This window comes from bacterium (assembly GCA_014360495.1).
GTDB lineage: Bacteria > Armatimonadota > JACIXR01 > JACIXR01 > JACIXR01 > JACIXR01.
Genome location: JACIXR010000010.1, coordinates 1 through 99,491, shown reverse-complemented (window position 1 = coordinate 99,491; position 99,491 = coordinate 1). Strand labels below are relative to the sequence as shown.

Annotated in this window: 77 protein-coding genes, 1 tRNA gene and 1 pseudogene; 40 read left to right on the top strand and 39 right to left on the bottom strand. The window is 46.2% G+C overall.

Annotation, left to right across the window (positions count from 1 at the left end; translation table 11 throughout):
* From H5T88_09245 to ftsE, 7 genes are all read right to left on the bottom strand, one after another.
* Positions 1 to 860: beta-galactosidase (locus H5T88_09245; GenBank protein ID MBC7330527.1), on the bottom strand; the 860-nt coding region annotated here is incomplete at its 3' end.
* Entirely contained in the window at positions 857 to 1,771 is a 915-nt protein-coding gene (locus H5T88_09240) for a hypothetical protein (GenBank protein MBC7330526.1), read from the bottom strand. The genes H5T88_09240 and H5T88_09245, both read right to left, overlap by 4 nt.
* A 112-nt stretch (positions 1,772 to 1,883) precedes the next feature.
* Positions 1,884 to 2,828, bottom strand: a complete 945-nt coding sequence (locus H5T88_09235) for a divergent polysaccharide deacetylase family protein (GenBank protein ID MBC7330525.1) — start codon at positions 2,826 to 2,828, stop codon at positions 1,884 to 1,886.
* Positions 2,825 to 4,312 carry a PDZ domain-containing protein gene (locus H5T88_09230; GenBank protein MBC7330524.1) on the bottom strand — a complete coding sequence of 496 codons (1,488 nt, stop codon included), beginning with the start codon at positions 4,310 to 4,312 and terminating at the stop codon, positions 2,825 to 2,827. Before H5T88_09230 ends, H5T88_09235 begins: the two co-directional genes overlap by 4 nt.
* A gap of 18 nt (positions 4,313 to 4,330) precedes the next feature.
* Complete coding sequence (locus tag H5T88_09225) at positions 4,331 to 5,458, bottom strand: peptidoglycan DD-metalloendopeptidase family protein (GenBank protein ID MBC7330523.1); 1,128 nt, start codon at positions 5,456 to 5,458, stop codon at positions 4,331 to 4,333.
* Positions 5,451 to 6,386: an ABC transporter permease gene (locus tag H5T88_09220; protein MBC7330522.1), complete on the bottom strand. Its 936-nt coding sequence runs from the start codon at positions 6,384 to 6,386 to the stop codon at positions 5,451 to 5,453. Before H5T88_09220 ends, H5T88_09225 begins: the two co-directional genes overlap by 8 nt.
* The gene (ftsE, locus tag H5T88_09215) at positions 6,328 to 7,020 is read right to left on the bottom strand and encodes a cell division ATP-binding protein FtsE (protein ID MBC7330521.1); all 693 of its coding nucleotides are present in this window, start codon (positions 7,018 to 7,020) and stop codon (positions 6,328 to 6,330) included. The genes H5T88_09220 and ftsE overlap by 59 nt, the downstream gene beginning before the upstream one ends.
* A gap of 236 nt (positions 7,021 to 7,256) precedes the next feature.
* On the opposite strand from ftsE, the gene H5T88_09210 reads away from it, so the two are divergent.
* Positions 7,257 to 8,555 carry a hypothetical protein gene (locus H5T88_09210; protein MBC7330520.1) on the top strand — a complete coding sequence of 433 codons (1,299 nt, stop codon included), beginning with the start codon at positions 7,257 to 7,259 and terminating at the stop codon, positions 8,553 to 8,555.
* A 72-nt stretch (positions 8,556 to 8,627) separates the two neighbouring features.
* Here H5T88_09210 and H5T88_09205 read toward each other — a convergent pair whose 3' ends face one another.
* The 8 genes from H5T88_09205 to H5T88_09170 form a co-directional block, all read right to left on the bottom strand.
* Entirely contained in the window at positions 8,628 to 9,308 is a 681-nt protein-coding gene (locus H5T88_09205; protein MBC7330519.1) for a diacylglycerol kinase family protein, read from the bottom strand.
* Positions 9,292 to 9,714, bottom strand: coding sequence for an rRNA maturation RNase YbeY (gene ybeY, locus H5T88_09200; protein ID MBC7330518.1), 423 nt, complete (start codon positions 9,712 to 9,714; stop codon positions 9,292 to 9,294). Before ybeY ends, H5T88_09205 begins: the two co-directional genes overlap by 17 nt.
* Entirely contained in the window at positions 9,635 to 11,773 is a 2,139-nt protein-coding gene (locus tag H5T88_09195) for an HDIG domain-containing protein (protein MBC7330517.1), read from the bottom strand. The genes ybeY and H5T88_09195 overlap by 80 nt, the downstream gene beginning before the upstream one ends.
* Before the next feature lie 9 nt (positions 11,774 to 11,782).
* On the bottom strand, positions 11,783 to 11,944 hold the full coding sequence (gene rpsU, locus H5T88_09190; protein ID MBC7330516.1) for a 30S ribosomal protein S21: 162 nt from the start codon (positions 11,942 to 11,944) through the stop codon (positions 11,783 to 11,785).
* 61 nt (positions 11,945 to 12,005) lie between these two features.
* Entirely contained in the window at positions 12,006 to 12,449 is a 444-nt protein-coding gene (locus tag H5T88_09185; GenBank protein MBC7330515.1) for a hypothetical protein, read from the bottom strand.
* A 107-nt stretch (positions 12,450 to 12,556) separates the two neighbouring features.
* Positions 12,557 to 12,745 (bottom strand): hypothetical protein, encoded by a 189-nt coding sequence (locus H5T88_09180; protein MBC7330514.1) that lies wholly within the window; start codon positions 12,743 to 12,745, stop codon positions 12,557 to 12,559.
* A gap of 181 nt (positions 12,746 to 12,926) precedes the next feature.
* Complete coding sequence (locus H5T88_09175; protein MBC7330513.1) at positions 12,927 to 14,336, bottom strand: hypothetical protein; 1,410 nt, start codon at positions 14,334 to 14,336, stop codon at positions 12,927 to 12,929.
* Positions 14,337 to 14,351: 15 nt separating this feature from the next.
* Complete coding sequence (locus H5T88_09170) at positions 14,352 to 15,602, bottom strand: ADP-ribosylglycohydrolase family protein (protein ID MBC7330512.1); 1,251 nt, start codon at positions 15,600 to 15,602, stop codon at positions 14,352 to 14,354.
* Positions 15,603 to 15,767: 165 nt separating this feature from the next.
* Here H5T88_09170 and H5T88_09165 point away from each other — a divergent pair, with 165 nt between their 5' ends.
* Genes H5T88_09165 through H5T88_09155 form a run of 3 tightly spaced genes read left to right on the top strand, consistent with a single transcriptional unit; the run spans position 15,768 to position 17,303 of the window.
* A complete protein-coding gene (locus H5T88_09165; GenBank protein MBC7330511.1) occupies positions 15,768 to 16,406 on the top strand; it encodes a peroxiredoxin in 639 nt (212 codons plus the stop codon).
* 27 nt (positions 16,407 to 16,433) lie between these two features.
* Positions 16,434 to 16,925, top strand: coding sequence for a ferritin (locus H5T88_09160; protein MBC7330510.1), 492 nt, complete (start codon positions 16,434 to 16,436; stop codon positions 16,923 to 16,925).
* A gap of 3 nt (positions 16,926 to 16,928) precedes the next feature.
* The gene (locus tag H5T88_09155; protein MBC7330509.1) at positions 16,929 to 17,303 is read left to right on the top strand and encodes a desulfoferrodoxin; all 375 of its coding nucleotides are present in this window, start codon (positions 16,929 to 16,931) and stop codon (positions 17,301 to 17,303) included.
* Positions 17,304 to 17,364: 61 nt separating this feature from the next.
* On the opposite strand, the gene H5T88_09150 is transcribed toward H5T88_09155, so the two are convergent.
* From H5T88_09150 to H5T88_09100, 11 genes are all read right to left on the bottom strand, one after another.
* Complete coding sequence (locus H5T88_09150; protein MBC7330508.1) at positions 17,365 to 18,555, bottom strand: hypothetical protein; 1,191 nt, start codon at positions 18,553 to 18,555, stop codon at positions 17,365 to 17,367.
* A gap of 221 nt (positions 18,556 to 18,776) precedes the next feature.
* Positions 18,777 to 20,015: a hypothetical protein gene (locus H5T88_09145; protein MBC7330507.1), complete on the bottom strand. Its 1,239-nt coding sequence runs from the start codon at positions 20,013 to 20,015 to the stop codon at positions 18,777 to 18,779.
* A gap of 85 nt (positions 20,016 to 20,100) precedes the next feature.
* Entirely contained in the window at positions 20,101 to 21,210 is a 1,110-nt protein-coding gene (locus H5T88_09140; GenBank protein ID MBC7330506.1) for an anaerobic sulfatase maturase, read from the bottom strand.
* On the bottom strand, positions 21,207 to 22,634 hold the full coding sequence (locus H5T88_09135) for a sulfatase-like hydrolase/transferase (GenBank protein MBC7330505.1): 1,428 nt from the start codon (positions 22,632 to 22,634) through the stop codon (positions 21,207 to 21,209). The genes H5T88_09140 and H5T88_09135 overlap by 4 nt, the downstream gene beginning before the upstream one ends.
* Positions 22,635 to 22,645: 11 nt before the next feature.
* Positions 22,646 to 24,685 (bottom strand): alkaline phosphatase family protein, encoded by a 2,040-nt coding sequence (locus H5T88_09130; GenBank protein ID MBC7330504.1) that lies wholly within the window; start codon positions 24,683 to 24,685, stop codon positions 22,646 to 22,648.
* Complete coding sequence (locus H5T88_09125) at positions 24,682 to 26,166, bottom strand: sulfatase (protein ID MBC7330503.1); 1,485 nt, start codon at positions 26,164 to 26,166, stop codon at positions 24,682 to 24,684. The genes H5T88_09130 and H5T88_09125 overlap by 4 nt, the downstream gene beginning before the upstream one ends.
* Positions 26,167 to 26,274: 108 nt before the next feature.
* The gene (locus tag H5T88_09120) at positions 26,275 to 27,969 is read right to left on the bottom strand and encodes a carboxypeptidase regulatory-like domain-containing protein (protein MBC7330502.1); all 1,695 of its coding nucleotides are present in this window, start codon (positions 27,967 to 27,969) and stop codon (positions 26,275 to 26,277) included.
* 41 nt (positions 27,970 to 28,010) lie between these two features.
* Positions 28,011 to 29,066 carry a 3-methyl-2-oxobutanoate dehydrogenase subunit VorB gene (locus H5T88_09115; protein MBC7330501.1) on the bottom strand — a complete coding sequence of 352 codons (1,056 nt, stop codon included), beginning with the start codon at positions 29,064 to 29,066 and terminating at the stop codon, positions 28,011 to 28,013.
* A 1-nt stretch (position 29,067) separates the two neighbouring features.
* Complete coding sequence (locus H5T88_09110; protein MBC7330500.1) at positions 29,068 to 29,271, bottom strand: 4Fe-4S binding protein; 204 nt, start codon at positions 29,269 to 29,271, stop codon at positions 29,068 to 29,070.
* 202 nt (positions 29,272 to 29,473) lie between these two features.
* Positions 29,474 to 31,117: a hypothetical protein gene (locus tag H5T88_09105; GenBank protein MBC7330499.1), complete on the bottom strand. Its 1,644-nt coding sequence runs from the start codon at positions 31,115 to 31,117 to the stop codon at positions 29,474 to 29,476.
* Positions 31,118 to 31,128: 11 nt separating this feature from the next.
* Complete coding sequence (locus tag H5T88_09100; protein ID MBC7330498.1) at positions 31,129 to 32,541, bottom strand: alpha-L-fucosidase; 1,413 nt, start codon at positions 32,539 to 32,541, stop codon at positions 31,129 to 31,131.
* 166 nt (positions 32,542 to 32,707) lie between these two features.
* Between H5T88_09100 and H5T88_09095 the strand changes: the two genes are divergently transcribed.
* From H5T88_09095 to H5T88_09065, 7 genes are all read left to right on the top strand, one after another.
* Positions 32,708 to 33,529, top strand: coding sequence for a hypothetical protein (locus tag H5T88_09095; GenBank protein ID MBC7330497.1), 822 nt, complete (start codon positions 32,708 to 32,710; stop codon positions 33,527 to 33,529).
* Positions 33,526 to 34,440 (top strand): lactate dehydrogenase, encoded by a 915-nt coding sequence (locus H5T88_09090; GenBank protein MBC7330496.1) that lies wholly within the window; start codon positions 33,526 to 33,528, stop codon positions 34,438 to 34,440. The genes H5T88_09095 and H5T88_09090 overlap by 4 nt, the downstream gene beginning before the upstream one ends.
* A 250-nt stretch (positions 34,441 to 34,690) precedes the next feature.
* Complete coding sequence (locus tag H5T88_09085; protein MBC7330495.1) at positions 34,691 to 35,659, top strand: hypothetical protein; 969 nt, start codon at positions 34,691 to 34,693, stop codon at positions 35,657 to 35,659.
* Positions 35,656 to 36,741, top strand: a complete 1,086-nt coding sequence (locus tag H5T88_09080; protein ID MBC7330494.1) for a CoA protein activase — start codon at positions 35,656 to 35,658, stop codon at positions 36,739 to 36,741. The genes H5T88_09085 and H5T88_09080 overlap by 4 nt, the downstream gene beginning before the upstream one ends.
* The gene (locus H5T88_09075) at positions 36,738 to 37,700 is read left to right on the top strand and encodes a 2-hydroxyglutaryl-CoA dehydratase (protein ID MBC7330493.1); all 963 of its coding nucleotides are present in this window, start codon (positions 36,738 to 36,740) and stop codon (positions 37,698 to 37,700) included. The genes H5T88_09080 and H5T88_09075 overlap by 4 nt, the downstream gene beginning before the upstream one ends.
* 109 nt (positions 37,701 to 37,809) lie before the next feature.
* Positions 37,810 to 39,447 carry a DUF1957 domain-containing protein gene (locus H5T88_09070; GenBank protein MBC7330492.1) on the top strand — a complete coding sequence of 546 codons (1,638 nt, stop codon included), beginning with the start codon at positions 37,810 to 37,812 and terminating at the stop codon, positions 39,445 to 39,447.
* 13 nt (positions 39,448 to 39,460) lie between these two features.
* Positions 39,461 to 41,965, top strand: coding sequence for an NTP transferase domain-containing protein (locus H5T88_09065; GenBank protein MBC7330491.1), 2,505 nt, complete (start codon positions 39,461 to 39,463; stop codon positions 41,963 to 41,965).
* A 10-nt stretch (positions 41,966 to 41,975) separates the two neighbouring features.
* On the opposite strand, the gene H5T88_09060 is transcribed toward H5T88_09065, so the two are convergent.
* Together H5T88_09060 and H5T88_09055 are read right to left on the bottom strand one after the other, a co-directional pair.
* The gene (locus tag H5T88_09060) at positions 41,976 to 43,925 is read right to left on the bottom strand and encodes a carbohydrate binding family 9 domain-containing protein (GenBank protein MBC7330490.1); all 1,950 of its coding nucleotides are present in this window, start codon (positions 43,923 to 43,925) and stop codon (positions 41,976 to 41,978) included.
* A gap of 96 nt (positions 43,926 to 44,021) precedes the next feature.
* A tRNA-Thr gene (locus H5T88_09055) sits at positions 44,022 to 44,096 on the bottom strand.
* 141 nt (positions 44,097 to 44,237) lie between these two features.
* Between H5T88_09055 and H5T88_09050 the strand changes: the two genes are divergently transcribed.
* The 8 genes from H5T88_09050 to H5T88_09015 all read left to right on the top strand — a co-directional run bounded on the left by H5T88_09050 (position 44,238) and on the right by H5T88_09015 (position 54,151).
* Complete coding sequence (locus H5T88_09050) at positions 44,238 to 45,203, top strand: ROK family protein (GenBank protein MBC7330489.1); 966 nt, start codon at positions 44,238 to 44,240, stop codon at positions 45,201 to 45,203.
* Positions 45,200 to 45,691 (top strand): 2-amino-4-hydroxy-6-hydroxymethyldihydropteridine diphosphokinase, encoded by a 492-nt coding sequence (gene folK, locus H5T88_09045; GenBank protein MBC7330488.1) that lies wholly within the window; start codon positions 45,200 to 45,202, stop codon positions 45,689 to 45,691. The genes H5T88_09050 and folK overlap by 4 nt, the downstream gene beginning before the upstream one ends.
* A 71-nt stretch (positions 45,692 to 45,762) precedes the next feature.
* The gene (locus tag H5T88_09040) at positions 45,763 to 46,026 is read left to right on the top strand and encodes a hypothetical protein (protein MBC7330487.1); all 264 of its coding nucleotides are present in this window, start codon (positions 45,763 to 45,765) and stop codon (positions 46,024 to 46,026) included.
* A gap of 89 nt (positions 46,027 to 46,115) precedes the next feature.
* Positions 46,116 to 47,855: a hypothetical protein gene (locus H5T88_09035; protein ID MBC7330486.1), complete on the top strand. Its 1,740-nt coding sequence runs from the start codon at positions 46,116 to 46,118 to the stop codon at positions 47,853 to 47,855.
* 66 nt (positions 47,856 to 47,921) lie between these two features.
* Positions 47,922 to 48,368 (top strand): 50S ribosomal protein L9, encoded by a 447-nt coding sequence (locus H5T88_09030; GenBank protein ID MBC7330485.1) that lies wholly within the window; start codon positions 47,922 to 47,924, stop codon positions 48,366 to 48,368.
* A 3-nt stretch (positions 48,369 to 48,371) separates the two neighbouring features.
* A complete protein-coding gene (gene dnaB / locus H5T88_09025; protein MBC7330484.1) occupies positions 48,372 to 49,787 on the top strand; it encodes a replicative DNA helicase in 1,416 nt (471 codons plus the stop codon).
* A 3-nt stretch (positions 49,788 to 49,790) separates the two neighbouring features.
* Positions 49,791 to 51,050: a phosphoribosylamine--glycine ligase gene (gene purD, locus H5T88_09020; GenBank protein ID MBC7330483.1), complete on the top strand. Its 1,260-nt coding sequence runs from the start codon at positions 49,791 to 49,793 to the stop codon at positions 51,048 to 51,050.
* Between the two features lie 278 nt (positions 51,051 to 51,328).
* Positions 51,329 to 54,151: a DUF5107 domain-containing protein gene (locus H5T88_09015; protein ID MBC7330482.1), complete on the top strand. Its 2,823-nt coding sequence runs from the start codon at positions 51,329 to 51,331 to the stop codon at positions 54,149 to 54,151.
* Positions 54,152 to 54,273: 122 nt separating this feature from the next.
* Here H5T88_09015 and H5T88_09010 read toward each other — a convergent pair whose 3' ends face one another.
* Entirely contained in the window at positions 54,274 to 54,777 is a 504-nt protein-coding gene (locus tag H5T88_09010; GenBank protein ID MBC7330481.1) for a hypothetical protein, read from the bottom strand.
* Between the two features lie 136 nt (positions 54,778 to 54,913).
* Complete coding sequence (locus tag H5T88_09005) at positions 54,914 to 57,556, bottom strand: family 20 glycosylhydrolase (GenBank protein MBC7330480.1); 2,643 nt, start codon at positions 57,554 to 57,556, stop codon at positions 54,914 to 54,916.
* Positions 57,557 to 58,261: 705 nt separating this feature from the next.
* On the opposite strand from H5T88_09005, the gene H5T88_09000 reads away from it, so the two are divergent.
* Genes H5T88_09000 through H5T88_08990 form a run of 3 tightly spaced genes read left to right on the top strand, consistent with a single transcriptional unit; the run spans position 58,262 to position 61,186 of the window.
* Positions 58,262 to 58,747, top strand: coding sequence for a metallophosphoesterase (locus tag H5T88_09000; GenBank protein MBC7330479.1), 486 nt, complete (start codon positions 58,262 to 58,264; stop codon positions 58,745 to 58,747).
* 59 nt (positions 58,748 to 58,806) lie between these two features.
* The gene (locus H5T88_08995; protein MBC7330478.1) at positions 58,807 to 59,433 is read left to right on the top strand and encodes a DedA family protein; all 627 of its coding nucleotides are present in this window, start codon (positions 58,807 to 58,809) and stop codon (positions 59,431 to 59,433) included.
* A complete protein-coding gene (locus tag H5T88_08990; protein MBC7330477.1) occupies positions 59,420 to 61,186 on the top strand; it encodes a glycosyltransferase family 2 protein in 1,767 nt (588 codons plus the stop codon). The genes H5T88_08995 and H5T88_08990 overlap by 14 nt, the downstream gene beginning before the upstream one ends.
* A 98-nt stretch (positions 61,187 to 61,284) precedes the next feature.
* Here the strand turns inward: H5T88_08990 and H5T88_08985 are convergent, their stop codons facing one another.
* The 5 genes from H5T88_08985 to H5T88_08965 form a co-directional block, all read right to left on the bottom strand.
* Complete coding sequence (locus H5T88_08985; protein ID MBC7330476.1) at positions 61,285 to 63,888, bottom strand: hypothetical protein; 2,604 nt, start codon at positions 63,886 to 63,888, stop codon at positions 61,285 to 61,287.
* A 26-nt stretch (positions 63,889 to 63,914) separates the two neighbouring features.
* Complete coding sequence (locus tag H5T88_08980; GenBank protein ID MBC7330475.1) at positions 63,915 to 65,693, bottom strand: hypothetical protein; 1,779 nt, start codon at positions 65,691 to 65,693, stop codon at positions 63,915 to 63,917.
* Positions 65,694 to 65,853: 160 nt separating this feature from the next.
* Positions 65,854 to 69,441, bottom strand: coding sequence for a hypothetical protein (locus H5T88_08975; GenBank protein ID MBC7330474.1), 3,588 nt, complete (start codon positions 69,439 to 69,441; stop codon positions 65,854 to 65,856).
* Between the two features lie 183 nt (positions 69,442 to 69,624).
* Positions 69,625 to 70,446, bottom strand: coding sequence for a sugar phosphate isomerase/epimerase (locus tag H5T88_08970; GenBank protein MBC7330473.1), 822 nt, complete (start codon positions 70,444 to 70,446; stop codon positions 69,625 to 69,627).
* A gap of 88 nt (positions 70,447 to 70,534) precedes the next feature.
* On the bottom strand, positions 70,535 to 71,776 hold the full coding sequence (locus H5T88_08965; protein MBC7330472.1) for an N-6 DNA methylase: 1,242 nt from the start codon (positions 71,774 to 71,776) through the stop codon (positions 70,535 to 70,537).
* Between the two features lie 295 nt (positions 71,777 to 72,071).
* Between H5T88_08965 and H5T88_08960 the strand changes: the two genes are divergently transcribed.
* Positions 72,072 to 72,263 (top strand): 50S ribosomal protein L28, encoded by a 192-nt coding sequence (locus H5T88_08960; protein MBC7330471.1) that lies wholly within the window; start codon positions 72,072 to 72,074, stop codon positions 72,261 to 72,263.
* Here H5T88_08960 and H5T88_08955 read toward each other — a convergent pair.
* The 4 genes from H5T88_08955 to H5T88_08940 all read right to left on the bottom strand — a co-directional run bounded on the left by H5T88_08955 (position 72,260) and on the right by H5T88_08940 (position 75,259).
* Positions 72,260 to 73,096, bottom strand: coding sequence for a TIGR00269 family protein (locus H5T88_08955; protein ID MBC7330470.1), 837 nt, complete (start codon positions 73,094 to 73,096; stop codon positions 72,260 to 72,262). The two genes, H5T88_08960 and H5T88_08955, sit on opposite strands and share 4 nt — an antisense overlap.
* Positions 73,093 to 73,878, bottom strand: a complete 786-nt coding sequence (locus H5T88_08950; protein ID MBC7330469.1) for a thiazole biosynthesis protein — start codon at positions 73,876 to 73,878, stop codon at positions 73,093 to 73,095. Before H5T88_08950 ends, H5T88_08955 begins: the two co-directional genes overlap by 4 nt.
* A 126-nt stretch (positions 73,879 to 74,004) precedes the next feature.
* On the bottom strand, positions 74,005 to 74,802 hold the full coding sequence (larE, locus tag H5T88_08945; protein ID MBC7330468.1) for an ATP-dependent sacrificial sulfur transferase LarE: 798 nt from the start codon (positions 74,800 to 74,802) through the stop codon (positions 74,005 to 74,007).
* Positions 74,792 to 75,259, bottom strand: a complete 468-nt coding sequence (locus H5T88_08940; GenBank protein ID MBC7330467.1) for an Rrf2 family transcriptional regulator — start codon at positions 75,257 to 75,259, stop codon at positions 74,792 to 74,794. The genes larE and H5T88_08940 overlap by 11 nt, the downstream gene beginning before the upstream one ends.
* A gap of 155 nt (positions 75,260 to 75,414) precedes the next feature.
* On the opposite strand from H5T88_08940, the gene cysK reads away from it, so the two are divergent.
* From cysK to H5T88_08855, 17 genes and pseudogenes are all read left to right on the top strand, one after another.
* A complete protein-coding gene (gene cysK / locus H5T88_08935; GenBank protein ID MBC7330466.1) occupies positions 75,415 to 76,326 on the top strand; it encodes a cysteine synthase A in 912 nt (303 codons plus the stop codon).
* Between the two features lie 29 nt (positions 76,327 to 76,355).
* The gene (locus tag H5T88_08930) at positions 76,356 to 77,570 is read left to right on the top strand and encodes a homocysteine biosynthesis protein (GenBank protein ID MBC7330465.1); all 1,215 of its coding nucleotides are present in this window, start codon (positions 76,356 to 76,358) and stop codon (positions 77,568 to 77,570) included.
* A 16-nt stretch (positions 77,571 to 77,586) separates the two neighbouring features.
* The gene (locus H5T88_08925; GenBank protein MBC7330464.1) at positions 77,587 to 77,991 is read left to right on the top strand and encodes a 4Fe-4S binding protein; all 405 of its coding nucleotides are present in this window, start codon (positions 77,587 to 77,589) and stop codon (positions 77,989 to 77,991) included.
* Position 77,992: 1 nt separating this feature from the next.
* Positions 77,993 to 78,679: pseudogene (locus H5T88_08920) on the top strand (rubredoxin).
* 28 nt (positions 78,680 to 78,707) lie between these two features.
* Positions 78,708 to 79,997, top strand: a complete 1,290-nt coding sequence (gene hcp / locus H5T88_08915; GenBank protein ID MBC7330463.1) for a hydroxylamine reductase — start codon at positions 78,708 to 78,710, stop codon at positions 79,995 to 79,997.
* Between the two features lie 13 nt (positions 79,998 to 80,010).
* On the top strand, positions 80,011 to 81,195 hold the full coding sequence (locus H5T88_08910) for an FprA family A-type flavoprotein (GenBank protein ID MBC7330462.1): 1,185 nt from the start codon (positions 80,011 to 80,013) through the stop codon (positions 81,193 to 81,195).
* 1 nt (position 81,196) lies between these two features.
* The gene (locus tag H5T88_08905; GenBank protein ID MBC7330461.1) at positions 81,197 to 81,694 is read left to right on the top strand and encodes a type 1 glutamine amidotransferase; all 498 of its coding nucleotides are present in this window, start codon (positions 81,197 to 81,199) and stop codon (positions 81,692 to 81,694) included.
* A gap of 11 nt (positions 81,695 to 81,705) precedes the next feature.
* Complete coding sequence (locus H5T88_08900) at positions 81,706 to 85,416, top strand: hypothetical protein (GenBank protein MBC7330460.1); 3,711 nt, start codon at positions 81,706 to 81,708, stop codon at positions 85,414 to 85,416.
* A 4-nt stretch (positions 85,417 to 85,420) separates the two neighbouring features.
* Entirely contained in the window at positions 85,421 to 85,567 is a 147-nt protein-coding gene (locus H5T88_08895) for a thioredoxin (protein ID MBC7330459.1), read from the top strand.
* Positions 85,524 to 86,378 carry a 4Fe-4S binding protein gene (locus tag H5T88_08890; GenBank protein MBC7330458.1) on the top strand — a complete coding sequence of 285 codons (855 nt, stop codon included), beginning with the start codon at positions 85,524 to 85,526 and terminating at the stop codon, positions 86,376 to 86,378. The genes H5T88_08895 and H5T88_08890 overlap by 44 nt, the downstream gene beginning before the upstream one ends.
* A 4-nt stretch (positions 86,379 to 86,382) precedes the next feature.
* Positions 86,383 to 87,585, top strand: coding sequence for a PD40 domain-containing protein (locus tag H5T88_08885; GenBank protein MBC7330457.1), 1,203 nt, complete (start codon positions 86,383 to 86,385; stop codon positions 87,583 to 87,585).
* 66 nt (positions 87,586 to 87,651) lie between these two features.
* Positions 87,652 to 88,590: an ABC transporter permease gene (locus tag H5T88_08880; GenBank protein ID MBC7330456.1), complete on the top strand. Its 939-nt coding sequence runs from the start codon at positions 87,652 to 87,654 to the stop codon at positions 88,588 to 88,590.
* 7 nt (positions 88,591 to 88,597) lie between these two features.
* Positions 88,598 to 89,596, top strand: a complete 999-nt coding sequence (locus H5T88_08875) for a substrate-binding domain-containing protein (protein MBC7330455.1) — start codon at positions 88,598 to 88,600, stop codon at positions 89,594 to 89,596.
* Positions 89,559 to 91,673, top strand: a complete 2,115-nt coding sequence (locus tag H5T88_08870; GenBank protein MBC7330454.1) for a hypothetical protein — start codon at positions 89,559 to 89,561, stop codon at positions 91,671 to 91,673. Before H5T88_08875 ends, H5T88_08870 begins: the two co-directional genes overlap by 38 nt.
* 67 nt (positions 91,674 to 91,740) lie before the next feature.
* On the top strand, positions 91,741 to 94,671 hold the full coding sequence (locus H5T88_08865) for a DUF5060 domain-containing protein (protein ID MBC7330453.1): 2,931 nt from the start codon (positions 91,741 to 91,743) through the stop codon (positions 94,669 to 94,671).
* Between the two features lie 6 nt (positions 94,672 to 94,677).
* On the top strand, positions 94,678 to 96,039 hold the full coding sequence (locus H5T88_08860; GenBank protein MBC7330452.1) for a hypothetical protein: 1,362 nt from the start codon (positions 94,678 to 94,680) through the stop codon (positions 96,037 to 96,039).
* Between the two features lie 85 nt (positions 96,040 to 96,124).
* Positions 96,125 to 99,454, top strand: a complete 3,330-nt coding sequence (locus H5T88_08855; GenBank protein ID MBC7330451.1) for a hypothetical protein — start codon at positions 96,125 to 96,127, stop codon at positions 99,452 to 99,454.
* Positions 99,455 to 99,491 lie beyond the last annotated feature (37 nt).

Sequence of the window (99,491 nt, the reverse complement as noted above, 5' to 3'; positions counted from 1 at the left end):
AAATCCTCCAAAGCGGAAGCCATAGCTATGTTTTGAAATTCGTGGAAGTCTATCAACTTCCTTTCCTTCCCCGGGTCTCGGAAGAAGCCATAGGTGGCGTTCATCCTCTCCTCGGGAGATGGTAGAGATACGCTATCAAATGTTAGGGAGGGCTCATTCCAAGCCTTTCTAAGGTTCTCCTCGCTCTTGTATTTCTCCTTAAGCCATTGGCGAAAGGCTTCCTCAAAAGCGGGCTCATAGCAGTTCAATTTCCCTTCCCAGGAATCGTAATAGAACCATTCACCGGTGTTCTGACCACAAGGCATATATCCTATGATGTGGTCGCCGTACTTCTCCTCAAGATGCTTGACTAACTTCTTCAAAGCCTCTGCTGTATCCCTTTTCCATTCAGGTGAGGCGACGCTTATCCCTTCCTGCCCTCCAATAACCGCAATATCCTTGACATCCACCCATCTCCCGTTCTCCAATTTTTTGAATACCATTATCGCATCGGGATGCTCTTTCTTCCACCAATCGGGAACACCTACGCCGATGCGCGGGATAATTAGGGCATTAGGGTTGCGTGCGAGGATTTTATCTATCTTCTCATCCACCCAGTGATAGTCACGCTCCTCGCCAGGGCGAGTTATCCATGTACTGATGCAACAATAAGCGACGAGGTCAAAGCCCTGCTTTTTCGCTAACTCAATCGTGTGAAATGTCCTCTCGTTTTCCCCGCAAGCGTTGTAGATGAGGGGAGAGAAGGGAATATGATTGAGAAAGAGAATCGGCGTTCCCTTAAGGGAACGGACGGAGGCTGTAAAGGAGAAGGCTAATGGCAAAAAGCTTACCAGCATAATAGCGAAAACAAATCTGTTCATTTTCTCACCTTTCCTTTCTTTAAGCATTCCTCAAACTTTCCATTCAAGTAGAGGGATTTAAGCTTTTCCCTCTCTGAAGCGGATAGGGAGGGAGAACGCCATATCTCCCTTGCCTTTATTATGCTCTTAACCATCTCCTCATCATAGTTGGGCACGACATGCTTGAAATATGATGACAAATCCTCGGGAGCACACATTTGGAGATAGGCAACGACATAGTTCGTTCGCAATTTAGAAGGATTTTCCCCTATTTTATCCCAATTTATCCCATCCTCAATTGCCATTTTAAAGGCTCTCCTGAAAAGAGACCAACCATATTGGTCCTTCAGTTTAAGAAACATCAGGCAAAGAGGGTCTTGTATAATCTGCTTGGAATGATGTATGGCGACTTCTGGAATGAGCGCATATTCTATCTGGACTGCTGTCACAAGGGGAAAAGGACTGCGATGGTTAGCCCACCAATCAACAGGCCAGCCACCGCTTACTATTTGACCAGTGAAGAGATTGACCATCTCGTGGGTTATCAAAACATATCCCCAATAGCCCTTTATTCCGTTCGCGACATTGAAGAAGGCGTCATAGGAAACGCCTATGCCTGGAGAAATTTCGCCGGTTGCGGAATGAACCTCTCCTATATCCCCGGTGGCGAAGCCACCGCCAGTCTGAGGCCAGACGAAGAGAACATACTTATCCTTAGAGGGTTTCAATCCCCATGCTTGGCTCAAATACTCAAAAGCCTTATCGGCGTAATCGTAAAAGGACTCTATATCTTGCTTGTATTTCTCAAACTGGTCTTGGCGAGCAAACCAAACCCAATGCTTGCCAACATAAATCTGGACGATTTCCTCTCCCCTTGCATAAAGGGGAAAAAGAAGCAATTCAAAGAGGACTGCAATGAAAACACTCCTCATAAGCCTTCCTCCTTTTTACTTTGTTAATATTTTAAGCAATGAATCTGTGTCTTTTAAGTGGATTTATGCTTTTTAATAAATCAACGAGATTCGGTTGATTGAAGATTCGCTTTTACAACAAGTCGCTCAAAGGAACTACTTCTATTTTCTCTTCCTCCAAATAGGGAATTGCCAGCTTCAACCCTTCAAGTGTGGTCTTCTTCAGATGCCCTATGCCTATTGCCTTCTTCTTCCTCTTCCCCACCGCCACCAGCTTCTTCACCTGTTCAAAAACATAATTAGCGTCATCAATATTATCCAAGAATACATCCCGCTTCAAACAGGGAATCCCTCGCGCTCTCGCTGATTCACAAGCCACTGATTTGGGCGAAGTCAAACTGTCAAGGAAAAAGAGATTGTATTTGGCAATTGTTGACATAACAGCATCCATAACCCTCCTATCCTGGGTCGCTAAAGAACCCATGTGATTTGACATCCCAACCGCTGCGGGAACGCTTCTCAATGCCTTCCCAATCCTTTTCTCAATCTCCTCAGATGAAAGGTCAAGGGTGATAAATGAAGAATCCATAGGGAAATTCCTCTCCGGCTGCATAGGCATATGAAGGATTACTTCCCTTCCCGCTTGGAAGGCAAGTTGGGCGGATTTTTTTGAGTACGGGAGGTTGGGTAGAATGGAAATAGTAAGGGGAATCTCCAATTGTAGAAATTCTTGAAGAAGGGGAATATCATAGCCAACATCGTCTATAACGATTGCTATTCTATAGGTTGAAGAGGGCAAGGGATGGGATGGAATAAAGGTCGGGGCTTTCCCCTCGGGTTGTGAAGAAAGTGATTGAGGCAACTGCGGTGGAAAGTTCAGAGGACGACGTGGTGAGCGATTCAGGGAAGGGGAACGCTGTGTGATATGCTGAGAGGGTTTCCTTGCTTGAGAGGGCGATGATAAAAAAGCCCTTTGCAAAACATAAACAGCGAAAACGAAGACAACGAAAATTATAAAGAAAAAGAATCCCTTTAAAATCTTATTAGATGGCGGTTTTCTCTTTTTTCTTCTTTTCATTTACCACCTCCCCTAAGGACCTCAACCGCCTTCTCAAGCTCCAAATCTATCTCCTCTTTAGGAACGGATTTGCTGAACAGCTTCCCATTTTTCAAACATTTAAGAACGACGGTTTTGCGAGTTTCATCAAAGAGAAGATTCGTTATATTAACGAGGGGATTCGCGCTGACGATTTTGTTCTCTATTTGGGTGATTAAATCGCCCACCTGGAAGCCGGCTTTCAAGAGCGGAGACTTGGGAGAGAGATAGAGGATGCGGAGGTGCTTTTTCTCCCAGCGAAGTATGGCGCCATTCCAGGAAAATTCATATTTGCTCTCGTCGGGACCGAAGACTATATCGGGATGAATGCCCTCTTTATTTATGTCCTTGCCGGAGGGAGTGAGATACTTGGCTGTTGTGAGGGAAATTGCAGAGCCATCACCAAGGGGAATGACCGTTTGGACGAGACCCTTCCCAAATGTCCTCCTCCCAAGGATTTTCCCTCTCTCGTGGTCCTTAATCGCGCCCGCCAATATCTCAGATGCGCTAGCACTTCCCTCGTTAACCAAAACCAAGAGGGGATAATTCCCCTCTACATAAAGCGATTTCTCCGGGCTTACAGGCGTCCTCTTCCCGCCCCTTTCCTGTATTATCACAACGGGGCTATCCTTTATAAAGACGCTAGAAGTCTTCACAGCTTCCTCAAACAATCCACCCGGGTTGTTCCGCAAATCCAATATAATCCCTTTAGCTCCCTGCTTCAATGACTTCAACACTGCATCCCTAAGCCTCTCACCGGCGTGCTCACTGAAGGATTGCAGTTTTATGTAGCCGTAGCCCTCGGGAAGGAACTTGCTTTCCACGGGCTCCACCTTTATCAATTCCCGCTGGATGGTGAAGTTTAGGCGCTCCTTAACACCCCTTCTTTCAATCGTCAGCTTCACGGATGTCCCCTTCTTCCCCCTTATCCGAGAAGCTACCTCATCAAGTGATAATCCTTTAACATCCTTATCATCAACTGCAACTATATAATCTCCCGCCTTCAAACCCGCCTTCTCAGCGGGACTTCCCGGCAAGGGAGCGATGATAGTGACTCTATCCTCCCATTTTCCATTAACCTCTATCCTGCGAAGACCGAGCTGGGCACCTATACCATAGAACTCCCCACTGCTTTCCTCTTCCAACATTTTCGTTTGAGAGGGGTCAAGAAATCGGCTATAGGGGTCATTGAGGGAACCGAGCATCCCCCTTATTGCCCCGTAAATCAATTTCTGGTCATCGGTTATCTTCTCCACATAGTTATCTTTGATGAGTTTTAGGACCTTCCATAGCGTCTCAATGGGCTGAAGGCTAACGCCGAAACCAGCTGAAGGCTCCTGTGCTATGAATATCGGACCCGCTCTCAGGGAACCCCTAAGGACGAAACCAGCAAGGAAGGAAGAGAAAAGCAAGAGAATTAAAATTGAAGCAAATAGACCGTAAATAATCCTTTTGTTGTTATTCATAAATCTTCACCTCTTTCTCTAAAGATATCCAAGTGGGTCAACCGGTTTCCCGTTCTTTCTAACCTCAAAATGGAGATGGGGTCCAGTTGATAGCCCCGTGCTTCCCACAGCTGCTATTACTTCACCTTGGGAAACACTCTGTCCTTTTTTAACATATATAGCTGAACAATGAGCATACAAAGTTGAAATTCCTCCTCCATGGTCTATTATAACCACATTTCCATAGCCTCCCCACCAACCGGCGAAAACAACCTCCCCTCCTGCAGCTGCCTTTATGGGCGTTCCAGAGTGAGCGGATATATCTATTCCAGTGTGCATCTTTTTAATATGATAAATGGGGTGCGTTCTCATCCCAAAACCAGAGGTTATAGACCCTCTAACGGGATATATGAAACCTCCCTTCCAGGGACGAGCAAGGCGCCTTTGCCCCTCAGGCGTCTTCTCCAATGCCAAAAGCATTTGCTCTATCTCCCTTGAGTTCCTCTCAAGTTCCTCTAACGCCTTCTCATATTCTATCCTCTTGCTCTCTATATCCTTTAATATTGAGCTTCTCTTTGCTTTTTCAATCTCAATCTGCCTCTTGTTCTCCTCCTGCTGTTGTTTTAAGAGAATGGCTTTCTGTTTTTCTCTCTCAAGTTCTGCTTTCTTCTGTTCCAGAATAGCCTTTTCTCTTTTTATCTCATCAAAGAGAGCCTTGTCCTCCTCCAATACCTGTTTCATATAATAGGAACGAGAGAGCACGGTGAAAGCATCGGTAACCCCCAAGAACACGGCGAGGAAACCACCCCTTCCTCCCTGTTTATAATATTCAACGAGCCTCTGCTCCAGCTTCTGCTGATGTTTATATAGTTGTATCTGTTTCTTTCGGATATCCTGGCTTAGATAGCTTATGTTCTTTTCTAGCTGCTGGATTTTCGCCTCGCTTTTTCTCAACTCGTTTTGCGCCCTATTGAGCCTTCTACTCGTCTCTATCAACTTCTGATAAGCATATTTCTCTTCTTTCTTAGCCTTGCTCAATTTGCTCTTTACATTAAATATCTTTTTGTTTATCTCTGCGAGTTTAGCCTTTAGGGCAGAAAGAACATTTGGAGAAGCAAACGGGACTGAGAGCAAGATAAGCAAGGAAAAGACGAGCTTTCTATTCAAATTCCTCCCTCCTACTGCTCAGGAAATAGCGAGCGGAGAAGAGACTGCTTCCCATCCCTATCACGACCCCCAAAAAGAGGATTCCCAAAAGGAGGGGAATTAGAAGGCTTTGATAGGGGAGGAGAAGAAGAAAAGAAAGGGGAAAATGGTTATAGAGATAGGCATAAGCCAAAGAAAGAAGGAGGAATGCAAGCAATCCCCCCAATATGCCATAAGTGGTCCCCTCTACGACGAAGGGACCCATGATGAATAGGTCTGTTGCACCGACCATCTGCATAATCCTTATCTCCTGGCGTCGGGCGTAAATCGCCAAACGAACAGCATTTCCAATTATAAGGAAAGAAGCAATGAAAAGGAAGATTCCTATAATCAATCCCGTCCATTTAATTGTATTGTTGAGGGTGTGAAGCCTCTCCGCTATCTCCCTCCCCTCCCTTACCTCATCAACAATAGGCTCTCTCCTCAGCGCGTCCGCTATGCTGATGATGTATTGAGGTCCTTCAGCTTTAATCCTCAAGGAATGAGGAAGGGGGTTGGGAAGGTCCGTGAGGTTTATCTCCCTTTCCAAATCCTTCTGCAGCTTCTTCCATGCCTCCTCTTTGGTGACAAGCTTGACTTCCTTCACCCCTTCCCAATTCCTCACTTCCTCAGCGAGCTTTTCCGCACCCTGAAGGCTCACATCCCTTTTGAGGAAGACGGCTACTTCCAGTTTTCCGGGAAGATTTTGAGAAGCATATTCCAGATTTACCATTGCCAAGCTAATAACTCCCACCACGAGAAGAGTGATGGCAACGGTGCTTATAGATGCCAAGCTTATTACCGCATTGCGGGTTATATTCTTTAACCCCTCTTCTATTAAGAATTCCAAGCTACTCAGATGCATGGTGCTCGTAAACCCCTCTTTCTCTATCGCTGACGATTCTTCCATTTTCAAGAGTTATGACCCTTTTTCTCATCCTATCAACTATGAATTTATCGTGAGTGGCGACGAGAACAGTTGTTCCCATCAGGTTGATGCGAGCGAGGAGGTTGACGATATCAAGGGAGGTGTCGGGGTCAAGGTTTCCCGTTGGCTCATCGGCTACTAAGATGAGAGGATTGTTAACGATGGCTCTCGCAATGGCGACTCTCTGCTGCTCGCCTGCGGAGAGCTGGGCGGGATAGGCTTCCGCTTTATCCGTTAGCCCCACGATATCAAGAACTTCGGGCAGTTTCCTCCAGACATCCCTCCTGCTCATTCCAATGGCGCGGAGGGCGAAAGCGATGTTCTCCCAAACTGTTCTTGAAGGAATGAGACGGAAATCTTGGAAAACGATTCCCAATCTGCGTCTGAGGAGGGGGATTTCCTTTTTAGCGAGGCGAGAGATATCCCTTCCGGCGACAATTACTTTCCCTTCGGTGGGGTATTCAGCGCAATAGATGAGTTTAAGGAGGGTGGATTTGCCGGTTCCTGTGGGACCGACGAGAAAAACAAACTCTCCTTTTTCAATTCTCAAATTAATGTTGTGAAGAGCTTTCACTCCGTTGGGGTATACGAAGGAGACATTAAGCATCTGTATCATACTTTTTTCATTATATCAAAAATTAAGGATAAAGCCAAAGGTGATTTATTGGGAAAAGGAAGTCCAAATAAACAGGGCGAAGAGGCACCGGATTAGCTATTTTGATATAATTTAGTAGGTGAGGTTAGATGAAGCTATATAATGTTAGGGCTTTTTGTCAGATTGTGAAAAAGTCCCCATCCACTCTATTAAAACGGATTCGAGAGGGTAGGGTACCGGCTTTCAAGTGGGGAGGAATGTGGTATATTGCCTTTTCCGATGATGAGGCAAAGGATATAGCAGAACGCTATGGCATCAGCTGGGAGGATATGGAAAGAACTTCATCTAACTTGAGGGGTTTTGGAAAGAAGGGGCTGAAAGAGTTGAAGCAATTGTTAGAAACAAAAGATTTGGCGGTTAGCCAAGCAGCGAGGGAAGAGATGTTGTTGGAATTACCACAAGTTGAATTGGAATTAGCACAAATTGAAGAGTTGAGGAAGAGGGAAGAGATTGCCAAAAAGCTCTCAACCCCTTTCTCCTTTCCACTTCTAGGGAGTGAAAGGTTTCTTGCTTATGAGAAGGACAAGAGGGGAGTGCCTCGAGATAGGTTGCTCTTTGCCGGAATCGCTGATATAGCCAATTTCAATTGGTGTGCCTGGAAGTCTATTTTGAAAAACAAAGAGATGGAAAAGGAATTCTTTAGAATTTATGTAGAGGATACCTTAGAGTACGCGTTGAAACTGGATTATATCTCAGTGGAAGATTTAGAGCAGTTGGGAAAAGAACTGAACAAAGCATATCGCAGAGAGCAATTGTTTTTTGAACTGGGCAAGAAGATATTGGATGTTGTGGATAGTGTCAGTCTTTCCTTGGAGGATATGGAGAAATTATTAAGCGAAAAGACAGAACAACGGATGAAGTATGCGGGCACAGTCGTGATGACCGACGTGGTAACCATAAGAGATCCTGAGACAGGGGAATTGGTGGATATTCCGGGTCAGGAGGTAGTTAATCCATTAACTGGAGAAAGGGAAATATTGATTAACCCTTTTGTTATACCTCAATCTGAGATTGAAAAAATTAAGGAATTTGTTGAGAAGGCGGGTAAGAGGGTTGGTAGGTTGGAAGATTATCCGCTTGTGGAAGGGGAATGGGCGGATTGGGCAAGAGAAGAGATTACCGGGGAGATTTATCCTACTATAAGGTGGAATTTCAAGTGGCATGATTATGTAATAATCGGATTACCGGATGGCATCACTAAAGACTTTATATATGAATACAAGCGAACCAGCCTCTCTAAATATTCACTTGTAGTTGCTTTCACTCAAGCTGACCTTTATGGATATTTCTTTAAGCGGAAGAGGAAAAGAATACAAGTTTATGTTAAACAGCGTAATTATTTGAAGACCTATGAAGAACCAGTAGACGAAGAGAGAGCTTTGGAGGTTCTCACGAAATTTGAGAAGGTTGAGAAGGGTGAAATGCCTCCTCGCAAGCCAGTGGAATGGAAATGTGGAAAATGTGAATATAGGGCATCTTGTCCTTACTCCGTTTAACTTCGGGGAAGCTTTTTAAGAAAGGCTTTAGCGGTTAAAATGTGCTGTCAAGATATCCTTTGTTTTTCTCCTCTATAATACCACAAAGATGAATAATGCAAGTAAGACGCCTAAAAGGGCGCCGAGGAAAGATTCTTTTAGATTGTGGGAGTTTCGCGATTGGTAAAGGAAAACCAAGAAAGCGAGGAAAAGCATCCCAAGCAGGAAGGGTAAACTCTTCATGAAGAAGAAAGTGGATAAAGCCAAATAGAACGCTAAAGCGCTCCTTTCCTCAACTATTCCTTTCACTGCCCTCCCCCTATTCCCCCATACCTTCAAAGCCCCCAAAATTATGAAAAGTATTATCAATCCTCCCACAAGCCTCACCAACTTATTCTCCGAAGGCGCCAAGGGCGCCGCTGGACGGAAAACTCTATGAAGAAATATCAAGCCCACAACCCCGCTCATTGTTATCAAGCTCGCAAGCACCGCTCCCGCCGCTATATCCTTCGCCAACCTCACCGAGGGATTATAATGGGGAGAAAGATGGTCAACTATCACCTCAAAAGCGGTATTTATCAGCTCGGCGATAATGGGCAAGCCAAGGGCAAGAAAAAGGATTATCCATTCTATATAGGAAATTCGCAGGAATAGAAAGAGAAGAATGACTAAGATGATGATTATCATTAAATAAAACATATGGCTTTGCTTGAAAATAGCCTGCAAAAGCCCCCTATATGCGTTCTTAAATGAATCTCTAAGCCTCTTTTTCATCTTCAAGCCTCCTCAGCACCTCCTCCTGCAACCTCACCATCTCCCTCCAGCCTTCTTCCGTTTCATCATCATAGCCGAGAAGATGCAGAACTCCATGAATTATGAGAATTGAAAGCTCCCTTTCAAAGCTATGTCCCCTTTCCTCCGCCTGCCTCCTACAAGTATCAAGGGAAATCACTACCTCCCCCCATAAGTCCTTATCCTCATAGGGAAAGGAAAGAACATCGGTGGGTGCATCTATCCCCCTATAGCGCCGATTTAGCTCCCTCACAAGAGCATCATCAGCCAAAACGATGTTTATGCTCTTATCCCCTGCCCCTACGAACTCAATTGTTTTCTTCGCTACTCTTTTCAGCGACCGCTTCTTTAATGCTATTTTGTTTAGCGCGATTATTCTGACCGCCAACTTTCGTTTCCTCCTCCATCGGGTATTCCAGACGCTTATGGATTAGCGCTCTCAATATGGAAAGGAAGGCGCTCTTTATCCTCCTCAAATCCTTGAAGCTGATATCCGCTTCATCCAACTGACCGTCAGCCAATTTCTGCTTTATTATCCTATCCACCAGAGCCTCAACATTCTCTGGCGTCTTATCGGGAAGGGAACGCACAGCCGCCTCAACCGAGTCCGCAAGCATAACTATCGCCGCCTCCTTGCTCTGCGGCTTCGGTCCATCATAACGATACTTGACCTCCTCCACATCCTCCGGTCTCTCCCCCAAAGCACGATGATAGAAATAGCTAACAAGAGATGTCCCATGATGCTGAGCGATTATCTCTATCACTTTGGGAGGAAGCTTCGCCTCTTTAGCCATCTCCACTCCATCCCTCACATGGGAGATTATCACCAAACTGCTTAAGGAGGGAGTGAGGCTCTCGTGTATGTTCTCTCCTAACTGGTTCTCTATGAAGTAAAGGGGACGCTTTGCCTTTCCTATATCGTGATATAGCGCGCTCACTCTGCAAAGGAGGGCATCAGCTCCAATCGCTTTAGCAGCAGCCTCCGCCAGATTGGCGGTTATGATGCTGTGCTGATAGGAACCTGGAGCATTTAGGAGGAGCTCCCTAAGGATGGGCGCTTCAGGGTTGGCTAATTCCAACAACCGAAAATGAGTGGTTATCCCAAACAGCCTCTCCAGAATGGATACGCCTAACCAAGCAATTACTATTCCCAGAATCGCGCTAATCGTCCCCCAAAATAGAGCGAAGGGAAGCCCTTCCCTTCCACCCCAATTTACGAGAAGGAAGAAAGAAAGAATGACAGTTACAGCTAAGGCAAGGGAGGATTTCAAAATGTCAATTCTTTCCCTCAAACGAAGCGTTGAGACAATCCCCACTCCACCCGCGAGAACTCCCATCGCACCAATCTGCATCTCCCCGCCAGCTGAAAGGCTCATTAGAAGGCAGAGAAAGGGAAGGACTATTGTCGCGGCTTCCCCTCCTAAAAGGGAGGCAATAGAGATGGACACTGCAGCGGAAACAATCGCTGGAGTGAATTGGAAGGATATCCCCAACTTGAAGCCCCAAAAGCCTAAAAATAAGAGAAGCCAAAGAAGGGATTGAAGTCTCAAATCATCGTATATTTCTTTCTTATAATGATAAAGGTAAAGAAGAATTATTGAATATGAAAGAAGGACTGCGAAAAAAAGGGTTACGACATCCTTAAGTGGTGGAAGGCGACCAACGAGCCCCAAAGCCAAGAGCTTGTTGTATATTTCAGGTGTTATCTTCTCGCCTTTACGCACAAGCAATTCGCCGAACATTATCCTCTCATAGACTGGCTTCACGGAACTCCTCGCCTTTTCCCTCAGCTTCTCCGTCGCTTGCCTATCAACTACAAGATTCGCCCGCACCGCTTTGGAGACAAGCTCGGCAATCGCTGATGCTTCCTTTGCGTTAGGAAAAGCGCGCTTTACCAAAGCGATTGCTTTTTCCCTCGCCATCTTCAAGTCCGCTTCGTTATCCCTTATGTTTCCCTGCATGACGAGACGAAGTATCTGGATAGCCTTATCCTCAAGTTGGAAGAGATCCTCCTTTGATTGTAGGAGGGTGGTGAGGGATTGAATAGACAATGAGATGGGGAGGGAAGAACGAAGGGATTGGAGATGTTCGGCTGTTAGAGAAGTCCCTGTCCTTGCTTCCCTGATGAGACGAAAACAATCACGAAGGGCATCCTCCGCCTCCGTGTTGGCAAAGCTGACCGCCACATATTGGAGGGGAACCCTATTCTCCGCTTCCCTTCTCAAAGCCTCCGTTTTTTCCTCATCAATATATTGAACGGTGCGAAAAGCCCTTATATCAAAGGGGGCAGGTTTCCCTATGTGGAGGGAGAAGGAACGAAAAGAAAGAGGAAGGGAAAGAAGGGCAGAAGTAACGATGGTGGCAATCACGAAGGGAAGGAAATGCTTTCTAATCCTTCCCTTCGTACCTTTTTCCCTCGCTTTTTTCTGACGCTTAAAGAACCGCATTAGGGGAGATTATCTTTGTCTTTTACTTTGCCTCCTCTTCCTCTCGCTTGGCTTGAGGTAGTGTTCGTGGCGTTTTGCTTCTCTCAAAACACCAGAACGCTGCAGCTTTTTCCTGAATCGGCGGAGGGCGTTATCTATTGACTCTCCCGCTCTGACTTCTATCTTCGCCATACAATCCTCCTTTCACAGAGATTATAAGGATGAAGGGAGATTAAGTCAAATACGGGGCGGGCTAACGATAGGGATAGATTTGGGGGAGAATCTTCACGAGATAATAGGCGCCCACGAGGCGCGGAATGGTGAATAGAATTTTCAAAGACAAACTGGATGAATCCACCCAGGAGAAATGGAGGGATATAGCGAGCATAAGGGAACCAAAGGAAAGGATATAGAAGAGGAGGACGAGCCAAAAACCTCGCCAATATCTTTCTTTCCTGTAATGGTCAAGCATCTCATAGAAGACGAGGGCTGAGCCGAGAAGAAAAACAAGGGCAAGCCATTCAAGGTCCAATATCTGATAGACATCAGCAAAGGGGAATAGGGCAAGAGCAAGGAGGCGCAACCCAAGCCTTACCTGCTGGAGGATAGACGGCTTCTCAATCTTTTGCTCGGCAATCTTTTGCGGGGAAATCCTCGGTGGCTTCGCTGGTGTGCCCCTTTTCTTCTTTCTCTTCATAATTGACTATTTAAATATTTTAGAAGCAAAAAGTCAAACGATTGTTTAACTCCACAACATTTGAGACTCCTTGGGAGACTTCCCATAAAGAAACCTTTGCATTCGGTCTAATATTTTCTTCTTTGTCCTTTAGCTGTTTTGTATATTTTATTCACTCTTCTTATCCCAGTTTCTTTTTCTTTGGTTTTTAGGTCTTCTTGAGAAAGGTCGGCGCTCAGGGTTATAACTGAGTCTTTGTACATCTTTCTCCATCCGTAGCTTGTGCTTCTTGAAACGCCCAAAGCTTCCTTTGCCAATTCTAACCCTATATTCCAATATCTTTTTTAAATTATTCAAACGATTGTTGGGTTCAAAAAATAGATGCTATCTTCTCCGTCATTGATAGTGAGGAAGCTTATCACTTAAAACCAATACCCCTCTCTGCGAGCCTTATAGTTAAAATTCTCGGAAGCACTCTATTTTTTCTGCACATTATATCTATAAAGGCTTCATACCTTTGGGCGTAATTAGAACATATGAACTTGATGACTCGTTTACTTTTATCATGGGCTCTTCATCCCAAGCCTGCACGATATTTCCTCTGAATTCTCCTTCCTTACAATCTATACTTTGCCCTCCATACAGCAAGATTCTGTTATTGTTAACCACCACTTTCCCCCTACCCAAAACCAAGCAGGAAGGCTTGGATGTGGGCTCGGGAATCAGATTTATCTCACAACCTTGTAGGCTCGGTCTCTCCTTGCTCCCGTCAAGGTATATAAGGGGCTCGCCGTTTTGATAGAGGGTCGCTTTGAAATGACATCCAACTAAATTTGATACATCCGTATAGAGAAATCGCTTGAAACCCTCAATATGTCCAGTATAGGTCAGATTTATCGCCCAGAAGTTCATAACTTTTATAGCATAGGGAAAACCGCCATCGCCAGAACGGGTTAGATAGGCATTTAGGACTTCAATTGTATCCCCATTGTCAATCGTAATCGCTGGTCCCAAGAATGCGTGAAGCGTTGACGCGCCATCCACAGTGCATTCGGACATTGATACATAACCTTCTTCCCTCTTTGTATAGGGAGAGTCTATCTTGAAAATGTTATAGCCAGTGAAAACGAGTGGGTTGTCAGCCATCAAGTAGATGTTCCGCGCTCGCCAAAGCTCGCTTGCATTATTATAAATTGCCACCGTTCCATTCCCGTTATTCGCCTTTCCATTGGAAGTGAGTTTTATACAGACATTCTCAATATTGTTGAATTCAACGAACCCCACTTCCTTAGTTCGGGAAAAGAGAATGCCCACTGTTGATGGATTTTTCTCACCTGCCACTATGGCGAGATTTGAGATATTTATGTAGCGAGAGCCGGAGACATCAATCGCTATACCTCCCGTATCGCCGACCAAAATTGAACCATCCTCGCTTTGCCCCTGCCCTATAAGATTCAAACCGTGTGCCCTATTGGTTATGTTTAACGGCTTTGTGAAGCGATAACGCCCCTTTAAAAGAAAGACCGTCTGCGAAAGGGAGTCTATTGCGGATTGAATAGGGATATAATCGTCATCTATTCCGTTTCCCTTTGCTCCCCACCATTGAGGATAAACCTCCTTAACACTCTGGGGAGAGAATGTAATCTCTCCGGGCGAAAAATTCTTGAAGATTTGCTTTACCGGCGCGGTAAAAGGAGCCTCAATCCTCAGTCTATACTTGCCACCTTGGACTATATATCCATCTTTCTCAATAAAAACCGACTTTTGAACGCTCAAATCTTTGTCCAAAAGAACGGGCTTTGAAATAATCAGCGTTTCTACGGGAGATATAAGAAGAGTTGAGAGCCTCAAGAAATCAGCAAGGGAAAGACCGGAAATGAAAAAGAAGAAAGAGGTTAACCATTTCATATAACTTCGCTTTTCTCACTCCTTTGAAATTATTTCCTTCATTTCCTCTTTTGTAAATCTTTCGCCCCTTATCGGTCTGGGATTCCAGGATTGTTCCAACCTGCTTGGTGTGGGAGATTTTATGGGGATGAGGAAATATTCCTCCCCTGTTTTATCTTTGATTATTTTCCCTCCTGTTCGCAAAACGACTTCCCTTGCGAGTTTCTCGCATACCGCTATCAGTTTATCAAAATCGTAATCTGAGCCAGCAAACTTCTGTTTCCTATCCAGAGCTCGCTTATATTTTTCGGGTATTTTTGAAAACCCAATCGTTGTAAATAATACTCCTCCCGCTGTGGAAGGATTGCAGTCCGAATCCTGCCCACACTGCATGGCTATCTTTATCGTCCTCTCAATATCTCCTCCACCATAGAGGAGACCGATAACCACATAAGCACCGTTTATCTTCGCATCTATATTGAATTTGGAGGACGGACCGCTACAGGAGAAACGCCTGTAAGCAGGGTTATCTTGATATTTCTCCTTCACCTTCAACCAGGTTTTCCTCCAATCGTTGGGATTCTCCTTGAACCATTTGAGCACATCGCTTATGCACTCATAATATTGGCTTCCCTTGGGAATGCAGCGAAGTCCCGTCTCCACTATCTTCACCATATCCTTCTCAAAGAAAGCAGCGGAATACATCCCTCCAACGAATTGACCCGCGTATACGCCATCCCCGTAGTTCATCAATCTCCCGAATATCTCCCCCATTCTCACGGGCACATTGGGAAGCCCAGGTGCTATAAGTCCGGAATAATCGGCTTCTATTTGATAATCAATATCGTCGGCGTGAGGATTGAAAGCAGGATGACCGGAATCGGGAGGAGCGATTCCCATGCGAAGATTGCTCCTACCTTGTTGATTTGCGTGGGCTAATCCGAAAGTCGTGTTTGCAAAAGCTATTCCCGCTTGTCTTGGTTTGATATCCAAGCCATATTTCTCAAGGGCAGAAAGGAACACCATCTCGACATAAAGGTCGTCTTGATAGAATTGATTGACCATAGAGGGTTCCCATTTAGGAACCGCTTCATCGGGAATAATCTCATCGCAGTAACGAAACTCCGTGGGCGCTCCCCAGCCCACACCCACCATCTGCCCGAGCCATCCACCCGCCATCTTATCAACATATTCCCTTAGAGATAGCTTTAAGAACCCTTTAAGGGACTGGCTGGGTGAAATCAAAGAGAAGAAAAGGGAAGCAATTAAAATCGTTCTCCTAATCATAATCAAATTATCTCGTTACAGGTTAAATTGTGCAAGGGAATTTTTGGGGGGAGTAAATTGAAAATTTCAAGGAAATAAATTCTCTTTGCAATTATTGAATTAGTTAGACATAATTTTTAATGGAGGTGATTTTATATGTCTAACCAGGCTTGTTGTTGTGAAGAGGTGAAGGGGATGCCCTTGATTGGAGAAAGGTTTCCCCAAATGGAGGTAAAGACGACGCACGGAACGCTACAGCTACCTGATGCCTACGAGGGTAAATGGTTCATACTCTTCAGCCATCCCGCGGACTTCACACCCGTGTGCACGACTGAGTTCGTCGCTTTCCAGAAGCGCTATGATGAGTTCAGGAAACTGAACTGCGAGTTGATAGGTCTAAGCATAGACCAGGTTTTCTCCCACATAAAGTGGGTGGAATGGATTAAGGAGAAACTCGGACTGGAGATAGAGTTCCCAGTCATCGCCGACGACACTGGAAAGGTTGCCAATAAGCTCGGGCTCATCCATCCAGCCAAGGGAACGAATACGGTACGAGCTGTCTTCATCGTCGACCCCAAGGGTGTCATAAGAGCTATGTTGTATTATCCCCAGGAATTGGGAAGAAACATGGATGAGATTTTGCGAATGGTGAAAGGGCTGCAAACAGCTGATGCTAATGGAGTAGCTATGCCGGCAAACTGGCCGAACAACGAGCTTATAGGCGATGAAGTGATTATTCCTCCCGCCAACACGGTTAAGGATGCGGAGGAAAGACCCAAGAAGTACACTTGCTTTGACTGGTGGTTCTGCCACCGAAAGCTATAAAATTTTTGAGAAAGGAGGGATTAAAGCATGGGCACGAAAGGGAAAAAGATTGTTGGCGAGGGCGTTGAGCAGATTATAGAGAAGCTCAATAAAGCCCTTGCGGATGAATGGTTAGCCTACTACCAGTATTGGGTAGGGGCGAAGGTCGTTAAGGGAATTTTGAGGGGACCTGTGAGCGCCGAGCTAAGCGAACACGCTGGAGAGGAGCTCGCTCACGCCGAGAAGCTCGCCGAGCGGATAATCCAGCTCGGGGGCGTTCCCCTTCTCTCCCCCGAGGAATGGCTCAAGATGACGAACTGTGGATACGCCGCCCCCGAAGACCCAAGCGTCTCCGCTGTCCTTGAGCAGAACATAAAGGGGGAGCAGTGTGCAATTGAGATTTACAATAACCTCCTCAAAGAGCTAAAGGACAAGGACCCTGTCACCTATCATCTCGTGCTTGAGATATTGGAGGACGAGATAGAGCACGAGGAGGATTTGGAGAACCTCAAAGAGGATTTGGAAAAGAAAGGAGGATAGGAAATGACGAAAAAGGGAGAGATTTACAAGTGTAATATATGTGGCAACATCGTTGAGGTGTTGCATCCCGGGGCAGGGCAGTTGGTGTGCTGTGGGCAACCGATGGAGTTGCTCGTTGAGAAAACCGAAGATGTAGGTATGGAGAAGCATGTGCCCGTTATTGAGAAGACGGAGGGCGGGATATTGGTGAAGGTGGGTTCTGTTCCCCATCCGATGGAGGAGAAGCATTACATTGAGTGGATAGAGGTGTGGGTGGATGGTGAGGTTTACAGGAAATATTTGAATCCTGGAGATAAGCCCGAGGCTGAATTTTGCGTGAAAGGGGAGAAGATAGAGGCTAGGGAACACTGTAATATCCACGGTTTGTGGAAGGCGTAATAAAAAGGGGGCGTCTCGCTTAAGCGAGACGCCCCCTCAAAAATTCCCTTTAAAAAGTTCCTTATTTTATTACTACCTCAACATTCCCCGATACTAAATTCGTCCCCTTCAATAGATATGTGCAATTCCATATGGGCTTCTCTTTTCCCTGCATCACGCTATAACCAGAAGGAACAACTGTTATAACCTCCTTCACAACCCCTATCTTATCCGCATACCAAACATCCGCGCTTATAGTCGCCCTCGCGGGAACTTCCTCATTAGCGGATTTCTTCACCACAACCGCAACAGGCGTTGATTTATAGCTAACCTTCACGCAATTGAACGAACCTATGGGGGTGTCAATCGTTTCTTCTCCCACATAATTTGCGTTCCATATCAGCCCGAAAGCCTTGCCCATAATCCAGCTTTGAGGAAGTGAGAGGTCGAGGAGGAGAAGAGGTGGAACGAATCTCTTTATCTCGCAGTCGTATTGGCAATCGGGGCAATCGTTCTTTAACCCCCAAAGAAGGAGATTTTCACTTGTTCCACCGCTGAGATAGGCTGTTATAGAGGGAGATTTGGGAAGTCCCGTTGACGGAGGCACACTCCCGAGGGAGCCAGGAGCTGGGTTTATGGTGTCAAGTTTGAAGCTCATCTGAAGAGCGTATACCGGAGTGGGGAAGAGGTTTTCCTCATAGGAAACAACCTTCCAAACTGCTGTTCCTTTAGCCTCAAAGGGATAAGGAACATAATCAGGCAGTCCTTCCCTTGCCTCCTTGGAAAGCTTCCCCAGTGTATTGGTTATAGAGACATCGTAATTCCATTCGTTCCCAACATTTAACGGGAAGAAGGCTCCCTTTATCTCACCCAGCTCAACTGTTGCAGTTGTAGTTGTATTGGCGGAAACGGTAACAGAAGTTGCGCCCACGGCGAGGGGTTCATCGTTTGCATCGTATGCGGTTACGATGATTGTCTTGTCGCCAGCTGGTACTGTAATAGTGATGCTCACTTGAACCTCACCAGCTGGACGCTCAACCTCCTGCTCTATTGGTTTTTCTAACCCCACACCGCTTATCTTAACGACTACATAGGCGGTATTTTCCGGGATTGTGCGGGTAGGCCATTGAATTGTTAATCTCAAATCGCCGCTTCCCGTTGGGGTTGAGCTTGTTGAGGTGGAGTTAACCAATGAACCTCCACAGCCAGCAAGAATGAGGAGGCTGGCAACGAGCAAACCTGTTACAATGCTCTCAAGAGTTTTCAATCTCATATTATCACTCTCCTTTCTAAATAATTAGACGAGATAAAATTTAAAAAGTTCCAGTTTAATCAAGAAGCATTATACAAAATTCGCAGATTTAAGCAATCACTCCTAATTTGTAAGAGATATGCATTTCCCCGAGAGGTGCGATTTGTCATATTGTGGAAGCCCGACCTTTCTTTTTAGTTCACAGTCAGCTCGCTTTCTGTTTCGCAGTTAATCCCTTTCTCTCACTCGGGGAAGAACTTCAACAACTCCTCCACAAACAGAAGATGCCCTCTATCATCGGGATGGTTTATTCCGTTGTATAAAAGCGTAACATAGGGAATGCCTTCTTTAGCGAGATGCTCCCATCTCTTGCTCGCATCTGCTAATCCCACTCCTTTCTCCTTCGCTATCTTCCGCAAAATCTCCACCGCCTTCCTCGTTTCCTTCGCGTTTTTAACCGAGCTCAACCCCATCATTGAGGGCATAGTGAAATGTGGAGTGAGAATTATCACCTCTCCTCCCTTCTCCCTTATCAAATCTATCGCTTTATAATAGTTATCACGCAAATTCTCCTCACTGAAGCCCATATCATTTACGAATTCAATAACAACAAGGTCAGGCTTAAATGCCAGAACTTCACTCTCTATGCGCGGTAATCTCTGATTCGTATTTGAGCCGCCTATTCCCGCATTCACCATCCTTATCTTCGCTTTAGGGAACCTTTCCTGCAGCATTTTCACGAACCGAGCGGGGAAGGCCTTATCTGGTGAACTTGCATCGCCGCCAGCAGTTACGCTATCTCCCCAAAAGACGATTGTCACTTCCTCTCCCCTCCTCAGCTTCCCAAGAGTTTTGGAGACGAAGCTAGCGTTGGCGAGCAGTTCCTCCCTCGTCGGTTGGGGATAGGAGGGACCGACGGGATAAACGAGCTCATCGCTTAATTCTTTTGTGTGATAGGGAAGATAAATGTGAAGTAGAGGATAGTAGCCCACATCTGGCTTGGGTGGGAGGGGGCAGGTCTTTTCTTCCCTCCCCTTCTTTAAGACAAGATTTCCATTTTCGTTGACCTCTACCAAATCAATTCTTTGTAGGCTATATTTATAGCTCACGAGGACGGATGCTCCCGGAGGTATCCTTCCCGTTGGAACCCTTCCAATTGCTCCCCAAGTGTGGTCAACGAGATAATCCCTCCCCTCTTCGTAAACAATAGAGTCATCAAGGGATTTGACGATAACTGAGTGGGGAACAAGACAACCTGGGAGTCCATGGTATAGAAGGTGTGTTTTAGTTCCCGTTAGCCTCGTTCCCGACCACCATCCCTCTGGCTTCTCATCGCCTATGCTTACAATCTCCTCTTTAATCTCAATTTGAGAGGGTGAGTCAATTGAGAATTCCCTTGGCTTAATCGCTATTCTCTTGCCCTCTACAACCACTTCTCCTCCTTCTATCTTTAGCTTCATATCCTGGCAGGAATACCGCAATTTTCTCACCTCCGATTCATAAGGAAAAGCAAATGAAAAAGAGAAAAGTATAAATAAAGAAAAAGAAATAACTCTGCCAATCATTCTAATAACCACTCTTCGTTCTTGAAGCGAGTTCCTTGAATCTCTTCTCGGAATAGGAGAAGAATTCCTTATAAGCTGAACAAAGATAATTATGCCCCACGATTTCCCCTTTGTAATTCACACGAAACCTCGGACAACCCTTATTGCAAATTAATCTCCACTTACATTTTGAACATTCCTCATAATCGCTTGTCTTCAATTTTTTGAACCTCTCAAAGACCTCGTTGTTGGAGATGATTTCCTCAAGCGGTTTCTCCATAATATTACCCAACCTCCATTCTTTAAAGACGAAGAAATCGCAAGGATAAACATCTCCGTTATATTCCACTACCACATAATCTCCGCACTCCTTCTTGTATTGGCAAAGCTCTGGCTCAAGCCCCATATAAATCATAAGGATGTTTTCAAAATCCCTTAGGGAAAAGAAAGGATTGCCTTTATTGAACCATTTATCAAATGTCTTTTTAAGGAACTTGGCGAATCCATCTGGATTCACGGAAAAAGGCGTTACCTCGTTAGTCTGATAATCCCTCTCCACGCAGGGGATGAATTGAAGATAAAAGAGCTCTTGGGAGAGGAAGAAATCAAGGAGTTCCCTTCCCTTGTCCTGATTCACATCGCTTATCACTGTTAGGATATTGAATTCCACATCATAAGCTTTCAAGATGTTTATAGCTTCCATAACCCTTTCAAAAGAACCTCTCCCCCTATAGAACTCGTGGACCTCCTTTGGTCCATCCAGGCTCACTCCCATGAGGAAATTGTATTCCTTAAAGAAACTCGCCCAGTCCTCATCTATGAGGAGTGCATTTGTTTGAAGGGCGTTGCCGATAATCTGTCCCGGTTTGCTGTATTTTATCTCTAATTTTATCACTTTTTCGTAGAAATCAAGCCCCGCAAGGGTTGGCTCGCCACCCTGCCAGGAGAAAATCGCCATCTGACCGCTCATTTTCAGATATTGGGATATCAAGCTCTCCAATACATCGTCGCTCATTATATGTGATTTATCGCCTTTATAAGGGTCTAAAGGGCGACGATAAAAACAATAGGTGCAGCGAGCATTGCAATCTGAGGAAACGGGTTTTATAAGGATTGAGGAGATTCTCTTCAGGGCTTTGTCCCCTCCTCAAGTTGAGCTCTCGTCCAGCTGTTCAGCATAATATCATTCACTTCCTCCATCCATTGAACAAGTCTTTTTCTCAATCTCGCAAGTTCTTCTTTATAAACCGGTTCCTGAGCTAAATTCCTCAGCTCACCGGGGTCTTCTTTGAGATTGTAAAGCTCATCCTCGCCTGAAGCATTCCAAACATACTTCCATTCCCTATCCCTCACCATCCTCTGAGTCCAAGAACCCAGCTGGGCTCCATGATAAATTGATAGAACATCATCTCTTCCCTTCTCCTCCCCTCTGGCAATCTTCATGAGGTCCTTCCCTATAAATGTGTCGGGGATGAGAAGCCCGGCAAGGCTCAGGAATGTCGTTGCGAGGTCAATCTCGTTTATGACGAATTCCTCACAGACCTTCCCTTTGGGCAAAAGGGGAGGATAGCGCATAATCAAGGGAACATGCACGACATCTTCGTACATAACAAAGTGCTTGTCCATCATCCCATGCCCTCCACACATATCCCCGTGGTCGGTCGTGTAGACGATGAGGGTATCGTCCTCTATCCCAAGCTCCCTTAGCTTCTCCATTATTCTGCCGATTTGATGGTCAAGCAAAGTGATAACCCCTAAATATCTGCTCACAATGGGCGCCCACTTATCCCATCCCCATCCTTCAACTTTCCAGGTTCTCCTCTGCTGGGACTGTATGAAGGGCTTTTTCTCAAGTGGGTCGGGGAAACTATTCCAAGGCTTGATTTTCTCGGGCGGATAGAGAGAATAATAGGGCTCTGGAACGACATTGGGAAGATGGGGCTCGACCGGGTCCCATCTTATGAAGAAAGGCTTTCCTGAAGAGTGATACCTCTCTATGAGCTCTATCATGCGGTCTGCTCCCCAGGCAAGCATTGTCTCCTCGGGTTTATTGATTACATCCTCTTCCCCGAACCACATATAAGGGAATTCCTTCTTCTTTATCAGATAACCGGCGAATAGGACAAACCCCTCCTTCTCCAATGGAAGCCCTTTTTCCTTTCTCCATTTCAGGTAATCGGAAAGAGGGATATAGTCCTGAAATCCGTAATCCTTGGGCGTTCCTGGGAGCTCGTCGTGATATTTACCCACATAGCCTAGGATATAGCCGTTTTCGCCCAGGATTTTGGAGAATGTGGGAAGATTGGGATTAGCTGGTCGGTAGATTTCCGTTCCCGGGATGCTGAGGCAAAGATGCTGAGTTGACCAGAGTCCCGTGAAGAGGCTTGCCCTCGCGGGAGTGCATATAGGGGCAGGAGTGAAAGCATTCGTGAAATTCACTCCTTCCCGTGCGAGCCTATCCAAATTTGGCGTTTGTAGTAAAGGATGTCCATTGATGCCAAGACAATCAAACCTATGTTGGTCAGAATGGATGAGTATGATGTTTGGTCTTCTCATCGCTCCGGATTCTATTCAAATATGTCCAAGGGGACTCGTCCCTCGCACTGAGCGGGATGAGGGATTCCCAGCCATTGGCAGATGATGGGGACGATGTCTGGAGAGTGAAGGGGAGCGGTGCGTCTGTAATTCTTCTTTATTTGGGGACCGGAGGCGATAAAGATTCCCGAAACGGAGAATCCCAAGAACTTCTCGCTGGGGAGGAAAGGATGATGAATGCCCTGCATTCCTCCACCCCTTTTAACATCAAAGAATCCGTTGGATTTATAAATTCTCTCGGAAATAGCGGTGAAACTGTGAGCGCCAACGACTTCCGTATAAGGTGGCTTGAAGTAGAAAATCACATCACCTACACTATCTCCCCATTGACCGAGCAAATCTGCTGATGCTTTGGGAAGCGCTAAGGCGATGGGATGCTCGCCTGTTTCAGGGTCAACTATTGAGTAGAGAATCTCTATTGACTTCTTCACAACTTCCTCATATTCCTCTCCGGGCTCAACTATTCCATTCACCTCTCTTCCCTTCAAGTTAACCCATATATTTTGAGCAAAGGGATTCCCTCCTACGAAAACCTTGCTTCTCTCTACATCTATTTTGTAGCTGGGAGCTTGGGGGTCCCATTTTTCCTCGGGAAGCATTCCGCCTTCCTCAGCGGGTTTGTAAACGACCAAACCTGCTTCCTCAAAGAACTTCCCGAGCCAGACCCTTTTGAATGTGGGGATGGCAGCGTGGTCTGAAACTATGATTAAGAGGGTCTCCTCATCGGCACAATTGTTGAGAAGCTCTCCAAGAAGCCTATCAAAAATCCCATATTGATGGCGAAATTCCTCCCAAGCCTTCCTGGATTCCTCAGGGTCATAATCCTTCCACTGAGGGCAGAGTTCGCTTAACTTTTGATGATTCAAGCCATCGGGAGCGTGGAGCTGAATAAAGAGGAGGTCCCAATCGTATTTATTCGCAAGATATTTGGCTGTTATGGCGAGGCTGGTTGCTTGGTCATCAATTGATTCATAGACCTGGCAGAGAGGCATAGGTTTAGGGATATCTTCTTTCGTTCCATCGGAGAGCAAATCCTTCCCCCGCCTTAAGAGGTCATCAATCAATTCATCAGCTATGCGTTTCGGGTAAGCCCATCCATCGGTATTGAAAATAGTTGTGCGATAGATTTTGAGATTCTTTCCATCGGGAGAGAACTCAAGCAGGCGCAGCTTGAATTTTCCTCTGAAAACGCCGAAGGGAGTGGAAAATTCCTCCCAAAGCCATTTCGTTTCCCCTCCCACATCCAAAGCTGCAAGCTTTTCCTTTCCGTTTTTCCCTTTGCAGATAATCAGCTTATCGTATCCATCTCCTTTGGAGTTTATTAAAAGTAAATTGTAAACGATGGAATTGCGGGGAGCGCTCTCGCTCTTCCAAACCCATTCCTCATTTTGGAGGACGAGCTCTCCTTCCCCTGAGATTAGAAGGGCGCTTTCAAGGGGTTGGGACTTGGATTTAGGCGGGTTAGTCCAGCCGAAGGCAGGAACGATTTGCAATTTTATGCTTTGCTCGGATGCATCGCCCGCAGAGCTAAAGAGATTTGGATAGCTCAACCTTGAAAGGATTGAGGAATATGGTCCCGTTCCATCAATAGTTATTCCCTTTTTGATGTTTGGTGGCCAGCCACCGGGATAGTTGATTAAAATGCATTTCTTGCCCGCTCGTTCCGCCGATTGCCAGATATATTCCGCCCTTGAGAACCTATTTAATGCATCCTCTTTTTTCCAGTGGTCAGCATACCTTGGGAAGATATTGGCTCCAAATTTATGAACATTTTCAAATGGCTCGCCAGGGAGATGAACGCCGAATGTATTGATGCCGTGTGTTCCCGTATATGCCCCTGTTGCCAATGATGTCCAATTGGTAGGGGTATCGGTGGGAGGCGAGGGAAGATGGCGAGAGAACACGCCCCTCTTCAGAACCTTGGCGAAATTTGGCATTATCCCCTCTTGAACGAACTTATCTATCATCTCGTACATCAAGCCGTCGTAGCCTAGAAAGATGACCTTTCTCATCTCCAATACCTCCCTTCTTTTAACCAGTTGAGGATTTTCTCCGCATTCTTTTCCCTTCCAGTCTCCTTCAACCTATTGGCATATGCTTCCGCATCTTCTCTTGTGTGATATGGTCCGCCTTCCTTTAAAACGGTCTGCATAGGGTCTACTCTGTTATCGGATTTGTTCATCATTTCCTCGTGCCACTCGTCAAGCAATATCATGCACTTGCCCACAATATCTTGTCTTTCCTCCGCGAGATTCCTCACTTCGTGAGGGTCATCTTTTATGTTGAAAAGCATTATCTTGGGAAAATCCTTCAACCCCTCATGATAAGTCCTTATCATCAGCCAATCGTTCCAAACAACGCTCCTTTGACAACTCCAGGCGCAATTGCTTATGACGAGATAATCTCTTCCCTTATATGTTTTTCTCTTTAGTTCCTCTGAGAAATCAATTCCATCCCATCTTTTAGGAATTTCAATTTTCAATAGACCTAAAATCGTTGCGGCAAGGTCCACTTGATAATAGAGAGAGTTATTGATGCCAGGCTCCAAGCCCGGCCATTTCAGAATAAAGGGAACCCTGTTTGTGATGTAATCAGCGGTCTGATGGTCACCATAAACATTCAATTCTCCCAGGTTTTCGGCGTGGTCCGAAGTTACGATAATCGCTGTATCCTCAAGAACGCCCTTTTCCTCCAAGATTTCCAAAATTTTCCCAACATATTTATCGGCGAATCTTATCCCTTGGTCGTAACCGTCAATCCATTTATAGAACGCCTCCGGTGAATCTATTCGCGTGGGGATATCTTCCCAAAAGCTCTTCCACCATATCTCAACTTCTTTTTCCCCTATTCCAAAGGGTTCACTTGCGCTATGGGGACCGAAGCTTTGGAGATGCCGATCAATTATCTCCTGCGTCAGCCATTTAGCTTGGGGAGGAATAGGACCAAGGTCAACCCTTTCTTCTTTAGGGGTTCTATAGGGTGTGTGAGGGTCCCAGAAGTTTATATGGACGAACCAATTATCCTTCTCGGCGTTCTTTCTCAGCCATTCCTCAGCGTAGGGGTATACATCAGTGGCGATTTCCATTCCTCCCTTTCCCGGATTGAAGAATTCCCGAAAGCCGGCGCAGAACCACCAAGCGGAATGCCTTTCGGCGAAGGGGCTAACAGAGACAGTGTAGAATCCGCCCGCTTTCTTCAAAAGTTCGACGAATCCCCAATACTCCCTTTGATGGCTGAAGCCTCTTTTGGCGCCGACGATGAAGGGGTCTGCGGCGGTCCCTCCATGCCCTACAACGCCGTTATGGATTCCGAATCTGCCTGAGAACATAGCGGCGCGGGAGGGAAGGCAGGGCGCATCGGAAGCAAAGCAGTTAGTGAAGATGATTCCCTGCTTTGCTATCCTATCTATATTTGGGGAGGTCTCCCTTCTATAGCCATAACAGGAAAGATGGTCGGGACGGAGCGTGTCAATATCAATGTAGAGAATGCGCAAGAAAATGCTCTCCCCTTTCTTTGTTCAAGAATTTTATGTATTCTATCACAAAATGAAAGGGGAGTGCAAGGATTAAATGTATAACAATAGAATTTATAGAGATGGTTTCTATCTCTTTTTTGCTTTTTGGAGGGTCAAGCTCACAGGAGCTGTAATGATGCCAGTGCTATATTGGAAAACGCCGTTAAAGCACAGTGTAGCATTTGCAGAATTGCTATTTAGCACCCCATCGGTCAACCAAATAGCATATGCAGTCCAATCATCAATTTTAGCACTAGCCGTTTCAGCGGAGCCGAACTCGTCGTTATAACCCCAGATTTTCGCTGAGGCATTCTGAATGGCGTAAGTCCCGCTCGTAGGTGGGTCTAAGGTTATACCGGGCTTAAGGGAGATAAGGGTCACAGTCCAAGTGCCATTAAAGGTTTCCGTCCCTGTGATATATCCATCAGCATCTTTGGATATAGTAAGGGTAATGTTTACATTTAGAGAATGTCTCCAAGTCCCCAAATTGTTGTCAACAATCACATCTCCCGAATAGCTCCCAACATAGGTCTGCGTACCGCTTGGAGGAGTTCCACTTATCGGCTCGGCCGTTATTTCTATCGTTTGCGTTCCCGCTCCCGTTATCGGGATGGAATCCTGAATGGTTGGCTTGTGTGCCGAACCATTGGAAACCACAAGGTCCATCGTCCCTTGTGGCAACGTCATAGGTGTATCTTTCTTCACTTCACCAATGAGGAGCTTCTGCTTACCCTTTTCCCAAAAGTAGGCGATTTGATTGGTGTTGTTGAGGATTAATTGCCCATAATTTATCGTCTTTATTACTACATCCTTAGTCCCGCTCCAAACCTTGTCCACAGCCCACCCTATGAGATTGGTGAAAACCTCGCCAGCCTGCGTGAACTGAGAAAGAAAAATTTCTTTCGCTCCCTCAATTGCTGTGTTGAGGCCACTATCCGGGGACTGGGTTTGATATTGCAAATTAAGACGAGGATAAATAACAGTTTCGAGAATTATCGGGCCAATTTCATCATCTTGTTTAAGCTCGTTTAATGAATGATATTTCCCGTCATATGGATTTTTAGCTAACCAGGCGTCTATCTCCGGCACATCTTTCCCAGAGTAAAGCTTATCGCTCGTTTGTTTAACCTGTTCTTTTCCCTGCTCTATCTTGAGCAAGCTACCCAGAGTGGAGAGAATATCTAAGACTGAACGAGTTCCTTTGTTTTTGCTTGGATTATATGTCTTTAAGTTATTGATAGCGGAGGAAAAGGCTTCGCTAGCGGAAATGAAGAAAACGAATGGGTCCTGTTTTGTTGTATCGGGCGAGGAGTTTACCAAGGCGAATGCTTCCTGCAAACCCTTTGCGGCACCGAAAACATTGAGAGAAGCCTGATGGAATGTTTGGTCGGTCACAGGGGATGTTAGATTTGGAGTAAGCCTAACAACGAATTTCATACCTTCATTGCAAGGGACTTTGAGGGAAAAGACTTGATATCCGCTCTTTGATACCGTGAGAGTATAGACCCCAGGGTTCAAATCAAGGAACGAAGCTATCCCGTTGCTATCTGTTGCGAGGGTCTGGTTCCCGATTTGAACGCTCGCTCCGGAGAGGGGAGAACGAGTGAAAGCATCCTGCACGGATACGATTACGCCCTCTCCTGAAGATGGCGGTTGAGAGCTCGTTCCACCCCCGCCACCGCCACATCCTGATAAAACCAAAATCGCTGCCACAAAGAGAAAGAACAGGAAGGTGGAAGCACCGATTCCTATCCTCCCCCTCAATGATACAAAACCGAACAATTTAAAAAACCTCCTTTTTAAGGGATTCAATCCCTAATGTTCTATCTATTATACAGAATTTTCTTGACCTCGGCAAGAACTTCCTTTGGCTTAGGGACAACGCCACCCGTTCGTCCGTAGAAATGGACGGGGCATTTGCATTCAACTGACAGCTTAACATCCTCAACCATCTGCCCCATACTCATCTCAACGACGAGCATCGCTTTCACCTTGTCCGCCAACTCCCTCAACCTTTTAGATGGGAAGGGGAAGAGGGTTATGGGGCGAAGAAGTCCTACCTTTAAGCCTTCTTCTCTTGCCAAATCCACTACCGTTTTGCAAACTCTGGCGGATGTCCCATAAGCCACGAGAATTAGCTCCGCATCCTCCGTTTGAATTTCCTGCCATCTAGTCTCCTTTTCCTTAGCTTCCTCATATTTAGCGAATATCCTCTTTACTATCTCCTCCATCTTCTCCCCAACTATCTCAAGGGAATTGATGATATTCTTCTTCCTCCCCTTCGCTCCCGTTGTTGCCCAGGGTTTTGGAGGGATGTTGGGTGGCGGGAGGGTGCCGAGTTCAACTGGCTCCATCATCTGCCCCAAGATGCCGTCAGCAAGCACCATAACGGGATGTCTATATCTATCCGCAATGTCAAAGGCAAGGTATGTGAGCTCGTACATCTCCTGACCGGACCAAGGGGCAAGGGTTATAAGATGATAATCGCCGTGTCCCCCTCCCTTAACTGCTTGGAAGTAATCCGATTGAGCGGCGAGGACATTGCCCAAGCCCGGACCTCCTCTCACGACATTGACTATAACGCAGGGGAGTTCACAGGTAACGATATAGGATATTCCCTCCTGCATAAGGGATATACCGGGAGAGGAAGAAGTGGTTATCACTCTTGCGCCCGCTGCGGCGGCGCCCATCACCATATTTATAGCTGCGACCTCGCTTTCTGCTTGAAGGTAGACGCCGCCAACCTCAGGCATCCTTTTAGACATATGCTCAGGGATTTCATTTTGGGGAGTTATGGGATAGCCGAAGAAAAGCCTGCATCCAGCAGCGATGGCGCCCTCAGCGACGGCGATGTTTCCTTTAATGAGGACTTTCATTATATCACCTCCAGACCTCAATGGCGGCGTCTGGGCACATTATAGCGCAGAAGGCGCAGCCGGTACATTTACCTTCGTCCATGAATTGAGCGGGATGGACTCCCTTGCTGTTGAAATTGGTAGAGAAGACGATGACTTTTCTTGGGCAAAATTCAACGCAAAGACCACAGCCTTTGCATCGCTCTTGGTCAATTTCTATCTTCGGCATTCAAGCTTCGCCTCTTTTCCAAGAAGAGCTTTAAGAAGGGTTATAGATATTATAGACTCTAAAGGCGGGAAAAGTCAAAATGATGTGTAATTTCATGACATTTGAGACTCCTTAGAGATTTCCCATATTGCTTGACTATTAACTTTATAAGGAGAATCTTGGTCTTATAAAATGCTCAATTACATGGAAATTTGCTCAATCATCATCCTTCCTTTTCGGTTTTTTCTTTCGCTAATTCTTGGCGGACGGGGATTGGGACATACCCAACTTCTAAGCCCTTCGGCGGGGTCACTATTTGAGCTGGGTCTAGGTCCACGAGCTTTCCTATCGTTGGGGGAAGGAGATAATCTCTGTTATTGTTCCAGTATCTATGAATCATCTCAACTCTCTTCTGCATCCTTTCCCTCTCCTCTTTCGTTAATCCCGCGTTCAAGAGCGCTGGCTGGTCAGCGAATCTATACCAATAATATGTCACAACGCTTCCATCCCCAAGATATGCCTTGAATGGACCAGCCGCCGGTCCGGGCTTCTTCCAACAGCTCTGGGGGTCCTCCGGTGTGGTGTAGGGCTCTGGTGGCGGCTCAACAGGGCGAGTGAATCTTATCCCCTTTAGATGCGTCTCTGGTGGGACTTCTTCTGGCAAGACTGGAACCCACTTTGCCTTCTTCGGCTCATCGGCATTCTCCAACCGATAAAATTCTGGGAGTATTATGAAATCGCGATATTTTCTAACGAATTTGGGATTCCATCTATATCCATAAGTGTATTCATCTATTCTTATAGGAGTGGCGAAGGAATTCCAATCCAAGGGAGCTCTCATTTCCTCGTTGCCCTTTCCTGTGGGAATTCTAATTTCCCAAGTGCTATAGCCTCCTTCTTTTATCTTTCGGACATATGCTCCTTCAGGATTTATCTTGCCCGTAGCTTGTGGTCCGCCGGAAAACCAAGCTTTAACGGATTCCCATATAGCTTTCTCGTTATAAACTGTATCCCTATGAAGGAGGACAGTGACTCCCTCGTGATTTATTGGTAACAAAACCTCCGCTATGCGCGCGTATAGTGTGCCCTTGCTATCCTTCACTACCCTACAGGGAATCCATTGGGTCTCCATTTGAACAGCCCTGTTGGGGTCAGCCGGCTTGCTGTCAAGGAGGCAACCCGCCCACTCAGGTTTATTTAGCGCATGATTAGACCAGAAATAGGGAGTGAAGAAGGCAACTGGTCCCTTGAAGTTATTGGCATTAAGGAAAAGAGTCCAGCAATTTCCTCCTGTAGGGATATCTTTACCGTCTGTTTTATCTTTTGGTTCGATGAGGGGAAGGTTGAGATAGCCATAGCCGAGCAGTTCCCCTTTGGCTCCATCCTTTATTCGCAGACCGTCTATTGGGAAGAGAAGCCGATTGCTGAGCTGAGCAACTCCATATACACCGCTCCCCGGTTTATCCCATCTTTCTGTTCCGTGAGAGGGACCGTTAGCTATCTCCGAGAAATCCGGTGCCACTCCTCCCATTATGAACTTGGGCGTTTCCATTGGAAATCTTGTATCCCTCCACCAACCGAGTCCTCCCTCAACATCGGAATATACGGGAGAATCTTGGGCGAACATCCAAGTGCCGGGCAATCCTGATTGAAACTCGTGTCCAGGGTAATGCATAAGGAGTGGCCAGGCTGGGACATACATAGAAAATCCATATCCGTAGCTTCTGTCAACACCTCCCTCAACGGGAAGGATTAAATAACCGAAGAGATATTCTCCTCCGTTCTCTCCCATTAGCTTCACCTCCGGGCTGATGAAGATAAAAGAGAAGAGCAAAATCAGCAAAATCTTTTTAAGAATTCTCATCATCTAATCCCTCCTTACCTTATTTTCATTCTCAAGGCGAAAATTTTATCTTCGGGCTTTTTTACCAGCTCAATGAATAGACCTCCCTCCGCTTTTCTCCACTTGAGCTTTTCATAGTTAGGGAGCAATTCCACTTCCTGGACTTCAACAGAATGGGTATTACCTGCTCCAAGCGATTCTATCACAAGTTGATTTCCTTTCGGGCTATTCATAAAAATGGCGTAAAGATAATCGCCCTTTCGAGTAAAGCGGATATCCTTTGATGTGAACTCAATTTCCGTGCCATCTACGAAGGAACCAGCTGGGAAATCTATTGGTCCCTCCTTATACTTCACCCAAGGGCGAGTTCCATAGATAGCCTCGCCGTAGCGGGAGAGCCAATTTCCTATCTTCAAAAGTATTTCCTGCTGCTCTTCAGGAATTGTCCCATCGGCACGAGGGGCTACATTGAGGAGTAGGCAACCGTTCTTGCTGACGATATCGGCGAGTTGGCGAATGATATGTTCAGGGGACTTATAATCGGGGTCCTGTATATGGCACCAGGATTTCCTATCTATTGAGGTATCGGTCTGCCAGAAGAAGGGACTAATATCACCCAACTGTCCTCTTTCCACATCCAAAACAGCTGTTCCTTCAGGGAAAGCATCATATTTATAAGTAATCACAACTCCCTCTCCCCACTGATGTCCTCTGTTGTAATAATAAGCGGCGAAGAACTGCAGGTAGGGAGCGAAGACGGGTTTTTCATGTAGCCACCAGTCAAACCAGACGAGGGAGGGTTTATATGTATCAACAAGATGGATGAGGCGTTCAAGCCAGTGTTCAAGGAAAGCTTCATCGGGAGAGGTTTCCTCTGGTTGGGCGGGACCGTAGAAATCGGCATACTGAGGGTCGTTGACATCGGATTCAATGAGCTTTCCCGGGTGGAACCAGAACCAATGTTCAGCGAAATGATATGAAAGGCAGAAACGGAGTCCATTCTCTCTCGCGGCATTAGATAATTCACGCGCAACATCCCGCTTTGGACCCATTCGGACGGAATTCCAGCGAGTGAAGGGGCAATCATACATGGGGAAGCCATCGTGGAATTGAATAACGGGGACAATGTATTTAGCTCCCGCTTTCTTAAACAAATCAACCCAAGCGTAAGGGTCCCACTTCTCTCCCTTGAATAAGGGGATGAAATCCTTATAACCGAACTTCGACTGGGGACCATAATGCTGGATATGATAATTGTACACGGGCGAATCCTTGACATACATAAAGTGGGGATACCACTCGCTGTAGAAAGCGGGAACGGAGTACAGACCCCAATGGATGAAGATGCCGAACTTTGCATCAAGATACCATTGGGGGACTTGATAATTCCTGAGGGACTCCCAGTTTGGCTCAAAAGGACCTTTAGGAAGAATGAATTTTTCTACCATCGCCATCCTCCTTCCAAAAATTTATTAAAATTTTATAAAAAAACTTGAAACAAGACTACTCCGTGTCCTTTTCCGTTATCAAACCTTCTCTTATAGAACAAATTTTTGAAAATATCTATTGCCTTATCAATCCTTTACCGTTTAAACTTTCTTAGAGGTGATTTAAATGGCTATTCCACTTGTTTCATTAGCTCAATATAAAATCTCTAAACTCATTTGTGGCACCAATTCTTTCCTGGGCTTCTCTCATTTCTCTTATGCGAAGGACTCTTTCCTTAAACGGTATTTCACGGTTGAGAGAATCGCCGAGGTTATGAAAGCTTGCTTGGAGAAGGGCATAAATGCATTCGTTGGTCCCGCCGACCAGAAACTCGCTGATGCCAGAAAAATGGTTGAGGATGAAACTGGACAGAGGATAATATGGGTCTCAACCACTTATGGACATAAGGAAAAGGAGAAACAAGCGGAGGAAATAAAATGGCTGGCTAAGCAGAAGGCGGAGATTTGCCTCATCCACGCATCCTACACGGATAGCCATCTGATAAGCGGAGAGAACAAGATTGAAGGAATTGAGGATTTGCTTGCCCTCATTAGGGACGGAGGGATGGTTCCCGGTTTATCTACCCACCGCCCCGATACCCTCCCCTCCGCTGAGGCAGGCGGCTACGATGTTGAATGCTATATTCTTCCTCTAAATGTCATCGGCTTTTTATGCGCGATTGAGACGAATTGGCAAGCGGAGATAATCAGGAGAACTCCAAAGCCCGTCATCATTATCAAACCGCTCGCTGCAGGTAGGGTTATGCCCTATGAGGCGCTCTCCTATGTCCTTGCTAACACCAAGCCAAACGACCCCATAGCGATTGGTTTTATGAATCGGGAAGAGGTTGAGGAGGATGTTCAAATCGTGGAGATGCTCCTTACGGGAAAAGGGGAAATGAAGCTTCTATATTCACCGAGCAAATCCCTCGTTGAGGGCGAGAAATGAAGATAGCAATTATCGGAGCGGGAAGAGTTGGGGCTTCGTTGGCCTTTGCCCTCCAGATGAAGGGGGTGGGAAAGGAGATTGTGTTATTGGATGTGAGGGAGGAATTAGCAATTGGAGAGGCTGAGGATTTATTGCAGGGGACATCGTCGGCTTATCCTCAAATCTTCTCAGCGGGTTGGGAAAAGGCTGAGGGAGCGGATATATTCGTCATAACGGCTGGTGCTAGGAGGGAACCAAATGAGAGCAGGTTATCCTTGATAAATAGAAACTTGGCTATATTTAGGGAAGTGCTTTCAAGGCTAAAAGAGAACAAAAAGGAGAGCTCTATTCTGCTGGTTATTTCCAATCCCGTAGATGTTCTCACCTATTTCGCCCATAAGGAAAGCGAATTCGCTAGGAAAAGGATAATCGGCTTGGGAACACTGCTGGATACACTGAGATTAAGAGCTTATCTTTCTTCCGCTTTAAGAGTTGACCCCAAGGATGTTCAAGCGATGGTATTGGGGGAGCATGGTGATTCAATGGTTTTCCCCTTTAGCATAGCGAGCATAGGTGGCGTTCCCCTTTTATCTTTTCCCGGTCTAAGGGAGGGGATGCTGGAGGAGATAAAGGAAAGGGTAAGGAGAGCGGGAGCCGAGATGATAAGACTTAAGGGAGGAGCAGGGACGGCGGTGGCCCTCGCTAGTTTAAAGGTAATAGAAGCGATACAAAGGGATGCTCATTCTATTTTGCCCCTTTCCGTTTACCTGTCAGGCGAGATGGGCTTTGAGGATGTGTGTCTATCCCTGCCCTGCGTCGTGGGAGGTGAAGGTGTTGAGACTATAATAGAGCCTCCTCTCACTGCGGATGAACATTCAGCCTTGAAGGGCTCATATCAAACAATCCGTCATGCCATATCAAACGTGGGGTGAATAAATATCCTCTAACTCCTTCTCTTTGTAAGCCCACCGAAGACTCACAATCTTTTAGAGATTGCTTCGCCGCCACCCTTCTCGCGTTTGTGTGTTCAGCTTTTAGGTTACTTCTTCTTTCGCCTACCTCACTTCCATTTCTACATCTTTTTTAGAGGGATTGAAATCGCACCTACATAATATATTCTTCCCTTCCTTATATACATTTTATTCAACAAAAAACAATTTTCTGTTATAATTTATTAATGCTATGAAAGTTGGCATCCCAAGAGGACTTCTCTTTTACCATTATTATCCCATGTGGAGGGTCTTCCTTGAGGAGATTGGAGCGGAGGTCATCACTTCACCTCCTACCGCCAAGGAAATATTAGACCTCGGAACGGAGAACTCCCAAGACGATGTATGCCTTCCCGTGAAGATTTTCTTCGGACATACCTTATACCTCGCGGATAAAAAAGTGGATTATCTTTTCATCCCTCGCATAGTTGCTGTGGAAAAGGAGGCTTATACCTGCCCCAAGTTCCTTGGACTCCCCGATGTCATCCGAAGCACTTTGAGCGATATACCTCCAGTTATAGACGCCACTGTAAATGTTAAAAAGAAGGACAAGAGTCCTTTAAAAGCTGCGCTTGAAATAGGGAGGAAATTCGGAGTTCCTTTAAATAAAATTAGGTCAGCATATGAAAGTTCCTGTCAAGCTCTATGGGAGTATAGAAGACTTATGCTGAAAGGGCTCACTCCTGATGAGGCGATTGACGTCCTCTTCTCTGGGAAGAAGGTGGAGAAAAAGGAATCGGGAGATATCAAAATCGGCGTGGTAGGGCATCCCTACAATGTCTACGACCGTTTCTCCACACTTGATATGCTGGGAAAGCTAAAAAATATGGGAGCGGAAGTGATAACCGGGGAAATGATAAGGCAGGAGGATATAGAGCATCACGCTGAATTCCTTCCCAAGCGTCTCTTTTGGTCCTATGAAAGGGATATAGTGGGTTCTGCTTTCTATCTAATCCACACGAAGAAGGTGGACGGAATAATAAATGTCGTTTCCTTTGAGTGCGGACCTGATTCCCTCATCACAGAGCTGATTCAGAGCGAGGCAAGAAGGCAGGGAAATTTCCCCATAATGGTCATAACTTTGGATGAACACACGGGGGAAGCGGGACTCCTCACGAGGCTTGAGGCATTCGTTGATATGTTGAGGATGAGAAAGAGATGAGGGTAACTTTTCCCCATATGGGAAATCTCTGGCTTGGATTGAAAACTGCCCTGCGAGAGTTAGGTCATGAGGTAATCGTCCCACCCAAGCCCTCAAAGCGCACTTTGACATTGGGTTCCCAATACTCTCCCGAGTTCGCCTGCCTTCCCTTGAAGATCAATCTGGGCTGTTTCCTTGAAGCGATTGAAAAAGGGGCTGATACAATCATAATGGCGGGAGGCGTGGGTCCCTGCAGGTTCGGCTATTATGGAGCGGTGCAAAAGAGGATTTTGGAGGATTTGGGTTATAATGTGGATTTCTTGATATTTGACCCACCACAGGGAAGATGGAAGGAGTTCATAAACGATTTGAAGAGGGTGGGAAACGGTAAACCCGTCTACAAGATTTTCTCCGCCCTTCTCTTCGGAATCAAAAAGCTTGAGGTAATGGACGAGCTGGAAAAGCTCGGGCATAAGATAAAGGCTAGAGAGATAAACAAGGGAGATACGATGCATATATTGGAGAAAACCCTTCATAGACTTGACGATGCTTCATCTTATAAAGAGATTAAAAAGACAAAGAAGGAGGCGATTGAGGAGCTCCTCTCTGTTCCCAGGAAAAACATAGACCCAATAAGGGTGGCGGTTACAGGAGAGATTTTCGTTGTCTTGGAGCCATTTGTGAATATGGAGGTTGAAAATGAACTGGGGAAGATGGATGTTGAGGTTGAGAGGACCCTCTACATAACGGATTGGGTTAAGGAACATCTTGTTCCCTCGTTGAGAGGCATAAGAAAGCACAAGCTTTTGGAAGAGATGGCGAAGCCCTATTTGAGTCACTTCGTTGGTGGTGATGGGCAGTTATCCGTTGCCTCAGCGGTTATCTATGCTCGCAAGGGATTTCAAGGGATGGTTCATCTTATGCCTTTCACCTGTATGCCTGAGATAATCGCTCAGAGCATTTTGCCTCGGGTTAGCAAGGACCTCTCCTTCCCTGTCTTGACACTTGTGTTTGATGAACATACCGGCAAGGCAGGAGTATTGACGAGATTGGAGGCTTTTGTTGACCTCCTCCGCCGCAAAAGGGAGGTGGTGAAGGTTTGAAGGGATATATAGGAGTTGATGTTGGGTCAGTAACAACCAAGGTGGTCGTAATTGATGAGGAAGGCAATCCCTTAGGCAAGCCCGTGTATATCCGCACTCAGGGGCAGCCGATTAGAGCAATACAGCAGGGGATTGCGATGGTGAAGGAGGATTTGCCGAGAAATATAGAGATAAGGGGAGCGGGGACGACTGGCTCAGCGAGGTATCTGGCTGGCGTAATGATTGGCGCTGATGTTATACGAAACGAAATCACCGCTCACGCCGTGGCCGCTCTTCGCTTCAACCCCGATGTCAACACGATAATAGAGATAGGGGGTCAAGATTCAAAAATAATAATTTTGAGAAACGGATTGGTAGTTGATTTCGCTATGAACACGGTTTGCGCTGCGGGGACGGGTTCCTTTTTAGATAGGCAGGCAGAACGGTTGGGGATACCGATTGAGGAATTCGGTGCCCTTGCTCTGAAGGCGAAAACGCCGGTGAGAATTGCAGGAAGGTGCACGGTCTTCGCGGAATCCGATATGATACATAAACAGCAGATGGGCTTTTCCGTTGAGGATATAGTCGCTGGTTTATGTGAGGCTTTAGTGAGAAATTATCTCAGCAATGTTGCAAAAGGGAAGAAAATCCTCCCACCGATAGTTTTCCAGGGAGGAGTTGCGGCGAATATCGGCATTAAATACGCCTTTCAAAGGGCGCTGGGGTGTGAGGTGCTTGTCCCTCCTTATCATCATGTGATGGGAGCGATAGGGGCGGGTTTACTCGCTATGGAGGAGATGAGGGATGGAAAAAGGAGCCGTTTCCGTGGCTTTGAGGTTGCGGAGATGAATTTTGAGACCTCATCCTTTGAATGTAAGGGCTGTTCTAATAGGTGCGAGATAGTGGAGATAAAAAGCAACGGGAGGATTCTTGCTCGCTGGGGGGATAGATGCGGGAAGTGGGAGGTTGTTGAAAGATAGTAATTCTTAAGAGAGGTGATTTATCCTGAAAAAAACTATTGGCTATTTCGCCATAGTACTGCACACTCATATCCCTTATGTTCTTTCCCATGGCAGATGGCCTCACGGAATGGATTGGCTTTCGGAAGCGACGGTTGAATGTTATATTCCCCTCATAAACATCTTCCGTCAACTCGCGGAGAAAGGGATTCCCCCGAAAGTTACCTTCAGCATCACACCGGTAACCTGCGAACAGCTCTCCGACCCCTTCTTCCCAAGCGAACTCAGGGGCTATCTTAAAAATAAGATAGAGCTAAGCCACGAGGCAGAGAAGGAATGGAGAAAGCGAGGGGAACGAGAAATAGCTAAACTCGCTAAGATGTGGGAGAATTTTTACACCGCTACATTGGAAAAATTTGAGGAAGAGCTAAGAGAGGACTTGATTGGTGAATTGAGAGCTCTACAGGATGGCGGTCAGATAGAAGTAATGACCTCCGCAGCAACCCACGGCTATCTCCCTCTTCTTCTCTTGGATGAAAGCGTTCAGACGCAGGTGAGATTGGGTGTTTCCGCCTATCAGAAACATTTTCATCGCCAGCCAAGAGGTATGTGGCTACCGGAATGTGCATATAGACCTCGCTACGAATGGAAAGCCCCCATCATTGATTACAGCTACCTGAGAAAAGGCGTTGATGAATTCCTGAGTGAGGAAGGATTGCAATATTTCATCATAGATACACACCTTTTAAGGGGAGGGAAAGTTACAGGGGTTTATCTTGAGAGATTTGAGGCTCTGAAAACCCTTTGGGAAAGGGTGGAGAAAGTGGAGAGACCGGAGGATATACAAAAACAACCCTATCGTCCCTATCTCGTGAACTCCTCGGGAGAACCCAAAAGACCCGTTGCCGTTTTCGTTCGAGACCCCCAAACGGGTCTACAAGTTTGGAGTGGTGAGGTGGGTTATCCCGGCGATAGCTATTATCTTGATTTTCATAAGAAGCACTTCCCAAGCGGGCTTCGTTTCTGGCGGGTAACCAATCCAAAGGCTGACTTGGGTGCAAAAGAGATATACATTCCCGAAAAGGCAGATGAGAGAGTGGAGGAACATTCCCGCCATTTCCTCACCCTGTTGAAGAAAGTCCTGAGCGAATTCAAAGCGGAGACGGGGCGGGAGGGGATAATTGTCGCTCCTTATGACACGGAGCTGTTCGGACATTGGTGGTTTGAGGGGCCGAGATTTCTCAAGAGGGTTATAGAGAGGATAGCAGAGGATGAGGAGATAGAGATGATAACTTGCGGCGATTATTTGGAGCGAAATCCCGCGGATACAATTGTTTCCCTTCCAGAGGGTTCCTGGGGAGAAGGAGGCTTCCATTGGATATGGCTGAACGAGTGGACTGAATGGACTTGGCGATATATTTATCAGGCGGAATTGGAGATGAGGGAATTGGTGAGAAGAGGATGGGGCAAAGATGAAAGGGCTAATCGTATCCTCTCCCAGATGGCAAGGGAGCTTCTCCTCCTTCAAGCATCAGACTGGCAATTCTTGATCTCTACTTGGTCTGCGAGGGATTATGCGGAGATGCGGGTTGCAGAACATTACAATTCCTTCCTCCGCCTTTCCCAAATGTTGAAGGAGATATTAAATGGAGACGAACCCGAGCCTTCAGCTTGGCAATATCTTGTTTATTGTGAGGAGAGGGACCGACTCTTCCCCTATATCGACCCCACCTCCTTCTCCGAGCTATCCTATCCTCCTCAAAGATGAGAGGTGAGCTTAGATGAAGGCTATTATAATGGCAGGCGGCGAAGGAACTAGGCTGAGACCCTTAACCGTCCATCGTCCAAAGCCGCTCGTTCCCGTGGGTGGAAAACCGATAATGCTACACATAATAGAGCTTTTGAAGAAGCACGGCTTTGAGGAGGCAATAGCGACCGTCCACTACTTGGCGGACGAAATAGAAGGATATTTTGGAGACGGAAAGGAATTCGGCTTTTCCCTTCGTTATTCCGTTGAGGATATCCCCTTGGGAACGGCGGGAAGTGTAAAGAAGGCGGCTGAGACATTCAATATAAATGATACGCTCCTTGTACTAAGCGGTGATTCCCTTACGGATATAGACTTAAGCAAGGCTATTGCCTTCCATAAAGATAGAGGGGCTTTAGTCACTATAGTCCTTTCAAGGGTTTCCAATCCCTTGGAATATGGGGTCGTTATAGTGGATGAGAGCGGTAGAATTCAGAGATTTTTGGAGAAACCATCGGGAGATGAGGCTTTTTCCGACACAGTGAACACGGGAATTTACATTATTGAGCCAGAGGTTCTTTCCTATATCGGGGACCAGCAGTTCGTTGATTTCTCTCAGAATCTCTTCCCCAAGCTACTTCAGGAGGGGAAGCCTCTTTATGGGTTTATTAGCAATGGTTATTGGTGCGATGTAGGAAATCATACCACTTATATGGAAGCTAATTTTGATATCCTTTATGGGAAGGTAAATGTCATCCTTGACGGCGAAGAGATTAAACCCGGTGTTGTTATTGGAGAGGGCGTGGAGTTAGGGGAGGTGGAGATACAACCTCCCGTTTACATAGGCAGACATACGAGGTTTGAAGGAAGAGGGAAGATAGTCGGTCCTGCGGTGATAGGGGAGGAGAATGTTTTTCAGGAGGAAGTAAAGGTTGAGAAGTGCGTGATTTGGGATAAGGTTTTCATCGGGCGTTCGGCAAATCTTTTCGGATGTATCGTAGCCGAAAAGACGATAGTAGGGGATAGGACGAAGATAGAGGAGGGAGCGATAATAGGAGACCGCTGCAATTTAGAACAGGATGTGATAGTGCGTCCCTTCGTTAAGATTTGGCCTGATAAGATAGTGGAGAGAAACTCAACTGTGACGATGAGTTTGGTTTGGGGAGGGAAATGGTATGGCAGTCTGTTTAGAAGATACGGGATTGCCGGAATAAGCAACTTAGAGATAACTCCGGAGTATGCAACCAAGCTCGGAGGAGCCTTTGGGAGTATCTTTCCCAAAGGAAGTTGGGTTGCGGTGAGCAGGGATTCCTCCCAGACGGCAAGGATGATAAAGAGGGCTTTCATCTCTGGGCTTCTTTCCGCTGGCATAAATGTGATGAATCTACAAGCCATGATTATCCCGATAACCCGTTTCACCATAAGAACACAAAGTATGGTTGGAGGGGCTCATATAAGGATGGTCCCCTATCATAGCTCTCTTCTCACAATAGAGCTGTTTGATGAAAGGGGCATAGAGATTCCTCCATCAACCCAAAGGAAGTTGGAGAGCTTCTTCTTCCGTGAGGACATAAGGAGAGTGAGGGACCACGAAGTTGGGACGATAGAGTATTCAACTCGTGTAGTTGAAGCTTATAGAGAGGCGCTCCTTTCCCATTTGGACGAGAGCCTGATTTCCTCTCGCCGGTTCAAAATAGTTATTGATTACGCTTACGGAAGGACATCCCTCGTTCTTCCTTCCATCCTTGGGAGAATGGGATTGGAGGTTGTAGCCCTTAATCCCTTCGTCGACCCCATACGGGCTCCTCGTTATCCAGAGGATAGGGATAGAATGATTAACGAGTTAAAAAGTACTGTAACGGCTTTAAAGGCTGATTTAGGTGTTTTCTTTGAGCATAGCGGAGGCGAAACCCTCTCTATCGTATCGCCCGATGGGGAGGTGATAGAGGGTTTTAAGCTTCTTCTCTTCTTCGCCAAGCTTCTTTACGAGACAGGGAACAAAGGAGATATAGCCACATATATCTTTGCCCCGAGCGCTATAGATGAAGTTGCTCAGCGTTATGGAGGGAAGGTTATCAGGACTCGTCCCTTGCCTCGCAGTCTTTTAGAGGCCTCAAGGCTCGCATTGTTGGGAGGAAATGAAACCGGTGGATTGGTTTTCCCCAAATTCCAGCCCGCTTTTGATGCGATTTTCGCCCTGGGGATGATACTTCAGTGCCTCGCTAAAACGGAAGCTGAGGTTCCAGATATCCTCAAAGAGCTTCCCGATTTCCACTTGAAATACGCAACAGTTCCCTGCTCCTGGCAGGAGAAGGGAAGAGTGGTGCGTATTTTGCTTCAAGAATTGGGGACCGCCTCCGAATATGGGATATTAGTTAAAGAGGCATCAAATAGATGGGTTCTAATCCTTCCCGATGTATCAGAGTCATATTTCCACATCTGGGTGGAGGGGGAAACCGAAGAGGAAGCGGAATCTCTTCTAAAGGAAAAGCGAGATAAAGTTGAGATGCTCATATCTGTTCAATCCACACCTCTATGAGCTGGTCTAATCACAAGGGAAAGATGTATTTTATGGCGATTCTCTCCTTGAACTCCGTTCCCAGAGGGTCTCCTATAACTAAATAAAAATCCCTCTTCTCTCCACCTCTCCTCCTTACAACCGCGCTTATGTTATGATGACTTTCGTCGTCCTTTAGACCATAAATCCTAATGACAAACCAGAATTCCCTCCCTATATCGTAGGCAATTGAGCCCCACCATTGCTGAGCTGTCTGCCATCCATTCCCCAGCCCTACCCACCTCTTCTCAAAATTCAGGCTGATGTTGAGCTTGTCATTCATAAGCTGGCGCCCGATACTCCCTGAGGCGAATTTATATGATTGATTCATCCGAACTCCTTTTCCGTAGCTGAAACCCCAACCATATCTTTTCTCCGGCGAGCCCGCACCAAGGGAAAAGGAGGTAAAGTGGTCTCTAAAGGGAGTTGGAAAGGACGGGAAGGGGGAGTAGAAGGAGATGCTGCGACCGAGGCTGAAAAACCAATCTCCCCTCAAACCGAGATAGAAATTAACCGACTTATTCTCCGCCTTCAGTCCACCAGTCCAGAAATCAAGCTTTGAATATTCTACATTTACCCCATAGGCTTCCCACCATCTCAACCCTCTGGGGGAGATATTAAAATGATAAAACCCTCCATTCATCCCTTTCACACCTTTTTCCGGTAAGTATTGAATATCGGCTGTAAAATTAGGGCTCATAGCGCTGTAACCTACAAAAAGTCCACTTCTTTCACCAAGCCTTTTCCAGCAGTCAATGTGTGTTATAAACCCGTTCTCGCCCGGCTCGGTTAGGGAAACGCCATAAAAGGCACCAAACGAATATTCGCTTGTCCCTCCACCTCCGCCACCTGCAAGTACTATATTTTTATGGTCTTCCTCTAATCTGCTTTGGATAGTCATAATAATTGAAGACTGGTGGGTTGGATTGTGGGAAATATTCAAGATGGTATCGTTGCGAAAGGGGGAAAAGCGAGCGCAATTTAGGAAACCTATTTGGTTCTTTCCCTGCTTCCCGAAAGCCTTGAAGCCGAGGTCGAATTTATCTATTCTTCGGGAATAAAAAGTCCCGAAAAACTCGCTCCCTTCCGTGAAGAAGGGACGCTTCTCGGGAAGCCACCTTTCAGTGTAAGTTATATCTATGCTCTCGTATACAGCCTCAATATCTGAGTAATCGGGGAAAAGAGTAAGAGCGCACTTGAAATCGGGAGTGAGAAACTTGGTAGCATCCAAACCCATATGCCAACTCGTATCCACTCCAAAGCCACCAACTCCGTATAAAAGCGTCTCCAACCGAGAGTTGAAAGGAATGGAGGAGAAATCTATCGGACCAATCAAACCAAAGTCGTCCACTCTGTTAGGCACATCCATTGTGAAGGACCAGATGTTTTCCTCTCTTAACCTCCTTATGTTTCTTTTAAAGTTTATACCGAAATAACCCTCTCCCCTTCTCGGGAAAGCCAAAGGGATAAGGGATATCCTCAACTCAGCAACCCACCCTTCGTCAGTTACCTTCGCCACAACTTCCCAATCTCCATCCCACTCCAGATTTCCCCATTTCTCATCCCTCTTCGTTCCCATCGGATTAAAGCAGAAGGAATAGAAATTTCTCCTGTCCAGGTAGGTATCAATCATTATCTCAAACCAATCATCCGAACCCATCCCCCCATCCTCCTTCTTCTGAAGGGCGGTGATTTCTGAGGGGCGTCTATCGTAGCATTTAACAGCGAAATAGAGGTCATTTTTATATTGCACTACCTTGAACTCGGTTCGTTCGGAGGGAGGTGCTTTTCTTATAGGTTCAGATTGAACGAAATCGTCAATCCATTCCACTTCTCCCCAACATTCGTCATCAAAGAGCGCATCCACACGCGGGGGTTGAGAGACCCTTTTCAGATTTATGACCTTATCACTTCCAAAAACTTGTGATAAGCACAGTATCAAAAATAATAAGAGTAGTTTAGAGAGTTTCATACCGAGTAAAACAAGTATCACAGTAATTGGGGTATTGTCAAGGGGGAAATTTAGGGGGGTAATATATGGAGCCGACGGTGGGATTTGAACCCACGACCTGGTGATTACGAATCACCCGCTCTACCGCTGAGCTACATCGGCTCAAATAAAATTATAACATCATCAGCAAATATTTTCAAAATTTTATGTCACGGTAAAAATCCCTTTTTAAATCGGACTTGACTTTTTTCTATTTTTTTCCCCAAAATCTAATTTTAGAGCAAACAGAAAGGAGGAGAAAAAATGCTTTATATCGGCTGCGATGTAGGAGGAACGAATATCCGCTCAGCTGTAGTTGATGAGAACGGGCGGATTCTTGGAGAAGCGAAGATGCGCGCCCTTATGGAAAAGGGAGCGAAAGTGGTATTAGGGCAGATAATTGACTCCTTTCTGGAAGCAATCTCTCGGGCAAGAGCTAAGAGGGAAGATATAAGGGCGGTTGGAATAGCTATGGCGGGTCAACACGACTCCAAGGCGGGCATCTGTATCTTCTCCCCTAACTTCGGCTGGGAGAATGTCCCCGTCATTTCATCCTTGCAGGAAGAATTTCCCGTTCCGATGTTTTTGGGAAACGATGTAAACCTGGCTACGCTTGGCGAATGGAAATATGGCGCCGGCAAGGGTTATAAGTGGGTAGTTATGATAACTCTGGGAACAGGGATAGGAGGAGGGGCAGTGCTTGATGGAAAGCTTATGCTGGGTGCAACGGAGATGTTCGCAGAGGTGGGGCATATGACGATATTGCCCAATGGTCCTCGCTGTGGCTGCGGAAATCACGGGTGCTGGGAAGCTTTGGCGGGAAGAGATGCCATAGTAAGGAGAGCAGTTTTAAAATTGCAGGAGGGAAGGAAATCTTCCCTTTCCGAGATTGTTAAATACAATTGGCGTGAGCTAAACCCCGAGATAATCGCGAACGAGGCTTACAAGGGAGACGAGGTAGCGAAAGAGGTAATTGAGGAAACGGGTTATTGGGTTGGCATCGGGGTAGCTAACCTTATAAATATCTTTAATCCAGAGGTCTTCATAATTGGCGGTCGCATTGCACAGGCGGGAGAACTTCTATTCGGAGCGATAGAGAGAACAGTGAAGGCAAGGGGATTATCGGCTTCTTGGGGTCCGTGCAAGATATTGCCAGCAGCACTTGGCGATGACGCTGGCGTCATGGGAGCAGTTGCCTTCGCTAGAGAAAGGTTGGGAGAAGAGGCATAGCCATAGTTTACCTCCTCCTCGGCTCAAACCAAGGAGATAAACTGGGAAACCTGAGGAGGGCTATAAGCCTTCTTACGGAGGAAGGAATTCGGATTGGAAAGATTTCCTCAATTTATGAATCTTCTCCTTGGGGGTATGAGCAGCAGGAGGATTTCCTTAATCTGGCTCTTGAGGTGGAGACTGACCTTTCGCCTCTGGAATTACTGGAACTCATAAAAGACATAGAGAGGAGAATGGGACGCAAGCCGACATTCCGCTGGGGTCCGCGCAACATAGACATAGATATCCTGATTTACGACGATATCTCCTTTTCCCATCCCTCTCTCATCATTCCTCATCCCCATCTAAAGGAACGCCTCTTCGCCCTTTTACCTCTCCAAGAAATCGCTCCTAACATCCTCCTTCCCGACGGCTCCTCTCCCTTTGAGGAGATTGAGAGGCTAGAGAAAGAGCAAAAAGTGATAAAGCTTCCCGTTAAAATTCTTTAAAAATCCTTGCTCAGGAAACAAAGCTTGTTTAAAATTAAAGAAATAAATAAGAAAGGAGGCTTGATAAAGATATGGGCAATGTGCTAGCTATTTTGCTTGGGCTCATCTGCATAGCTGGAGGCGGATGGTTGATTTATTTCTGGTGGACACCCCTCATTTATTTCCTTAAAGGGTTCGTTGGGATATTCCTCGTTTTCCTCGGGCTCCTCATCGCCGCTATAGGGATAACCGAGCTCCGCTCCGCCGCCGAGGAAAGGCGCCTCCGAGAAGAGCTGAAGGCTGAGGAGCTGAAGGCACAGGCGGAGGAGAAAAAGGAAGAGGAAAAGACCGAATAGAGAGAGTCCTAAAAGGACGCTTTGAAATCTGAACGACACTCTCCCTCGGGAGGTGTGAAAATGCTCCCGAGGGTGTTATATTGAGGTATATGATTAAGATAGAGTCCAAGAGGTTCCTTACTATTGCCCTTTTTCATTTAATATCGTGTATCTTATTTGCCTCCCACCCGATTTCCGTTGAGACAAAGCAAAGCCTTCAGAAACTCCACGAATTGGGCGAGGATTTCCTCGTTTACGAAACCAAATATGTCTTTAAAAACTTTTCTTCCAATCCTATCTCCTTAGTCCAGAGAAATTTCTCCTTCCTCATTCCCTCAGGTGAGGTTATAACAAAAGGAGAGGAACCGATGGAAATGAAGGGAATTATCCCTGCAAAGGGTCAATTAGAATGGACAGATTTCCCCTACATCTCCAAAAGATGGGCTGAGAGGGCTTTGGAGTTGAAAAGCGACAGACTCATCCTTCGTCAATCTTTCCGCTTAAAAGACCGAGAGCAAACATACGAGATTTATTGCGATACAGTCTATCTTCTTGACCCATCCAAGATAGCGATGGTTTCCCTTTCCTCTCAAGTTAAAATAAAGAGGGGAAGACGAGAGCCATTATTCATTGATTTAAGAGACGAGGTGGGAAGACCTGTTCTCCCCTGGGCAAATCTGGGATTGAAGATTGAGAATCCCGATATAGCGAAGGTAGAAGGCAACCTTCTTATCGGGCTGCAAATAGGCACTACAGTTCTCAAATTTGACAATGGGAGGATAAAAAGGGAGGCGATTCTGGAGGTAGTGCCTTCTTTAGAAGATGAGAAAACCCTACCGCCATTCATTCGTTTGCTAGTTGGAGAGAAAAGATTCTTGCTTTGCGAGAACCTCCCTCCGAATGAAACGCTTGGCTTCGTCATCCTCAATAAACAGGTGGCAGGTAGAGGGGAAATTGCGACCTCTCAAGGAGACAAATGGGATGTTAGGTGCGCGCTTGAAGCGGACATAAAGGAAGCTGAGGATATCCTTGAGGGGAGGAAAACCGGCAAAACAGACATTATAGTTAGAGGATTGAGAAGTGGGCTCAAAAGAGAAGGGAAGATTGAGGTAGTTGATATGAGGGACGAGCCCGTGAATCGTTGGAGGTTAGCATTTTTCGTATTCAAAGAGGCAGAGATGGAAGTGGGCGGGAAAAGAGAAAATCTATCATACAAGCAGGAGGAGATTGAGGGGATTCAGGAGGCGGGAAGGCGCCTTTCAGAAATAGTTCGCTATTTCACTGCGGGTAATTTGGCTATGGATGTTTCTTTTGCGTTAGTTGAGAAGGAGAAGATTACACAAGATATCATTGAAGATAGCAAATCTTATGGGTATAGAGTGAACATGTATAAGGCTTTACCCCTTCTGCGCAAGCTGAGCGAAGAACATTTCGGGCGACCTCTTTCATATTTTGACGATGTGGTGGTATGCTCACCTTTAGCGAAGGCGGGAGCGGCTTGGGGTGGTTGGGAGTTTCAAGAAGATGGAACAATTGTTAGGGGACTTTACATCCCCAATTACTGGAAGGATGCAACGAAAATCTGGGGAGCTATGGTGGAGGTTCTTCTTCACGAATGGATACATTGTCTTGAAGGGCATATCATAAAAAGCGGGTTGCCACCCATTCCCTCTGCAGATGGTGGCGCTATGGAGGGGGAGATTCTATCAAAGATAAAAGATGAAACTTTTCGCCGTCCAAAGAGAGTGAAGACCTGGATGCCCTATTATCTTCATATCCTTCGGGATTTCCTCTCAAGTGATGATTGGGCAAAGGTAAAGACAAGCTATATGCGTGAGTTAGAAAAGTAGTTGTTTTTAATTTCTCAATGTCTTAAAATTATTTAATAGAAAATACCCCCAGGGAGGCAAGGTCCTATGAAAGTTCTTCTCATCAAAGATGTGCCCGGCTTAGGAAAGCAAGGAGAAATAAAGAATGTCTCGGATGGATATGCCCGTAATTACCTCATTCCTCGTGGTCTTGCGGAGGAAGTCACGGAAGGAGTTTTGAAATCCGTTGAGCAAAGGCTACGAGAGCTGAGAAAGAAGGAAGAAAGGCTTAGGAAACAAGTAGAGGAGGCAATTGAAAAGCTAAAGGGTGAATATCTCCTCATTCCCGTCGCTATGGGGAAAGAGGGAAAGCTTTTTGGTTCAGTGGGAAACAAAGATATTGCTCAAGCATTGGCGGAGAGAGGAATAGAGGTTGACAGGAAGGATATAGAGCTTGAAGCGCCCCTTAAGCATATCGGGGTCTATAAAGTTCCCATTAGGATGCCGACGGGGCAGAGGGTTGAGATAACTGTTGAGCTTGTTCCCAAGGAGTAAAAGATGAAAGAAGATACCCTTCTCGGAAAGCTACCGCCGCAAAGCCTGGAAGCTGAGAGGGGAGTGCTTGGCTCTCTCCTTATGGACCCATCAACCCTACCCAAGGCGCTGGAAATCCTTCAGCCAAACGACTTTTATTGGGATGCCCATCAAATAATTTATAAAGCAATCCTTGCCTTGGAGGGGAGGGCTGAACCGGTGGACATTGTAACAGTCGCCGAGGAGCTCAGACGAGGGGGAAATCTTGATAAGGTTGGAGGGGTGGAATATCTTCAGCTTCTTTTAGAATCCGTGCCGACCTCCGCTTATATAGAGCATTATGCCAGAATCGTCCAAGAGAAATCAACGCTAAGAAACCTAATAACAGCCTCTCAAGAAATAACCGCAATGGCTTATAGTGAGCAGGAGGAAGTAGACAGGATATTGGATAAAGCGGAAGGATTGATATTTCAGGTTGGTCAAAAGAGGATTTCAAGGACTTTTGAGCCTCTCAAACCGGTATTGGAGGAGGAATTTGAACGCCTTGACGAGCTGTATCATAAAAGAAAGCTCACCACTGGATTGCCGACGGGCTTTCGCTCTCTTGACTTGATAACCGCTGGTTTTCAGAAATCGGATTTGATAATCCTGGCGGGAAGACCGAGCACGGGCAAAACAGCTTTAGCCCTCAACTTCGCCGAACACATAGCGGTGAAGCTGAAGATTCCCGTTGGAATCTTCAGCTTGGAGATGTCAAAGGCACAGATAGCGCAAAGGATGCTATGCAGTTATGCGAGAGTCAATCAGCACTTTTTCAGAACAGGTTCACTCAAGCCAGATGATTGGGGGAGAATAATAAGCGCTATCTCAGAGCTCTCTAATGCGCCCATTTATATTGACGACACACCTGCCCAAACAACCCTTGAGATGCGAGCGAAGACGAGAAGATTGATGAGCGAGGTTGACCTCGGTCTTCTCATCATAGATTATCTCCAACTTATACGCTATGAGGGAAGGGCGGAGAACCGCAATCAGGAAATCTCCGCTATCGCTCGTTCCCTTAAAGCTTTAGCAAGAGAATTCAATATACCCGTCATCGCCCTCTCGCAACTATCCCGTAGAGTTGAGATGAGAGAGGATAAACGTCCCATGCTTTCAGACCTGCGGGATTCAGGCTCAATTGAAGCGGAAGCTGATGTCGTTATGCTCATTTATCGCCCGAGCATATACGAGAAGAAGGAAAAGAAGTCAACTTTGGAGTTAGAGGAGGAATTGGAGGATAAAGGGAAGGAAGAGGTTGAAACGGTTGAGATAGATGTGGCAAAGCACAGGAGCGGTCCCACGGACATCGCGAAACTCCTCTTTCTTCCCGCTTACACTCGCTTTGAAGAAATTGAAACTCGTTACACAGAAGAAGATTATATCCCAGAGGAGGAATGAGCCTTGAAGCTTCTCATAGTTGGCGGAGGAGGAAGAGAACATTCTCTTCTATGGAAACTGGCGCAGGATGACCCCCAAGGGGAAAGATTCTCCGCTCCCGGAAACGCTGGGATGTCGGAGTTATCAACCTGCCTTCCGTTGAAGGCTGAGGCAATAACCCAGCTCGCCGATTTCGCCGAGAAAGAAAGAATAGAATTCACGGTAGTAGGTCCTGAAGCTCCCCTCGTTGCGGGAATTGTGGATGAGTTCAAGAGGAGGAACCTAAAGATATTCGGTCCCGATTCCCGGTCCGCTCTCCTTGAAGGAAGCAAGGTATTCGCTAAGGAGCTTATGTGGGAGCATAAAATCCCCACTGCATCCTTTGAGGTCTTTGATGAAGCGGAAAAGGCAAGGGAATACATAGAAAAGGTAGGTGCCCCTATAGTGGTAAAAGCTGACGGGCTATGCGCCGGCAAAGGTTCCATAGTCTGTCGTAGCAAGGACGCAGCCTTCCAAGCTGTTGAGGATATCTTGGAGAAAAAGGTTTTTGGCTCCGCTGGGGATAGGATTGTTATAGAAGAAATGTTGGAGGGAGAAGAGGCGTCTTTTATGCTTCTTTCAGATGGCGATTACCTTCTACCCCTTCAGCCCGCTCAGGATTACAAGAGAGCATACGATAACGATGAGGGACCAAACACGGGTGGAATGGGCTCATATAGCCCCGTTCCCGCTTTCCCTCCCAGCTTTCAGGAGGAGGTATTGGAAAAGATTGCATATCCCACTATTAGGGCAATGCAGGAGAGAGGAACTCCCTTCGTTGGTCTTTTATATATAGGGCTTATGCTGACGAAGGAAGGTCCAAAGGTTTTGGAGTTCAATGTCCGTTTCGGAGACCCTGAGACGCAGTGCGTTTTGCCCAGGATGGAAGGAAATCTCTTGGAAGCTTTGATAGCTTGCGAGGAAGGTCGCTTGAGGGAAGTGAAGATGAAATGGAAGGATGATAAGTGCATCTGTGTGGTTATTGCCTCCCAGGGCTATCCCGGGAAATACGAGACGGGTAAGGAGATAAAAGGATTGGAGGATGTGAGGGATTGTATCGTTTTCCATGCGGGGACGAAGAGGGAGGATGGGAAAATTTTAACGGCGGGAGGCAGGGTTTTAGGAGTTGTGGGAATGGGGAGGACATTTAAAGAGGCAAGACAGAAAACCTACGAAGCTATAGGAAAGATAAAGTTTGATAACATGTTTTATAGAAAGGATATAGCTAAGAGAGTGGAGGAGTAAGAAAGGAAAGGGCACATCATATTAACCTGTATGAGCAATTTAAGGCAATGCGGGTTGGCTTTTTCTCTTTATCTTCAGGATTATGACTAAACCTTCCCTCGCTCACAAGACCCAGTTAACATCTCCCCTTATTAATTTGGCTCTGGGTGGGAAGAGGTTGGAGAAAAAACTCATACCTTAAATCAGAAATTTACACTTTCTTTAAGGAAGGGTATAGAATAATAGACATTTAAACCCAAAGATGATAACATTCCATAAAAAACTGGAGGTGTATTCCTTTGGAGACGAAAGTTTGGGAAGACGAAATAGAGATCCCCACTTATTGCCTCGGCGACGAAGACCCTTTCCCTCCCTTCCAAAGAGAAGGGGATGATTCAATTTACCCCTATACGATGTTGGATGACATAACAGACCACAAGATAACTCGCTCCTATCACGCCGTATTCCTGGAAAACGAATATCTCCTCATAACCGTCCTTCCCGAGCTAGGAGGAAGGATTTATTCCGCCTACGATAAAATTAGCGGAAGAGAGGTCTTCTATAGAAACAATGTGATAAAACCCGCTCTAATAGCCTTGCGAGGAGCATGGATATCGGGAGGTGTGGAGTTCAATTTCCCTAAGGGTCATAGCACGACCACGGTTTCCCCCATTTTATACAAAACAAACCGTTATCCCGATGGGAGCGGAAGCGTGATTGTTGGGAATAGGGAAAGGTTGAGCGGGATGAAATGGCTGGTTGAGATAAAACTCTATCCCGATAAAGCTTACATAGAAACAAACATCGCTCTTTATAATCCCACATCTTTCCCCCATCGCTTTTATTTCTGGTCAAACGCTGCCGTTCCTGCCCATGAAAAAATGCAGTTCTTCTATCCTATTACCTCCGCATATTACGGGGCGACGACGGTGAGATTTCCCATAAATGAGGGAGTAGACCTCTCCTGGTATATAAATCATAAATTCGCCGTTGACCTGTTCGCTAAGGATTGCAAAGATGATTTCTTCTGTTCCTACGACCACTCTACCGATTTCGGCGTCGTCCATTTCGCAAATAGATTTGATGCCATCGGCAAGAAGTTCTTTACTTGGGGAAGTGCAGACGATGGACTCATCTGGGCGGATATATTGAGCGATGGCGATGGTCCCTATTGCGAGATTCAGAGCGGTAGATTCAAGGACCAATCCACTTACGATTTCCTCCTTCCCCATTTCCGGGAAAGCTGGAGGGAACTTTGGTATCCCATAAGAGGGATTAAAGGGCTCACGAAAGCAAACGAATTTTTAGCGGTTAATTTGACAAGGAAAGGAAACAAGATTTTGCTTGGGATTTGCCCAACTTCGGAAATCCCCTCTGCGAAGATAATACTTGAAGCAAAAGACGAAAGAGTTTTTGAAGCGGATGTTTCCCTCTCCCCTAACAAACCCTTTATAAAGGAATTTGCAGAATTTATAGGGGGTCCTCCCCTCACATTGAGGGTGATAGCGAATGGAAAGGAACTAATGGTTTTCAAGGAAGAATTGGAGGAATCTCGCTTACCTGTGGAAATGAAAAGCGAAGGGGCAACAAGTGAGGTTTTTTATCTTGAGGGTTTGGATAAAGAGCGTTTTAATTGGAAGAAGGAAGCAGAGAAGCTCTATCTAAAGGCGATTGAGCTGGACGAGGGTTTCTCGCCCGCTCATATAGCTCTTGCCAGGTTGTATCTTGAAAGGGGTTTGTGGGAAAAGAGCGAGGAACATTTAAAGAAGGCTTTAGCCCGAAATCCCCATAGCGGACCAGCCAATTTCTATCTCGGGCTTCTCTATAAATTCAGTGGGGAAAAGGAACTGGCTAGGGAGTTTCTCTGGAAGGTAAGGGATGGGGAATTTCTCCCCTTGAGTTATTATCATCTTGGGGAGATAGGTTTATCCGAAGGCAATTATGCACAGGCTGAAGAGTTATTCAAAAGGGCATTGGAGAAAAGGGCGGATGATGTTAGGGCGATGGTTATGCTTGCCATTGCTTTGAGGAAAAAGGGAGATAAAGAATCAGCGATTGAGATGATAAGAAAAGCCCTCAAATTTGACCCCCTTCATGGGTTAGCTCTTTTTGAGCTCTATTTACTTGAGGGAAATGAGGAGTTCAGAGACAGGCTCAGCCGAAGGGATGGGCTTCCCGTTCTGCTTCCCAATGGAGAGATAGGGATAACCCACGATTCGCATATCTCGGAGGCAGACGATTATCTTGAAATCGCCCGTTCTTACATCAATATAGGCTTTTGGGAAGAAGGAATTAAGGCGTTAGAGGAGTATTTGAAGGGAAGAGCACGGGTATATCCATTAGTCTATTATTATCTTGGTTTTCTTTGGGATAAAATGGGAAATGAGGTGCAAGCGAGAGAGTGCTTCAAAGAGGGAGGGAAAACTGAACCGCATTTCCTGTTTCCCAACGAGATTGAGAGCTTGTTTGTGCTTGAGACTGCTTTGAGATATAATCCAAGCGATGGCTTCGCCCTTTATGCGTTGGGGAATTTGCTTTATGCATTGGGAAGGGAAGAAGATGCTTTGAGTTTTTGGGAGGAAGCGAGGAGATATCTTTCCTTCTCACCCCTCTATCGCAATCTCGCCTTCGGCTATTGGAAGGTAAAGGGTGAGCTCCATAAAGCAGAGGAATTTTATCTCAAGGCAATTGAATTGGATAAGAATTGGCGTCTCTATTTGGAGCTTGATAGATTATACGCAAACAGAAAGGAGACGAGGAAAAGGTTGGAGTTTTTCCTTTCCGCTCCCGAGGAAGTGCGCGAGAAGAGCCAGGTTGTCGCCCGTTTAGCTGAGATATACTTAGAGCTTGGCGATTACGATAAGACGATTGAGCTTTTGATGAGCAATACATTCCGTCCTTGGGAAGGCGAAGTGAGGATGAGGCAGATTTACTACAGGGCTTTTGTTGAGAGGGGGAAGAAGCTTTTTGAGGAGGGAAGATATGAAGAAGCAATGGAAAGCTTTGAAAGGGCTTTAGAATACCCAAGGAACATCGGTGTTGGGAAGCCTTACAACGCGAAAGATGAAGAAGCTAAGGAGTGGTTGGAGAGGACAAAGGCAATTATAGAAGAAATGAGATGAGGGGAGAAAGAAAACAAAGGATGGGATAGAGAAGGGAAATTCCCAAAACTACAAGGAATGACGTCCCCCGATAATGAGAGAGTTCTCCCTGGAGAAATTTTCACCCTCAAAAATATATAAGACTATTTGCTCAGGGCTGTCAGGACTTTTTGTCTAACCAGGGAAGGAGTATATTCTTCTATCGGTTTATAGGCGACGGGCTCGCCGTTAACGAGTATCCCGGGAGCGCCAACAGCGGCGCGAGCCATTTCCACCCTTCCCTCTTGAGTATCTAAATTATAGACTTTCACTCCTAAAAGCTGGGGATATTTGTTTGCTAAGCCCCTGAGCTCGGCAAGGAGGGTATTTTGGTGTTTGTCGGAAGGGGCTATAAAAGCGTCAACGATTACCTTGCCGTTTAAATTGCCATAGCTCTCCGTGGGATGGAGCGACTGGAGGACACCAAGTGATGCAGGGGTAATCACCATTGATTCCTCTTCCCTGGGAAGAAGAGCAGAGTGGCGATGCTCTCCCATTTCCTCGCCAGCGGTGGGAAGCTTTTTCCCGCCAAGCGTTATGTTGATTATTCCAAGCAATCCTAAAAGAGCTAAAACGAACAGAACAGATGTCAGTGGGTCTCTTCTCATTATTAAACCTCCTTTTAAATAAATTATAGCCGAAAAGTTAACATGGTCAAAATCGCATAATCCCTCTTGTCATTGCGAAGAGCTAAGAGACCCTACCATCCGCAAGCAGAAGGCAAACGCTTTTAATTACTACCTATTAATCCAATCCCACCGTTATTCCCGCAATACCTATCCCCAATTCAATTCCCCTCAGAGTGGGAATAAAGCTAAGGCGAGCAATTGAAACATCGGGTTTGGGATTTTCCCATTCCCTAACGAGAAACCTCTGTACCTCTCCTCCTCTCCAGATTAACCAAGACATTTTTTCTGGATAGGGAAGGTCAAAACCTTGAAGTTGCAAAGCCTCCTTGCCATAACGAATAGGAATTATCTCCTCCGTCCCATCAGTATATTCCACAACAAATTTTCCCAATAGCTCGTCAAGTCTCCCACACAGCTCTGACCAAGTAACAAGGAATAGCGCCAAGCATTTCTTATACATCTCCATCTCCCATCTTCCCCTCTTTATCACCTCCTCGTATGAAACATCCCCTTCGTCAGATGACAAAACAAGGCGCAAGGAATCCCCCACTTTAAGCTCCGCCAATGCCTTCGCCTTGGATGAGGATGGTCCGTAATGGGCAGATATCACAAAACCATCTTGAGGTATTCGGGAATCTCCTACCCAGTCCCTCACTTCTATAACCTTGCCCTCCACGGCAACCACCTCTATCCCCCACTGATTCGTCTTCGTCCTCATCTCTTTATTATATCCCGGCGTATAGAGGATAAGCTCGTCCTCGCCCCTTTCCTTATCGATTCCATCTATAGGCAATCTCCTTCCACTGGGCAATTCCGCAGCAATCGTTATCCTCGTGAACCCACCGATTAAATTACCCTCTTCATCTAATATCGCGATTTTGTCTCCCCTTCTCAGCTCCCTCAAGGCATTCGCTTTATCGCTTTTTGGACCAAGATGGGCAGAAAGGACGAATCCCTGAGGCGGGATTGGCATATCTCCCACACCATAGTCGGATACATCCATAACCTCCCCCTCTGAGGAGACAGCGACCTCCACTCCATAGATGTTAGTTCCTGTGCTCGTGAAGGGAGCGGTATATAAAATGAGCTCTTCTTCGCCTCGCCCTCTATTAATCCCGTCTATTTTCAACTTAATCCCGCGGGGCAAAAGGACAAATTTCACCCGCTCGGGATTCTCCAAAAGCTTCTCTTTGCCTTTCCATGGAGGGATGAGAAAAGGGGCGCCGAAATCAAATGGTATGCCATAGTGTTGCTCGGTGGCTTTGTCGATATCCTTTGGAAGGGAAAGAGAGACAATTTTGTTCTCCGCAGGGCGTATGAGGAGGGCTTTTGAGGGATATGTGAGTCTTTTCCTACCCCAATAAAGCCTTTCTGTTATGTTTAGCGCCTTTTGAGAGATATCCCTTTCGGGAATCGTTCCCTCTGGCGCAGTTTGAGGATTCCAAGTCGCCCAAGCATAAAGGGCGGGAACGGGAGCAAGAGAACGCATAGTGTAGCAATGGGGAGGGTCAGCCCAAATCGTTCCCAATGTGGGAGCCTTTCTATCTCTGGCATAGCGAGCGAAGCTAAAGGGAGTTTGCCATGGGCTTGCCCAAACCTCAAATCCCTTCTTTTGAAGCCAATCCAAAGCGGGATAGGAATCCAAAGGCTCATAGAACCAATAATCCAAAATAACATCCTTAGGGATGAAGTCTAAAGCCCTGTATGTGTTGTGGGGTGGACCACCATTGGCTGGACCTATGGGAGCACCGATTTCCTTTGCCAAATCGGGTGAGAAAAGCATATCGTGCCAAATTATCATCCTTATTCCTCTTTGCTTGAGGAAATCGTTTATCTTGGAGATGTGGCGAGCGAGAAGTTGGGCGCTATCGTATCCCTGACTGGAAAGCCATGAACATAACTCACCCGCCTCATCCATCCCGCAATGAAACCACTTAATTGGTCCGTAAATCTCCAGCATCTCGCTTAAGATAGAGAAGACAAATTTATCGTAAACTTCCTCATTTTGAATCATAATTCCCCCGTGGTCGGTGTAGGGAGATTTCTCGTATGCTCGTTCAAGATGGCCGAGCATATTTAGGTAGCCAATTGGCTCAAGTCCGAGACTCCTCGCATAATCAATAACTGCCTTGGCTTCCTTCTTTGAAAATCTCGCCCCTCTTGCTATAGATGGGTCAAAATCTAAAACCACTTGTGGTCCGAATTCAACTGCCACATAGCGAATTTTAAGGGACGCAATCAGCTTTATCATCCTCTTGAACTCTTCAATATTTGATGTCCAGGCACCTTGAATCATAAATGCGCGGAAATTGTCCTCCGGATAATCCCTTATTTTCATTTCCTGAACGAGCCAACCATTGGGCGTAAGAGCAAGGGAATTGGAGAGGATTTGGAGGAGGGAATGAACAGCCCAGAAGGCGCCCTGTTCGTCGTGGGAGGAAAGCTTTATTTCTCTGGAATTTATCTCAATTGTGTATTCCTCCTCTCTTTTGAGGCTGCGAAGGTCTATATTAAGGGTTATGAGGGTTTTCCCCTTTGGAGAGACGGCATTGGCTCCGAAGAGGTTTTTAAGCTCGTTGGAGAGGAGGTTGGTGGGGCGTTTGAGGGTAGCGGGAGCGGAAATTCTGAAGGGAAGCTGAAGTAGGCGCTTTTGGGGGAGGATGGAGATTTGGCGAGGCGGAGGGAAGACTGGGAAATTTTGAGACCGAGCGGAAGAGATTACAAGTGAAAAAGGGAGAAGCATAGCGAAAATTCTCATAGCGAATAAATTGTAAAGGAAATATGTCTTATTTGCAATATAAATAAAGTGGAAAAGAATTTCCAATAATATTCAGCTCAGATATGAGAAACGGGGCGGGTTCCCTTAAAGGGAGCCCGCCCCGCCAGGGCAAGGGAACAGGCAAGGAAGGCAGCTTGCTGTTCAGTTCTATTAGACTATAGAACCGAAAAAATGTTACATATCTTAAACTATATTTCCTCCATTTTTATTAAATTTCTATTCTCTTCAAAGGGTATGAGGGGTTTTAGGACAACCATTACCTTTTGGTCAATTCTTATGTGGAGAATGAGTTAATAGCAAAAAAATCTCTTTGAGATTGCCACAGACTTTCCTTTAGAAAGCCCTTGCATCTATGGGTATAGGTTTTTAGGAGCTAATCGCAACTAATACATTTAAATCAATTCCTATCGCTTTTTAAAATTTAAACTTTGATATTTTATAGAGACGTACATTTTCCTTCATAATATGTTTCTTTCTTCTACCAAGGTTTTATAAAAATTTAGACTTTATTTCGCCATTTTAATCTCGTCTCCTTGTCTTTCTGCTTTACCAGAAACCTTTACCCATGGAAGCAATGACAAAAGCAATGATGCCAGCCTGTGGCTGGCATCATTTTTATCAAAAACAAATTTTTATTTTTGTAATATAATCTAAATAAGTCCATGTTATTAAGGAGGTTTTGTTATGAAGATAGGCATAATCTCTGATACACACGACCATCTGGATAACATCAAAAAAGCGATGGAATTGTTTAAAGAAGAGCAAATCAGCTATCTCATCCACTGTGGGGACTTCGTCGCTCCCTTCACCCTTCCCCTCCTCTCTCAACTCAATATCCCCTTCTTAGGAGTATTCGGAAACAACGACGGCGAGAGGTTGCTTTTAAGAGAAAGGGCTAAAGATATAGGTGAGATTAAGGTTCAACCGGCTTTTCTGGAATTGGAGGGAAAGAAAATCGTCGTTATGCATGAGCCAGCTTTACAAACCGCATTAGCGAAGAGCGGGGAGTTTGATGTAGTATTAGTAGGACATACTCATAAAGCGGAGATAATAGAAGAAGGTAGAACATTGATAATAAACCCGGGCGAATGTTGCGGCTGGCTGACGAACAGGGCAACCATCGCCGTCCTTGACCTTTCTACGATGTCCGCCCGCCTCATAGAGCTTTAAATCTCCTATCTCTCCAAATCAACTTGCCATAAGGCTCTGAAAAATTAAACTTTAATTAAATGCTTTCTCATTTCCTCTCCCAAGTCGCACGCTTCATTACTGACACAATTGACGCAATGGGCTATGGCGGAATATTCCTATTGATGGGCATTAGCTCCTCGGGAATCCCCCTTCCATCCGAAGTCATCCTCCCCTTTTCTGGAGCTCTTGCGGGGAAGGGACGCTTCAGCCTTTTGGGAATCGCTCTTTTCGGGGCATTCGGTTCCCTCGGCGGAACATTTGTGCTTTACTTAATCGGCAAGAATTTCGGCAGAGCTTTCTTCATCCGCTACGGCAAGTATCTCTTCGTCTCTCACAGGGAAATATCACTCGCGGAGAGCTTTTTTCGGAAATACGGCTGGCTCGCCGTTTTCCTGGGACAACTTCTTCCTTTGATTCGTACCTACATCGCTTTCCCAGCGGGGATGGGAAAGCTAAATTTAGCCGTTGTCGCAGGCACCAGCTTCAGCGGTTCCTTCATCTGGTCCTTTTCCCTCGCCTCCATTGGCTTTAAATTGGGTGAAAATTGGCAGAGGATAGAACCTTTTTTCCGGGAATTTGATTATCTCGTCCTCGCGACCATCCTTTTGCTGCTTCTTTTCGCCATCTGGCTTCGCCTTAAGGGGAAAAAGAATGAAGAGCGATAAATCCCCTCTAATCTCTGTCGTTATCGTCAACTGGAACGGCGGTGAATATCTCCCTCGCTGTTTGGAGTCCATTTATGAGCAGGGAATTGATTTGGAGGTCATATTGGTTGATAACGCCTCAACTGATGGGAGCGAGAAAAAAGCAAAGGAGCTTTTTCCACAAATCAAGCTAATCCAAATGGGAGAAAATAAGGGGTACTCAGCGGGATGCAACGCCGGGGTAAAAGAAGCCAAAGGGGAATTTATCCTCCTCTTAAATCCCGATGTCATCCTCCTTCCCAAATGCCTTCCCCGCCTGATTGATTTCGCCCAAGCGAACCCGCAAGCTGGCGCTGTTGCTCCGAAGCTCCTCAATCCCGAGGGAAGTCTTCAACCCTCAATCCGAGGTTTCCCCTATCCTCTTTCCCTCCTTCTCCTCCCTCTCTCCTACATTTTCCCGGGAAATAAGCGCATTTCCTCATATAGAATGACCTATTTCAGCTATGAGGAAACCGCTGAAGTTGACCAGCCCATGAGCTCTTGCCTCCTCGTAAGGAAGGAGGCTTATGAGGAACTCAGAGGGATGGACGAGAGCTTCCCTCTCTACTTCAACGATGTTGATTTCCTCTACAGGATGAAGAAAAAGGGCTGGAAGGTCTTCTTCCTTCCTGAAGCCAAAGCAGTCCACTTCCTGGGAGGAAGCACCTCCCTTCTTCCCAACTTAAAAAGGCTCTTCCTCTCCCATAAAGGATTGATAGATTTCTATCGCAAGCATTTCCCCCTTTATCTCCCTCTTGCCTATCTCTATCTCCTCGCTCTTCCGATTAGAGCTATCTTGCCGAGGAGGAAAGGAAGCCATTTCCTCGTTTTTCAGAAGATAAAAGGGAAAGGGGAAATTCCCCTCTCGGTTGTAATAGTTAATTGGAATGCAGGGGAATATCTTCCTCGCTGTTTGGCTTCCATCTTTGAGCAGGGAGTTGATTTGGAGGTCATATTGGTTGATAACGCCTCAACTGATAAGAGCGAAAGGATGGCGAAGAAGATGTTCCCTCAAATCAGGCTAATCCAAATGGGGGAAAACAGAGGGTATTCAGCGGGATGCAATGCGGGGATAAAGGAGGCTAAAGGGGAGTTCATCCTGATTTTAAATCCCGATACGGTTGTCTTGCCGGGAGCTCTTGCAAGGCTTCTTGAATTCGCCAGGGAGAATCCACGAGTAGGGATAATCGGACCGCAGATGATAGGCTTTGACGGAAAGGTTCAGATGTCTTGCAGGCGTTTCCCCTCCTACGAGACGGGCTTATTCAGGGGAACTTTCCTTGAGAGGCTTATGCCGAAAAGCAGGACGCTTTCCCGCTATCTTTTGAGCAGCTGGGACCATTCAACACCAAGGGAAGTTGACTGGGTTTCTGGAGCGGCGATGCTTTTGCGGAGGGAATTCCTCCAGGAGGCGGGATTATTTGATGAAACATTTTATATGTATTGCGAGGATATAGATATGGGCATGAGGGCGAGGGAATTCGGCTGGAAGGTGTTGTATTGCCCATATGCAAGGATAATGCACAGGATAGGTGGGAGTAGCGATAAAAAAGTAATCCCCATGTTGGTCAAATTCCATTTAAGCCATTATCTTTTCTTCCGCAAGCACTGGGGTTGGCGCACGAGCTTCTTAGGTGAAGCCTTCCTTATTTTCGGGCTCATTGCAAGGACATTCCTCTTAATCCTCAAGAATAGATACGATGTTTTTATAAATTTGCTCAGAGGAACACGTTAGTGTAGATGGCGTTCTTTCTATAAAACAAAAATCTGTCATTGAGAGCACACCGAAGGCGTGCGTGGCAATCCCTCTTTGGGGAAGGAAAAAAAACTAAGTTAGCCTCGCTTCCCCCTGCTCTGCCTTTCCAATATCTTCCTTGCTATCTTCCAGCGAAGGGCGTCAAGGAAATAACCACTATGCTTTTCCAAATAGTCCCCTATCATCACGCTAAAAGGTTGAATATCCCGCAAGAAAAGGTCTCGTTCCTTCTCTGGCAGAAGGCTTAAATATCGGGCGTCATCTATTCCCTCTCTAACACCCTCAAGGGCGAGCGTAGGGATGGGTCCATCGGGTGCAGGCAAGGCGTAATGCCAACCCGTATGCTCCCCTTTTATGGCGGACTCGTAAGGGTCGGCACCTCCGCCGGGCCATTGAAATGCCCATTGTGAATACCCTTCCGCCCCACATCGTTCAGTAAAGAAGCCGAAGACAAATCTATCAAGCTTCCCATACCAGCCAGTTGAACCGAGATTATAAAGCCATAAGCGGTCCTTGGATTTTCTCGTGTTTTCTATCATTTCGGGGGTTATGAAATTGTATACTCTCATATCAACGATTTCATCAAAGCGAGGTTGACCCATAAGATGCACTCCCCCATGCATGGAATTGTCAGTGACGGAGGTAAGAACTCCCGCCTCTTTTGCGAGACGATAAAACCTCAGGGCTTCCCCACGTCTCTCGGGACTATTCCCTATTTCGTCAACGCAAGCAAAGGCAAGAAGAAAACCCTGTTTCTTCGCCCATCTATCTATCTCTCTACAGGCATTGCGATAAAACTCACCAAAAGCATCAGATGGAAGCTCCAAACCGAACTCTCTGGAAATCCAGTACGAATGAAGCGCCTCCGCTCCCGGATATTGAAGGGGAACCTTTGGGGAGAATAGGCGAGTCTCTCGTCCTATTCTAAACAAGTCATCAAGGGAATAAAGGGTATGCCCCCAGTGGTCCTTTTGAAAATCGTAAGAGATTCCTCCCTCCACCTTGCTCATCTTTGGCATATTATAAATGGAAACCATGTTGCAACCATACTCCCTAAGCAAAATGAATTGCTTTCTTATTTGTTCCAACACGGAGGAGAGGTCCTTTGAATAATAGCCATTCCAGCGTGAATCCAATGACCACCAGAAACCATATCCCTTTTGTGGTGTTGGCAGCCTTATCGGTAGAACCCTTAAAAGAAGCCGTATGCTCGTTAATTCACCGGAAGCGGGAAGGATTTTTATTTCCCCGAAGTAGAAACCGGGAGGTGTATTTGGGGGAATGTATATATTGAGATAGAAAGTGCGGGTGTGTCCTTCATCTATATCAATCTCATTTATTCTCTCAAGGAAGATTGGTAGCCGCTGAGGAATGCGAAGGACCCTTATTTCTATGTTTTTAGAAGGTATGCTCGCTTTCTCTCCCACCAAATCGCTCGCGATTATCCGCAAAGCTTTAAGTGGTTTGAGCGCCCACACCGAGATTGTAGCTGGTTCGTATTCGCCAGGGGAAGCGAATATACGGATTGTATCCAGGAGCTCTCCGGGACGGGGTCTTGCCAAGAGGGAAACACTCTCAAGATAATGCCGGGAGAAGACAACATATCCTTTATTTTTCCACTGAGAGATGTCAATGTCAGGGCTGAGAATTTCCGATTGGGAGGGAATATTCTCGGGAACGCTCTTGGGAGCCACTGCGCCCATCGCTTGGAAGGCTGGCGGAACAACAGCGTCTGAGGAAGTTTCTCTGGGCTTAGCACTTCCCTTTTTCGCCCCCTCCCACGGGCTCTTCAGTATCTCAATTTGCGATTTGGTCTGCTCCAAAAGCTTGCCGTCGGCACTAAACAGCTTGGCAGTTATTAAATAGTTGCCCTCCGACAATTTTGCATTCAGCTTTAAGCCATAGATTGCCGTTTTGGCTGGCTTCTGCCAGCGGAAGATGGGTTTCCCCTTGCTGTTAAACAGGGCGAATCTCAAAGATAATCCCTCTCTTTCCCCTAAATTCACATAGGTCTCAACTGGAATTACATTTTCATCCTGCCAAATAGCATCCTTTAGAAGGCGCAATTCCAATGGAGGATTGTAGATTTCCAAATGTAAATCATCCAAGAATTGAACGGTGGGAACAATATCGGGAGAAATTGAGCAATGTAGGTCCATACCAGTGATGTTTTTCCCGGGGATTGTGCCAATTGCTTGGAATTTAACCCACACGCCTACTCTACCCAGAACGGTGATTTCAAGCACATCCCCGAGAAATGCGCTATTGCCCTTCTCATCTATGCCGAATGTGCGTAGTCGCATATGTATGGGACGCAGAGCTGTCCCCTTCTCAATATATACCCAACCGGATAACATAACCCTCTTCCCTTTATAATTCATCAGCTCGTTGGATATCGCACCATTGAACACTAAAGTAACTTCCTCTCCAAGCACGGGATTGGTATTTATCTCCATAGATTGACTACCCCTTTTAGCTCTTTTATCTGATAAATGTATGCACTGCTTGATATCCTTATCCCCTCTTGGATAAAAAGCGAGCGACCAGCCTGAAAGCTCCTTCCCTTCAAAATCTCCATTCAGAAGAAAGTCTTTGCCCTCCGCCCAGAGGATGGACAAGGCAAATAACAAAACGAGGATAAAAGCCAACACCCTTTTCATAGCCAACACTACCTCCTTCAATTTTAATGTAAATCCTCCTTTCTCTTCTAAATCCGCTCAATCATTAGGATTGAAAATCCCCTCTCGGCGGGCAAATCAACCTCAAATTCCCTCAACTCTCCCCTATTTATCTCTTTACCCTCCATTAAATCAACCACTCTTACACTCCCTAAAGGCTTGTTTATAACGATTCTTGCCACTTTATCCTCCCTTTTAACTTCATCAGGGTCTATTACATAGCAATAATATTTGCCATTCCTCTTAAAAGCACTGAGGAAAAATTTGTCCGTTTGGAAAACGAGATGTTTCCTTCTCTCCTTTAATCGTTCCCTGAGGACTTTTGACGAAACTTTCTTATCAGTTCCTTTCCCTTCCCAAACCTCGTATAGATTCGTCGTGAATAGATAGGGGAAACGGGAAAGGGTTGAGGTTGAAACATCCTTGGGAAGGAAGGGGACAATGCCGTAGGGAGTGGCAGGTATATACCAGAGAGGATGGCTGGGATTATAGGCGAACTTGAAGAAATATTCATCAGAGAATTTCCCCTCATCGTCCACACGATAAGTGAATATATCGCCCTTCTCCCACCTTCCCATAAACATTCCATCTTCGCTAATAAACCAAGCGTCTTTATCCGTCAGCTTTAAAGCAACAGGGGAGAGGGATAGAAGTTCCTCCCTGCGTGGGATGTTGATAATCCCTTTATCCACCATTTCTATGAAAGGCTTTATCGCCTCATTGAATTGGCGGGAAGGCTTTATCTCTTCTCCTTGTAAATCAACCAATATCTCCGCGCCCTCAAACTCGAAGTATCTCGCTCCAAGGCTCGCATTCGTGAGTATGAACCTCAATACCAAATTAGGAGGCATGGCCCTCAATAGCTCTCCCATATTCTCATCGCCCCTTAAGCCCATCTCCTTCAAAAGTTGCTGACACCATGGCTTGTTTATTTCTTTACACATCTTCGCTGAATCGTGCCAGAACCAATTCTGTATACTCGCTCCCCATTCATTCGCCAACCCACTATGCCAGATGCCGAGGACAGCCATTAAGTCGTATATCTCACCCCTCGGGTCATTGGATTCCGTGCCAGGTACGATTGTCCCCTTTGTTTCCCCGTTGAAGAAAATCTTGAAGAGGTCGTTGTAAAGCAATATCCCCCACCAGCCCTTGCCGTAGGCATAATGCCAAGGCCAGGAGGTAATGGGACCATCGTGAGCGTGCTCAAACCACATTAACTTTTTGTTGTATTTCTGAGTTATCTTTATATATTGTAGAGCGGTGGACCAGCAAAGGGGATTGATTAGAGTGCCGGCATCGTAGGATTCACCGAAGACTATTCCCCTGCAGAGCTCTCCTGCCGATTTATAAACAGCCTCAAGTGTATCGGGATTTATGGCTGGTCCCATCGGAGGATAGACGGCGAGCCAGAAGGGGATTTGGTGCTGCTTAAAAACATCTATGAGATTCAGGATGTTCTCCTTTCCCTTGGTCATAGCGGTTTGTTCTGGAGAGTATTGAGCGAGTTTAGAGGGTGGCCAAACCTTCTCAAAATCCTTCATCTCATAGACTTCCAAGAGGAGGGCGGAATCAACAGTTTTGCTGTCGGTTCTCAAAGCGTTCCAGATTTTCAACAAGATTTCCTCATTAACCCTCGTCTCCCCATCAGCAGTCTTGTAGAGGAAGGGACCGTACATATGATAGATAAAATGAATTTTCTCTGTGTTAAGCATTTGACAATCCCCATTTACTCCCAAAGAGATAGCGAAAAGAAATGAGAGAGATATAAGAAGGGAACGATAATCGGTTAAGAAAAATTTAAACATCCATAATCGCCTCCTTCATTCTTTCTCTATTTTAGCAAGAGATACATCCTGTTTAAGAACTTAAAAACCAATTAAGGAATTTGCAACGAGAAAAATAGCACTCCCTCGCTCATTAGAAAGGAGGAAAGGTAATGGGATACCCAAAAATTAAGTTAGCTAATTAGAGGCTCTCAATCTCTTTCTTTATCACTATAACCTCCTTGGGAGGGAGTTTGAGATGGAGATAAGCTTTGCCTCCCTTTATCACTGGCTTTATCTCCTTCCCCTCTCCCACATCCCAGAAACGAGCTCCCTTCTCGTATTCAACCGTCATTATCTCGCCTTCAACTGTGAAGGGATTGGTGTTGTAAACCGTCCAAATCACCTTCCCCTTACCATCCTTTTTCTCGGGGAATTTATTCGCGAAAACTCCTTCAACAAGAGTGGGGACAAGAGGCTCGGGATAGAGGGAAGTGAAACAATCCAAGTTCTCCTTCACAATTCTATGATACTTCTTTATATAATCCCTTACCTCCTCGCTGAACCATTCCTTCATTCCCTCAAGCCATATCCCTTCCCCATTGAATAGAATCCTCTTCACCGCCTCAACATTTGAGCCCAAAGGTTGGTCGCAGACGATTATCTCAAATGTTTTGAAATCGGGAAATACGAAACGATAGAGGTTTAGATGATGAGGCGATAATTCATCGTTTATCGTTGAAATGGCATAGGTGAAGCTGCCATCCTGATATTGGCTCGTCACATCAATTGGACTTTCCTCTGTGTAGAGAACCACATCGTCTCCCAAAGCCTCCCTAACTGCCTTAGTGGTAAGTAATTCCCCTCTCACGGGGGAACAGGGAATGGAATGATTATGGGATTTGTTCCAACAATGCCTTGCCTCCATAGCAAAGCCGAACTCGTCTATGTAATATCCCTTAGCACCTGTTTCCCTTTTAACTCTCGCATAGGTCTGAGCGAGATATTCCCGCCAGGCGGGAAGGCAAGGACACATATTGTAGCTGGGGGCGAAGAAAGGCATAGGATTTCCCTTCTCATCCAAAATCTGCCATTCCTTGCCCTTGGTCTTCCCCAAATTTGATTGGGGGTCAACTAGGTATCCCTCAATATACAGCCCCACGGGAATCCCCATTTCATGAACCTCTCCTATCGCCTTTCTGAAGTTCTCCACCCCACCCAACCCTTCCCAATGGTCGTAATCGCCAACCCGACCGAACTCCTGCGTCCAAGCCCAATCAAAGATGTGGAGATAATCAATCCCGCCAAATAGCTTCTCGTCCTCACTAATCGCTTTCCCCATCTGGAAGACTTTTCTCTCGGGGTCGAATATTGGGCTCTTAGTGGGCAATTCAAAGAAGAGAAATTGCTGGCGGAAATTGAAAACCTCCCTGAACCATTGCTTGCGAGGAACTGCCGGCTTATACCAGCTCTCCTTCCATTCAATATAGGCATTCAGCTGGCTCTTCCAATCCCCTCTGTTGAACCCGATTATCGTTTTGGGGAGGACAAGGCTTTCACCAGGTGCTAAATCGCTCTGAAGATATTCAATCTCCATATCCGCCTTTGAGTCCTTCTTCCTAAGGATGAACCACCTGGGCGTCGCCGATAAATCCTCCGTCCTAAGATAAACCCCGCCTCCATTCCCATAGGAGAAAATCCCCATAATCTGAAGGGGAAATTGACCACTATAATAAGAGCGGAAGTTCCAATCCTTATTGTTAATCGCCCCTCCCTTACAAGGATAGAAATAATATGTATCGGTTGGGGAGGCGCCCAAATCAACTTCTCTGAGAATGGGGAAATCCGGTGAAATCTGGATGGTCTCTTCACCCGAATTTGTGAATCTGAGGGAAAATCCAATCTCTCCCTCTTTATTTCTTTCAATTTCCAAAAGACATTTTAGAGCTATTCCTTCTTCTTTATATTCTCCTCTTATCTCTACCTTCCCCTCTTTTTTAACCTCAACTATCCTGAACTCATCCGAGCTTATACTCCTATCGCCAAGCTTGAGGGTGAAGATGGGTGTTGAGGAAATCTTCAACTCTTTGAATAACCAATTGTTTCTTATGTTTTCCCATATTAACCCCTTCTCCAGATTCAAAGTGATGCTTCCCTCCCGAATCTCACAAATCAAAGAACTGCCCTTTAAAATATAGGATGGATGGCGAGGGGGAAGCGATTCCTTCACTTTTGCAGAAGGTGGGGATTTGAGGACGAGGGAAGCGCTCGCGGGTCCGGGCTCCGTGGAGGCGCTGAGAGCAAGCAGGAAATATGTCGCGTTGTTCATCCCGTTTATTATCCACAGCTCCTTAACCGGCTTCTTAACGGCGATTGAATAGACATCTATTCCCTTAATCACTTCATATTTCCCGCTTCCAAGACGGAAGGGGAATGCCTCATCCCAATCTCCGTCAGTGTAAATCAACCTCAATTTGAGCCTCTCAATTTGTTTTATCTTCTTCATCTCACCGCCGCCGAAGCTCGGCTCCTCCCATCTGGGCAAGTCGGCGGCTAAAAGGAGATAAAGCTCTTTGCAATTGGAGAAAGAATTTAAGGGAATTCTCAGCTCGCCTTTCTGGCGGGAAACGGGAAATGTTTCCCTCCTAAAGAGCTGAAAATCCGCTCCTTTGATAGAAAATATATCGCTTTTGAACCAATCAGCTAAATCAAATCTGCTCTTGATTTCCTCAATCTCCCCATCGCCCACAGGGAGTCTGAGGGAAATAAATCCCTTCCCTATTCCCTTTCTTTCCTCATAGGGGAGGACATCTTTGAGATAGAATCTCGGCTTCTCCGTGTGGAAGGAAATTTCTTCAATCTCGATCTCAGCTGGTGCCGAGCCTGCCTGAACTTGAATAGCCAATGTGTTTATCTCGCTTATTTTGACTTGAGCTGAAATCGTGTGCCATTCACCATCGGCATCAAGGGAGGATAAGAGCAAAGCATACTGCTCTTCTGGCGCCTTGCCTCCAGGAGCATTTGCCAAATAGAGGAAGTAATCATTGAGGGGATTGATGTTCTTAGCCCTATATCGGACGCTGACCCACTTGTATCCCCTGAAGGTTTGGGGTAGGCTCAATGACCATTTCATCCCCCTTCCCACTTCACCCACATAGAACAGCGTTCTCTCTTTCCTCTTGACACCATAATCCTTCGCAGGATTGCCTAGCCAATCTCTATGAGCTCGCCAGAGCTCGGGCTTTATATCTATATTCTCCGATTTTCCTTCTTTCAATTTAATCTCTCCTTTCGGAGGTTTATTTGTGAATGTGATATTTTTGATGTAAAGATGAGCGTTCTCCGTTTTGGCTTGGGTTTGGAGGGCGATTTGATAGATGTAGGGACCTCTACAGAAATCATATAGGTCAATTATAGCTGTATGCCATTCACCATCCGCTTTGAAGATTTCATCGGGAGGAAAGCGGATACCATCGGGGTAGCCATCGTCAAGCCAGAGGATATAATCGCTTACTTGGGGATTGTAATTCAGGCAGAGATAATCAACGATGAGCCAACGATTTGCAGATACATCAATATAGAGATTCCTCTTCCATTTCATTCCCTTTCCTGCCTCCCGAACGAAAAAATCCAAGGAGCCATCCTCAAGCTTACTGACGGAGAATTCTCTTGCGGGATTGCCAAGCCATTCAGGCATGGGCTTCCAGGAAGAGGGTTCAAGCAGGCTATTGGCGAGGAGAGGAGGAATGAGGATGAGGAAGAGGAGCAAGGATTTGGCTTTTTCAATCATTTTAAATCTTTCTTCGCCTCCTTGAGAAAGGTTGTAAATTTTTTTAACAGAATTTGGGAGATTAAGCAAGGAGATGCGGAGTTTTTTGCCCTTTCGAGCTCACCTTAGGCTAGCGAGGCAATCTCATAAAGATACCAACAAACATTGGATTCGCTCGGCGCAATGACAGAAAGGAATTTGAAATCAACCCTTCTCTATACTCGCGAAAATCCCCCTGAGAAAAGCAATATCTTTCCTCGTCTGCTCTATTACCTCTTCAACTGGCAAATCGTATTCGCTGTGAATGGAGAAGGGACCATTGAAACCAATCGCTTTGAGACAACGGATAAATCCTTTCCAATCCACCAATCCCTCCCCCAATGGGACAACCTCAACCCTCCAACTCCAATCCCCTCCCTCCCTAGGAACGAAAGCCAAATCCTTCGCAGCAACCATAAACAATCTATCCGCAACCTCCTCCAAATTCATCTTCCATCCCGCATAACCACCCTCGATCGTCGCATGCCCTATATCGTAATAAACACCAATCCATTCCGGGTCGCAATCCTCTATCATCTTAAGAATATGAGGAATGGAGGCACCGAGAAAGTCTCCCGAATGATTATGATAACCGCCCTTTATCCCCAATTGCAAACATAGAGGCTCAAGGCTCTTGAGCTTAGCCTTTGCCTCAGCGATATCTCTCCTCAAATTTCCGAATCCGCTGTAGAAGAAATAGCCGAATTTGAAATACTTTATGCCGAGCTTCGCGGATGTCTCAAGAATCTCCCTTGCATAAGGACTATCAATGCTCGTTATATTTGTCGTTATCATCGTGATTTCAACGCCGTTCTCCCTCAATGCCTCCACCGCTTCAGGAAGCTTATCCTTCGCCTCCGCCGGCTCTATATGCCCTCCTTCCCTCACCGTCAAATCCACTCCATTAATCCTTAGCTTCCTGAGCGCCCTACCCAATTCCTTGAAATTCAAAGCCTGGAAATGTTTGCTGAAAACACAAATCCTCATTCCTTATCCCTCCTCTTCAAATTCCAATAGCTCTTCCTCAACTTCGGGATAGAGCTCGTCTATCTGTTTCTGAACTTCCATCGTCTTCTCAATTGCTGATACCATTCTGAAATAGGTGGAAGTCCTTCAAGATATGGTCCCTTATTAGTTTTATTAAAGGTAGCTCACCTAATCCGTAAACCCTCTCAAAAGCTCGTTTGGCGGCGAAGGTCAAAAAGGAGAGTGTGCCGGCTGCGGGGTCCAGAACAGTTACCTGCCCGCTTGCGAATCCATCAATCATACGGAATTCCTGAGCGAGGATTTTCTCTATGGAGCGAACGATATAAGAGACAACTGGCTCGGGGGTATAATAAACTCCCCTTCTCTCCCTCGTTTCAGGGTCATATTGGGCAAGGAAAGTCTGGTAGAAATGAACGATAGGGTCATCTCCCTTCCCTTCGTGGAAATATTGGTGGAGGATTTTGTCAACATCGGTTACAGCCAAGACATTTGCAATATCATCTATTATCCATTCCATTTGGGGAGGCAAATCGCCGAGGGAGATGAAGCGGAACAAATCCCTTAAAATGCCGATGGTCGGGGGAATGAAATCGTAGGCGAGCTTTCTATTCAAACTATTGGTTGCCCTTGTGCGGGCAGCGAAGAGACTGTAGGTTACGGTTTGGGAGTAGAGGTCGGCAAATTCCTCGGGCGAGATTCCCTTCAAGAGATAATCCCTGAAGGCAGAGAAGAAGCCATATAGGTCTCCTCTCTCCTCCTTGATCTCCTCTTTTAGTTGGTGAAGGACGATGTCCTTGAGGAAACGGGTTCTCTTAGCGAGCTCCAGAGCCAAGGCACGGGAATCCCTTACCTCTGGTAGGGAGAAAGAGAAGAACTTCTCAAGTAGGGACATGAATTCCTCTCTATTCTCAATGGGAGGAACGACATCAAGGTGGAGCATAAGGAATGGTCGTGCAATTGAGACTTTATCAATTAGTTTTCCGTTTCTATAGAGGCGGAATTCAAGGAAATTCGTCAATATAAGGTTTGGGAAGGTGCTGAGGTAGCGTTGCAATTGCTCGGTTGCTTCTACGAGGTCAAGATTTTCCGTTTGAGGGTTTTTAGCCTCAATATAGCCGACGATATTCTGGACGCCATCCCAGATGCGGAAATCGGGATTTCCGGCCTCGGTTTTCTTAGGGAGAGTAGTGATTTGGATGTTCTTTCTGCCCGATATGTTGGCATATTCCCGAAGAAGCTCCTCAAGGGAGGAATAATAGCTTTCCTCTCTTGCATCGCCTCTTGAAGCCACTTGGAAAATGTCATTTATATACTTTTTGAGAAAATCCATTTTGATAAATTTTAAATCGTATTCAAATATATGTTAACGAAGTTCTCGGGAAGCTTACGATTAGGATAATTTTTGGTTTAATCCGGTCTTGTCGCACGAAGAAATCTAAAGGCGCCTTACTGTATTTGGAATAAAAAATTAAAAAAGGAGTTGCTTTTCTACCCCTTCGCTAATTTTGCTACAAAACCTCAAATTCTCTAAAAACTTGCCTTTCTCCCATATTCATCTCTTTTTGCCTTTTACTTCCTTTTGGGTTAAAATATAAAAGGAAATTTCTTAAAGGAGGATAGGAAATATGCCCAGACGCTGTTATGTATGTGGAAAAGGACCTATTTTCGGCTCGTCTATTAGCCACTCCCATAGAGTGATTAAGAGAAAGTTCCTGCCCAATCTGCAAAAAATGAGAATCTTGACCGATGAGGGAGTCAAGAGGGTTTATATTTGCTCTAAATGCCTCAAGGCAGGCAAGGTCCAAAAAGCTGTTTAACCCCTTTTTCCCTCTTTAACCCTCTCTTTTAAACGACAGAAAGAGCAGATTTCACCAGTCGTTGGCTGACTGCAGAGGGCGCATTCCCTCAACTCCACATTTGCCCTGCTTTCCCACCTCTCCCTCCTTGCCAAAAACCCCTCATAAAACCTCCTCTTTATCCCAGGGTTTTTCTCCTCTATTTCGTTCAAAAATTCCTTTAACTTCAAAAGTGTAGCCCCTCTTGAAAGGGGACATCGTTCCTCCACTGGTTTTATCCCCACAGCTTGGGCGTAATTCGCCACATCCTTTTCATAAGTTAAGCAAAGGGGCTTTATCTTCTTCGTGAAACGATGGTGGGAGCGAGGAAGGACGGGAGATTGGCGAGCGAGGGAATCTAAATCCCAGCGAATTATGTTCCAAAATATTACATTGACCTCGTCGTCAAGATTGTGACCCGTTGCAATTGTTTCCACGCCATGTCGAAGGGGGATGGTGTTCATCAAATACCTCCTAACCATCCCACAGACCGAGCAGGGCTCCCTTCCCGTCCTTTTCCTTGCTTCCTCAATCGTTATACCGAGTTCATCTCTTAAATCAATGATACTCAAAGGGATTCCCCGCTCCTCACAGAATCTCTCGCAAGCTTCCTTGCTTGGCTTGCTATACCCTTTTATACCTAAATCTATGAAAAAACCCTGAACCTCGTAGCCCAATCTCCAGAGGATATCAAGAAGAGATAAACTATCCTTCCCTCCCGAAATCGCGATAAATAACTTCTCTCCCTTTTCAAGGAGGGAAAACCTCTCAATTGCTTCCTTTACGCTTTCTATTACTTTCTTTATTCCATTCAACCTTTCAGGAGTTTGAGCGCTATCTCTGCTCCTTTCTTTCCGGAGACAAGCATAGCCCCAAAGGTTGGTCCCATCCTCGGGAGGCTATGTGTGGTGGACACAGCCATACCCACAGCTATCAAGCCCGGATAGACCTCACCGGTTCTCTCAACTATGAGGTCCTCCGATTGCTCAACCCACATAGCCCCGTAGATGCCTGCTTTTAATAGCCCTCTTTCCTCCAATTTCTTCACAACGACGGCATCGTGCCCAGTTGCATCTATAACAACTCTGGATTCAAGGGCAATAGGGTCAACACAAGTAAGTAGTCTCGGAAGATATTGCACCGGTGTCCAATTTATCACAGCCCCAGCCACCCTCCCATCCCTGATGACTACATCATCAAAGGAAGTCATATTCAATATCTTCGCTCCCGCTTGGCAAGCGGAATGGATGAGCGCTGAACAAGCCCAGGGTCCATCAGCGATAAACAATCCCGGGGCAACCTCCTCGCATTTAACTCCCAGCTCCTCAAGCTCCTTCTGCCCCGGAGCCCTCACGGTTACCTTATTCATCAAGTAACCACCCATCCAAAACCCTCCACCCAAGTAATTGTTTCTCTCAACGATTAAAACCTTATATCCTGCCTTAGCTATTTCCCTTCCCGCAACCAGGCCACTCGGTCCGCCTCCAACGATAATGACATCGCTCTCTGCATATTGCGAGAGCATCTGGGCGAAGCTCTCCACTATTGCGCGAGTTATCTCCTTTTCCGATACACTGCTGAAAATCCTTTCCTGCATAGTTCCTTCCTCCTTTCATAAATTTAATTTTCCATTTTAATTCAGAACTGCGAGAAGGCAAACTTAATTCCTTCCCACAGGAACAAGTTTTGAAACGTCCAAATTAACGATTTTATCCCTTTCATTCTACCCTTTGTCTACTCCTTCTGGATTTAGACTTCCCATTCTATAACCACGCAAATCCAAAGCTATATACCTAAAGCCTATCTTGGAAAGCATCTCCCCTATTTGCTTCCTATTATTCCAAATCTTCTCCATCTCCTCTTCCCTCACCTCTATCCTTGCCAACTCACCCTCCATATGGCACCTCACCCTAACATCACTTACACCAAGAGATTTTATGAATCGCTCAGCGTTTTCTATCATTTTCAGCTTTTCCAAGGTAATCCTTTCCCCAAAGGGTATGCGAGTTGCGAGACAAGGGGAAGATGGCTTATCCCAAATGGGGAGCCCGAGCTCCTTTGCAAGCTCCCTGACATCTTCCTTCTTCATTCCCGCCTCAGCCAGGGGACTCCTTACTCCGAGCTCCTCCTTTGCCCTCAAGCCGGGACGGTAATCTGAGAAATCGTCTGCATTCGTCCCATCAAGGAGAAAATCTATCCCTCTTTTCCTCGCCTCCTCCCAAAGTCTTTTATAAGTCATCCTCTTACATATGTAGCAGCGGTCTGGTGAATTATGGGATAAAAAAGATATATCCTCCTGGACTATGACTTGTTCCACTCCAAGCTTTTCACACAACGCCTTGGCTTGCTTGAGGTCTTCCTCGCTCTCAAGAGGCGATTTAATCGTTCCTGCCACAACATTCTCCCTCCCAAGAACCTCAATGGCGACCGCGAGAAGCGTTCCGCTGTCAACTCCTCCCGAAAAGGCTATCATAACTTTTCTCATATTCCCGATTATTTCCCTCAGCTTCTCATATGACATAGGGGTAGGAGTGAGGAGGGGTATCCTTTGGTAAGAGTTCTCTCGCTTCCTTCAACACATCCTCAAGTGTGTTGTTAGAGAGGAAATCCGCCACCTTTTCTCCTAATTTCTGCCACATTATCCTTGCTGAACAATTTGGGGCACGATGACAGTGTTTCTCCCCGTTTGGCTCAAGACATCTAATCAAATGAACCCTCCCCTGCATAGCAATTACTATATCCATCAAGCTTATTTCGGAGGGAGGTTTTGTCAACTTGAAGCCTCCCTCAGGACCCCTGTTGCTCTCTACAAGTTTGCCCAACCTCAATTTCCTCAGGATTTGCTCGGCATAATCCACGGATATCTCCTGCTCCTTCGCGATGACATTCGCCGAGATATAGCTTCCCTGCCACCTTGAGGCAAGGCTGAGCATAATACGAACTGCATATCTCACCATAGTGTTCAATCTAAGCGGCATAATCTTTCACCTCATTTACTATTATATAATATCAACTTTTTTAGTCAATAATTTGTCATTATTTTTTTGAATTTATATTGACTAAATTTCTCTTTTCGGGTATACTTCATAATAAGACAAAAGGAGGCGATTTCCTTTTGCGAGTTGCCAATGATATGACAGAATTGGTAGGTAACACTCCCCTCGTTCGTTTGAGAAGGGTCGCGATGGGAGCGAAGGCGGAGATTGTCGCAAAGCTGGAGTTCTTCAATCCCTGCGGAAGCGTTAAGGACCGTATAGGCGTTTCTATGATAAGGGACGCAGAGCTAAGAGGGATTCTTGATAAGGATACAGTTGTCATAGAGCCGAGTAGCGGTAACACCGCAATAGCTCTTGCCTGGGTATGTGCCTCAAGAGGTTATAAGCTAATAATCACCATGCCTGAGACGATGTCGGCGGAAAGAGTTAAGATATTGAAGGCGCTGGGTGCGGATGTCGTTCTTACTCCAGGGGAATTAGGGATGAAGGGAGCTGTAGAGAAAGCTTATGAGCTCGCTCAGCGCTATCCCAAGGCTTTTATTCCCGACCAATTTGCCAATCCAGCTAATCCTGAAATCCATAAAGAAACCACGGCGAGGGAGATATGGGAGGATACGAATGGGAAGGTGGATATAGTGGTTGGAGGGGTAGGCACAGGAGGCACCCTCACGGGAATAGGGGAATACATAAAGGGCGGTGGGTTAAAGCCGTCCTTAAAAATCATTGGAGTTGAGCCGGCGGGTTCTCCCGTTCTCTCAGGTGGTTGTCCCGGTCCCCATAAGATACAGGGCATAGGGGCAGGATTCATTCCCAAGGTGTTAAATCTTGATTATATAGACGAAATCATGTCCATTGAAGACGAGGAGGCTTATGAGATGACTAGGCGTCTTGCTAAGGAGGAAGGAATTTTTTGCGGGATTTCTTCAGGAGCAGCCTGCACTGCTGCGCTAAGGGTAGCGAAGAGGGAAGAGAACAAGGGGAAATTAATAGTCGTTATCTTCCCCGATACTGGCGAGCGATATCTTTCAGTTGAAGGTCTTTTTGAATGAAAGAACAGTTTGGAAGGAGGCGATAAGAGTTGAGAGAACGAACGATTGAGGAGATAAACGAGAAGATAAGGAAGGGAAAAGTTGTCGTCCTCACAGCTGAGGAGGTAATAGAGTTAGCTAAGGAAGAGGGATATGCGAAAGCAGCGGAAAAAGTTGATGTCGTAACGACGGGGACATTTGGTCCTATGTGCTCCTCAGGTGTCCTGATAAATCTCGGGCATACCGCTCCTCGCATCAAGATAACGAGAGCTTGGCTTAACGATGTTCCCGCCTATGGTGGACTCGCTGCCGTGGATATCTATTTGGGAGCTACCGCGATCCCCGAGAACGACCCAGCTAATACCGAATACCCCGGAGAATTCAAATATGGGGGAGGGCATGTTATTGAGGACTTGCTGAGGGGAAAAGATGTTCTTCTTTATGCCGAGAGTTACGGAACAGATTGTTATCCAAGGAAAGAACTGGAAACTTATATAAACTTGAAAACGGTAAATGAAGCTATCTTGTTGAATCCTCGCAACGCTTACCAAAACTACAATGTCGCGGTTAACCTATCAAACAGGACTATTTATACCTATATGGGCGTTTTGAAGCCAAATTTGGGGAACGCCAACTACTGCTCTGCTGGACAGTTGAGTCCCCTCCTCAAAGACCCCCTATATGAAACGATTGGTATCGGCACACGCATCTTCTTGGGAGGAGGGATTGGCTATGTAGCCTGGTGGGGAACCCAACATAGCCCCGCAGTTCCGAGAAATGAGCTCGGGATACCGAAAGTTTCCGCCGGAACTCTTGCCCTTATAGGCGATTTAAAGCAAATGAGCCCAGAATGGATTAGGGGCGCAAGCATAAGGGGCTATGGGGTTAGTCTTGCTGTGGGAGTGGGAATACCGATTCCTATTTTGAACGAGGAGATTTTCCGCAGAGCAGCTGCGAGCGACGAGGAGATAACCGCTCCCGTTGTGGATTACAGCAATGCCTATCCTAATAGAAAAAGTGAAATCCTCGCTGAGGTTACCTATGCCCAGCTGAAGAGCGGGGAGATTGAGGTATTGGGAAAGAAAGTCCCCACAGCATCGCTCTCAAGCTATTACAAGGCGAGGCAGATAGCCACGATTCTGAAAAATTGGATTAAAGAGGGAAAATTCTTCCTCACTCAGCCAGTTGAGAGACTACCGGGTCCGGAAAGCGGTATGAAGATGAAGCCCTGTGAGATTAGAAAACCTCTTATAGAGGAGATATGAAGCGAGGTGATGAGTAATGAAGGCGAGATTGGTCTTGAGATTCCCTCCCTTGCTCGTAGACCAACCTGTTGTCTACAAGCTGATAAAGGATTACAACCTCGTTTTTAACATTCTGAGGGCGGATATAACGCCAGATAGCGAGGGCTTGATGGTCCTTGAGATAGAGGGAGAGGAAAGGAATTTTCAGAAAGGTTTGAGATATCTTGAGGAAAAAGGGGTAAAGGTTCAACCCCTGAGTCAGGATATCGTGATGAGGGAAGAGCTATGCACCCATTGTGGAGCTTGTGTTGTCCACTGCCCCACAGGCGCGCTTCACTTTGATGAAGAGCGGCGCGTCATCTTCTCCCCTGAGAAATGCGTCGCCTGTGAGGTATGTGTTGATATATGCCCATTTAGGGCTATGGAGATAACGCTTGGCTAAGATGAACGAGAAAGCATTAACACTCATAAGCTACGGATTGTATGTGATAGGGGCTAGATTGGGCGAAAAGCTTAATGGTCAAATAGCCGATGCTGTATGTCAGGTGGCAAGTGAGCCTCAACTTCTTGCCCTGAGCAGCAACAAGAAGAACCTCACCCACGATATGATAAAGGAGAGCGGCAAGTTCTCCGTTGTGATTCTGGAAAAGGAAACCCCTCTGACATACATCGGAAGATTCGGCTTCCGCAGTGGTAGAGAAGTAGACAAGTTTGAGGGAATAAATTATTTCCTCACTGAAAGAGGGCTCCCCATCCCCACAGATTATGCCCTCGCCTATATTGAATGCGAAGTCGTGCAGGTAGTGGATGTGGGAAGTCACACGCTCTTCATAGGGGAAATCTTAAATGCGGATGTTCTAAAGGAAGGCGAACCTTTAACCTATGCCTATTATCAACAAGTGAAGAAGTGGAAGGTGTCAGAGGCATCTCCCACTTATCATAAAACATCTTAAAAGGAGGTTTTACAAATGAAGAAGTACGTTTGCTCAGTCTGTGGTTATGTTTATGACCCCAATGAGGGCGACCCTCAATCGGGGATTGAGCCGGGAACTCCCTTTGAAGAGCTTCCCGACGATTGGGTATGCCCCGTGTGCGGGGCAGATAAATCCGCTTTTGAGTTAGCGGATTAAGGAGGTTTTTATGACAGAAGGTTTTGACATGTTTTGTTATCAGTGTTCACAGGTTGCAGGTGGAATCGCCTGCACAAAGAGAGGTGTTTGCGGTAAAAGCCCCACTGTAGCTCGCTTGCAGGACAATATGCTCTTCGCTTTAAAGGGAATCAGCGCATATCTTTACCACGCGAGGGAGCTCGGTTATTCTGACCCCGAAATAGACGCCTTTATGGAGGAAGCCCTTTATACCACCTTAACAAATGTGAACTTCAATGCTCAATCCCTCGTCTCTTACGCCCTAAAAGTGGGTGAAATGAACATACGAACCATGAGACTTCTGAAGAGGGCTCATATTGAGACATTCGGCGAACCCCAGCCAAGGGAAGTTCAAACTGGCACTCGCAAGGGCAAGGGAATCATCGCCACCGGTCACGGACTAAAAGCCCTCCACGAGCTCTTAAAGCAAACAGAAGGTACGGGTATAAATGTCTATACGCACTCAGAGCTTTTACCCGCACACGGCTATCCGGTGTTGAATAAATTCCCTCATCTTGCTGGCAATCTCGGGAAAGCTTGGTTTGACCAACGCCAACTGTTCGCGAAGTATCCCGTGGCGATATTGGGAACCTCCAACTGCGTTCTCATACCAACGGAAGCTTACAAAGAGAGGATGTTCACTACTGGACCAGCTCGTCTTCCCGATGTCCCCTATATTGAAGGCTACGATTTCTCTCCGGTCATAGAGAAAGCTAAATCGCTTCCGGATTTAGAGGATGAAAAGGGAGATGTCGTTCTCACCACAGGGTTCTCAAAATCGGTGATTCTCACCTTAGCTGATAAGTTGAAGCAATTGATCAATGAGGGAAAGATAAGGCATTTCTTCCTGGTTGGAGGGTGCGATTCCCCTTTGAAGAAAGCGGAGTATTATAGAGAATTCGTTCAAAGGCTTCCGAAGGATACTATCGTACTCACTTTGGCTTGCGGGAAATTCCGCATAAACGACCTACAATTGGGCGATATTGAGGGAATTCCTCGCCTTTTGGATTTGGGACAATGCAACGACGCCATCGTAGCGATTGAAATCGCGGAAGCTCTCGCTAATCTCCTTGGGTTAAGCCTAAGCGAGCTTCCCCTCACTCTCGTCCTCTCTTGGATGGAGCAGAAAGCTGTGGCTATCCTATGGAGCCTCCTCTATCTCGGCATCAAGGGCATCTATTTGGGACCTATTCTGCCTGCTTGGGTCAATGAGGATATTCTGAAGGTGCTAGTAGATGAATACAAAATAAAATTGATAGGAGAGCCAGAGGAAGACATACAACAAATCCTGAAATCATAGGAGGTGAACTGGAGTGCCTCTCGGGAAGATAAAGGAAAACATTTGGTATGTGGGAGCGATTGATTGGGATAGGAGGCTATTTGACTCCCTCATTCCCTTACCAGAGGGAACGAGTTACAATGCTTATTTAATCAAAGGCAACGAGAAAACAGCTCTTATAGACACGGTTGACCCCTCAAAGGAAGATGAGCTCTTCAAAAATTTGGAGAAGCTAAATGTAGAAAAGATAGATTATTTAATCGCCAACCACGCCGAGCAAGACCATTCCGGCTCAATTCCCGCCGTTCTCAATAGATTTCCTATGGCGAAAGTGATAAGCACTCCAAAGGCAAAGGATATATTGAAGGACTTGCTCTTATTAGAAGACGAGGTTTTCTTAACAGTTGGAGATGGAGAAAGTGTTTCCCTCGGCGATAAAAACCTGAAATTCATCCACGCTCCCTGGGTCCATTGGCCCGATACAATGCTCACATATCTCGTTGAGGATAAAATACTCTTTCCTTGCGACCTCTTCGGCTCGCATCTGGCGACGAGCGACCTCTTTGCAGTGAAAAAAGACGAGGTCCACCTCTCAGCAAAGCGTTATTATGCCGAGATTATGATGCCCTTCAGAAATTTGATAAAGGGACACCTGGAAAAGGTGAGGATGTTAGAGCTGGATATGATTGCTCCCAGCCATGGCCCAATTTACGCCGAGCCCGACTTCATCATAAAGGTTTACGAGGATTGGGTTTCCGATGAAGTTAAGGACGAAGTCGTTGTCGCTCACATATCCATGCACGGTTCAACGGAAGCCATGACAAAATTTCTCGTAGATAAACTAATTGAAAAAGGAATAGGAGTGAAGGTATTTGAGCTGACCAATTCCGATATCGGAGCCCTCGCTATGGCTCTCGTTGACCCCGCTACCCTCGTCCTGGCAACGCCAACAGTTTTGGGCAGTCCCCATCCAAACGCAATTTACGCCGCTTATCTCGTCTCCGCCCTCCGTCCAAAGCTCAAATATGTTGGATTAATCGGCTCTTATAGCTGGGGAGGAAAAACCGCGGAAAAGATAAAGGAGATTTTATCCAACCTGAAAGTGGAGTTCCTTCCTCCCGTTCTCGCTAAGGGTTACCCCAAGGAGGAGGATTTCCAATCCCTTGAGAGGCTTGCCGAGGAAATTACAATCCGGCATAAGGGATTGAAAGGAGGTTGATATGAAGGCATTGATAATCAGCGCCGACAATTTTGAGGATTCCGAGCTTTTAGAGCCTTACAAGATGCTCAGGGAGAAGGGGGTTGATGTGGACATAGCGTCTTTCAAGAAAGGTGTAATCGTAGGGAAACACGGTAGCGAGGTAATGGCTAACAAAAGCTTGGAGGAGGTTAATCCAGAAGAATATGACCTACTTATCCTTCCGGGAGGGAAAGCCCCCTCCGCGCTGAGACATGATGAGAAAGCGAAGGAAATCACCAGGCATTTCTTTGAGAAGAGCAAACCCGTAGCGGCTATCTGTCACGGTCCCCAGATATTGATTTCGGCGGGAGTTATGAAGGGGAGGAAGGCTACCGCTTATCGTTCCGTTCAATCAGAACTGAAAACTGCGGGTGCGATTGTTGAGGATAAAGAGGTAGTCATTGATGGCAACCTAATCACCTCACGCCAGCCATCAGATATCCCCGCTTTCCTGCGAGAGATAGAGAAATATATTTAGCCAAAGCTTTGATGAGGGTAACATCTATATTGTTGTTATCCGCCATCTTCTTGTCCGTTATATCTATGGCACAAGTGAACATCCCCAATGCGAGCTTTGAGCTGTTGGATGAAAATGGCTGGGCTGTGGGTTGGATAAGGGAACCGGGTACCGATAAGAACATAGTTGAGATATCACAAAAGCACGCGAAGGAAGGTAAGCGGAGCCTTCATCTTATCTGTTTAAGCGGTCCCTACGCCGACGCATTCTCACCTCGCTTTCCCATAAAGCCATCCACTAAATACATTCTTCAGTTCCACTGCCATGGTGGTGGGAATGTCTTCACATTTTTCTACGATTCAGAAGGGAATGAAGTAGAAAAGGAAAGGAGATATTACGGCTTCTCCGGAAGGAAATTCTCCCAGAGCGCGGTTAGCTTCACCTCCCCTCAAAACGCGAGCTCTATGGCGCTTCTCTTCAGGGTTTACCCGCCAAACGGAGAAGCGTGGATTGACGATTTGTCCCTCCTTGAGCAGGATGGCAAGGAATATCTGGAAGTCCAAAATCCAAGCTTTGAGATTGTATTCCCCGATGGACTTCCCTGGGGTTGGAGGTTTGAACCGCAAAGCGGGAAAAACTTAGCGGAAATCACCGATAAAGTCTCCGTTTTCGGGAGGAGAGCCCTCCATTTGAAATGCTCGGCACCACCCTATTGCGACGCCATCTCGGCGAGCTTCCCCGTAAAGGGTGGAATAACCTACACTCTGAGCTTTTCCGCAATCGCTCCTCAAAACACTGGCGTCTTCGTTTTCGTCTTCAATGATAAGGGAGAGGAAATCGGGGCAGTGGAAGCGGATGCGGGACGTCATTTCTTTTTCCAAACCAAAGGAGAGGAGTTTGAAAGGATTAAAATCAAATTCACTCCCAAGGCAGGAGCAACATCTATGTATCTTTACTTCCGAACCTATGTTGGTGGCGAACTTTTCGTTGATGGTATACAGATAGAGACTGGAGAAGCAACTGATTTCTCAAGGGAGGAGAAACCTTTCTTGAAAATATTGTTGAATTGGCATGCTTTCACAAGAAGAGATAACATACCGGTTACAGCCCTCATACACAATCCTTCAAATGAACCGCTCACGGGCAAACTCATCCTAACGCTTAAAGACGAATACGACGAAATTCTGGATGTCCTTGAGATGAACCAGAGCGTTTCTGCAGGGGAATTGAAGGAAGTAAAGGCAGAATTGCGAACGGACAAGCTATCCCTTGGCTCCTATAAAATCACCCTCTCTTTCGCCTCTCTTCCCTCAGTTGAGGAGCGAATCTATATAGTGCCGAGGCTTGAAAAAGAGACGATAGGATTTGGCTTCTATGGTTATGTTTTAACTGGCGAGAGGATTCGTCGCTATGGCGAGGCGGATATATCATCTTCCTTAGACCTTTTAGCGAACGCAAATATGAATTTAATGAGCGTTTGGCTTCCCAATGAGAGAGAGAAATGGCTTGATGAGATGGCTAAGAGAGGGATGGGGTTCGCAGGAATAGAGGGAGCCCCTGTTTCGGCTCCCGATGAGGCAACCCAGCAGGATCACTCACTTACATCTGAGGGGAAAGTGCAGACCTGCTATTGGTCTCCAGATACGGGGAAGCCTCGCCTATCATATATCAGTCCATTGGCAAGGGAACTCGCGAGGTCTGAATTGGGGAATTCCTTTTTGAAGATAAGAGAGCATCCCGCGTTTTCGGGAAAGATTTTCTTCGGCGACGATTTCTTCATGTGGCGAGGAACGAGCTGGGAGGATATGAGATGTGGACCACTCGCCGACTACAGCTACCATGCAATCAAAAATTTCAAAGAGAAAACCGGTCTGGAAGCACCCCGATTCTCGCCAGAGCAACTAAAAAAGGTTACAGGCATAATCCCCGATAACGACCCTTGGCTCCTTTGGAATCGCTTTCGCTGTAAAGAGATATTCGCGGATTATATGAAAGTCGTTTGCGATACATATAAATCAAAACTGAACGCGGATACTCATCATGTGTTTGAGACCTGGTGGAATCCGGGATTCGGCATCTGCCCATCATATGAGCAGAGGATTCTAACATTGCCGGGCTATTATTCTTATCCCGCTTCCCCCTATATGCATATATTCGGTGTGGAAACAGTGAGATTGGGTGCGGATGATAAGGACATCTATATCATCCCATCTGCTCATAACAACCTCTGGGGGAAATGGTTTGAGGAGCGCTCGCCAGAATATGAGAGGGCGGTTTTCCATTCAATACTTGGAAGCGGAGGAAAGGGAGTGCTCTATTGCCCCTTCCAACCCGTTTGGGAATTTGATGAAGGGCATAAAGCTGTTTGGCAAGAATTTAGAAGGCAAGGAGCATTCCTCCAAAAATATGGCAAATTGCTTTACGCTCTCCGAAGAAAGAAAGAGCCGGTTGGCTTGCTTATCTCCTTCTCAACCGATGCATATCGCATTCTTGAGAGACCAAATGAACATTGCTTCAGGGTAGCGGGTTCCTTCTTCTCCCTCCTGAGAGCGCAGATTCCCGTGGAATTGGTGGATGAAGAACGAGTAGCTTCGGGCGATTTATCCCATTACAAAGTTATATACCTCTCCGATGTCTCCGTTTTGCCTCTATCTGTGGCTAAAGCTCTGGAGGATTTCATTTCAAAGGGGGGAATTGTACTGATGGATGATTTATGCAAAGTGGAGATAAAAGGTGCAAGGAAGCTTCCCTTTAATGCTTCCGTTATACCCATTGACGAAGATGATAGCCAAGATGGCAGTTATAAGATATACAACTGCCCAATTGAGCAATATTCCCAAGCCAAAGTTAAGGAAGCGGTAGAGAGGGTGAAACAAACATTTAAAGGAATAGTTGAGGAAATAGTTCAAACCGATTGCCTTGACATAGCTTGCAGAAGGTTCGTGGATGAAAAGGGGAACGAATATCTCTTCTTAATCAATCTAAATCAATACAAGACCACGCGCGCCAAGCTCTCATTCCCCAAGCAAAGAGAAGCGATTGATGTCTTCAGTGGAGAGAGATTCAAAAGCGGGAATTTATTGGAGCTACCACCAGCTGGCGCAAAATTGTTTTCCTTCCTCCCCTTGGCGGATAAAATGGAAATAGATTTGCCTTCGCGGATTATAGCGGGTGAACCAGCTACCTTAACGGTACTGCTTTACAACTCCGGGAAGCCCCTCCCGGGCTTAACTCCCCTGCGGATTACGGTTTTGAACGAAAAAGGGGATGTAGAGAGGGAATGGACTGGGTCATATGTGGCGAAGGAGGGAATTTTGAGAATTCCCCTTTCTTTGCCCTTGAATACCAAGGAGGGGCTTTGGAAAATCTTGGTTGAGGATTTGGTTTCTCACAAAATGCAGGTAGCTAAAACAGAGGTCATTCCACCCATCTTTATGGAAGTAGAGGAAATTGGTAAGGGCGATAAGAAGGAATTCAGGGTCACGATTAGGAACAACTCGGAAGAAGAGATTAAGGTGGAGCTGAACATTATATGTGATGAGTTTTTAAAGACCTCCTTGCCCTCAAAGGGAGAAAGTTTGAGCTTTCAAGCTGGGGAAAAGAGAGATTTAATGATAAAAGTTTCAGCTGAAGACGACTTCGCTATGGGTCCACAGGTTTTGTCATTCCTGATAAAGATAGAGGGGAAAGGCATCATATCCAAGAAAATATTCTGCGTGTTCAAAAAAGAGGAGGCGAAATGACTCCGTGAAAGCGCTTTTTCGTCTCATCTGGCTTCTCCTCGTTATAGCTATGATTTCTCTTACCGCCTTTGGCGTTAAAAGAGGAGAATGGAAGAAGGTCAAGATAAATGCGGAAATCATCTGCACCTCCTGCATCGGGCTTGGTAAATAATAGTAGAAAATCCCGCTATTGGGGATTGGAGAGATGGAGATTCCTCTCTCAGATCTCTGGGCTCGCAATCACTAACCTCTATTTTCTCCACCTCAGATGGCTTCCCTGCCCAGTTATGAACTGCTATGCCTGTCCTCTCGCCACTTTCGCTTGCCCCATAGGTTCTCTTCAGTATGCTATTGATGTAGGCTTCTTCCCCTTCTATCTCTTGGGTATAATCTTCCTCAGCGGGCTTGTTTTCGGAAGAATAACTTGTGGCTGGCTCTGCCCGTTCGGCTTCATTCAAGACCTCCTATATAAAATCCCCACGAGGAAATTCTCTTTACCTAAATATCTCTCCTACGGAAAGTATTTCTTCCTAGCCATCTTCGTCCTCCTTCTACCCTTCATCTTCCATCAACCGATTTTTTGCAAGATTTGTCCCGTGGGAACATTGCAGGGAGGTATTCCCTGGCCGATTATTGAGCCTCAATTTCGCTCGCTAATCGGTTGGAATTACTTCCTCAAGATAGCCATCTTGGTAGGCATCATAATTCTCTCAATCCTCTTTTCGCGTCCATTCTGCAGGGTGATGTGCCCTTTGGGAGCGCTTCTTTCTTTCTTCAATCGCTTCAGCTTTTTAAGGGTGGAAGTGAAAAGCGATGCCTGCAGGCATTGTGCTCTCTGCACTAACCGCTGCCCTCAAGGAATAGCTATCTATGAGGAGGAAGGGCATCCCGATTGCATAGGCTGTTTGAAATGTAAAGTTTGCAATGCGATTGAGATGAAAGCTGGATTGCCCGAGAAACTAAAAGGATTTAAAGAGGGGTGATTAAATGATGGAAGACTTTATCGGAGGCGAGGTCGTTTTTCCCAAGATGTCCAAACCGAAAAGGATAACCGATAAGTCAAAGGAGCATCTTCACGCCACCTATTACGGCATAAGCCCCTTTAATAAGAGCCAACGCTATGTCGCGGTGTTGGAGACCACGGTGCAGGATTATCTTCCCACGCTAAAAGATGTAGCAACTCTTCTATTGATAGATTTGGAAACGGGCGAATCCATCCCCATAGCGGAGACGCGCGCTTGGAATTTTCAACAGGGATGCATGGCTCACTGGCTTGACGAGAATAGAATCATTTATAACGACTTCAGGGAAGGGAAGTTCGTTTCAATCGTAAAGGATATAAATTCAGGGCAAGAAAAGATAATCCCCCGTCCCATAAGCGCTGTTTTACCTGAAAAGGAAATAGCACTGAGCATCAATTACGCTCGTCTGCGCCTCGCGAGACCGGATTATGGCTATGATGGTGAGGGAGATAATCCTCGCGTGGATGAACCTTTCCCTGAGGATGATGGATTATTTTTAATAGATTTGGTGAGCGGAAAATTTTATTTGCTTCTTTCAATCGCTGAGGTGAAGGAATACCTCGGCGTTCCTCCCGATATCGCTTCACCTCCCCTGATGCGTTTTGAACACACCCTATTTAACAAAGATGGGACGAGGATATTTTTCTTGACAAGGGTGCAGAAAAACGGTGGGGAATGGCATACAGCCGCTATGACGATAGGCACGGATGGAAAGGATTTGAGAGCTTGTTTTCCCTTTCCCTGGGAATGGGGTGGTTCCCACTTTGATTGGCTATCGGAAAAGGAATTGATGGTGACGGCAAGATATAAAGGCAAGAAATGGTGCCCAATCCTTTTCACTGATGGGAGAGACAATTATAGGATTTTGGGCAAGGGCTTATTGGATTTTGATGGACACGCCACATTTTCACCCGATGGGAGATGGATGGTAATTGATAGGCAGCCGGACGAAATTCGTTTCCAGAGCCTATTCATAATGGATATGAAGACAAACGCCGTTTTGCCAATTGGAAATTTCCTTGAGCCAGAGAGATTCCTCAACCCCAAGATTCCTCCCTATTGGCGTTGCGATTTGCATCCCAGCTGGAGCCCAAAGGGAGATATGATAATCTTCAACTCCACTTGCGAGGATACAAGACAGGTATATCTGATTAAAATGGAAGAATAAAAATCTTCCCCCATATAAAACATAGCCCTTGCCTCAAATTCTTTTAAACTTCATACTTAAAACAAGATGAGAAAGACAATTTGGGAAAGATATAGAGTAGCACTTGGGCTTTTGATTCTTATCATCCTCTCCTCCATTATTTCCCCCGACTTCACCCGTCCGACTAACATCCAAAATGTAGTTCAGCGAATCTCCATAATGGGCATAATGGCGATAGGTATGACTTTCGTCATTTTAAGCGGTGGGATAGACCTATCCGTTGGCTCCGTTCTCGCTGCCTCCGCTTGCCTCACTGCGGGAGCTATCAAATATTACCATCTTCCGGTTGCCATAGCCATCTTGATAGGGCTTCTCGGAGGCGCCTTCTTCGGCTTCCTCAACGGAATCTTCATCACTAAGGGGAAAATGCAACCATTCGTTGTGACCCTCGCCCTTATGACATCCGTGAGAGGTTTCGCCTTCCTTTATACAAATGGTCAGCCCATCACCCTTGAACCAAGCGAGGTTCCGCTCCTCATAAATCTCGGCTTGGGGAAAATCGGAAATTTTCTTCCCACCCAAACCCTCATCTTCATCGTCGTAGCTCTCCTCGCCTATCTTCTCCTTCGTTTCACAGCCTTCGGTCGTTATGTATATGGGCTGGGAGGAAATGAGGAAGCCGTCCGCCTTTCGGGAGTCAATGTAGAAAGGGTCAAGGTTCTCATTTACACGCTATCGGGTTTGCTCTCCGGACTTGGTGGGATTATGATGGTTGGTTTTCAGAACGGACTTGCCAATGCCAACTTCGGATTGGGCTACGAGCTTTCCGCTATTGCCTGCGTTGTGATAGGAGGGACGAGCCTTGCAGGAGGAACAGGTGGAGTGGGAAACACGGTTATTGGCACCTTGATAATCGGAATTCTTGACAATATACTTAACCTGAAAGGCGTAGGGACATATATGCAGGAAATGATAAGAGGAGCAATAATAATTTTCGCCGTTTATATATCAAAAAGAAAGGAGTGATTTGTGAATGAAAGGAAAAACGGTTGTCTGGGTCATAGTGATAGTGGTAGTGCTCGCCGCCCTCTTTTACGCCCTTAGAGGCAGAGGGGAAAGAAGGGAGACAGCACCCTCGGTTTCAGAAGGGAAAATCTCCGCCCCTAAAAAGAAAAAATGGCTCATAGGCTTCTCCCAAAGCACAATGATAGACCCCTGGCGAATAAATATGCTTAAGCAGATGCAAGATGCAGTTAAAGAGCACGAGGATGAGATAGACTTCATTTATACGGATGCCAAGAACGATAACAATAAACAAATCGCCGATGTGCAGGACCTCGTAACCCGTGGCATAGACCTCTTAATAATCAGTCCAAGAGAAGCAGAACCCCTTACTCCTGTGGTTGCGGAGGTCTATAAGAAGGGAATTCCCGTTATAACGCTTGACAGAAATATAACAACATCCGATTACACCTGCTTCATCGGAGCCTCAAATCTTGAGATAGGAAGGAAAGCGGGTGAGAGGATGGTGAAGGAATTGGGCGGGAAGGGAATAGTTGTGGAGATAGAGGGGATATTGGGTGCCACTCCCACGATAGAGAGAAGCAAGGGCTTCCACGAGGTTGTTGATAAGTATAAGGGGATTAAGGTCGTGCTGAAGCGACCAGCGGATTACCTCCGAGAGCCCGCCCGCAAGATAATGGAGGATGCCCTGCAGGCTTATAAGAAGATAGACGGCGTTTACGCTCATAACGACGAGATGGCGCTGGGCGCGCTCGCAGCCGCGAAAGCTGTTGGGAGGGATAAAGGGTTAGTTATAATAGGGATAGATGGCCAGAAGGAAGCCTTCACAGCGATAATGCGAGGAGAGATGACCGCTACTTATATTTATCCAAATGGCAGCAAGGAGGCTATTGAGACGGCGTTGAAAATCCTCAAAGGGGAAAAGGTGCCCAAGCATATCACCCTTCCAACAGTGGAAGTAACTAAGGAGAATGTCAACCAATATTACAACCCCAACGCTTATTTCTAAAATAATCCTCCTTATCGTTTTGTTTATTTCCATAGCTTTGGGGAAAGGGGAAAACCCCGACTGGCTAATAAGCTCTCTATACGATTACTACGCTAAACTGGATCGCGTCCCCTTGCCCTGGACACCTGTGGAGGCGAAGAATAAGGAAGTAAAGGTTTGGGGAAGGACAATAAAATGGGGGAATTCCCTTCTCCCCGATAGCATTACCACTCAAGGAAGACGAATCCTTGCTAATCCCATTCAAATTGTCGTTAAATTAAGTGGTAAGGAGCACAGCATTGCTTTGAGAAGATTTAAAATAGCAAAAGCGAGAAAGAGCAGAGCGGATATAATAGCTGAGGGTGAAATAAAGGGAATAAAGGCATATGCGAATATGTGGATTGAATTTGATGGTTTCCTCTGGGTCAATTTGCGTTTTCAAGATGAAGAAAGGGAGAGAAAGGTTGAGGGGCTAAAGGTTGTTGTCCCTTTGAAAAAAGAATATATCAAGCTATATCAAACCTTTTCCCGCCCTCTCGCTGGTTTTGTGGAGCAAAAGCCAATCCCCCTGCCCTGGCTTGCAAATCCGAAGGAAAATATAGTCAATTTTTATCACTGGTTTGGGGACGAGGAAGGTGGAATAGGCTTCACATACTGCTCCCTTCAGCACTGGGAACCTATAAGCGAGGATAATTTTTGCACCTTTATACCTGGCAGGGAGTTTCATATATACCAAATTAATCTCGTGGAAAAGCCCGTTAACTTGAACGGAAGGATATTTAAATTCGGCATTCAAGCTACTCCCATTAAGCCACTTCCACCAGATTATTTCGCTTTAAAAGCAGGGACATTAGTTTATGAACCTTGGCGGGCGCTAAATCGTATTTCCGAGGATATAGATATGTGCCTTGTATGGCCAAAACCCAATGGAGAGGCTATGGAGGGTCTAAACAACCCTTATAATGTAAGAAGGGATATTTTGGAGCAAGCGAGGGAATACTGCCATAGGAAAGACATAGCATTCCTTGGCGTAGCACATTGTCCCCAAAAAATCTCTTCCCATATTGGGAAAGAATTTGAAGAGTTCGCCGAGGATTGGAAGACCCTCCCGGAATCCATCCTTGAGTGGGAAGGAGTTCCCCATTATCAAAATTGCGTTCGCTCTTACACCCTGCGCAAGTGGCTTTTTTATGGATGGTTGGTCAAGAATGTAAAGGAGCTGGGATTGGATGGCATTTATTGCGATGGATGGATGGGCGGCACGATGGCTTGTAGTAATCCAAGACACGGCTGCGGATGGACAGATGAAAAGGGAAACCGTCATCTCACCGTCCCGGTTTTGGAAGGTAGAGAATTCAACAAGGTGGTTGCTCTTTTCCTTGAGGACAATGTGAAGTCTCCCCTCCCCAAAACAGCCCCAAGCAGAAAGGGCTTCCCTCAATATCACTTTTGGATTCATTCCTGGGAGTTCGTCCCTCCATTGATGGGATTCGCAACAGAATGGTTAACAGGAGAATTCGCGGGTTGGCCTCTTCAAGGACCGAGTATGCTAACACCCGAGGGAACCTATGGGAAATGTTTGGGCTTAGGATTGTTCAGGGCACGCTGTCTATCAACAAATTGGGGTGTTCCAAATCTTTTTGACGCACTTATGTGGGAGGCATCGGAAAACCACCCCGTCTATAGGCAAACAATTATGGCTTACGCCTGGTTCTTACCCCATGGTGTCCCCATAGGTATGTTGGAATATATGAATCAGAATAAGGTTGTTGAACTATCACAATTATTTGAACGCCTTCAAATCCGCAGGTCCAAATTCACTCCCGGTTGGCGACCGAATCCCTATTGGAAAATAGAAAACCCCAAAGCAAAGGAAATAATGGTAGCGGTATGGGAGTTGGAAGACGGAAAGAGCTTGCTCGCCGTTGTATCTAATTTGAAAGTAGATGAGAAAGTAGACATTTCGTTGAAATGGATGGGAAATAAGAACGCTAAAATAACGAATGCTCTAAGTGGGGAGGAGATAGAAGCCACAAATGGGCTTTACAATTTTCAAATTGAGCCAGAAAATTTCCTCTTGCTCTTGGCGAAATGGTGAGATTTTCCTCTTGCAATAACAATCTTTCCTTTATGATAATAAATATGCATAATAAAAGCGGAGCGTGATGGAGATGAATAAAAAGATTTTGTGGCTCTCGCTACTTATAATCTTTCCCTGTTTTCTTTGGGGAGGGAAAACCTCCCTGTCCTATAGAGTTCCTCCCGATGGAACTATAAAGGAGCTGAGACTCGGCAACGCCCTCCTACTGCAAAGCCTCCAGCTGGCTATAGTAAAGCCAAATTGGCAGGGCAATTACGCAGACCAGGAGAATTCACAGGAGATAAAGGAGGCAAAGCCGGGGCTATTCCGAGGGAATCTATACTGTGAGGGGAAGGTGGTTAAGTTTGAGGAGAAGATATTGAAAAGGGACAAGGAGGTAGAGCTTTCATATGTCCTTGAGCCCACAGCTGACCTCCCAGTTCAAGGCGTTGTTCTCTTTGCTTATCTTCCCATTTCTCCCAATGCGGGTGTGGGAGAATGGTTTGCTTATGATTCCCTTTCAGATAAAATCCGCAAGGGAAAACTCCCTGCTCAACTTCCACCTTCATATGTGCTAGTAAACGGCTATTATGACGAGTTCGGCTGGACAATTGCCACAGGCGAACACCTTCGCTTCAAAATCTCTGGAGGGCAAAGCATCCAGTTTCAAGACGATAGGAAGTTCAACGGAGACACCTTTGAGCTCCAAATTTACGCCTCCATGAAAGAAGGAGGTATCTTGAGAAAAGGAGAAAAAATCAATCTGAAAGTGAGGTTGATAGCTATGGGAAAAGAGGAAGCAAAAAAGGATTTGGAGAGATTGGAGAAGGAGGTTCAAAAAAGGAAGGTCGTCCCTTTGACCTCCTCTAAACCCCTGAAGATAAAGAATATATCTCCAAGCGCCAAGCAGGTGAGGATGTTCGAGAAATTTGAACTGACCATTGATATGGACGCTACCTACGATAATCCATTCGACCCAAACGATATAAGCCTCTTCGCCTATTTCACCTCCCCCAGTGGAAAGAACATAAAGGTCAGGGGATTTTACTATCAGGATTACGAGATGATACAAGGCGGATTGAGAAGGAAAGGCGAGCCAACTTGGAAGGTCAGATTTGCTCCGAGCGAGGAGGGTACCTATAGGTATTATGTTGTCGTTAAAGATAGAAATGGCGAAGCAAAATCAACTGAGGGAAGTTTCATAGTGAAAGGGAAAGAGGGAGAGGGATTCATTAGAAGGAGCAAGAATTCTCCTTATTACCTTCGTTATGACAGTGGCAAATCGTTCTTCGCGATTGGTGAGAATATGTGCTGGGGGAGATTGGAGGATTATGAAAGATGGCTGAAGGAACTCGGGGATAACGGAGGGAACTATATAAGGGTTTGGATGTGCCCTTGGCATCTCAGCCTGGAATGGTCGCCAAATGACCCCGGGGCGTCTGGAGATTATCAAGGGCTAGGGAAATACGCCCTTGATAACGCCTGGCGAGTTGATAGGCTCTTGGAACTGGCTCATAAAAACGGCATTCATATAATGCTCTGCCTAGGCTATCACGGCGAGGTCTCAGACCAAAAACTCTATTTTGGCGAGCAAAGATGGCACTTCAATCCCTACAATAAAGAAAATGGCGGTCCCTGCGATAAGCCAGCCGATTTCTGGACTAATGAAATAGCGCGCAAGTTTTATAAGCAGAGGCTTGAATACATCGTTGCTCGCTGGGGCTATTCAACAAACATCCTCTCCTTTGAGTTTTGGAACGAGGTCAATGCTCCTGCCAGCTGGATTGAGGAAATGGCGAATTATATGAGGACAATTGACCCCTTCAAGCATCTTCTCACGACCACCTATGGCGACGATGCCGTTTGGAGTTTGAGGAATATGGATTACTCTCAGATTCATCATTACGGCGTGGGGGACCAAGCTGATTTCTCTCAACTCTTCCATTCAACCTGCAAAGAATACACCGAGAAGTTTCAGAAGCCTTTTCTCATCGGTGAGTTCGGCATAGACTTCAGAAAGAGCGATGTGAACTACGATGAGAAAGGGTTGGGAACGAGTATGCATAACGGGATGTGGTCAGCGATGCTCTCGCGCTCAATGGGCACCGCTATGATTTGGTGGTGGGATAACTATATCCATCAAAAAGGACTCTTTAAAGAGTTCAAACCCATAGCGAAGTTCGTCTCTGATATCCCCTGGGCGGAGAGGAAATATGAATATGTAAAGACGAGTGAGCCAAGTTATGTGGATAAGAAAGCACGAGGATATGGTGATGTCGTCTTTCAACCCACAATGGGTTGGGGAAGGTCAACGGGAACGGAATTTACCATCTTGAGAAATGGGAAAGTAGAGGGCCAGGGTAGATTCAGCGCATTTCTTTATTCTCCAGGCAAACCCAACGAAAGAGCCCCCCTCATCTTCAATGTTGACTACCCTGAAAACGGGAAATTCCTCTTCACAGTCAATGTTGTTTCCAGTTCCTGCGAGATAGTTGTGAAGGTTGATGGTAAGGAGGCTTTCGTCCTGAAGCTTCCCGAGGACGATGAGGGATACAAGAGCAAGGCTTGGCAAGAACAATGGTCAATTTATCAATATACTTACGAAAAGGAATATGGACTTGATATACCAGCGGGAAAACACAGGATAGAGCTGGAGAATAGAAGCGGAGATTGGGTGAGCATTTCTCGCTATCGCTTGACCAATTACAAGGATTTGAACATTCCCGATGTTGATATATTAGGGCTCTGCACGGATAGCGAGGCTTTGTTATGGATTCACGATAAGGCGAGCAACTGGAAAAACGATTTGGAGGGTAAAATTCCCAGAAAGATGGATGCCTTCAGCTTTGATGTTTTGGGATTGAGAGATGGAGAATATAGGGTGCAATGGTTTGACACGAGGGAGGGAAAGGTAGTTAAGGAGGAAAGGGTGAGATCTGAAGGCGGGAAGATGACTTTGAAAGTGGAGAATTTAATCAGGGATATAGCGGTGAAAATCTTAAAAACTGGGAGGTGAGACTCTATGCGCCTTTTTAAAAAATTATCACCTTGCCTCATAGCTTCAATTCTCTTGGTGGGTGCAACTCCTCCCTCTAAAATGGGACCTTTGAGGGTCAGCAAGACAAATCCACGCTATTTTGAGGATAGCAGCGGGAAGATAGTATATCTTACTGGTTCTCATACCTGGACGAACCTTCAAGATGGCGATGAAAGAAAGCCTCCCTTCGACTTCAATGCCTACATCCGTTTTCTCGTTAAACATAACCACAATTTCATCAGGATGTGGTCCTGGCAGTCTACTGGTGCTTGGATTTTCCCTTCCATCAGTCCTCACCCTTGGCTACGCACTGGACCGGGTCTCGCCAACGATGGGAAACCGAAATTTAATCTTAAAAAATTCAATCCCGATTACTTTAAGAGGCTGAGGGAAAGGGTAGAATTGGCGAGGGAAAAGGGAATATATGTTTCCGTCATGTTGTTTGTGGGAGGCAATTTTGAGGTTCCGGGGGAATGGAAATTGCATCCCTTTAATAAAGACAACAATGTAAATGGGATAGATGGCGATGTGGATGGAGATGGAAGAGGGAGCGAATGCGTTACCTTGAGCGAGCATCCGAAAATCAAGGCTGTGCGAGAGATTGAGCTGGCTTACATCAGAAAAGTGATAGATACCCTTAATGACCTTGATAATGTTCTTTATGAAATAATAAATGAGGGTGGGACAAAAGAATGGGATTGGTTCATCGTGAATTATATAAAGGAGTATGAGAAGAAAAAGCCAAAGCAACATCCAGTTGGCTTAACTGGGCACGGAAGGGAGAGCAACGATGATATGCTCGCCAGCCCAGCGGATTGGTTCTCCCCGGGCTCTGCACATTGGGGGGACTTGCGAACCAATCCGCGAGCTATGGATGGAAAGAAGGTGTCAATCCTTGATACTGATCACATCTGGGGAGAAGGAGGAAATTATCAGTGGGTTTGGAAGAGCTTTCTAAGGGGACATAACCCTATCTTTATGGACAGAATAGCCTCATTGACGGGAAATGAAAGGGGTGATATTCCTGGTTCGGAGGAGATTCGTCAGGCGATGGGACAAACGCTGAGAGTAGCCAAGAGGATAAATCTCGCCAAAATGATTCCCCATAACGAGCTTTCCTCAACGAGCTACTGTTTAGCCGACCCTGGGAACGAATATCTCGTTTATTTCCCGGAGATGAAAGAGGGACAAGTTGACCTCTCGGGTATAAAAGCAACATTCAAGGTTGAATGGTTCCATCCTTTGAGAAGAATAGTTCGTCAAGGAGGCAAGGTGGAAGGAGGAGGGAAATTAAAATTCACCCCACCCTTCAGGGAAGGTGCAGCGCTTCATCTAATAAGAGAGTGAATAAAGTTGCCCAAAAATAATTTGACATAATTTTAGCCTTTTCTATGATAGATAAAAACCTAAAAAAGAGAGGTGAGCTAATATCATGCCAAACGACTTAAACAACGGAATGCTTCTCTTCCTCGTCTTTGTGTTGGTCTTAGCCTTCCAATCCGCAGGGGAAGCGGCTGATAAATTGCTTTCGGGCTTCCTCCGCCCTCCCCAAGTAGCTAAGCCACAGACCTGGTGGCACTGGTGCAATGGAAGCATCACTTTTGAGGGAATAACGAAGGACCTTGAGGAGCTGGCGGAGAAAGGGGTTTCCGGCGTGCAAATATTTAATGTCGCCCCTGGAAATCCACCCGGACCCATCCTCTTTATGAGCCCCGAGTGGCACGAGCTCTTCAAGCACGCCGTTAAGGAGGCTAACAGGCTCGGCTTGGAAGTCTGCGTTCACAACTGCGCCGGCTGGTCAAGCAGCGGTGGTCCCTGGATAAAGCCGGAATACGCAATGCAAAAGCTCACCTGGAGCGAAGTCCAAGTTGAAGGTCCAAAGAAATTTGACGCCGAGCTCCCCCAACCCCCCACTGTAGCTGGCTTCTACAGGGATATCGCCGTCCTCGCATTTCCCACACCAGCAACAGATTGGCGAATTGAGAATTGGGAAGGAAAAGCTTGCTATCATAGAATGGACACACCCCAACCTGATACCCGCCCCGTTCCTCCCGATGCAATCGTCCCCAAAAATCGCATAATTGACCTCACGGGAAAGTTCTCCAGCGGTCGCCTTGTATGGGATGTCCCTGAAGGCAAGTGGACGATTATCCGAATAGGACATACTTTAACAGGCGCTCAGAACGCTCCCGCTCCCGATTCAGGCAGGGGTTGGGAGGTGGACAAATTGAGCAGAGAGGCTCTTGATGAGCATTGGAAAAACGCCATTGTCCCTCTAATAGAGGACAGCGGTCCATTGGCTGGCAAGACCTTCAAAAATGTCCTGATAGATAGCTACGAGATGGGCTCGCAAAACTGGACTCCTAAGATGAGAGAGGAATTCAAGAAGCGATGCGGATATGACCTTCTGCCCTTCTTGATAGTTGCAGCGGGAGGTAGGGTGGTTGATAGCTTGGATATATCGGAGAGATTCCTATGGGATTTCCGAAGGACAATCGTTGACCTCTTCAATGAGAACTATTATGGCTACTTCGGAGAGCTCTGCAGGAAGCACGGGCTCTTGCTCTGGGTTGAGCCTTATGGTAATGGTCCATTTGACGATATCACTGCGGGAAGCAAGGCGGATGTCCCTATGAGCGAGTTCTGGCTGGGACACGGCTTGGGAATTGAGAAGGATTGGAACGCTAAACTGGCTTCCTCAATCGCCCATATCTATGGTAAACAGGTCGTGGGAGCGGAATCCTTCACCGCCGGACCCCCTTGGAGTGGCTGGGTTGACTATCCCTATCTCCTCAAACCTCTGGGCGACCTCATATTCTGTAGCGGGGTTAATAAGTATGTTTTCCATACCTATGCCCATCAACCCTGGCTGAATTATAAGCCGGGGAACACAATGGGTCCATGGGGATTTCAATTCAATCGCAACACCACCTGGTGGGAGGACGCTTCCGCTTGGCTAACCTATGTGGCACGCTGCGAATATCTCCTTCAGCAAGGACTATTCGTCGGCGATGTCCTATTCTATATAGGAGAGAATTCGCCCGCAAGCATAAGGACAAGCCAACCTCTTCCTCCCAGTTATGACTTTGACGCCTGCGATACACCAACCCTTCTGGAAAGGCTAACTGTGAAGGGGAATAAGCTCGTCCTACCTCATGGGATGTCCTATGAGGTTCTCGTCCTGCCAAATGAAAGAGAAATGACGCCCAAGGTGGTAAAGAGAATCGGCGAACTCGTTAAGGCGGGTGCTTGGGTGATTGGTCCTAAGCCCCTGCGTTCCCCTAGCCTCGTTGATTATCCCAAAGCTGATGAGGAAGTGAAGAAGCTTGCTAATGAGATTTGGGGTGATTTGGACGGAGTGAAGGCAACGGAGAGAAAATATGGCAAGGGGAGGATATTCTGGGGAAAGAAGGTTGAGGAAGTTTTGCAGCTGAAGGGAGTGAAACCCGATTTTGAGTTTGAGGGAACCCTGCCGGGCACGGCGATAACTTACATTCATCGCAGGGATGGAAATGCGGATATCTACTTCCTATCCAATCAAAGGGAGCGATTTGAGACGGTTAAATGCACTTTCAGGGTAAAGGGTAAGATTCCCGAGCTCTGGCACCCCGATACGGGTAAAGTTGAGAGGGCGCCGATTTTCCGCTTCGTAGATGACAGGACTGAGCTAACTCTCAACTTCGACCCCTACGGCTCCGTCTTCGTCATCTTCCGCCAGCCGACGAGGGAGAGAAAGGGAATCGCGAAAGTCCTGCGCAATGGCAAGGATGCTTTCCTCCCCTCCCCTATGGCTATTGGGAAGCTGGAAATAGTGAAGGCGATTTATGGTATCCTTGAAGACCCAAATAAACAGGTTGATGTTACGGAGCAATTGCGCAAGATGGTGAAGAACAATATGCTCATAGTGAGAGCCACAAACGAGATAGCCGGCGACCCCGCTCCCTTCGTCGTCAAGAAGATGAGAGTTGATTACAAGTGGAACAATGAACCTAAAACCATTATAGTGAACGAAAACGACCTTGTTGAGATACCGAAGGGAATAGTTGGCAAGGCTCCGGATGTCAAGCTGAGCACAACATTCCAGGGCAAGTTGGAGCTATTGGCGTTCGCTCCCGGCAATTACGAGATTGAAACGACGACGAAAAAGAGGGTGAAAGTGGAGATTGCTTCCGTTCCCAAGCCGATAGAAGTTGAGGGTCCTTGGGAGGTTCACTTCCCGCCCAATTGGGGAGCTCCAGAGAAGGTTGTATTTGAAAAGCTGATCTCCTGGAGCGAGCATCCCGAAGAGGGGATTAAGTACTTCTCTGGAACGGCGAGATATATAAAGGAAATAGAGATACCGAAGGAGATATTGGGTAAGGATAAGGAGATATTCCTTGATTTGGGAGATGTTGAGGTAATAGCGAGGGCAAAGCTCAACGGAAAGGATTTGGGGATTCTCTGGAAGAAGCCGTTCCAGGTGGATATAACGGATGCAGTTAAGGCTGGTAAGAATGTCTTAGAGGTAGAGGTTACGAATCTCTGGGTGAACAGGTTGATTGGCGATGAACATTTGCCGGAGCATTGCGAATACAACGGAGTAGGATGGAATGGGAACTTGAAGGAGATACCGAAGTGGGTATGGGAAGGCAAACCAAGTCCCACTGGTCGCTACACATTTACGGTATGGCGACATTACAGCGCGGATTCTCCTCTGAGGGCGTCAGGTCTTCTGGGACCAGTTAGGATAATTGTCGGAGTTAAGAAGGGAGTAAGTTTATAGAGAATATTTAGAGGAGGGGGGCGTGCCCCTTCGGGGC

Excerpts from the sequence above, each read along its gene's own strand:
- H5T88_09240 (MBC7330526.1), bottom strand. The coding sequence starts at position 1,771 with ATGAGGAGTGTTTTCATTGCAGTCCTCTTTGAATTGCTTCTTTTTCCC.
- H5T88_09235 (MBC7330525.1), bottom strand. The coding sequence starts at position 2,828 with ATGAAAAGAAGAAAAAAGAGAAAACCGCCATCTAATAAGATTTTAAAG.
- H5T88_09230 (MBC7330524.1), bottom strand. The coding sequence starts at position 4,312 with ATGAATAACAACAAAAGGATTATTTACGGTCTATTTGCTTCAATTTTA.
- H5T88_09220 (MBC7330522.1), bottom strand. The coding sequence starts at position 6,386 with ATGGAAGAATCGTCAGCGATAGAGAAAGAGGGGTTTACGAGCACCATG.
- ftsE (MBC7330521.1), bottom strand. The coding sequence starts at position 7,020 with ATGATACAGATGCTTAATGTCTCCTTCGTATACCCCAACGGAGTGAAA.
- H5T88_09210 (MBC7330520.1), top strand. The coding sequence starts at position 7,257 with ATGTGGTATATTGCCTTTTCCGATGATGAGGCAAAGGATATAGCAGAA.
- H5T88_09205 (MBC7330519.1), bottom strand. The coding sequence starts at position 9,308 with ATGAAAAAGAGGCTTAGAGATTCATTTAAGAACGCATATAGGGGGCTT.
- H5T88_09195 (MBC7330517.1), bottom strand. The coding sequence starts at position 11,773 with ATGCGGTTCTTTAAGCGTCAGAAAAAAGCGAGGGAAAAAGGTACGAAG.
- rpsU (MBC7330516.1), bottom strand. The coding sequence starts at position 11,944 with ATGGCGAAGATAGAAGTCAGAGCGGGAGAGTCAATAGATAACGCCCTC.
- H5T88_09185 (MBC7330515.1), bottom strand. The coding sequence starts at position 12,449 with ATGAAGAGAAAGAAGAAAAGGGGCACACCAGCGAAGCCACCGAGGATT.
- H5T88_09175 (MBC7330513.1), bottom strand. The coding sequence starts at position 14,336 with ATGAAATGGTTAACCTCTTTCTTCTTTTTCATTTCCGGTCTTTCCCTT.
- H5T88_09170 (MBC7330512.1), bottom strand. The coding sequence starts at position 15,602 with ATGATTAGGAGAACGATTTTAATTGCTTCCCTTTTCTTCTCTTTGATT.
- H5T88_09160 (MBC7330510.1), top strand. The coding sequence starts at position 16,434 with ATGGGCACGAAAGGGAAAAAGATTGTTGGCGAGGGCGTTGAGCAGATT.
- H5T88_09155 (MBC7330509.1), top strand. The coding sequence starts at position 16,929 with ATGACGAAAAAGGGAGAGATTTACAAGTGTAATATATGTGGCAACATC.
- H5T88_09150 (MBC7330508.1), bottom strand. The coding sequence starts at position 18,555 with ATGAGATTGAAAACTCTTGAGAGCATTGTAACAGGTTTGCTCGTTGCC.
- H5T88_09135 (MBC7330505.1), bottom strand. The coding sequence starts at position 22,634 with ATGAGAAGACCAAACATCATACTCATCCATTCTGACCAACATAGGTTT.
- H5T88_09130 (MBC7330504.1), bottom strand. The coding sequence starts at position 24,685 with ATGAGAAAGGTCATCTTTCTAGGCTACGACGGCTTGATGTACGAGATG.
- H5T88_09110 (MBC7330500.1), bottom strand. The coding sequence starts at position 29,271 with ATGCCGAAGATAGAAATTGACCAAGAGCGATGCAAAGGCTGTGGTCTT.
- H5T88_09105 (MBC7330499.1), bottom strand. The coding sequence starts at position 31,117 with ATGATGAGAATTCTTAAAAAGATTTTGCTGATTTTGCTCTTCTCTTTT.
- H5T88_09100 (MBC7330498.1), bottom strand. The coding sequence starts at position 32,541 with ATGGTAGAAAAATTCATTCTTCCTAAAGGTCCTTTTGAGCCAAACTGG.
- H5T88_09095 (MBC7330497.1), top strand. The coding sequence starts at position 32,708 with ATGGCTATTCCACTTGTTTCATTAGCTCAATATAAAATCTCTAAACTC.
- H5T88_09090 (MBC7330496.1), top strand. The coding sequence starts at position 33,526 with ATGAAGATAGCAATTATCGGAGCGGGAAGAGTTGGGGCTTCGTTGGCC.
- H5T88_09085 (MBC7330495.1), top strand. The coding sequence starts at position 34,691 with ATGAAAGTTGGCATCCCAAGAGGACTTCTCTTTTACCATTATTATCCC.
- H5T88_09080 (MBC7330494.1), top strand. The coding sequence starts at position 35,656 with ATGAGGGTAACTTTTCCCCATATGGGAAATCTCTGGCTTGGATTGAAA.
- H5T88_09070 (MBC7330492.1), top strand. The coding sequence starts at position 37,810 with ATGGATTGGCTTTCGGAAGCGACGGTTGAATGTTATATTCCCCTCATA.
- H5T88_09065 (MBC7330491.1), top strand. The coding sequence starts at position 39,461 with ATGAAGGCTATTATAATGGCAGGCGGCGAAGGAACTAGGCTGAGACCC.
- H5T88_09050 (MBC7330489.1), top strand. The coding sequence starts at position 44,238 with ATGCTTTATATCGGCTGCGATGTAGGAGGAACGAATATCCGCTCAGCT.
- H5T88_09040 (MBC7330487.1), top strand. The coding sequence starts at position 45,763 with ATGGGCAATGTGCTAGCTATTTTGCTTGGGCTCATCTGCATAGCTGGA.
- H5T88_09035 (MBC7330486.1), top strand. The coding sequence starts at position 46,116 with ATGATTAAGATAGAGTCCAAGAGGTTCCTTACTATTGCCCTTTTTCAT.
- H5T88_09030 (MBC7330485.1), top strand. The coding sequence starts at position 47,922 with ATGAAAGTTCTTCTCATCAAAGATGTGCCCGGCTTAGGAAAGCAAGGA.
- dnaB (MBC7330484.1), top strand. The coding sequence starts at position 48,372 with ATGAAAGAAGATACCCTTCTCGGAAAGCTACCGCCGCAAAGCCTGGAA.
- H5T88_09010 (MBC7330481.1), bottom strand. The coding sequence starts at position 54,777 with ATGAGAAGAGACCCACTGACATCTGTTCTGTTCGTTTTAGCTCTTTTA.
- H5T88_09005 (MBC7330480.1), bottom strand. The coding sequence starts at position 57,556 with ATGAGAATTTTCGCTATGCTTCTCCCTTTTTCACTTGTAATCTCTTCC.
- H5T88_09000 (MBC7330479.1), top strand. The coding sequence starts at position 58,262 with ATGAAGATAGGCATAATCTCTGATACACACGACCATCTGGATAACATC.
- H5T88_08995 (MBC7330478.1), top strand. The coding sequence starts at position 58,807 with ATGCTTTCTCATTTCCTCTCCCAAGTCGCACGCTTCATTACTGACACA.
- H5T88_08990 (MBC7330477.1), top strand. The coding sequence starts at position 59,420 with ATGAAGAGCGATAAATCCCCTCTAATCTCTGTCGTTATCGTCAACTGG.
- H5T88_08980 (MBC7330475.1), bottom strand. The coding sequence starts at position 65,693 with ATGTTTAAATTTTTCTTAACCGATTATCGTTCCCTTCTTATATCTCTC.
- H5T88_08975 (MBC7330474.1), bottom strand. The coding sequence starts at position 69,441 with ATGATTGAAAAAGCCAAATCCTTGCTCCTCTTCCTCATCCTCATTCCT.
- H5T88_08970 (MBC7330473.1), bottom strand. The coding sequence starts at position 70,446 with ATGAGGATTTGTGTTTTCAGCAAACATTTCCAGGCTTTGAATTTCAAG.
- H5T88_08965 (MBC7330472.1), bottom strand. The coding sequence starts at position 71,776 with ATGGATTTTCTCAAAAAGTATATAAATGACATTTTCCAAGTGGCTTCA.
- H5T88_08960 (MBC7330471.1), top strand. The coding sequence starts at position 72,072 with ATGCCCAGACGCTGTTATGTATGTGGAAAAGGACCTATTTTCGGCTCG.
- H5T88_08950 (MBC7330469.1), bottom strand. The coding sequence starts at position 73,878 with ATGCAGGAAAGGATTTTCAGCAGTGTATCGGAAAAGGAGATAACTCGC.
- larE (MBC7330468.1), bottom strand. The coding sequence starts at position 74,802 with ATGTCATATGAGAAGCTGAGGGAAATAATCGGGAATATGAGAAAAGTT.
- H5T88_08940 (MBC7330467.1), bottom strand. The coding sequence starts at position 75,259 with ATGCCGCTTAGATTGAACACTATGGTGAGATATGCAGTTCGTATTATG.
- cysK (MBC7330466.1), top strand. The coding sequence starts at position 75,415 with ATGACAGAATTGGTAGGTAACACTCCCCTCGTTCGTTTGAGAAGGGTC.
- H5T88_08925 (MBC7330464.1), top strand. The coding sequence starts at position 77,587 with ATGAAGGCGAGATTGGTCTTGAGATTCCCTCCCTTGCTCGTAGACCAA.
- hcp (MBC7330463.1), top strand. The coding sequence starts at position 78,708 with ATGTTTTGTTATCAGTGTTCACAGGTTGCAGGTGGAATCGCCTGCACA.
- H5T88_08905 (MBC7330461.1), top strand. The coding sequence starts at position 81,197 with ATGAAGGCATTGATAATCAGCGCCGACAATTTTGAGGATTCCGAGCTT.
- H5T88_08900 (MBC7330460.1), top strand. The coding sequence starts at position 81,706 with ATGAGGGTAACATCTATATTGTTGTTATCCGCCATCTTCTTGTCCGTT.
- H5T88_08890 (MBC7330458.1), top strand. The coding sequence starts at position 85,524 with ATGCGGAAATCATCTGCACCTCCTGCATCGGGCTTGGTAAATAATAGT.
- H5T88_08885 (MBC7330457.1), top strand. The coding sequence starts at position 86,383 with ATGATGGAAGACTTTATCGGAGGCGAGGTCGTTTTTCCCAAGATGTCC.
- H5T88_08880 (MBC7330456.1), top strand. The coding sequence starts at position 87,652 with ATGAGAAAGACAATTTGGGAAAGATATAGAGTAGCACTTGGGCTTTTG.
- H5T88_08875 (MBC7330455.1), top strand. The coding sequence starts at position 88,598 with ATGAAAGGAAAAACGGTTGTCTGGGTCATAGTGATAGTGGTAGTGCTC.
- H5T88_08870 (MBC7330454.1), top strand. The coding sequence starts at position 89,559 with ATGTCAACCAATATTACAACCCCAACGCTTATTTCTAAAATAATCCTC.
- H5T88_08865 (MBC7330453.1), top strand. The coding sequence starts at position 91,741 with ATGGAGATGAATAAAAAGATTTTGTGGCTCTCGCTACTTATAATCTTT.
- H5T88_08860 (MBC7330452.1), top strand. The coding sequence starts at position 94,678 with ATGCGCCTTTTTAAAAAATTATCACCTTGCCTCATAGCTTCAATTCTC.
- H5T88_08855 (MBC7330451.1), top strand. The coding sequence starts at position 96,125 with ATGCCAAACGACTTAAACAACGGAATGCTTCTCTTCCTCGTCTTTGTG.